This window comes from Brevibacterium sediminis, from assembly GCF_024895295.1.
In the GTDB taxonomy this organism is placed as follows: domain Bacteria; phylum Actinomycetota; class Actinomycetes; order Actinomycetales; family Brevibacteriaceae; genus Brevibacterium; species Brevibacterium sediminis.
In genome coordinates, this window is record NZ_JAHQRN010000002.1 from 515,638 (window position 1) to 630,517 (window position 114,880).

105 protein-coding genes, 1 tRNA gene and 5 pseudogenes (2 of these 111 running past the window's edge) are annotated in these 114,880 nt (G+C 60.7%); 71 read left to right on the plus strand and 40 right to left on the minus strand.

Annotation, left to right across the window (positions count from 1 at the left end):
• The 4 genes from KTJ89_RS06735 to KTJ89_RS19325 form a co-directional block, all read right to left on the minus strand.
• Positions 1-1,413 carry the 5' portion of a GMC oxidoreductase gene (locus KTJ89_RS06735; protein ID WP_259357163.1) on the minus strand. The gene continues 57 nt to the left of window position 1, outside the view, so 1,413 of the gene's 1,470 nt are visible here — the first part of the coding sequence; the start codon lies at positions 1,411-1,413; its stop codon lies off the left edge, out of view.
• Positions 1,410-2,450 carry a hypothetical protein gene (locus KTJ89_RS06740; protein ID WP_259357164.1) on the minus strand — a complete coding sequence of 347 codons (1,041 nt, stop codon included), beginning with the start codon at positions 2,448-2,450 and terminating at the stop codon, positions 1,410-1,412. The genes KTJ89_RS06735 and KTJ89_RS06740 overlap by 4 nt, the downstream gene beginning before the upstream one ends.
• A gap of 97 nt (positions 2,451-2,547) precedes the next feature.
• Positions 2,548-3,234, minus strand: a complete 687-nt coding sequence (gene gntA, locus KTJ89_RS19320; protein WP_374990254.1) for a guanitoxin biosynthesis heme-dependent pre-guanitoxin N-hydroxylase GntA — start codon at positions 3,232-3,234, stop codon at positions 2,548-2,550.
• Positions 3,180-4,025 (minus strand): SDR family NAD(P)-dependent oxidoreductase, encoded by an 846-nt coding sequence (locus KTJ89_RS19325; protein WP_374990255.1) that lies wholly within the window; start codon positions 4,023-4,025, stop codon positions 3,180-3,182. The genes gntA and KTJ89_RS19325 overlap by 55 nt, the downstream gene beginning before the upstream one ends.
• Before the next feature lie 715 nt (positions 4,026-4,740).
• On the opposite strand from KTJ89_RS19325, the gene KTJ89_RS06745 reads away from it, so the two are divergent.
• From KTJ89_RS06745 to KTJ89_RS19400, 8 genes and pseudogenes are all read left to right on the plus strand, one after another.
• A complete protein-coding gene (locus KTJ89_RS06745; RefSeq protein ID WP_259357165.1) occupies positions 4,741-4,989 on the plus strand; it encodes a phosphopantetheine-binding protein in 249 nt (82 codons plus the stop codon).
• Positions 4,990-4,997: 8 nt separating this feature from the next.
• Positions 4,998-6,143 (plus strand): acyl-CoA dehydrogenase family protein, encoded by a 1,146-nt coding sequence (locus tag KTJ89_RS06750; RefSeq protein WP_259357166.1) that lies wholly within the window; start codon positions 4,998-5,000, stop codon positions 6,141-6,143.
• 112 nt (positions 6,144-6,255) lie between these two features.
• Positions 6,256-7,479: a condensation domain-containing protein gene (locus KTJ89_RS06755; RefSeq protein ID WP_259357232.1), complete on the plus strand. Its 1,224-nt coding sequence runs from the start codon at positions 6,256-6,258 to the stop codon at positions 7,477-7,479.
• Between the two features lie 107 nt (positions 7,480-7,586).
• A complete protein-coding gene (locus KTJ89_RS06760) occupies positions 7,587-8,792 on the plus strand; it encodes an MFS transporter (protein ID WP_259357167.1) in 1,206 nt (401 codons plus the stop codon).
• 15 nt (positions 8,793-8,807) lie between these two features.
• Positions 8,808-9,071, plus strand: coding sequence for a phosphopantetheine-binding protein (locus tag KTJ89_RS06765; RefSeq protein WP_259357168.1), 264 nt, complete (start codon positions 8,808-8,810; stop codon positions 9,069-9,071).
• A 298-nt stretch (positions 9,072-9,369) separates the two neighbouring features.
• Positions 9,370-9,843 (plus strand): 4'-phosphopantetheinyl transferase family protein, encoded by a 474-nt coding sequence (locus KTJ89_RS19330; RefSeq protein WP_374990258.1) that lies wholly within the window; start codon positions 9,370-9,372, stop codon positions 9,841-9,843.
• A gap of 317 nt (positions 9,844-10,160) precedes the next feature.
• Entirely contained in the window at positions 10,161-10,742 is a 582-nt protein-coding gene (locus KTJ89_RS19335) for an FkbM family methyltransferase (RefSeq protein ID WP_374990259.1), read from the plus strand.
• Positions 10,743-11,287: 545 nt separating this feature from the next.
• Positions 11,288-12,243: pseudogene (locus KTJ89_RS19400) on the plus strand (IS1634 family transposase); the annotation flags it as partial.
• A 3-nt stretch (positions 12,244-12,246) separates the two neighbouring features.
• Here the strand turns inward: KTJ89_RS19400 and KTJ89_RS06780 are convergent.
• The 4 genes from KTJ89_RS06780 to KTJ89_RS06795 form a co-directional block, all read right to left on the minus strand.
• Entirely contained in the window at positions 12,247-13,116 is an 870-nt protein-coding gene (locus KTJ89_RS06780; RefSeq protein WP_259357171.1) for an ATP-binding protein, read from the minus strand.
• On the minus strand, positions 13,113-13,394 hold the full coding sequence (locus KTJ89_RS06785) for a hypothetical protein (RefSeq protein WP_259357172.1): 282 nt from the start codon (positions 13,392-13,394) through the stop codon (positions 13,113-13,115). Before KTJ89_RS06785 ends, KTJ89_RS06780 begins: the two co-directional genes overlap by 4 nt.
• The gene (gene istA / locus KTJ89_RS06790; RefSeq protein ID WP_259357173.1) at positions 13,391-14,311 is read right to left on the minus strand and encodes an IS21 family transposase; all 921 of its coding nucleotides are present in this window, start codon (positions 14,309-14,311) and stop codon (positions 13,391-13,393) included. Before istA ends, KTJ89_RS06785 begins: the two co-directional genes overlap by 4 nt.
• 66 nt (positions 14,312-14,377) lie before the next feature.
• Positions 14,378-14,734 (minus strand): hypothetical protein, encoded by a 357-nt coding sequence (locus tag KTJ89_RS06795; protein WP_259357174.1) that lies wholly within the window; start codon positions 14,732-14,734, stop codon positions 14,378-14,380.
• A gap of 124 nt (positions 14,735-14,858) precedes the next feature.
• Between KTJ89_RS06795 and KTJ89_RS19405 the strand changes: the two are divergent.
• A pseudogene (locus KTJ89_RS19405) lies at positions 14,859-15,375 on the plus strand (IS1634 family transposase); the annotation flags it as partial.
• A gap of 57 nt (positions 15,376-15,432) precedes the next feature.
• Here the strand turns inward: KTJ89_RS19405 and KTJ89_RS06805 are convergent.
• The 6 genes and pseudogenes from KTJ89_RS06805 to KTJ89_RS06830 form a co-directional block, all read right to left on the minus strand.
• Positions 15,433-15,822, minus strand: a complete 390-nt coding sequence (locus tag KTJ89_RS06805) for a hypothetical protein (protein ID WP_259357176.1) — start codon at positions 15,820-15,822, stop codon at positions 15,433-15,435.
• Positions 15,823-15,833: 11 nt separating this feature from the next.
• Entirely contained in the window at positions 15,834-16,358 is a 525-nt protein-coding gene (locus KTJ89_RS19410) for an IS110 family transposase (protein ID WP_259357177.1), read from the minus strand.
• A gap of 272 nt (positions 16,359-16,630) precedes the next feature.
• Positions 16,631-17,639: pseudogene (locus KTJ89_RS06815) on the minus strand (transposase).
• 95 nt (positions 17,640-17,734) lie between these two features.
• Positions 17,735-20,890 (minus strand): AMP-binding protein, encoded by a 3,156-nt coding sequence (locus KTJ89_RS06820; protein ID WP_259357178.1) that lies wholly within the window; start codon positions 20,888-20,890, stop codon positions 17,735-17,737.
• 232 nt (positions 20,891-21,122) lie between these two features.
• A pseudogene (locus tag KTJ89_RS06825) lies at positions 21,123-21,513 on the minus strand (transposase); the annotation flags it as partial.
• Positions 21,514-21,532: 19 nt separating this feature from the next.
• Positions 21,533-22,716, minus strand: a pseudogene (locus tag KTJ89_RS06830) (IS3 family transposase).
• A gap of 509 nt (positions 22,717-23,225) precedes the next feature.
• On the opposite strand from KTJ89_RS06830, the gene KTJ89_RS06835 reads away from it, so the two are divergent.
• From KTJ89_RS06835 to KTJ89_RS19350, 3 genes are read left to right on the plus strand one after another with little or no spacing between them, the layout of a single operon-like run.
• Positions 23,226-24,740 carry a DGQHR domain-containing protein gene (locus tag KTJ89_RS06835; protein ID WP_259357179.1) on the plus strand — a complete coding sequence of 505 codons (1,515 nt, stop codon included), beginning with the start codon at positions 23,226-23,228 and terminating at the stop codon, positions 24,738-24,740.
• Positions 24,740-26,071 (plus strand): hypothetical protein, encoded by a 1,332-nt coding sequence (locus tag KTJ89_RS06840; RefSeq protein ID WP_259357180.1) that lies wholly within the window; start codon positions 24,740-24,742, stop codon positions 26,069-26,071. Before KTJ89_RS06835 ends, KTJ89_RS06840 begins: the two co-directional genes overlap by 1 nt.
• Positions 26,072-26,076: 5 nt before the next feature.
• Positions 26,077-27,258 carry a DNA adenine methylase gene (locus KTJ89_RS19350; protein WP_374990261.1) on the plus strand — a complete coding sequence of 394 codons (1,182 nt, stop codon included), beginning with the start codon at positions 26,077-26,079 and terminating at the stop codon, positions 27,256-27,258.
• A 528-nt stretch (positions 27,259-27,786) separates the two neighbouring features.
• Here the strand turns inward: KTJ89_RS19350 and mobF are convergent.
• The 15 genes from mobF to KTJ89_RS06915 form a co-directional block, all read right to left on the minus strand.
• Complete coding sequence (gene mobF, locus KTJ89_RS06845) at positions 27,787-31,560, minus strand: MobF family relaxase (protein WP_259357181.1); 3,774 nt, start codon at positions 31,558-31,560, stop codon at positions 27,787-27,789.
• A gap of 76 nt (positions 31,561-31,636) precedes the next feature.
• Entirely contained in the window at positions 31,637-32,122 is a 486-nt protein-coding gene (locus KTJ89_RS06850) for a hypothetical protein (RefSeq protein ID WP_259357182.1), read from the minus strand.
• A gap of 748 nt (positions 32,123-32,870) precedes the next feature.
• Positions 32,871-34,766: a UvrD-helicase domain-containing protein gene (locus tag KTJ89_RS06855; protein WP_259357183.1), complete on the minus strand. Its 1,896-nt coding sequence runs from the start codon at positions 34,764-34,766 to the stop codon at positions 32,871-32,873.
• Between the two features lie 7 nt (positions 34,767-34,773).
• Entirely contained in the window at positions 34,774-36,729 is a 1,956-nt protein-coding gene (locus KTJ89_RS06860; RefSeq protein WP_259357184.1) for an ATP-dependent nuclease, read from the minus strand.
• A 365-nt stretch (positions 36,730-37,094) separates the two neighbouring features.
• Positions 37,095-38,105, minus strand: coding sequence for a nucleotidyl transferase AbiEii/AbiGii toxin family protein (locus tag KTJ89_RS06865; protein WP_259357185.1), 1,011 nt, complete (start codon positions 38,103-38,105; stop codon positions 37,095-37,097).
• Between the two features lie 4 nt (positions 38,106-38,109).
• On the minus strand, positions 38,110-38,790 hold the full coding sequence (locus tag KTJ89_RS06870) for a type IV toxin-antitoxin system AbiEi family antitoxin domain-containing protein (protein ID WP_259357186.1): 681 nt from the start codon (positions 38,788-38,790) through the stop codon (positions 38,110-38,112).
• Between the two features lie 55 nt (positions 38,791-38,845).
• Positions 38,846-39,766, minus strand: coding sequence for a hypothetical protein (locus tag KTJ89_RS06875; RefSeq protein ID WP_259357187.1), 921 nt, complete (start codon positions 39,764-39,766; stop codon positions 38,846-38,848).
• A gap of 77 nt (positions 39,767-39,843) precedes the next feature.
• Positions 39,844-41,565, minus strand: coding sequence for a phage tail tip lysozyme (locus tag KTJ89_RS06880; protein WP_259357188.1), 1,722 nt, complete (start codon positions 41,563-41,565; stop codon positions 39,844-39,846).
• Between the two features lie 64 nt (positions 41,566-41,629).
• On the minus strand, positions 41,630-42,574 hold the full coding sequence (locus KTJ89_RS19355; RefSeq protein ID WP_374990256.1) for a hypothetical protein: 945 nt from the start codon (positions 42,572-42,574) through the stop codon (positions 41,630-41,632).
• Positions 42,575-43,269: 695 nt separating this feature from the next.
• Entirely contained in the window at positions 43,270-45,051 is a 1,782-nt protein-coding gene (locus KTJ89_RS06890; RefSeq protein WP_259357190.1) for a hypothetical protein, read from the minus strand.
• Between the two features lie 139 nt (positions 45,052-45,190).
• Positions 45,191-46,327: a YibE/F family protein gene (locus tag KTJ89_RS06895; protein WP_259357191.1), complete on the minus strand. Its 1,137-nt coding sequence runs from the start codon at positions 46,325-46,327 to the stop codon at positions 45,191-45,193.
• Complete coding sequence (locus KTJ89_RS06900) at positions 46,324-46,623, minus strand: glutaredoxin family protein (RefSeq protein ID WP_259357192.1); 300 nt, start codon at positions 46,621-46,623, stop codon at positions 46,324-46,326. Before KTJ89_RS06900 ends, KTJ89_RS06895 begins: the two co-directional genes overlap by 4 nt.
• Positions 46,624-46,669: 46 nt before the next feature.
• Positions 46,670-47,251 carry a hypothetical protein gene (locus KTJ89_RS06905; RefSeq protein ID WP_259357193.1) on the minus strand — a complete coding sequence of 194 codons (582 nt, stop codon included), beginning with the start codon at positions 47,249-47,251 and terminating at the stop codon, positions 46,670-46,672.
• Between the two features lie 101 nt (positions 47,252-47,352).
• Positions 47,353-48,249, minus strand: a complete 897-nt coding sequence (locus KTJ89_RS06910) for a tyrosine-type recombinase/integrase (protein WP_259357194.1) — start codon at positions 48,247-48,249, stop codon at positions 47,353-47,355.
• Between the two features lie 62 nt (positions 48,250-48,311).
• On the minus strand, positions 48,312-48,533 hold the full coding sequence (locus KTJ89_RS06915) for a hypothetical protein (protein WP_259357195.1): 222 nt from the start codon (positions 48,531-48,533) through the stop codon (positions 48,312-48,314).
• Positions 48,534-49,172: 639 nt separating this feature from the next.
• Between KTJ89_RS06915 and KTJ89_RS06920 the strand changes: the two genes are divergently transcribed.
• Positions 49,173-50,363, plus strand: coding sequence for a M20 metallopeptidase family protein (locus KTJ89_RS06920; protein WP_172174271.1), 1,191 nt, complete (start codon positions 49,173-49,175; stop codon positions 50,361-50,363).
• Here the strand turns inward: KTJ89_RS06920 and KTJ89_RS06925 are convergent.
• A complete protein-coding gene (locus tag KTJ89_RS06925; RefSeq protein ID WP_259357196.1) occupies positions 50,349-50,528 on the minus strand; it encodes a hypothetical protein in 180 nt (59 codons plus the stop codon). The genes KTJ89_RS06920 and KTJ89_RS06925 overlap by 15 nt on opposite strands.
• A 279-nt stretch (positions 50,529-50,807) precedes the next feature.
• On the opposite strand from KTJ89_RS06925, the gene KTJ89_RS06930 reads away from it, so the two are divergent.
• The 5 genes from KTJ89_RS06930 (at position 50,808) to KTJ89_RS06950 (ending at position 54,271) form a co-directional block, all read left to right on the plus strand.
• Entirely contained in the window at positions 50,808-51,767 is a 960-nt protein-coding gene (locus KTJ89_RS06930) for a prenyltransferase/squalene oxidase repeat-containing protein (protein WP_259357197.1), read from the plus strand.
• A 94-nt stretch (positions 51,768-51,861) separates the two neighbouring features.
• On the plus strand, positions 51,862-52,809 hold the full coding sequence (locus KTJ89_RS06935; RefSeq protein ID WP_172173642.1) for an intradiol ring-cleavage dioxygenase: 948 nt from the start codon (positions 51,862-51,864) through the stop codon (positions 52,807-52,809).
• A 24-nt stretch (positions 52,810-52,833) separates the two neighbouring features.
• A complete protein-coding gene (locus KTJ89_RS06940) occupies positions 52,834-53,007 on the plus strand; it encodes a twin-arginine translocase TatA/TatE family subunit (protein ID WP_139468580.1) in 174 nt (57 codons plus the stop codon).
• Positions 53,004-53,828 carry a twin-arginine translocase subunit TatC gene (gene tatC, locus KTJ89_RS06945; RefSeq protein WP_253904001.1) on the plus strand — a complete coding sequence of 275 codons (825 nt, stop codon included), beginning with the start codon at positions 53,004-53,006 and terminating at the stop codon, positions 53,826-53,828. The genes KTJ89_RS06940 and tatC overlap by 4 nt, the downstream gene beginning before the upstream one ends.
• Positions 53,816-54,271 carry a twin-arginine translocase TatA/TatE family subunit gene (locus KTJ89_RS06950; RefSeq protein ID WP_139468579.1) on the plus strand — a complete coding sequence of 152 codons (456 nt, stop codon included), beginning with the start codon at positions 53,816-53,818 and terminating at the stop codon, positions 54,269-54,271. Before tatC ends, KTJ89_RS06950 begins: the two co-directional genes overlap by 13 nt.
• 24 nt (positions 54,272-54,295) lie before the next feature.
• Here KTJ89_RS06950 and KTJ89_RS06955 read toward each other — a convergent pair whose 3' ends face one another.
• The 3 genes from KTJ89_RS06955 to KTJ89_RS06965 all read right to left on the minus strand — a co-directional run bounded on the left by KTJ89_RS06955 (position 54,296) and on the right by KTJ89_RS06965 (position 58,228).
• Positions 54,296-54,892, minus strand: a complete 597-nt coding sequence (locus tag KTJ89_RS06955; RefSeq protein WP_139468578.1) for a hypothetical protein — start codon at positions 54,890-54,892, stop codon at positions 54,296-54,298.
• Positions 54,893-55,095: 203 nt separating this feature from the next.
• Entirely contained in the window at positions 55,096-56,352 is a 1,257-nt protein-coding gene (locus KTJ89_RS06960) for a serine hydrolase domain-containing protein (protein ID WP_259357198.1), read from the minus strand.
• A 151-nt stretch (positions 56,353-56,503) separates the two neighbouring features.
• Positions 56,504-58,228, minus strand: a complete 1,725-nt coding sequence (locus KTJ89_RS06965) for a biotin carboxylase (protein WP_259357199.1) — start codon at positions 58,226-58,228, stop codon at positions 56,504-56,506.
• Between the two features lie 184 nt (positions 58,229-58,412).
• On the opposite strand from KTJ89_RS06965, the gene KTJ89_RS06970 reads away from it, so the two are divergent.
• From KTJ89_RS06970 to KTJ89_RS07050, 17 genes are all read left to right on the plus strand, one after another.
• On the plus strand, positions 58,413-58,862 hold the full coding sequence (locus tag KTJ89_RS06970) for an FAS1-like dehydratase domain-containing protein (RefSeq protein ID WP_139468577.1): 450 nt from the start codon (positions 58,413-58,415) through the stop codon (positions 58,860-58,862).
• Positions 58,859-59,302 (plus strand): MaoC/PaaZ C-terminal domain-containing protein, encoded by a 444-nt coding sequence (locus KTJ89_RS06975; protein ID WP_139907283.1) that lies wholly within the window; start codon positions 58,859-58,861, stop codon positions 59,300-59,302. Before KTJ89_RS06970 ends, KTJ89_RS06975 begins: the two co-directional genes overlap by 4 nt.
• Positions 59,299-60,408 (plus strand): UDP-N-acetylmuramate dehydrogenase, encoded by a 1,110-nt coding sequence (locus KTJ89_RS06980; RefSeq protein ID WP_139468575.1) that lies wholly within the window; start codon positions 59,299-59,301, stop codon positions 60,406-60,408. Before KTJ89_RS06975 ends, KTJ89_RS06980 begins: the two co-directional genes overlap by 4 nt.
• A 10-nt stretch (positions 60,409-60,418) precedes the next feature.
• Entirely contained in the window at positions 60,419-62,068 is a 1,650-nt protein-coding gene (locus tag KTJ89_RS06985) for a metallophosphoesterase family protein (RefSeq protein WP_259357200.1), read from the plus strand.
• Positions 62,069-62,190: 122 nt separating this feature from the next.
• Positions 62,191-62,263 (plus strand) — tRNA-Trp (locus KTJ89_RS06990).
• Positions 62,264-62,358: 95 nt separating this feature from the next.
• Entirely contained in the window at positions 62,359-62,637 is a 279-nt protein-coding gene (gene secE, locus KTJ89_RS06995; protein WP_101547325.1) for a preprotein translocase subunit SecE, read from the plus strand.
• Positions 62,638-62,719: 82 nt separating this feature from the next.
• Positions 62,720-63,586, plus strand: coding sequence for a transcription termination/antitermination protein NusG (nusG, locus tag KTJ89_RS07000; RefSeq protein WP_139468574.1), 867 nt, complete (start codon positions 62,720-62,722; stop codon positions 63,584-63,586).
• A gap of 425 nt (positions 63,587-64,011) precedes the next feature.
• Positions 64,012-64,449 (plus strand): 50S ribosomal protein L11, encoded by a 438-nt coding sequence (gene rplK / locus KTJ89_RS07005; RefSeq protein WP_025776636.1) that lies wholly within the window; start codon positions 64,012-64,014, stop codon positions 64,447-64,449.
• Positions 64,450-64,513: 64 nt separating this feature from the next.
• A complete protein-coding gene (gene rplA, locus KTJ89_RS07010) occupies positions 64,514-65,209 on the plus strand; it encodes a 50S ribosomal protein L1 (protein ID WP_101555448.1) in 696 nt (231 codons plus the stop codon).
• 228 nt (positions 65,210-65,437) lie between these two features.
• The gene (locus KTJ89_RS07015) at positions 65,438-66,715 is read left to right on the plus strand and encodes a helix-turn-helix domain-containing protein (RefSeq protein ID WP_139907286.1); all 1,278 of its coding nucleotides are present in this window, start codon (positions 65,438-65,440) and stop codon (positions 66,713-66,715) included.
• Positions 66,716-66,860: 145 nt separating this feature from the next.
• Entirely contained in the window at positions 66,861-68,384 is a 1,524-nt protein-coding gene (gene exaC / locus KTJ89_RS07020) for an acetaldehyde dehydrogenase ExaC (protein ID WP_139468572.1), read from the plus strand.
• A 128-nt stretch (positions 68,385-68,512) separates the two neighbouring features.
• Positions 68,513-69,532, plus strand: coding sequence for an alcohol dehydrogenase AdhP (adhP, locus tag KTJ89_RS07025; RefSeq protein WP_139468571.1), 1,020 nt, complete (start codon positions 68,513-68,515; stop codon positions 69,530-69,532).
• 356 nt (positions 69,533-69,888) lie between these two features.
• Entirely contained in the window at positions 69,889-70,422 is a 534-nt protein-coding gene (gene rplJ, locus KTJ89_RS07030; protein WP_062244493.1) for a 50S ribosomal protein L10, read from the plus strand.
• A gap of 59 nt (positions 70,423-70,481) precedes the next feature.
• Entirely contained in the window at positions 70,482-70,868 is a 387-nt protein-coding gene (gene rplL, locus KTJ89_RS07035) for a 50S ribosomal protein L7/L12 (RefSeq protein WP_101546927.1), read from the plus strand.
• Between the two features lie 213 nt (positions 70,869-71,081).
• On the plus strand, positions 71,082-72,317 hold the full coding sequence (locus KTJ89_RS07040; RefSeq protein WP_139907290.1) for a hypothetical protein: 1,236 nt from the start codon (positions 71,082-71,084) through the stop codon (positions 72,315-72,317).
• Positions 72,317-73,126, plus strand: a complete 810-nt coding sequence (locus KTJ89_RS07045; protein ID WP_259357201.1) for a hypothetical protein — start codon at positions 72,317-72,319, stop codon at positions 73,124-73,126. Before KTJ89_RS07040 ends, KTJ89_RS07045 begins: the two co-directional genes overlap by 1 nt.
• Positions 73,123-74,340: a hypothetical protein gene (locus tag KTJ89_RS07050; protein WP_259357202.1), complete on the plus strand. Its 1,218-nt coding sequence runs from the start codon at positions 73,123-73,125 to the stop codon at positions 74,338-74,340. The genes KTJ89_RS07045 and KTJ89_RS07050 overlap by 4 nt, the downstream gene beginning before the upstream one ends.
• 64 nt (positions 74,341-74,404) lie before the next feature.
• Here the strand turns inward: KTJ89_RS07050 and KTJ89_RS07055 are convergent, their stop codons facing one another.
• Complete coding sequence (locus tag KTJ89_RS07055; RefSeq protein WP_259357203.1) at positions 74,405-75,205, minus strand: MBL fold metallo-hydrolase; 801 nt, start codon at positions 75,203-75,205, stop codon at positions 74,405-74,407.
• A 99-nt stretch (positions 75,206-75,304) separates the two neighbouring features.
• Between KTJ89_RS07055 and KTJ89_RS07060 the strand changes: the two genes are divergently transcribed.
• The 3 genes from KTJ89_RS07060 to KTJ89_RS07070 all read left to right on the plus strand — a co-directional run bounded on the left by KTJ89_RS07060 (position 75,305) and on the right by KTJ89_RS07070 (position 84,013).
• Positions 75,305-76,363 (plus strand): GNAT family N-acetyltransferase, encoded by a 1,059-nt coding sequence (locus tag KTJ89_RS07060; protein WP_259357204.1) that lies wholly within the window; start codon positions 75,305-75,307, stop codon positions 76,361-76,363.
• Between the two features lie 229 nt (positions 76,364-76,592).
• Complete coding sequence (rpoB, locus tag KTJ89_RS07065) at positions 76,593-80,072, plus strand: DNA-directed RNA polymerase subunit beta (RefSeq protein ID WP_259357205.1); 3,480 nt, start codon at positions 76,593-76,595, stop codon at positions 80,070-80,072.
• 68 nt (positions 80,073-80,140) lie between these two features.
• Complete coding sequence (locus tag KTJ89_RS07070; protein WP_139907295.1) at positions 80,141-84,013, plus strand: DNA-directed RNA polymerase subunit beta'; 3,873 nt, start codon at positions 80,141-80,143, stop codon at positions 84,011-84,013.
• A gap of 170 nt (positions 84,014-84,183) precedes the next feature.
• On the opposite strand, the gene KTJ89_RS07075 is transcribed toward KTJ89_RS07070, so the two are convergent.
• The gene (locus KTJ89_RS07075) at positions 84,184-85,209 is read right to left on the minus strand and encodes an ATP-dependent 6-phosphofructokinase (RefSeq protein ID WP_139468563.1); all 1,026 of its coding nucleotides are present in this window, start codon (positions 85,207-85,209) and stop codon (positions 84,184-84,186) included.
• Complete coding sequence (locus KTJ89_RS07080; RefSeq protein WP_139468562.1) at positions 85,206-85,892, minus strand: DUF1707 SHOCT-like domain-containing protein; 687 nt, start codon at positions 85,890-85,892, stop codon at positions 85,206-85,208. The genes KTJ89_RS07075 and KTJ89_RS07080 overlap by 4 nt, the downstream gene beginning before the upstream one ends.
• Before the next feature lie 147 nt (positions 85,893-86,039).
• Between KTJ89_RS07080 and KTJ89_RS07085 the strand changes: the two genes are divergently transcribed.
• The 5 genes from KTJ89_RS07085 (at position 86,040) to KTJ89_RS07105 (ending at position 92,658) form a co-directional block, all read left to right on the plus strand.
• On the plus strand, positions 86,040-87,305 hold the full coding sequence (locus KTJ89_RS07085; RefSeq protein WP_259357206.1) for a glycosyltransferase: 1,266 nt from the start codon (positions 86,040-86,042) through the stop codon (positions 87,303-87,305).
• On the plus strand, positions 87,298-89,490 hold the full coding sequence (locus tag KTJ89_RS07090) for an ArnT family glycosyltransferase (protein WP_259357207.1): 2,193 nt from the start codon (positions 87,298-87,300) through the stop codon (positions 89,488-89,490). Before KTJ89_RS07085 ends, KTJ89_RS07090 begins: the two co-directional genes overlap by 8 nt.
• A 15-nt stretch (positions 89,491-89,505) precedes the next feature.
• Complete coding sequence (locus KTJ89_RS07095; RefSeq protein WP_139468560.1) at positions 89,506-90,222, plus strand: response regulator transcription factor; 717 nt, start codon at positions 89,506-89,508, stop codon at positions 90,220-90,222.
• Positions 90,219-91,754: a sensor histidine kinase gene (locus tag KTJ89_RS07100; protein ID WP_259357208.1), complete on the plus strand. Its 1,536-nt coding sequence runs from the start codon at positions 90,219-90,221 to the stop codon at positions 91,752-91,754. Before KTJ89_RS07095 ends, KTJ89_RS07100 begins: the two co-directional genes overlap by 4 nt.
• 91 nt (positions 91,755-91,845) lie before the next feature.
• Positions 91,846-92,658, plus strand: coding sequence for a hypothetical protein (locus tag KTJ89_RS07105; protein WP_259357209.1), 813 nt, complete (start codon positions 91,846-91,848; stop codon positions 92,656-92,658).
• Positions 92,659-92,756: 98 nt separating this feature from the next.
• Here KTJ89_RS07105 and katG read toward each other — a convergent pair whose 3' ends face one another.
• Complete coding sequence (gene katG, locus KTJ89_RS07110; protein WP_259357210.1) at positions 92,757-94,964, minus strand: catalase/peroxidase HPI; 2,208 nt, start codon at positions 94,962-94,964, stop codon at positions 92,757-92,759.
• 120 nt (positions 94,965-95,084) lie between these two features.
• Positions 95,085-95,561, minus strand: coding sequence for a Fur family transcriptional regulator (locus tag KTJ89_RS07115; RefSeq protein ID WP_172173602.1), 477 nt, complete (start codon positions 95,559-95,561; stop codon positions 95,085-95,087).
• A gap of 556 nt (positions 95,562-96,117) precedes the next feature.
• Between KTJ89_RS07115 and rpsL the strand changes: the two genes are divergently transcribed.
• The 27 genes from rpsL (at position 96,118) to map (ending at position 113,577) form a co-directional block, all read left to right on the plus strand.
• A complete protein-coding gene (rpsL, locus tag KTJ89_RS07120; RefSeq protein WP_025777935.1) occupies positions 96,118-96,492 on the plus strand; it encodes a 30S ribosomal protein S12 in 375 nt (124 codons plus the stop codon).
• On the plus strand, positions 96,492-96,962 hold the full coding sequence (gene rpsG / locus KTJ89_RS07125) for a 30S ribosomal protein S7 (RefSeq protein ID WP_039206341.1): 471 nt from the start codon (positions 96,492-96,494) through the stop codon (positions 96,960-96,962). The genes rpsL and rpsG overlap by 1 nt, the downstream gene beginning before the upstream one ends.
• Positions 96,963-97,061: 99 nt before the next feature.
• A complete protein-coding gene (gene fusA / locus KTJ89_RS07130; RefSeq protein WP_172173599.1) occupies positions 97,062-99,167 on the plus strand; it encodes an elongation factor G in 2,106 nt (701 codons plus the stop codon).
• Positions 99,168-99,283: 116 nt separating this feature from the next.
• On the plus strand, positions 99,284-100,477 hold the full coding sequence (gene tuf, locus KTJ89_RS07135; RefSeq protein ID WP_139468554.1) for an elongation factor Tu: 1,194 nt from the start codon (positions 99,284-99,286) through the stop codon (positions 100,475-100,477).
• 511 nt (positions 100,478-100,988) lie between these two features.
• Positions 100,989-101,297 carry a 30S ribosomal protein S10 gene (gene rpsJ, locus KTJ89_RS07140; protein ID WP_009379191.1) on the plus strand — a complete coding sequence of 103 codons (309 nt, stop codon included), beginning with the start codon at positions 100,989-100,991 and terminating at the stop codon, positions 101,295-101,297.
• Positions 101,298-101,308: 11 nt separating this feature from the next.
• Positions 101,309-101,983 carry a 50S ribosomal protein L3 gene (gene rplC / locus KTJ89_RS07145; RefSeq protein ID WP_101546942.1) on the plus strand — a complete coding sequence of 225 codons (675 nt, stop codon included), beginning with the start codon at positions 101,309-101,311 and terminating at the stop codon, positions 101,981-101,983.
• 5 nt (positions 101,984-101,988) lie between these two features.
• On the plus strand, positions 101,989-102,642 hold the full coding sequence (gene rplD / locus KTJ89_RS07150) for a 50S ribosomal protein L4 (protein WP_139468553.1): 654 nt from the start codon (positions 101,989-101,991) through the stop codon (positions 102,640-102,642).
• Positions 102,639-102,938 carry a 50S ribosomal protein L23 gene (gene rplW / locus KTJ89_RS07155; RefSeq protein ID WP_025777929.1) on the plus strand — a complete coding sequence of 100 codons (300 nt, stop codon included), beginning with the start codon at positions 102,639-102,641 and terminating at the stop codon, positions 102,936-102,938. The genes rplD and rplW overlap by 4 nt, the downstream gene beginning before the upstream one ends.
• A gap of 30 nt (positions 102,939-102,968) precedes the next feature.
• On the plus strand, positions 102,969-103,805 hold the full coding sequence (gene rplB, locus KTJ89_RS07160; RefSeq protein WP_025777928.1) for a 50S ribosomal protein L2: 837 nt from the start codon (positions 102,969-102,971) through the stop codon (positions 103,803-103,805).
• 15 nt (positions 103,806-103,820) lie between these two features.
• Positions 103,821-104,102, plus strand: a complete 282-nt coding sequence (gene rpsS, locus KTJ89_RS07165; protein ID WP_025777927.1) for a 30S ribosomal protein S19 — start codon at positions 103,821-103,823, stop codon at positions 104,100-104,102.
• A gap of 42 nt (positions 104,103-104,144) precedes the next feature.
• The gene (rplV, locus tag KTJ89_RS07170) at positions 104,145-104,531 is read left to right on the plus strand and encodes a 50S ribosomal protein L22 (RefSeq protein WP_025777926.1); all 387 of its coding nucleotides are present in this window, start codon (positions 104,145-104,147) and stop codon (positions 104,529-104,531) included.
• Positions 104,531-105,346 carry a 30S ribosomal protein S3 gene (gene rpsC, locus KTJ89_RS07175; protein ID WP_139468552.1) on the plus strand — a complete coding sequence of 272 codons (816 nt, stop codon included), beginning with the start codon at positions 104,531-104,533 and terminating at the stop codon, positions 105,344-105,346. The genes rplV and rpsC overlap by 1 nt, the downstream gene beginning before the upstream one ends.
• A 3-nt stretch (positions 105,347-105,349) precedes the next feature.
• A complete protein-coding gene (rplP, locus tag KTJ89_RS07180) occupies positions 105,350-105,766 on the plus strand; it encodes a 50S ribosomal protein L16 (protein ID WP_025777924.1) in 417 nt (138 codons plus the stop codon).
• Positions 105,767-105,768: 2 nt separating this feature from the next.
• Positions 105,769-106,020, plus strand: coding sequence for a 50S ribosomal protein L29 (rpmC, locus tag KTJ89_RS07185; RefSeq protein ID WP_025777923.1), 252 nt, complete (start codon positions 105,769-105,771; stop codon positions 106,018-106,020).
• Positions 106,020-106,307 (plus strand): 30S ribosomal protein S17, encoded by a 288-nt coding sequence (gene rpsQ / locus KTJ89_RS07190; RefSeq protein ID WP_139468551.1) that lies wholly within the window; start codon positions 106,020-106,022, stop codon positions 106,305-106,307. Before rpmC ends, rpsQ begins: the two co-directional genes overlap by 1 nt.
• A 144-nt stretch (positions 106,308-106,451) precedes the next feature.
• Positions 106,452-106,820, plus strand: a complete 369-nt coding sequence (gene rplN, locus KTJ89_RS07195) for a 50S ribosomal protein L14 (RefSeq protein ID WP_025777921.1) — start codon at positions 106,452-106,454, stop codon at positions 106,818-106,820.
• A 2-nt stretch (positions 106,821-106,822) separates the two neighbouring features.
• Positions 106,823-107,191, plus strand: coding sequence for a 50S ribosomal protein L24 (rplX, locus tag KTJ89_RS07200; RefSeq protein ID WP_139468550.1), 369 nt, complete (start codon positions 106,823-106,825; stop codon positions 107,189-107,191).
• Positions 107,191-107,760 carry a 50S ribosomal protein L5 gene (rplE, locus tag KTJ89_RS07205; RefSeq protein WP_039206325.1) on the plus strand — a complete coding sequence of 190 codons (570 nt, stop codon included), beginning with the start codon at positions 107,191-107,193 and terminating at the stop codon, positions 107,758-107,760. Before rplX ends, rplE begins: the two co-directional genes overlap by 1 nt.
• 67 nt (positions 107,761-107,827) lie before the next feature.
• Positions 107,828-108,226, plus strand: coding sequence for a 30S ribosomal protein S8 (gene rpsH / locus KTJ89_RS07210; RefSeq protein WP_025777918.1), 399 nt, complete (start codon positions 107,828-107,830; stop codon positions 108,224-108,226).
• A 17-nt stretch (positions 108,227-108,243) separates the two neighbouring features.
• A complete protein-coding gene (gene rplF, locus KTJ89_RS07215) occupies positions 108,244-108,780 on the plus strand; it encodes a 50S ribosomal protein L6 (RefSeq protein ID WP_025777917.1) in 537 nt (178 codons plus the stop codon).
• A 2-nt stretch (positions 108,781-108,782) separates the two neighbouring features.
• On the plus strand, positions 108,783-109,163 hold the full coding sequence (gene rplR, locus KTJ89_RS07220) for a 50S ribosomal protein L18 (RefSeq protein ID WP_092015640.1): 381 nt from the start codon (positions 108,783-108,785) through the stop codon (positions 109,161-109,163).
• On the plus strand, positions 109,160-109,843 hold the full coding sequence (rpsE, locus tag KTJ89_RS07225) for a 30S ribosomal protein S5 (RefSeq protein WP_216657189.1): 684 nt from the start codon (positions 109,160-109,162) through the stop codon (positions 109,841-109,843). Before rplR ends, rpsE begins: the two co-directional genes overlap by 4 nt.
• Positions 109,843-110,025, plus strand: a complete 183-nt coding sequence (gene rpmD / locus KTJ89_RS07230) for a 50S ribosomal protein L30 (protein ID WP_025777914.1) — start codon at positions 109,843-109,845, stop codon at positions 110,023-110,025. Before rpsE ends, rpmD begins: the two co-directional genes overlap by 1 nt.
• A 1-nt stretch (position 110,026) precedes the next feature.
• On the plus strand, positions 110,027-110,479 hold the full coding sequence (gene rplO / locus KTJ89_RS07235; protein ID WP_101546948.1) for a 50S ribosomal protein L15: 453 nt from the start codon (positions 110,027-110,029) through the stop codon (positions 110,477-110,479).
• Positions 110,480-110,826: 347 nt separating this feature from the next.
• A complete protein-coding gene (secY, locus tag KTJ89_RS07240; protein WP_139468549.1) occupies positions 110,827-112,128 on the plus strand; it encodes a preprotein translocase subunit SecY in 1,302 nt (433 codons plus the stop codon).
• A gap of 49 nt (positions 112,129-112,177) precedes the next feature.
• Positions 112,178-112,744, plus strand: a complete 567-nt coding sequence (locus tag KTJ89_RS07245) for an adenylate kinase (RefSeq protein ID WP_139468548.1) — start codon at positions 112,178-112,180, stop codon at positions 112,742-112,744.
• Entirely contained in the window at positions 112,741-113,577 is an 837-nt protein-coding gene (gene map / locus KTJ89_RS07250) for a type I methionyl aminopeptidase (protein ID WP_259357211.1), read from the plus strand. Before KTJ89_RS07245 ends, map begins: the two co-directional genes overlap by 4 nt.
• Before the next feature lie 9 nt (positions 113,578-113,586).
• Here the strand turns inward: map and KTJ89_RS07255 are convergent, their stop codons facing one another.
• Positions 113,587-113,826, minus strand: coding sequence for a hypothetical protein (locus tag KTJ89_RS07255; protein WP_139468546.1), 240 nt, complete (start codon positions 113,824-113,826; stop codon positions 113,587-113,589).
• Between the two features lie 78 nt (positions 113,827-113,904).
• Here KTJ89_RS07255 and KTJ89_RS07260 point away from each other — a divergent pair, with 78 nt between their 5' ends.
• Positions 113,905-114,789 carry a PaaX family transcriptional regulator gene (locus KTJ89_RS07260; RefSeq protein ID WP_259357212.1) on the plus strand — a complete coding sequence of 295 codons (885 nt, stop codon included), beginning with the start codon at positions 113,905-113,907 and terminating at the stop codon, positions 114,787-114,789.
• A 58-nt stretch (positions 114,790-114,847) separates the two neighbouring features.
• Here KTJ89_RS07260 and KTJ89_RS07265 read toward each other — a convergent pair whose 3' ends face one another.
• A protein-coding gene (locus tag KTJ89_RS07265) for a MalY/PatB family protein (RefSeq protein ID WP_259357213.1) crosses the window boundary here: on the minus strand, positions 114,848-114,880 show its 3' portion. It continues 1,113 nt past the right edge of the window; only the last 33 of its 1,146 coding nucleotides appear in the window; its start codon lies beyond the right edge, outside the window; it ends in the stop codon at positions 114,848-114,850.

Genomic DNA, 114,880 nt, shown 5'->3' on the forward strand with positions numbered 1-114,880 from the left:
GGCCAACCTTCGGGCAAGTGCAATAGTAGTCAAAGTAGGATTAGCAGCCCCAGTGCGAGGAAATACACTTGGTCCGACGGCGTATAAGCCCTTCACCGACCTGAACTCTAGATCTTGATCGACTACCTCTCCTATTGCAAGGCTTCCGCTCTCATGATCTTCTGTGCCAAGAAAGTTCGACCAAGTCAATGGGGTGTTCTCTGAGATACGAGAGAGAGTTCCGTCGATAAGAGCAGAGTTACCAGTTGACTGTAGTTCGTAGGGTGCAAAGTCAAGTGGATGTGGCGCTATCCCAATGGTTTTGCAGATTTCACTCCACATGGCTGAAAGATGCCTTCTCTGATGTTGAATTAGGCTCTTGTCCGCCGAGCTGAGGCTTGCGGCGACAACAGGTGTCCCGGATCCGTCGAGAGTAATCGTATTGGTTGTCAAACGCTGTTGCTCGCCGGTTAGTTTTATATCTAAGTATAAAGGCGACTCTTCGCGCGCTCGTTTAAGTTCAACAAATATATTAGAACGGACGGGTTCCGGTAGGAAGGCGACCCATGATCCGGTGGGAATCAAAGTGCCCAAGGCGTTTGCCTTATCGCGATCCAGTTTCACCCAGAACCCTTGCACGATATGGTCCGCTATGCCGACGGCAGTGTCGTCAACTAGGATCTCAGAATCAATCGCGAGTTTCGCACTAGGTATAGTTCCTGCAGCTAGAACGACAGTAGAAGATCTGTAGTATTCATATTGGCCGTCTTTGTTAACAGTCTGGACTCCCTGGATCTGTCCATCGCGAGCATCCAGTTTTAGTACCTCTCTGTTTAGTCTAAAATTCGACTGCCCTGGCATTCCTGGAGATTCCCCGGATACAGGGTGTCTCCAATGATCGAGTGGAGAGTACGCAAACCAATGACTATCGTCAATATCAGTTATTGCTTTCGGCGTTTCTCCAAATACAAGTCCAAATGCCTCTATACAGCGCCCGCGTCGGGACGGTAGCTGTTGTACTAGCTCCGATTGAATCTCTCCGTAGAGACCGCCGTCTCTTTGGTTGCCACATAGCTCTGCGACGAGGGCAGGTGGCCAGTCTCTTAGCGCCCAACGTTCAATTGGAAGTACCACACCTGACCAGTACAGCGACCGCCCTCCCAGGAGGCTGCGTTCACCTGAACCGTAGTCATAGTGTGGGGGGTGCCCGGAATTCCACGACTGGCGGTAGGCCGGGTCAGTTTTGTAGTTTAGCCATATATTGGCTGCCTCTGTGTCGTTCATCGTCACGTTATTGTGTAAGTTCCGGCCATTGGAACTGCCTTTTTCGAGAACGATGACGTCAGACACGCCTAGCCAAGATAGAGATTTAGCTAATTCTAAACCAGCGAAACCGCCTCCTACTATTATTGGTACGGATGCAAACTTGCTCATTGGTATGTCTCCAGTCTTCCGCTTCTACGAATGTCGAGAGAGACGCAATGGAAGGATCCTCCTAGCGTGCGCGAATGTGTGAGTCTTTGAGGTATAGTTTCGACGCCTTTTGCCTCGAGTAGTGCGATCAATTCTGTCTGTCTATCATCAATAATGACCCTGCCGGGCGAAACGACCAGCAGATTCATGCCGATCCAAGTGGAACTGTATGGCTGCTTCGATACATATCCCGTGTCTTGCAGCGGAGGACACCATATATGGTCCCATTTCCGAAGGAATGTTGGCATGTTTTCCATGGTCACTCGTTCTGGATTCAGCAAGACCAACCCGGGTCGGATCGGTACTATTGTTGAATCGATATGAGTGGAGGCATACATGTTTCGACAAGGGTGTATTGTGTACTTTTCGCCTAGCATCAGGCGTAGCCATTCGAGCCCTTTTTCGTTGCCACTATCTGATACTAGATAGAGTATATCGGTACCGAGCTTGAGGACATTTGCGGCGTCAAATGCGGGTTCTTCATTGAGGAGGCGTTCACCGGGAGGGTTTGTCTCTTTGTAGAATTCGTCTAGGAGACGTGGTTTAGGGGCCGAGAACCATCTTGACCCGTTCTCCATAAGCTCGATTAGCATACTTCTATATGCATTCGGCTCCAAATATCGTGAACGCAGAACCATGGGGGTTTCTATGATAGAATTACCGATGGTAAGTAGGACGTCTCTGGGACAGTAGTCATAAAACCCGTCTGTTGCCCAGTCGGTGGTTGAGAACATCTTGGACGTGTCGCGCGGCTCGGGCCTGCGTACCTTGATTCCTAACTGTTTCAGAGTCCGCGCGAGGTCATCAAGCTCCGTTTCTGTTGTTTCAACCACTTCGGGGGAATAGGGTCCTGTTGGAACGTTGGATCTGTGTCCGTAGTTCGAGAACTCTACGGCAAACAGATCGTCGCCGACTTGCGGCACCTGAGCACCTCGCATGGTACCAATTACTACTTCTTCGAGCGGATCCCACTCATTGTGTGTACTTACAAAGCTCATTTCGATCCGTCCGTTTCTGATATTAGTTTTGTTTACGGGGCAGATTGGGGTTGATGCTTCAGCCTTAGACGCGTCAACTTAAAAGGAGTGGTAACTATTATTGATGGGGCGGCGTCCACTCTGGATCGTTTTGTCGTCCGGAGAATTGTGCTCGACGCGGGAGTTCCGAGCTTGGGTTTTCATATCCGCTCAACCGCGCGTCTCTTTTCCTTATTTGGGTCTTCATGCGTTCGAATCGTCCATTAGGAACTAGGGGAGCGACATGCGAGAGCGCGTTGAATACTAGAGTAGGCACGGCAAATTGTCGGGCAGGTCTTGATGCTAGAGGGTGCATGCCAACAACAAAAAAGTGTCGACCGTCGAATATGAATCCGATGTCGTCAGGTTCATCTATCGTCTGTGAGCTGTTCGAAGGTGAGTCTTGGTCGTATTCGCATAAAGCTGCTAGAAAGGCCCAAAGTTCTGATTCGAACTCCTCTTCATTTTGGTGATATGAAAAGGCGAAACTAGCCGCGAAAACAGCCACTGGATGACTGAGTCTCGACCTCGAATTATTGAATGACTTCAAACTCCGGGCACACGATTTGGCGGCTGATACTTCTGTCAACGAAGTATAGGTTTCGTGTAAATAGTCGCCACGTCTGACAGCTCCCGCGGCTCCCACACATGGAAACGCTGGATCAGTTATCATATCTGCCCAGATGTCGTGTATGTATTGTTGTAACTCTTTTACCATGGGAGTCCTCCCAGTACCTTCTGAACTAGCTGCTCCGAAGCCGACCATAGAAGAGCTCTTCGTGATTCGTCGTTAACTTCATCTGCGACTATCGCTGGCTCTCTGTTTGCATAATAGAGCGCACTCGGTTCAGCACCTTCTGAACTAAAGGCGAGCCACTCTAGCGTTCCAATTGCCTTGGTAGGCGACTCGTACCGGATGAACTCAAAGGGTTTGGTAAAACGAACATATCTTGCTTCGCGATTGATGTTCGTTCGGATATCCCCTGGGTGGAATGCGGTGGATGGTATCCTCAAACGTTGGTTGACTTCGGCTGAGAACATAATGTTTGCTCGTTTGGATCTACCGTATGCGTCAGCGGGAGTCCACCCTTCACGTAATAGTAGATCGTCCTCGAGGGTAGGTCCGTCGAAGTGAGAAGAGGACGCGGTAACTATCAATCTACCGTTCGCTTTGCGAACAATTGGTGCGAGGATGTTAACTAGAAGAAAGTGAGATAGATGGTTGACCGCGAACGTCGTTTCAAGTCCCTCGCAGGTCGCTCGCCTCGTCGCCGGCTGAACCCCCGCATTCGCAATTATGACATCAGGGACCACATTGTTTCGTTTTAGGGATTCGCATAAGCGCACAGTATCGTGAAGGCTGGACTGATCGGTCTGTAGAACTAGGTGATTCTCACTGCCGTGACGGCCTGCGTTACGTAACGCGCGTTCCAACGAATCCAATTTTGATTGGGACCGGCCGACACCGATTATTCTATGTCCCTTACGTGCGAATTGTAGAGCTGCTGCTCTGCCGATTCCTGAAGAGGCACCTGTAATCAATATTTGCTGGTACATCCCGCCTCCTTGCCAACTGTCGCGTCGTTGCGAAGTTGTCTAGTCGTAGAGCGCCGTCGTTGGCGTACTTGTTTAATCTATCAGTTCGTAATCGCAATCGGAACGGCAGTGAGGATTCGTCAATGTCGATGCTGGCTGTACTGACGGTAGACTACTGTAGTTCAACGATACAGCTGTGCTATACTCTAGGATCCGGGTCCGGCTTTGTCACCGATCTGTTGGTCAGTTTTCGATAACAAGGACTCTCGGTAGGTGGGAGCGGTGTTTCGCCTGCGAGTGACCGATTGGACCCGAGATCTTGTCACGCGGCCTTGGCATTCGCTGGTAAAGTGAAGACACAAGTTGGGTGACTCTGTCTACGTAGGTGCTTGATCCATAGTAGAGACAGTGCTTGTGCGGCGTACCGAAGCTGTTGTTGGTATGACGGAGTAGCTTCCGGGGTCAGAGTAAGCTGTCCGCGGAGATATTCGAATGCTTAGTGTGGGTCTATATTGCGTAGTTTTGATTGAAGTGCCAATTACGGCTGTTGGTAAGTGACTTCGCGCTGATCCCGAAGCATAGTGCTGCCGGTGGAACAGAATAGAACGCTGTGCTTCGAATCACGGACGCAGACAGCACGTTGTTTTGCTTGCTGGACATCAGATCGGATGTATGTTTGGATGTAGCAACTTAACTCAACCTTCAATGACGAACGTGTGAGGAACCGTGATTCTGAATGGTAGTTGAATCATCTCAAGAGTTTGAGCGTGTTACATCTTTGGTCAAGGATCGGTGGGAAGCTGTTCTCAACCTTGATGATATCGAGGCCACCGACGACTTCTTTCTGCTTGGGGGGCACTCATTGTTAGCAGTGCGCCTAATCGCGGGCTTGCGTGATGATCTTGGCATAGCACTTCCTGTGTCGATGATTTTCGAACATCCACTGTTCGGTGATTTCTGCCACCATATAGCCAAACAGTCTTGATGAGATCCATGGAAGTCGAGACCGAGTGCGCCCTCGACAAAGGTACGAGGGGCCGTATGGTGGTTGAGTTCAAAGAGTTTCTTCAGATGTTGGAAAAGGGAGAGTTCGGGCACCTGGCTGAACAGACTCCTGACGCGATACGCAAGTTGTCGATAGCGCGAGGGTTCTACGCTGCTGATTTTGACACTGATCTCGGAGGCCGTGGCATCTCTCAAATGGAGATGTCGGAGATGCGTGTACTTGCGGCGGAATCGGGGCTGGACCTCTCGCGCTATACGCTTGCGGGGCCTGAAGGGCCCACTCACGTGTTGAACGAATGTACTCCCACTCAGCGTGAAAATTGGGTTAAACCTCTAGTTAAGGGAGAAGTTACTCGATGCACGGCTATGACCGAGCACACTGGAGGTTCCGCATTCGGTCGATCGATTACTGAGGCAGTCTGGGATCCTTCAAGATCGAGGTGGCACCTAAAGGGAAACAAGCATCTCATCTCCAACGCTGATTCGGCAGACTTAGCTATCGTGATGGCATACGCAAGGGGGCGGGAAAAGGACGGCCCGACAAACTTCATCGTTCCAGTCGCGAGCAATATGGGCTGGGTAGTGAGGCCCTTGGCGGGCATGCATGAGGACTACCATCAGTTCGATGTCGAGATCGACGTGCATGTGAGCGACGAGAGCATTCTCGGCGGGATCGGGAAGCTAGGCCACGCGACTGCTCAGGCGTTGCAGTGGCTCCCTTACGGAAGATTAACGATTGCCGCAAGAGCATTGGGCTTAGCAAAGTTTGCGCAAGAAACGGCTATCGAATACGCGAGGAATCGTAAACTCGTTCATGGCGCTATAAGCGAAAACCATTTCATAAGGCATATGCTTGTCGAAAATTATTGTAGCATAGAGTCTTGCGTCCACATGGTAAGAAAAGCTGCAAGTAAACTAGATTCAGGCAGTGACGGATTGCTTGAAACGTCGACCGCGAAGTTGTGGGCAACAGAATGTGCATGCAAGATCATTGATAATTCAATGCAGATCCTCGGCGGGAACGGATGGCTGAGAGACTATAAGCTCGAAGGGGCATATCGAGAGGCGCGAGCATTCCGTATTATTGATGGCACGTCCGAGGTGCAAACAGAGATAATATATAATTTGCTATGAAACACAGATGACGAATAGCGACCGTGGTGAATAAGATATGAAGACTACAAGGGATAAGCGTCTAAAGCGCGGGGAGAATCGTCGTATCGCATTGTCGTTTCAGCAAAAGGAGATGGTGCGAAACATCGTGCGAGTTCCTGCATACGCTCACACTTACGACTACGTAAGCGTGTACAGCATCGAAGGTAATTTCGATATTGAACGTTTGACGTCGGCCATAGAAAGTGTGCTTTGGCAAAATGCTGCACTTCGTACCTATATAAAGTATGATCGATCCACAGGAAGCATTAGCGGGTGGGAGACAGAGAATCTCGCAGGCTACCTAATAGTGACACATTCGTCTGGATGCAAATCGGTTAAAGATCATGTAACCGAAGCGAAACGGTGCCGGCTGAATGCTGATGAAGTGTGTAACGGGGCACCGCTGGTCAACTTCGAGATAAGAGTCGGAAATCCGACTGTCTTGATCTGTAAACTACATCACTTAGTATCGGACACCTGGTCTGAGGCGTTGCTTTGGAAAAAGATTAGAGCGTCGTACTGCGGGAATAGCAATGTATCCGGTTCAAGCGACTATGCTTCATATGTATCCAGGCAATCGATTCTCCATCAGAGCAATTCCTCTGAGGCTTGCAATTACTGGAGTAAGAAACTTCAGGGCCACACCGTTTCCGCTGAGGAACGATGGGGAGATGGAGTCTATAGTAACCTTCATGACGCTTCAAAACTTGATGTACACGATAGTTCGCTTCTGGTCGGGAGGAAAGCGGCGCAGGCCGTCCACAGGCTCGCACGTATAAAAAAGGTCACGCCCTTTCTTGTTGTTCGATGTCTCCTCTCTCAAGCTGTCGCCGAGCTAACTGACTGTCGCAATGTCCTATGTGTTTCAGATGAATCCGACCGTAAATTAGAGGAATACGAATCTGTTATAGGTTTCATGGTGACCACGCGTCAGCTTTACATGAGTTTTGATAAAACTGAGACGGTTATTGAAGCCATCGAAAGCGCGCGCAGCGATTGGCTCGAATCGCTACATCTAAAAGAAGTATATGAAGGGCAGATTCGAGATACCCTCGGCGTAACCGATATTGTTAAGATAAATCTAACCACTTCGTTGCACAATCCTAATCGAAGTTTAAGCCTTCCTGACGCGAACGTCGTCCGTCATCCGGTCACATTCGACCGGATACACTGGCGGCCGCTGAATATCTACTGCCAGATTACGGCGACCGAAATAGCCATTCGATCTATCATCAGGAAGTCGGTACTTGACAAGCACAGAATCGACGAGCTAAGAAGACTCATCACTCTCAGTTTCGACCAGATTCGTTTTTGAACCCGGATTTCTCTTAAAAGGCGAAAATCGAGCTAGCTATTCAGATGCAATATTGAGCGTAATTACAGCCCGCCTGTCTAAGTACGCGGTGCAGGAAAGGATCCAGCTTGTCGGACCATGGAGAAATGGATGGCCAAAAGGTCTTTAGGGTTTGGCTTGCAGGCCTAACTGTATCCCTCTTGGGAACGCAAGTGTTGACTTATGGACTGAGTTGGACGGCCGCTGGAATTAGCGGGACGTTAAGCGGTATAGTTCTGAGTGTAGTGGCGTTGCCTCGCCTGGTCCTGGCGATTTCCGCGGGAGCTTTAGCTGATCGAATTGGGCCCTGGCGAATTATGTTGCTTTCCGATTGTGCGATGTTTTTCGTTGGCGTCGGCGGGTACGTTCTTGTATTAAATCTGGGTCCAATGCCTTGGGTGCTAGTGCTAATCGCAGCTCTAATCGGTACATCGGACGCTTTCTATCGTCCTTCTAGTGGTGCCGTACCGAGGCTGCTGGTTTCAGAATCTGGGCTTGATAGAGCCGTAGCTGCACGTCAGGCGGTCAACCAGGTCGTTGGGTTCTCCGGTCCTGCTATAGCTGGTTCAGTCGTCACTGCTTTCGCCCTACAGGGAGCCGCGCTGTCTGCTGCTGTTGGTTTTTTGGCGATGGTAGTGCTGATGTCCATCCTGCGCAAGCGTGTGGGACAGTTCAACAGAGCTGAGAATAGAAACAGCCTACTTTTTGATACTTGGCTTGGAATAAGGGCTTCCGCCTCTCTGCCTAAGGTACGTACCATACTATTACTATTGTGCTGTACCGCCGGTTTTGTTTTGCCGTTGATGACTCTGCTCGCTCCATTGCTAGGCCACACCAATAGCTGGACAGCTGCACAAACCGGCATAGTGTCGGGAGCGTTTGCTGGCGGTCTTGGTACCGCGGCTTTGGTGGTCTATCGATTCGGTGGTAAAACGCTACTTAAGATTCCAGTCGTTGTAGGCTTGGTTATATCGGGACTAGCCATAGTCGGAATCGCATTGTCAGGCACTTTTTGGATAGCAGCCATTTACTCCGCGGTGTCAGGATTTGGAGCGGGTACTTTTACTGTTCGGACGGCCACAGCGCTTCTTATCAACACTCCCGAAGAGTTAACTTCGAGGATTCAGGCTTCGGCGTTGCTCGCGCAAACGATACCGATGTTAATAATGAATAATGTATTTGGTATGCTTGCCGACTCTATCGGACCTGTTACTGTTACCGTTATCAGCGGACTGTGTGCATGCTCGGTGGGGGTTTTATGTCTGTTTATACGCTCAGCGCGAAGACTGGAATAGATGGGAAGGTGCGTAATGAGGAATGACACGAAGGTCGCTAATATTGTCTACTCCGCATGGATGGAGCACGTTACCGTGATAGGGGACCGCCCATCCGATTTTTTTGCGGACGGTGGAGATTCATTGCGCGCCGCGCGATTGTGTAACCGCATCTCTGCACAACTCAGTCTTGAATTGCCGATCTATGTAATTTTCGAGCACCCCAATTTCAAAGATTTTGTTGCTACTGTTGAACGTTTGCTGAACACATCATCGGAGGAGCCGACGTTCGGTGATTGACCAAGTGGAGACTCCCGGCGTTGTCGGTATGACACGCATTTATTATTCCCATTGTTCAAGTTCACAATTGTCGAATCCTGACATGTCCCTCGGATTTCTTTCGGACCGGGACGTCAAGAGAGCTGCATCTTTTAAGTCGATTCACCGTCTAAATCAGTTTGTTTACGGAACTATGCTACTTAGGCTTGCGGCTTCACAATTCCTGACTTGTGACGTTGAAAGTATTTCAGTGGACCGTACGTGTCACAATTGTGGGGAGGCGCATGGGAAACCTCGTATCATTCACGAATTGTCTGGGATGCCGAAGATCGGGTGTTCTCTATCCCATTCTGAAACTTTATTAATATGTGCGATATCATCGGGCACGTCTATTGGGATAGATTGTGAACCGCTGAACGCCACGCATTTATCAGATCTAGTTATCGGCGACATACGGTCTACTGATGACAAAATCGATATGGATCCGATTCTCAGTGATTTTCGTTCGTTAGTGACATGGACGGCGAAGGAAGCTTATTTGAAGATGATTGGAGAGGGGCTTGCGCGAGACATGCGGAGTCTCCGGCTTTTCGTTAATTCCGCCGACGCGTGGGTGTACGATGAAGTACTATGCTCTTTGTCTAAAGGTGTTTTGAATTGGTCGCTTTCTGGATTTTTGGTAGCGTCATTCGGCCCCTCTTTGTCTGATGCTAGTTTTCGAAGTATTAGTAGTGATTGTTTTGAACAAGCGTTTCTTCAGAAGCGATATGGTGCTGAGAATCTTAGAACGTAGAATCTTCTGTTTGTTTAGTATCGAGTAGTAATATTATTCCGATGTGAGCAATTTTGAGAGGGGTGTGCTAAATGAAATCTCGCCGTAAAGTTCTGCAACTGGTAGTTCCGAAACCCGAGGGCGAAGATGCTGACTTCGACTTTCGGTTTCGAGATAGTCGGCTTGTGAGGTGGACTTCTGCGTTTCGTAATCGTGTTTCAGTGTCGGACTTGTTGCGCGTCCGCGTAGGATTAGCGGATTCCATTCGGTTGGGTGGCGTTTATGTAGATATAAATGATTCTGGCCAAGCTTCACTTCGTCTCATCGAAGATATCTGGATGCGTGGTGAGTACGACTTTACCGGGTACGTAGTTCAACCCGGGTGGCGCGTGATTGATATTGGGGCAAATGTCGGGATATTTACGTTGCTTTGTTCTCAGCGAGGAGGCCGCATCGTCAGTTACGAACCTTCTCCGAGTTCTGTTGATAAACTTCGGGAGCATTCAGTTGGGCGTTGGATTGACGTGATTCACGCGGCCGTAGTCCCCGAGCGGGACCGGTCGAGGGCTCGGCTGTATCTCAGGGATCGCCACACTCGGAATTCTCTATTAGAGAACGTAGGTGCTCCCGTACGTGGTGGTTCGATAGATATACCTGCCGTGTCTATGGATTACGTGTTGGATAAGCCGTGTGATTTATTGAAGATTGATACTGAGGGTACTGAGCAAGAACTGATAGTTTCTGCGGGCGATAAGCTTCGGAACGCCGAACGCATAATTGCTGAGATCGATGAGTCTGTGGTTGATCCTCAGATAGTCTTGGAGTACGTGCAATCTTATGGTTTCGGTGGCCGTGTGCATAGAGCGTTCCCCGGCACTCCGTATCATTTGCTTACTGTCAAAAAACGGTGTTGCTGTTAGTATCCAGATTCTTTCATTCTGTTGGTGGTACGGTGTGGAGTTGAGATCTGGAATTGTAGAGCTCAGGTTCTAGTAGCTTCAGCTAAGGATATTTTTCGGTTCGTTATACTCGCTTCGCGATCGGTTGTAGACTATAGCTGGTAGTTCTACTGTTGGGTTTTCGGTTGAACCTACGTCTCAATGCATTGGCGACTATGCATTTATCCGGTGCTTACCCTCGCTGAATTGCGATACTTCATTTCACTGCCTATTTGGTGCCGATCGTCTGTTGGTTGATGGTTTAGTTCATGGTTTCTAATGAATATCCAGTGCGTGCAATTTGTTGGAGAAAAGGTTTTTCCTTCGAATTCTCCTTCGAGTTCAAGCAAATCAATTGGTAATGTATTATAGCTATCGGCATCGGGGCTGCTCTCGTGTTCTATCTGGCGATCGGACCTGCCGTGTACAAGTAGATGAGGTGTTCGTGAGCTCCACGCATATTCATACTGGATAGACGGTTGCTTCTTTCGGCTTTGGTTAACTGATTTGAGCCGTATCATGGTGGAATTAGCTCATTCGTGGGGAAGGTTCGACCGAGTTGGTCGCCACGGCGCCGCAGGTTGCCGATAAGACTGGCTGGCGGCACCGGATTGTCGAGCACCTCGGGGGCGCCCACACGCCCGATGACCTCGCTGCGGTCGTCGAGGCCGGCGAAGAACTCCGTGACCTCGGACATGCCACACTCGACTTCGACACTGCCGTCAAAACGCGAGTGTTATCCTCAGTCGTGAAGTTCAGCAGATCCGGGCTCCTCATCGACACGATCCGCGCCGTGTACGAAAGACTCGGGTTCGACATCATCGATAATGAAGCATTCTCCAACGCGTTGCCGCCTGATTGGCTGAGCCGACATCAAAGTCTGACAGTGTCAGAGTCATCGACGAACTCGGTGTCGAGGACGTCCTCCGCCACACGTTCCTCAACAGCCTTGTCCGGACGTAAGAACCTGACTACCGGGCACGGATCGCTGAGTAATGCTTCGTCTACAGTGTCGCCACCACTGGGATCAGTCTGCTGCTGTATGACGTCACGACCTTACATTTTGAGGCTGAGAAAGAAGGCGCGCTCTGTTAGGTCGGATACTCGAAAGAAGGCCGGGTCGACCCGTAGACCGTCATGGGACTCCTCGTCGACCGGACCGAATTCCCGCTAGAGATCGGCTGTCTCGAAGGATCGAAGGCTGAGACCCAAATGATCATTCCCATGTTCAAAGCCTTTGACGACCGCCACCACGTCACAGACATGATCGTTGCCGCCGATGCCGGCATACTCTTGGCCAAAGAGTTTGAAGGAACTCGATAATGCTGGGCTGTGGTTCATCGTTGGGTCCAGGCAGACGAATGTCCCACACGGTCTGGCCATGCAGTTTCGGTGGAGCGGCGAATGCACCGACTATGGGCAGATTATTGGCACGATCACTCCGAAAGGGGTGAAGCGACTCAATCCGGACCGGGTGAAGAAGAGTTTAGGGAAGCTGCATTCGGTAGCGTCTGTGGATCGAACCGGTAGCAGGAGCGCGGGGGTCCGGTAGCACTGCTCCGGTGCCCCGCGCTCCAAGTCTACGATCACGCCAGACTATCGACCTCGGGTAGTTGTCGAGTCTTCTTGCGCATATCCGGGCCATCGAGTTGGACGATCTCGCTGACGGATACCAACCGTCTGAGGATTGATTCAGTGATGACGGCGTCGTGGAGTGATTTGTACCAGTGACAGGGTCGAATTGAAACGTCACGATCGTGGCTCCCTTGCCCTCTCTGCTGGCCAGGATGTTCAGTATTTTGGCGGTCGTGTCCATCGTGATCGGAGTCGTGAGGAAGTCATCGAGGACGAGGACATCGCAATGCCGGAGACTATCGAGGAATCGTAATCCTCCCGGATCCGATGGTTGGTAGACAGCCAACCGATTCCCCAGATCATCAAGCCGCCAGTAAGCGACGGTGTAGTCCTTCCGGCAGGCAGCGTTGACCAGGGCCTGGGCCAGATAGGACTTCCCCACACTGGTTTTGCCGAGGATGACCAAGTTCGTTGCGTTCTCGACCCAGGCACAGGAGGCCAGCCGGTCAACAATGTGGCGAGTCAGCGTCCGGTCGGGCAGGTACCCGATGTCTTCAACCCAGGCTGCAGGGTTCGGAGCATGCGCGGCCTTGACGAGTTTATGAACCCGGCGATCTGCCCGGGCAGCGAGCTCGATATCGAGAGCATGGTGGATCTTTGCTGAGAATGTCCAGTCGTCGTAGTCGGAGTCGTTGGCGATATCGATCACGGCCTGCCCGAACGCGGTCATCCGCAGCTGGGTGAAAGTCGCCATGTCATCAATGGTCAGGTGGTCGCTCATCGGTCGGATCCCTTCTCCTCGTTCGTCAGCGCCTGAAGCCGGAATTGATCAACACCGGTCAAATGAGCCCGGCTGGTATCCCTGGACACAGCCGAGGCTGGGGCTGGTGATGGTGGTGGTGCAACTACAGATCGTTGCTTGGCTTCAGCGCGGATGGCAGTCATCTGGTGCTTGATCTCGGTGTAGCTGATCGGCCGGCGCTCATCGGCACACAGTGTCTGGCAGGCCCGTTCCTGCAGCGGCCGGTTATCGCCCTTGCCGAGAGACAGGATGTTCATGCAGGCTCTGAACCCTGGGCTTCGATCTTCTTGGCATCTGGCAGTCGAGTGAGCGCGTCAACCGTGTTCGGTCCTGCCTTCGCGGCCTGCCGGAGGAAGTAGCCACGGGTCCACAGCCCAGTCGTTTGGCCTTGAGAAGCGGGCGCATGGTCGGCATCGGTGACATACGAATGCGTCTTCGTAGCCACCCGGTGGCTGGCGACGATGTCCCCAACGGCGAGGATGTCGAGTCGAGTGCCGATGATGCGTACATCGACGGTGGAGCCGACGAACGCCGCGGGCACGGCGTATTTGATGATTTCGACCTGGATATGCCAATCCCGGAAAACTTTCGCCTTCTTCCAGCTCACGTCCTGCCAGGGCTGGTCGGGCAGGCTGATGAGGTCTCCGGCTTCGTCGTCGGTGAACCACTCACGCCAGGACCTGGACTGGCTGCGGAACGGGGTGCGGTCGTTGATCCATTCGACCCGGTCGGCAACGGCGTCATTGAGGTCATTAATGTCGACGAATGTTCGGTCGGCGAGGTAGTGAATGATCCAGTTAGTGACGATCTTGACGCCGGATTCGACGTTGGCTTTCTCCTTCGATTTATAGGCCCGGGTCGGTATGGCTGCGGTGTTGTAGTGCTCGAGGAACCCGGCGTAGGAGGCGTTGACGTCGCGGGTCTTGTCGTATTTGGTGATCTCGTTCGACGCTGTTGACGCGTTGTCGGGGATGATGACCTGGGCTACGCCACCGAAGTATTCGAAGGCACGCCTGTGGGCATCGCACCAAGCGGCCAGTTTTTCATCTGGGCATCCGTAGGCGAAGATCATTCCCGAGTACGGCAGTGTGGCGACGAAGACCGAGACTTTCGTGGTCGCGCGGGTGATCGGGTCGGTGATCCACATCGGGGTACCGGTCCAATCGCCTTGCATCGTGTGCCCCGGGGTGTGCGTGATCGGGCTGGTGAGGTCGTGCGTACGGACGTGTTCGGCGATGATCTAGCAGAACCGCTCATACCTGTAATGACGCGCCGAAGCAGTGGGTGACGGGGTGTTGAGGTAGCGGGCCCACAGCACTTTCAACGGTGGCTTCTTCCGCCCGATCCGAGCGTTGATCACGGCATCGATATCGTTCGGAACGAAGTCCCCGTCGACGCTTTTGCGGCCATCGGTGAAGAACCGATCTAGGTCGTCGACGGAGTGGGCATCGACTTGGTCCGTTGTCGTCATCGACTGGTCCTTGGCGATGGTGTGGGCCTTCGCGATCGCCCGGTGCGAGCAATGCGCCATCGCTTCGATCTGGCGGTAGGAGTGTCCCTGAACGATCAGGGACAGAATGAGCCGGTAGTCGGCCATGAGCAGGATTCCTTTCACTGATCACGACTTCACTGTTGTGGGTGAAAGCAATCCTGCTCTACTGCTACCGGGTACCTACATAGCTGCTACCACTTTGTTACACAGGTGCTACCGAAAGGCGCTTCCGTACAGATGGCGGGTGGTGTGGCAGTACCGTCGGAAGCGGGCGATGCGTGATGAGCAGACCCTGAACATTCAACGAAACCTGGCCTTGGCGATTGTCGATGGTGAGAAGCCGGCGAAGAAAGCCCCGTCTGTGAAGGTCACGGGCGAGGTGACAGCCTTCGGTGAGAAGGCTTATGAGCGAGCGATGAAGCTCTTTGGATTCAAAGGCTACGTGACGAACTTTCCCGTCGGGACCATGACTGCTGTCGAGGTAATTGGCAGGTGTCACGACTTGTGGCGTGTCGAGCAGTCTTTTCGAATGTCGAAGACAGATCTGTGAGCCAGGCCGATCTTTCACCGGAAAAGGGACGCGGTTGTGGCGCACTTGACGGTCGTGTTCACTGCATTGGCTGTATCCATATATATGCAGGATTCGACTGGGGGGGGCGTCGTTGAAGAAGCTCATCAGGTGTTTGCGGCCGTTGCGGGTGCGCACCAGGCGTATGGGTGGGCAGGACATCACGTTCACAACGTAAGTGCCCAGGGCCGTCGAGAACATGCTCAACGCGCTGGAAAAGTCGTAGATTCGGCCCTCAGCGGTGGGTAACTAAAGTTTTGTGCAACTCAGGGGAGAATTCGCGGGCTGCCAGGCGGATCTGGGAGGCGGTCTTAACGCCGCCTCCCGGCATGGACGTTAAGACCTGAAGATGAGGGAGCGAATCAGCCAGTTCCTCCGCTTCAGCCTCGATCTCGCCTTGTTCAGCCTTCAACTCCTTGATCCGGCTAGCGTGGCGTGGCACCACCGATTCCGACGTTTCCATGCCGGGCACGGTCACCGTCTGCTCAGCCAACCCGTCGAAGATCGCATCGATCAAGGCCGAGGGATCCTTGCGTGTGTGGTTCTTCGCCCACCGCTTCACCCCCGACTGCCCCGCCGCACGCAGCCCTGCTGGACCCCGATACTGAATCAGCAGATCTAACACGATGCTCCTGGTCAGCACGGTTCCTTTGAAGACGCGTTCCAGCGCGGGGTGGATCTAGAGCAGTAGGGACCGTAGCCGGTTGATCGCTCGCGTAATGTCGTGCGCCAGGTCTTCATCCGTACCAGCCAACACTTTGATGTTTGCCAGCACATCCGACTCCCGATCCACCGACCTCGAAGTATGTGGCATCGTTCCGGCGGTATCGGCGATGGTGAACGCATCCCGGGCATCAGTCTTCGCCTAACCCGGATACAAGTCAGCGCCTTGCGCATCGCCAACCCCGGAAGATAGGCGATATCGGCACCACAAACCCGGGCGACGGCGACAGGTAACGCCCCAATCATGTTCGGTTGATCGACGATGACGAGCACTCGACCTTGCTCGTCCTGCAGGGTCGTGATCACGTCCCGAAGTGCTACTTCGTCTTGCGGAAGTTCGTAGTCGAAAACACGCTCACCTGCCCGCCCCAGTCCGAAACCGTGACGACTTGTTTTGCCGACGTCGAGGCCGAGCCACACGTCGTATTCAGTGTTCATGACAGTCCTCCTCGACCATCAGTTCCATGGCCGCAGGTTTGTCATGACACCCGATGCTGGCACCCACGTTACGACGAGACCTCAGACAAAGCTGGGCCGATCCCCTGTCAGCAGTCAACGCGCTTCCTGGATTCCTGGCAGCAACACCCCCCCCCGGATCATCAATGACAGGGCGAATCAGCCATACCAGGACCAGCGACCAGACCCCGTTCAGGGCCAGCAATAGATATAGGGGCGCCCCCGCCCTATCTATGAACAGCTGGGTTGGTGGCTCATCGTAAACGAGGGCGTAGGTGGGGTTCGAAACTGCCAGCTTCGAGCAACGATCTTGCGATGTAGTGGGTGAGGTTCCGAAAGCCTAGGGCGGAGCCGCGGAGGTGTTCAAAACGGCCACTGATCGCTTCTGCCGGCCGGTTGGATGTGCCGGCCGGTCGAGGAACGCGATAATGTCGGCGACGATGCGTTGGTAGATGCCCCATGTCGCTTCGACCTCGACATGCTCCTCAAACGCGAACACCGCTTCCAGCCGTGCCCGTTGCCGACCGGTGAGCAAACTCGCCCCGGTGTGCAGGGTGCGGCTGGTCTTGTAGAGCGGGTCGCTCTTGAGCCCGCGGCGGCCGATGATGTCCTGCTACACGGGGCTGCGGTCGACAACGAGCGCATCGCCGGCAAGTCGGACGACGTGGAACGGGTTCATGACCGGGACGGCGTCGGGGAGTTCCTCGGCGGCAGCGGTCTTGAACCCGCTGAACCCGGCCATCGCGACCACCTCGACCCGCTTGCTCCACTCCTTCGAGCGGGTGGCGAGCCTCTGCTTAAACACCGCCTTCGAACGTTCCTCGACCAGGGCCAACAGCTGTGCCTGGCTTGTCTTGTGACGGGCTGGGTCGAGGTCGACGATCACGGTGACGTACTCGTTACCGAACCTGGTGTGACGCCAGACGTGCTCATCAACACCGATCGTGGTGACACTCTTGAACCGGCCCGGCTCGTCGATGAGTCGCCTTCTACCCTTGGCGAGAATCGTGGTGTTCGCAATGCGCCACCACGCCTCGAGACCTGCGGCAGCAGCGTCGTCGGCCGGTGCCCAAATGGACGCGTCGCCGATCCCCGCGACACGCCCTTGGTGGCGCACTTTCGACATCACGGGGCGTCCTCGACGACACGGCGCTCTAGCACCGCCCGGTTAGGCTCAAGCAACTGCCCAACGGCCTAGGGACCGAGCTCGTCAAGACGGTAGAACGTGGACACATCTGGGGTAGCAAAGGTAGCGTGATGCAAGTCGAGGTCTTTCGGACGGTGAGCTTAGGAACTTCCATCCTGGAAGACCTCGATCCATACCTATACCATCAACTGCGAAGAGCCGGTTTGGTAGATTATCCCATTCGGAAATTGGCAAGAGTGTTGTTGGCAAACTTCGTAACCTCGGCAGAGAATCGATCGATCAATTTGGTGATCGATTCGTTCGAGTAGATCGCCGGGTTAAATTCCCATCTAAATTCGTATTCAGTATCGCGCGTGGGACTGACAGCTTCTGCATTCCTGGAACGCTGGAATCTGCGATTAATTGCTATCACGTTTAAGTCAGCTTTGCCAGTACCATTTGTGAGGACTGAGAGTTCCGGAGCCCAGTCTCCAAGCTGTATCTCAGGTTGCGGAGAATCGTGATGGCTAAAAACAGTTTGATAGAGCGGTGTGTACTCGCCGTTGGTTCTGGCGCCAGCTGAACGTATAATTTCGGTTACTGGAAGTTGATGATCTAACGCTTCATTCATAAGCGTCATTTCATTCTTCGCTGCTTGGAGAATACTATTCGTGATCTTCGTCTGCCGTAATGGTAGTACATCGACGAGCATCCCAATAGTCTTGTTCAACTTTGGAGTTCTATTGGCCACAGCTGTGCCTATCACAATGTCGTCACTCTTTGACAAAGTTTCAATACATCGCCTGAACACCGCAAGCTGAAGTGCAAAGGGTGTGATTGAAGACAGTGCACAAACTTTATCCAATTTTGAACTTAAACTGGCGGTAAATTGGGTCCATCGTACTTTTGCCTGGCGACTGGGCCCAGGAGGCGCTATCTGACCGTCGTTTAGTTGGAGTCGTGTAGTTCTTGCGCCCCGCATGACATTGGCCCAATATAGCTGCCGATCTTTCGCATCAGTCGAATCTAGATAGGCACGTTGCTGATCGGCCCAATGGAGATACGAGTAGGTGGAGGGGCTCTTCTGCTCCAAGGGTTTTCCTGTGAAAGCTGTCATAAGATCCTCTAGAAAAACGCCAACTGACCATCCGTCATGGACCAGGTGATGTTCTCTGTGGAGGAGTGCCGAGCTGCCGTCCATCACGAATAGATCCCACCGTATTAGGGGGAAGTCGGTATACCTAATGGGTGTTGTGACCAATTTTTCGATGGACTTACTGAGTTCAGATTCGGTGCAGTAATGCACCCTAAGCGAGGGAGTTGCGTCGGAATGTACGATACATACAACCCCTTCAGGTGTTGACTCCCATTGGTGACGGTATACCTCATGAGCATCGACGACTTGTCGTAGCGCTCGGTTGATACTAGTCGGATCGACGTGTCCTGGTCCGGAAAGTAGCATTTGATACTGGTAGGGGAGCGGGTCGGATGACAACTCTTCTTCGAAGACGATGCTTTCTTGACCGACCGAAGCTCGTCCCGTCGATGCTTGCGCGCGGTTAAGGCACCGGGACGATGGTTTGTTGGATGCAGCCAGTAGCGATACAGTTTCGATCTGTTGAGAAAGAGTTTGCTCGCCGTTGAGCGCTCTCACGGGGATCTCGATTCCTAAGGATTCCTCCACCCTTGATTTTAGATTGTATATCTCTAGGGACCGGGCGCCTACCGAAACCAACGTGTCAGATTGACTGAATCTTCTAACTGGCGCTGCACGCGTCCATTCGGCTGTCAGTAGTTTCTCGATGGCATCTTTCTCGAATGAACTGGGCTTGAAGTGAATAGCTTCTGTGGGTTCTGCTCGATCCTCTCGAACAAGGCGTTCGGCAGCGTCGCGATCGAATTTACCGTTTCTAGTGATAGGGATTTTCGACGCGAGGTGTATGTAAAAGGGAATCATGTGCTCAGGCAGGTACTCGCGAGCATAGGTTAGGATCTCGTTCTCCGTGATATTGTTCCCAGAAACGATAGCTGCGATACGAGTGTTGACGTGTTTGTCGAAATTTACCCCAAACACGTATACGTCGTCGACGCCCGGGTGTTCCATCAGTCTGCGGGAAATCTCGGATGGCTCTGTTCGCTTGCCGTTTATCTGTAATTGATTATCATTTCTGCTGATGTAGAAGAGCTTGTTGCTATTAAACTCAACTATATCTCCGGTATGATACCAACCGGACGCGTCAGTAGCCGATACAAGATCCGTATGATTCTCGCTTGTAATATATCCAAGAGTGATGGCCGGGCCCCGTAGAAGCAATTCGCCGATGCGATTACCCTCGTGAGCCGCCGTTTTTTCGAGTTTCCAGTCGACATGGGGGAGCGGCGTGCCGATGGAAGGGGTGACATTAGGTTTGCTGGGGCCTATTGATGCGGCAGTTGCTACGACTGTGCACTCTGCTGGTCCGTATGCATTTACTACGGTGGCAGGGAAGCGGGGGTCTGGTCCTCGATTAAGTTTATCACCGCCGGTGAAGACTATTCTAAGTTGGCTGCTATCTGGCCATCTTGTTTTGAATAGACCAGGTAGAAGTCCTGTTGGTATGAAGGAATAGTTGATTCTGTTGCTTATCAGTTCGTCTCGCAGACTCTCCGGAGTTTGAAGCGCTGCTGGGTGGATGAAGTGTAGCCTCAGCTTGCTCGTGAGAGCCCCCCATATTTCCCAAGTTGCTGCATCGAACCCAAAATTGGCAAGTTGTGAAGCTGTTTCACGTTGGTTCGAAATGATAAATTTTGAGTACCATTTCAGCATACAATCCAGTCCGTTGGTTCCGACCACTACACCCTTAGGCTCGCCTGTCGTTCCTGACGTGTATACGACGTATGCAGCTTCCGCGGGTAGTTTTCGAGCTCGGGCGCCGCTGTTTAGTTCGGTAATCCGTACATTGCTGACAGCGGGCGCACATTTGACCAGTACATGAGGACGAGAAAGTTCTATTAAATGTTCTCTTCGTCTCTCCGGCATATCATTAGGAAGCAAAATATAGGCTGCCCCTAGAGACCAAGTGGCTATCATTGCTGAAACGGTGTCTATATTTCTGGGTGATTCGATAGCTACTAGCGAGTTGCTATCGACGTTAATGCGACTTAACAGATCAGCAAGTGCTTTAGAAGTTTCGCGCAGTTTGGATCCTGAGATGTTAACAGTTTGATCCTTAAGTAATGTTTCACAATCGTAGTGCTTCATTGTTTCAAAGACTTGGCGGAGGGCCCATGACTCTTTGGGTGTAAGCATCGTGTTCGTTCCTTCATTGGCTGCTTGAACAACTTGGATTTTCTGTGCGCTTGAGAGCTGGTTCCCTGTGTAGCTTATCAAAATAATGTAAAGCTTCACGGTGGAAACTCGTTGTCTATTTGAATCTACAGCGTTCTTGACGAGGTGTGTCACGTCCTATACGTTTTTACGAACGCATCAGATGAACTAGCGGAATCGGGGGTGCCCCTATGTTTTAAGTCAAGGGGCACCGACGAGGTTCTTCAAGACTATCTAACGACGGTCGAGAGGCAGGAATGATCGGTCCGGGATCCTTTTCCCAGACTGAACAGGCGCTTCGCGAGCGGTCGGTTCAGGCGGCAGTGGCCACCTCGGGTGCGTGGAAGTAGGCACCATCGCGCAGCATTGCGTAGAGGACGTTGCAGTGCCTGCGAGCTAACGCGATCAGGGCCTGGTTGTGCTTCTTATGCTCGGCACGTTTCTTGTCGTGATACGCCCTCGACAACGGGTCCTTCAACGCCGCGAACGCGGACAGAAAACAGAGCCCGCTTGAGGATCTTGTTGCCCCGGCGCGAGGAATGATCACCCCGGATCGAGGTCCCTGGCCGCCGCATCACTGGCGTCAGCCCGGGATGCGATGCGAGGTGTCCGGCAGGCTCGAAGTCCTTACCCACCACCTCGGTGAGGTTTCTCGCCGTGGTCCTGACATCGACTACCGGCATCGACGTCAGCGACTGCTGAAGGTTGGGTTGGCTCCGAGGCTTATGCCGCCAGAGCGACGGCCGTGTGGTGAACAAGCTCGTATTCAACCGGAGCCAGTTTACTCAAACGTCGTTGTCGACGCTTCCGGTGATAGGTCCGCTCGACCCAGTGCACGATCGTTGTCCGCAACCTCGCTCGCGTGTCCCAACGGCTCCGGTCGAGGACGTTCTTCTGCGGCACAGCGAAAAACGATTCCATCGCCGCATTATCACCAGCAGCACCGACCCTTCCCGCCGATCCCACGAGCTCGTAACGCCGTAGAACCTGCTGGTACTTACGAGAACGAAATTGCGACCCGCGAACCGAGTGAACGACACAGCCTGCCACGGCCGGCGGTCCGCCACGACGAGCCACAGCATCATCAATCGCCGCCATAGGCAGACGGGATTTCATCCCCGAATCGATGGCATAACCGACGATTCTGCTGCTGAACACATCCTTAACCGCGCACATATACAGCTTGCCCTCACTGGTGTGATGCTCGGTAATGTCGGTCAACCATAGTTCGTTGATCCCTGTCGCTGAGAAGTCGCGTTCGACGAGGCCATGAAACACTAGCGGGCCGGGCTTCTTTCCGTGCTTCCGGGCCCGTTTGATCATGTGGGAGAACAGTTCCTGCTGCGAGCACAGCAGCCACACACGACGCTCTGACCTCTCGTATCCGCACGCGTGGAGTTCATCAGCGATGATCCGGTGCCCGTACTCGGGATCGTCCATATGAACGTCATAAGCGGCATTTATCAAGTGCGCCTCCTCGAGATCCTGGTCAGAGATAGGTTTCGGCCACCACTTGTAGATGCCTTGCTTGGTAAAGCCGAGAACCCGGCAGGCCACTGTCACCGGCATCCCGGTCGCAGCAAGGTCGAGGACCAGCGGGTACATCATTTTGGGTGATTACCACTAAACTTCAAGTTCGCTTGTCAGAGTTACGTTGCAGCCTTGCGGAGGATCTTGTCCTCGTGTTCAAGCTCGCGAATCCGTTTCAGCGCTGCCGCCTGGGCGTGAGACTCGTCGGGATCGCTAGCGGGCTCGATTCCCTGGTCTCGTAGCCGCGAGTCACGCACCCGGTCTTGAAAAGCTGACTTCGAGATGCCGAGGTTGGCACACACCTGCTTCTGGGTCATCCCCTCGCTCAGGAGCTCGAGCGCTGACTGCTTGAACTCGCCGATGCAGATCTTTGGCATGAATTCTATCCTTCCTGAAATCTATCCAGGCGGGAAGTCAACCAAACCTTCAGCAGTCCCTCGCCCTCGAACTGGGGAAGTACGCCGATCAGGCAGGAGTGGCTGTAGCGGATCCATCGTCGATCGGAGGGATTCTGGAAGCGCTGCTGGGCTTTCGGACGATAAGATCAGCAGCGAATCTGACAGACAGAGATTAAGGCCGGGCCGGTGATCGTGGTGTGCCCGATCGCGGACAGGACACGGTAATCGGAACGTGGTCAAGGTAGTGCTCAGTTTGTTGCTGGCGCGACGTGTTGAACACACTCTGTCCCATGCCTGGTCCAGCCGGCACGTCGAAGGGCCCCAATCGGACTCGCTCATCTAGACTAAGAAAAGTAGGGTCCGCCATTAGGGCGGCCTCCCGGGCTATAGTCGATGTCAGTGGAATCACTTAGGCTCGCAGTGTCGGCTTTGGATCTGGCTCGCCGATACCAAGGAGCAGGAACCGTTCACGACCACAGGAGGTTTTCATGTCGACGCCCGGTGTCATCTCTTCAGTGCCCGCACTACGGGTAAAACAGTGGCTCCCGGAGTGGGAACAAGTTAACTTTGATGCCGATCAGAATCAGGCGAAACCCGAGCCTCACTTTTACGTTTTCTCTCTGTCCGCAGCACGCCTTCGGGAGCTTTCGGCGATCTACCGTCGCGACACGACTGACATGACTGCTCGCCAGGATGACCTTGGTATTCAGCGGAGACACGACCCCGAGCGTAGTGCCGAGATCCAGCGATATGTAGTTGAGGGGTATCCTCGCTCTGGACTAAGTGAGGCCCAACGCAAGAATGCTGCAAATGACGGGCTGAGGAAACCAGGTTGGCTCCCAACCGCCGTCGTTGTCAATATCCTCAGCGAGGGTGACCAGCGTAACGGGCAAACTATCGGCTCCGACCATGTGATTACCGTGTCCGACGAACCGGGCGAGGTCTTCGCGAATCTGACCTTCCCAGACAACGTCGATGACGGTTTGCCGCCCATTGAAGTAATTGACGGCCAGCACCGGCTGTTTGCCTTCGACGACGATGATCCCAATGTTGCCGACTTCGAGCTGCCAGTGGTCGCATTCCATGGTCTTGATATCTCTTGGCAGGCTTATCTCTTCTGGACCATCAACATTAAACCGAAGAAGATAAATGCTTCGCTTGCCTTCGACCTGTATCCACTACTTCGCGAGCAGGATTGGCTCGATAGCGGTGACCGGATTTTAGTATACCGCGAGAGCAGGGCCCAGGAGCTCACTGAAGTGCTCTGGTCAACACCAGAAAGCCCTTGGTATAAACGGATCAACATGCTTGGCGGTCCTCGAAAAGAAAGTGGACCGGTTACGCAAGCAGCGTTCGTGCGGAGCCTGATAGCGAGTATGGTCAAGCCGTGGAAGCGGTCCGGCAGGCAGGCAACCGGTGGCATCTTTGGGGGCACGCCAAATCAGAATGACGGCCTTGCGTGGTCCCGAGTGCAACAAGCTGCCTTCCTTGTTGCGGCATGGAGATTGCTCGCGGACGCTATCCGGGCGAATCGTTCTGATTGGGCCGAAGCCATTCGCCAGGAGCAAGCACAACTCGACCTATTAGACGAGGACCCGGCTTTCAGCGGGCGCTATAGTTTCCTCGCCACTGATCAGGGCGTTCGCGGATTCCAGCACGTGGTTAACGACCTGGCGTACATTCGCGAAAAGCCACTCGGCTTGGCCTCATGGCAGGACACTGGTGACATCGCGGACGTGTCTCCCGACAGCATTGCGGAGATTGCGAAAACAATACCCGACACAATCATCAGTTTTCTGGAGGGGATCGCAGACGGACTCGCCACCTATGACTGGCGCACCAGTGGCTTCCCCGGACTCAATGAGAATGAGCGTCTGGCCAAGGCGGCTCTTAGAGGAAGTGGCGGCTACAAAGAGATGCGAGAGCAGCTCGTCGTTCACCTCTCGTCCGCGGCGAATCACGATATCGCAGATGCAGCTACCACCTTAAAGGGCTGGATCTAGTGGCTCAGAACCCAGTTGTGCCTTTGTCGGCCCTCAGCTTCTCAGATCTTCGTTCGGAGTTGGTGAACGCAGTAAGTAGACTCCAAGTTTCTAGCGATGGCGTTTGGCTCGAACAGGCGAATCCCTATTTAGTTGGCGGTTCGAAGCAAGTAGTTAACGACTGCAAGGCGGGTACGGCGGACTTCGATAAAGTTGCTGCGTACGTCGGTGCATCATCCTTCGTTCACTGCGCGGACGCCTGGAGCTACGTCGGCCGTGCAGTCGACGCCCTGCTCAAAGGTGATGTTCATGCCTCAGTTCACCTTACTTACTACGCTGAGTTGAGGGCGGCTAAGAGCCTGCTTGCAGCCGAAGGCGTATTCGTGGGCAACCGCTACAGTTGTGCTCTTGACGCGAACACCACTTTGACGAAAGTCAGCGGAAATGTAACCCACACAGCTGCGTGGGAGCTAATTGAAACGTGGTTTCAGCAGCCAAGTTCCGTAACCACAATCGCGCAGGTAGTCGCGCCGGGCGGCCAAAACCTCCAATCCTGGATCGGCCAAATACCTGGCGGGGTGAACGCTGTAATGCAAGATATGCTGGCGGGAATCGCGTTCGATCTTCAATCGTTCTCGGAAGACCGAGAACGTCGAAATTTGGCAAGTTATGAGCCCACCACGCTGATGCCAGCAACGCTGAATGTTGACACTATTCGCCGAACTGTCATGGAGATTTGGTCAGAGATCGAACCAATGGCTGGTGGTGACTTTCCCGGGATTGACCGCGCAATTCTCGCCAACGTGCTCGTCCGTCAATATTCAGCACAGAACTTGACTCCCAATCCGAGCGACCCTTCAAGAGGCGTAGTAGACTGGTCTGGGTGGGTTTCATGGATTGACTCACTCACTCCAGCAGAGTTAAGCCCCTCAGCGTTCAAGGAGGTACTTCGAAGCGATCCAACCGGCTCCGAGTTTAAGGAGATTCTTGGTGCGGGTTTCGTCGATACTTCGGCCATGACAGATCCTGCCGAGTTCATCCGCCCCATGCTTTCCCGGGCCACGTTTCTGACAAGGATCGCAACCGGGCTGTGCCTTCGAGTGCTGACCGATGCTGGGAAGTCTTTTAGAGAACTGACTGCGTGGACCGAGGCATTCTCTGAGTCGCGAGGACATATCGAAGCAGTGCCCCTCCCTTTGCCGGCGACGGACTTGATCACTGACCTTGAGCTTCCGCGCATGACTTTGGAGGAGTCTCAAGCTTTGAGTCTCGGAGCACTTGTTAGAGAACTATCGGATGGTATCGGTTTGCTTGGTCAGACAGATCGTGCTGTCAGCTGGAGTTTTGCATGAAGTATATGGGTAGCAAGTCGACTCTGCTTAGCGGTGACCTCGGCAAGATCCTCCTCCACGAATCCGCGACAGCGAATCGCTTTGTCGATCTGTTCGCTGGGTCTGGTGCTGTCGCACACTTTATCGCACAGCGAACGGAGCTTCCCGTTCTGACCGTGGACCTTCAGGAGTACGCGCGAATCTTATCGGCCGCGATTATTGAGCGAACTGGCTCGCTGGTCGGCGACACTGTGTTGGAAGATTGGCTGGCAACTTCTAATGCCTCTGCAGCTCGCGCTGACAATCCCAATCCACTCACAGCAAGAATTGTTAATGCTGAGAGAGCCCAAGCGAGTTCCTTCTCAGAAGGTTTTGTGACTCGGCACTACGGTGGTCATTACTACTCGCTTGTACAGGCACGCACTCTCGACGCGCTATATGCCGAGCTTCCTAAGTCTGAGCCTCAGCGGACCGTTGCGCTTGCTGCGTTGATTCACACAGCCAGCGCATGCGCAGCGGCCCCGGGGCACACTGCGCAACCCTTCCAACCGACCGAAACGCTCCTACCATTCATCGAACAAGCATGGTCTCGTAGCGTTCGGGATACGGCTCGCAACGTAGTTGAACGGCTCGCAGCCGCATTCGCTACAGTCAGGGGTGAGGCTCGCGTCGGTGACGCGCAATCGACAGTGCCGACTCTAGGCGAGGGCGACTTTGTATTTTGTGATCCGCCGTATTCTTCAGTGCAGTATAGCCGTTTCTACCATGTGCTCGAAGGTATCGGACGTGGTGGATGGGACGAGGTTAGCGGTAATGGGCGGGCACCTGCGCGTGCTTCGAGGAAGACGTCGGAGTTCAGCATGAAATCGAAGGCGCCCGCGGCGATGAAGAATTTATTGGTCGGACTCCGCAGGCGTGGGTGCCGTGTGATGATTACATTTCCCGATGCAGATGCGAGTAACGGGCTCAGCGGTCAAGACATTATTGCGATGGCCTCCGAAGACTGGACCGTCCAGCCGCACTATGTTAATTCAATCCACAGCACTCTCGGCGGGTCGAACGATGGAACTCCTCGTGGCGGGCGGAAGAAGCTCAAAGAAGCAGTTATCATTCTTGCACCGCGATCAACCATTGTAAACGTTCCCCTGGCTGTGGCTGGGAAGCCGGAGCAGATTACGCCTCGGACGGTCGCTACAGCGGCGGGTTGAGCGATAATCTTTTCAGGCGCTACAGTCTCGGACGATCTTGCGCTGGCGTACACCGTGCCCACTACGATCGGCCAGGCGCGAGGCAACCTGCACAATTCGTGGTATCCGTTGACCCTGCTTGGTCTCTGAGAGCTCACGTACGCTGGAATTATGCAATTCCTGAGCGGCATTGGGATCTTGGTTCTATCCGCCTTTGTTCTTATCAAATTTCTTCGCCACGACAGACCCCGCTCAGACTATGTGGGTCACAGTCGATGAGCGAACAAGCTGTGATTGTGCTTCAGAGTGCAATGGGCTGCATCGGCGTTTGCCGTGGTGGACCGACCTGAGCTTTAGGTAGCGCTGAGCATTGCCGGATTAACAGATGTCCTGCCATACATTGCCGGAGTCACAGGTGTCCTGCTGTACATATTCATTCTGAGGAACGACGGCTCCGGCGGAGTCGTGATTCACGATGCTGACAAGAGATGATGAACCGCGGCGACCCCACCCTAGCGACTACACGACACAATGCGTTGTGGAGATCGGTCATCGATCCCAACCGGCCATTGTTCTCGACGTAGCTTGAGGGATCGGTGGCTGCGGGCGCGTGCTTGGAGCGACCATCGCCGGTAGCGAAGTGTCATTGAGTGCTTCGTAATCAAGATCGGCAGAGACCGTCTTCCAGTCGACAGCTTCGACAACTTTCACCACTGATAGCTTTTCTTCACGTTGCCGGTCCGCAGGTTCGACTGCGGTCATGATTGCTTGCAATCTGACCCAGTAAAGGCGGAGGTAGTCGTCCTTCGGCGGTTCTGCTCCCAGCGCTGTGGCGGAGTCGGTCTGGTCGGAAACTCCGCGCCACACGATCACTGCGTCGATAACGTCGTCGTAGCGGGGGTGATGTGCGTACTGCTCGCGAAGGGTCGAAAACCACTCAGGAGGTTCCTTCGTCAGCACTGCTCGCCGCGCGTCAACTTGGTCCTGGAGGTCGTACATGGACTGTGCCCATACCCGCGCCTGCTCGTCGGTGGCCGTCATGGTGTCGGCGATCATATCACCAGGCCCGGTGACCGGAGTATCGGCGGGTTTGTGACAGCGGTCGATGATCGTTTCGGCTGTGTCGGTTAGTTGAAGCTCGCCACGCATGTTATGTACCGGGTCGACGCTGATGAGGCGTTGCCAGTCACTACCGGTGCGGATCTGCTCGGCACGAGTCGGGTCAGCGTGCCGGTCGAGCCATTCTTGAGTGCGGGTAACCTTCGCCGCCCAGCTGAGGTACGTGAGTTCATGGCAGAGCCTCCCGACATCGTTGGCCCAGCCCAACTCGGCGTCCTGAACCTCATGTGCCGACTTCTCCGCCGTGGAGCGGGAGACGACAGACTTGATGTAGAAAGCAGGGTCGTCGATGACTTCCCCGTCCTTGTCGACTGGGGCGGCAGTCAGCTGTACGTTCCAGTCTTCAGGTGTGGGGTTCTCGGGGTTGTCGATGTCGACGTAGGCGTGATTGCCGCGTTTGCCGCGTGTCATCGCTACGTAGAACAGTTCACGAGAGAGTTTCGGGGTAACCACGGCGTGGCCGGTATCGACGGTGACTCCTTGTGATCGGTGCGCGGTGGTGGCATAACCAAGTTCGACAGATGACGCGAGATAGTCGGCGTCGAGCACGATCGTTGGAGGCGTGCCGTCCTCCCCGGTCTGCACGTAGGCCTCGACGCTGCCGTCAGGGCGGATCGCTGTGATGGTCAGGCGGGTGCCGTTGGCGACGAATGCGCCGTTGGAGTCGCGGATGCTGCGGTCGTTGCGCCTGGCCAGGAGGACATCGCCGATGCCTGCCTGTACGTCGGAGCGCAGCGTGACCGGGTGGGTGATGTCCACCTCGCCCGCTTCCACCAGGTCGGTGTGGGCACGCTGATTGAGCTCGGCAACGGTCTCATTGTCAGAGGCAATGAGGATCGATGACATACACTCATCAACGTCAGCTTTCCATGCGGAGTAGGCGGTGTCGGCGGCTTCCTGGTTGGGATCGCCGTGAATGCGATCGTGCTTGTCGTAAGTGTCTACGACAGCGTCGATTCCGTCTTTGTCGGTGACCGACCTGAGTTTGAGGGAAGCGGCACGTTCCCATTCGTTTTTGAATCGCCAGACGGTATCGAGGGTGGTGTGGTCGAGGTTGCGTTCGACGTGCCCGAGGAAGCCACCGGCGTCGACGGCCTCCAGTTGCGCGGGGTCGCCGACGATGAGGAGTTTGGCTCCTGCGGCCTCGGCTTGGCGGGAGAGCTCAGCGAGGTTGGATGTTGAGACCATGGAGGCTTCGTCGACGATTATGAGCTGGTTGGGGTGGAATTGGTATTGAGCTTGGGTGGCGTAGTCGGCGGCGAGCTTGGCTTGCATAGCCTCGCGTTGCTGGACGAGTCTGGCCCGATCACGATGTGGCGTGCTGTTGATGGTCGTGTTGAGCGTGGCCAGCCGTGCTTCGAGGTTGGTCACACGTTCGGCACGCCGTGCTGCACCCTCCCCGACTGATTCGAAAAGCCATTTGGCCACGTTGTCGGTGTCCACGTGGATCTCATCACCGAGGACACCAGCCGCCACCGCGGACGGAGCGAGACCGATGACGGATTGCTCACCGTAAACCGCATGCCAGGTATCGGTGATCGCGCCCATAGTGGTGGACTTGCCGGTGCCTGCGGGACCGATGATGGCGGAGATCCCCGCGTCGGAGGACAGTACATGTTTCGAAGCACGCATCTGATCCGCGCTGAGCGGGTGTCCATCAACGGTCCGCCAGTGTTCGAGGACGTCGACGTGCTCTGGGTGACCGGCCAGGGTCGGCGCCCCGGTCGCGGTCACACGCGAGATGAGGTGGTCTTCGTCGGCCATGACTTGCTCGGTCGTGTAGATCCCGGAGTGATGCTGGTGGTCAAAGACTGACCGGTCACGGAGGTTGACCGTGGTGTCCGGTCCCTCGGGCGCTCGTGACCGATCAGGGGTCAGAGAGACGGCCTTGTCGAGAGTGAGTTCGACAATGTTGTCCACGAGCGCGTGCCGGTCATCGACGGTCGGACACCGGACAAGACGAAGGACCCGTTCAGCCGAGGCACGCACGTTAGCGCGGGAGAACGTCGTGCGGCGCTGTGAAGCGTCGGTCAGTGTCCACTGGCTGATCTGTTCGACGATGTCGCCGGTGAGCATATCGGCGGTCACTGTCCGGACATGGTGACCGACCGCGTTCTTCACGAGGGTGTCCGGGTCGAAACCGGCCATGTGAGTGCGCTGCCTCCACCAGTGCATCTTCTCCGGCAGAGTGGTGCGCTCGATTGTGTTCTTCTCAGGCCGGTTCTCGAGGGTCGCCTGCTGTCGAATGAGCAGCACCTCGCGTGGGGTCGGTCGCGTGCCATAGGTGTCGGTGTATTCGGCGATGAGTTCATCGGTGCGGGTCTCGATGCTGATTGATCGGCTGGAGAATTCCTCGATGAGTTCGTCGGGGATTCCGGCTAGTTCGACCCGATGTGCGGGTTCGTATTCCGCTTCGGTGTCTGTGCCGGATTCGATGTGTTGTTGGACGTCGAGGTCGACGTCGGTGCGCGATTCGGCGACGGTGCCGACGTCGACGGCGAGCCGGTCGAAGATCAGCGAGTTGTACATTTCCGAGATGGCCACGACGTGCCGGTGAAGCGTGTATGAGTCGATGGTGACCCAGTGCCCGTCGGAGGCCCGCTGCACTCGGTTGGCGATGACCAGGTGAGTGTGCAGTTGCGGGTCACCGGCCCGTGAGTCCCAGTGGTCGAATGCGGAGGCGATGACTCCGTTGACGGCGACGTGGGCGACTCCCCCATGACCGGCGCGGGATTGAATGACGTTGGCCTCGACCCACGCGAGTGTTTCTTCCAGCGCCATCCGATGCGCGGCCTGGATGCGGCCCTGCAGATCGGGACCGGCCAGTGCCCAGAGAGCGGACACGGATTTCGGTGGGGAGAAGGTCAGGTCGAAGCCGGCCACGCCCTCGCGTTCATTCTTGGCCGGACGACCGGCAGGTGTGACCGCACCGTTGGGTGTGGACTGTGTCTTCATCAGTGGCCGACCGAGCGGACGACCGGACACGGGGTCTTCCTGGGCCTGGTAGAGCGACCGGGCATGGGATTCGGTCACTTGCTGACCGACGGACAGACCGGTCAACCCGTCGAGACCGCTGCCGAGCCATGTGCCCGGAGGGGCTTTGGCCTCGGTGTAGTAGGAGGTCATGTCGCGGGTCTGACCGTCGCCGGACGCGGCATGTTCGAGGTAGTAGTTGATGGACATCTTCGAGATGGACACGGTCATGAGCGGTCTCCCTCGGTTACGGTCGAGCGGTCGGTCACGGACCGGTGTAGCCGGTCAACGGTCACAGCCACAGCGGTCATTGTCCGGTCCGTCGGCGGCGGTCACGTCCGGTCTGCCAGGTCGCCCACATGCGGACAATCTCTCGGTCACCGGCGGACAGGGTAGTCGTCTTGGCCGACTTCGCGAGACGACCGGCCAGGGTGTCCCACGCCTCGATGACCGGACGGAAACGTTGCCGGTCACGGGCGAGGTCGTTCAGTCGGTCAACGGCTTTGTTGTAGTCGGACACGAGAGCGGAATACCGGTCACGCAGTTCAGTGTGTTGGCCGGTCAGTGCTTGGTGACGGTCTGCGAAAGTGGCCAGTCGCTTCTGTAGATCCACGATCTGCTGGGCGGCGATTTCGAGGTCTGTCCGGTCGTTTTGGTTTGAGGCGGCAGCTTCGAGGTCAGCGGTCACCGAGGCCAGTCGGTCACGTGTGGCTACGAGGGTGTGGAGGCGGTCGATGATCGCCCGTTGGGCGTGGCGTTCGCGCTTGCGGTGCTTGACCGCTTGACGGCGCATCTTCGTCCGGGTGGTCTCGATGCGTTCGCGCGCGGCCGCGAGGCGTGATTCGAGCCGGTCTTCGCGGGCGGTGGCTTCATTCAGTAGGCGTTTTAGCCGAGCGATCTCGGTCTCGTGCGCTGCCCGCCGCTCGCGCCGACGGCTGGCGCGTCGGCGACAGGTTATGCCGCAATACCGGCGACTCGGCGGGGCCTCGCCTGGCAGCGTCGTGTCGCATTCGATGCATGTGCGGGGTCGATTGCTCATGCTCATGGTTCGTTGGAGGCTGTGCTGGCCGTTTGTCACCGTCCCACGGAAACGTGGGACGTATGCACCTTGGTGCCAGAGGTGTGTAGCTTTTGAGGTTGGATTTGCTCGTCGGAGAAGCGCTCTTCTGCTTGAGGTTGCGCGGCATGGGGTTGCGTGTGAACTGTGCTGGTAAGCGCTGAAGTTCTCTTCGGCGGTGAGGATCTGTCTGCTGGTATCTACTTCGGGATGTGAAACGATTGAGTATGGGGACGTCAAGGCATGATGAATCCTTCGGGGCCCTCGTTCGGATAACGGCTCGCTGCACTCCCGAACGGCGAATACTGGCAAAATTGCCAGATCAGATCACAGGATGGCATTGCCAAAGCTAAGGACCCCAAAGGGCCCGGCGCACATAAAGCCCCCGGACGGGTCTATGAGAATGGCTACGGGTGCCACACTAAGGATGGCTCGATGAGCGCGATGTGGCTGTCGACGCCATGTGACGAGAATGCGGTTGAGTCTATGTCCAGTGCTGTGTTTTTGCTCCCGATTCCTCCAGAAGCTCGAGCAAGGGCTTGATATTACGCCGTGCGGCTTGCGGTCGAGTTGTTGTGAACACGAGTCTGTAGGCCGCACGCGACAGTCCGACGAAGAATGCCGAGTTCCCACCTATCGGATCCTTTCGGTAGGACCACCACTGATCATCGTCAAGGCCGAGAAAGACCACTGTGTGGTACTCAAGCCCTTTGCTTCGATGTACTGTCATGAGCGCGACTGAGTCCGCGGCTTCGATGGCATCGACGAGTTCCCGCCAGTTACTGGCCTCGTCTTTCACGCTGTTGATTCGCGCGGTGAGCGACTCCAGAAGAAGCCCAAGATTGTCGCCGCTGTTTTGTCCCCGTACAAATCCCGCGAGTGCGGCAGAACCGATGAGGCCGGCAGTGTAGTCGACGATATCCGTGGCATCGACGCCCAAGACATCGTTCTTGCCTAACCAAGCGCGCAGGTCGTCGGTCAATGCTGTCAGCTGGTCGGATAGTCGTCGCTCGGCCTGTTCGGTGCCGTCGCTACCCGCAACACGTCGGAGGAGGGCAAGAGTTTCGCTCCAAAGGTCGGCATGTCCTGCAGGGTACGCCGCGAGTGTGAGGAGGCCAACGAGAGAACGAGTGACGTCGTGTTTGAGTAGATCTTGTAACTTGAGCTTCCCGCATTCGGCATCATCGTTGCGGATGGAGAGCCCATGTCGTTTGAATGCCGAGGTCAGCGCGGGCTCGAGTTGTGCAACTAGCTGCCGGGCGATGAGTGCGAAGTCTGCGCTGGTGCGGCCAGATGATGCGATGTCGTTTGCGATCCACTGCGCGAGGTGCTCAGCCTCCTTTTCGGCGCTGGGGTAGGTCCAAACGACTAGGGGAACATGATCGGTCTCGCTCTTTGCCCGGGACTCAGTAGGCGCTGCCATTGGGTCGATGCTGGTTGCAACTCGATTTTGCACGGCGACGAGGTCGGCTGAGGATCTGAAGTTCCAGGTGAGAGCGAAACGCCTAGCTGAGAAGTCTGCTTCGTAACGGTCGAAGGCGTCCTCGAGTGCGCCAGCGAAGCTCATGATGCGCTGTTTGCCGTCTCCGACTGCGGTGGCGACGACACCTGGGTGGGCGAAGACTGTCCTGAGGAAGGTGATCTGTGCGGCGGTCGTATCTTGAAACTCATCGACGAACACGAACGGGTACGTCGCTCGTAGCCCTCGCAGAATCTGCGGGCTCGAGCGGACAAGTAGCTCAGCTAGACGGTTGATCATCGTGAAGTCGATCACGGGCGACGTTGCCGCTCCGAAGTTTATCCACCACCAGCGCAGGGCAACGAACTCGTAGGTAGATGCAGATGGGCCAGTTGGGTCTTCGGGTAGCGCGAAAGTTCCCACAATGTCTGGAAGGAACCGTCCAGGCTGAATCGCCAAGATTTCAGACTGAAGCCATTGAGGCTGGCTTCCACCGAGATCATCCAAAAACATCTGTATCTCTGGCTTCTTAAACAGGCCCACATCGCAGCGGCGACCGTTGAGACGCCACGCAGATGGTAGGGCGTGTTCAAATCGATCAAAGAGGCCTTTGGTGAAGGCATCGAAGGTCATCGATTCAAATCGATGTGCGGCTTCCGGGACGCGGTCGGCCACCCGTTTGGCAAGGTTGACAGCCGATGAGCGTTTGTAGGAGATTGCGAGGATTCTTTGCGGGGGTGGACAGAGGCCAGTCTGCAAAAGATACGTCGCCCGCTGAGCAAGGAACTCTGTCTTTCCCGCACCCGGCCCTGCAGTCACAGCGGTACTTCCAGGGTGCCGTAGAGCGGTCCAGGCGGCTGGTTCGAGGTCTGGAACCCCTACCGATCGCCATGTCGCCGCCAATCTTTGGTGGATATCCATGTCGCTATCAGGGGGTGATTTCGGACCGGACGAACTCAATCAGTGCCCGAAGTACCTCGGGAATATTGACCTCGATCTCTTCTGTTGCCATTCGGCTTAGCGCTGCAAGATGTGTTGCTGGTTTCGACTGGTTGCTGAAGAGGTACCGGTACCACTGCAGGTCCTCCTGCCGGTTCTTCTGCGTTTCCTTGTCGGTCGGGTTCCAGTACTTCTTCCCTCGGGTTGTGCCACCGGTTCCCAGGACCGTCTTTGTGGCATCGGTGGATTGGGGTCCGTGTTGACCAGATTCTAACGTCGTGTAGGCGCTCCCGTAGTGCTGAAGCATGAGCATGTCGAGGTCAAGCGGGGAGGAGAAGAATACGCCGTAGTCGCGTAGCCGGTTTCGTACCTCTGTGAGGTCCTGGAGCTTGGCTTCGTCGGAGATGTCATCGACTGTGGTGAAGTCGTCGACGTCGTCCAAAACGTCGATTCCGTTGGCCTTGAGGTTTCGTATCGCTGTTCTGTAGCGACCTGGACCGCCGTCGGCACGCCCATGGTCTAAATCAAGCAAGGTGGCGTGCGGAATTTTGAGGTCCGTCAGGAGGCGCCAGAAATGGTGTGTGTGGCGCCCGCCAAGAGGGACCATCGCGATGAACGATGGGTCGAGTTCTACGCCCAGGGCGCGTGCCAGCTTAGGGATGACGATGTGCTCCGAGTCGCCTTCACCAAGTATCACGAATCGTGCGAAGTAGAGCTCAGGATGGGCTCGAACTGCTTCGCGGATGTATGTTGCAGCCGCGGCATCGTCTTCGGGTAGCGTGATCGGGCGGATGGTGGATTCGCCGGTAGTGAATTCCTGCCGGAAATGACGAACCGAGCGCGGATCTATGCGGCCAAGAGCACTGGTGGAATGGCTTGAAAGCAAGGTTTGAACCTGTGAGGTTTTGCCGAGGTCGTCCAATTGCTTGATGATTCGGGAGAGGTAGTAAGGAGAAAGGCTGTTCTCTGGTTCCTCGATTGCCAGAATCGTCAGGGCCGGAATATGGGTGGCGTCAGGGTCGAACCCGGAGGCAGGATCAGTAGACACCTTTCGTTCGAGATCGAGGGTCGCGGTTGTGAGCGCCAAGTGGAGCAGCGATCGTTGTCCGTCGCTGAGGAGACGCGCTGGACGTGCAGCGCTGCTGGGGTCGGGTTCAAAAGTGAGCTCAGCGCCGCGGAGGAACTGGTCGATGTCCGGCTCGAGTGGCTGAAAGCGGGGCTGCGAGTGAGTGCCAGCACCCTGGAGTTCTCGCCAGCGATCCCCGAAAGCTTTTTCGACGGTCTTTGTCGCGGCTTCAGTGTGGAACTGACTACTCACGTCGTCCGCAACGTTACGGACGAGCTCCCTGAGGTCGTCGGACCATAGCGCAGCCTTCCACAAGCGGCCTCGGAGGAAGGTCGACACCTGCTTGGAACCATCTCGAGTAGCCGGGACATAGACGAACTGGATCCGGGAACGTTCGGCTGGCGGTAACGTATGAACTTGGTCCTCGGTATACCCGTCATCGAGAGAAGCGACGCAGAAGAGACGCGTTTCGATAGACCCATCGAGCGTGCCGTCGTTTTCCCAGGTGGCCTCGAGAACGACGCGGCACTTCATGTTTCCATCTGTGTCCGCCGCCATGCGTTTGAAAAAGTCCGGAACGGACGAGACTTCGCCGTCATGATCATTGAGCTCAGGGAAGGCCAGGATGACCTCGATGCGCAGGGTTCGAGTGTTGGGCTCGGAACCTGGTGCCTCTGTGGCAGGGACGTGGAAGTCATCAACTCGAATACTACGTTCTTCGGCAGAGATCCCGAAGATGCGCTGGAGAGCCTGGCACGCTGCGGTCTTGCCCGTCCCGTTGGTGCCTATCAACGCAGTGAGGGTAGATTCCAAGGTCACCGGTGTGGCCTGGTTACCAAAGCATCGGAAATTCCGTAGCAACATCGACTCAATGTGCACTGAGTCCTCCTCATCTCTTGCCAAATTGATAGTGATCCTATCTGAGAAGGAGCCTGCGGTCGCTCTAGGCGGAAGGAGGAAAACTCTAGGGGCCTAAAGGTCGACCAGACAGGATCAGCTTGATTCAACAGGTCTCAGCCCGCGGTGAACAGTCTTGCAACTGCTAAAGAGAACGATTCGGCGACCCAGCCTCACGCAGGAGAGTACATTCTGAGGGCACGAACGTCGGTCGCGAAGCACAGAACGCGAACACGCCGCCCGGTGCAGCAGGATTTCATCGTTAATGGCCGACCACTAGCTGACTGTCGCGTCTGGCGTTACTCCTCGACCGCACCAACCAGGGTGCCGGAGTCGGCAGTTAACCACTATTTCGGGGTTGGGCCGTCTGGTCCAGGATGTTGTGCCGAGGGCGCGATCACCGTCGGATCCGTTGGTGAAGGATTCGTCCTGGCCGCAGGGTTAGTATCCCAACCGTTTTGCGGCATCCATTTGCGAACCTGTGGGTGCGCGGGGTCGATAGCCGGAGCCAGAAGTGTGCCGATCAGTCTCTCGGCAGCATGGACGTCCGCGAAGCCCCTGCAGGCAGGCACGTCTTTTGCCATACGCGAGTACGGGGCAGTCCACCCGTCTGGGACAGTGAACAGCGTCGGAATTGGTTCACGACGAGCCGCGAAACGAGCCACTATCGCCGATTCCATTTGGCCAACATCAACTGATTGTGTGCGCGCGATTACGACGAGATCCACGAGGTCTTTGGTCCGGGTGCTCGGTCTACCGTTGAAGCGAAGCATGGTGGCACTGGCCTTATCTGCGATCTGATCTGCCAGTGGGTAAAGACTGTAGGGGGCTGTAGGCAGCCCCCTTGCTGGCACGACTCGGGAGGCTGGATCAATCACTTCGGTCCTGCCGATCAGCACGTCCTCGACGACTAAGTCAACAGGAATCGTGTGGATGAGCTTCAATGTCTGAGCATCACGCATCTCGAATGTGATTCGTCGCCCTGTGACATCGGGTTGCACGTCATGTTCGACGATGGGACGGCTGTCGCGGTGGCGGATCACTACGTGGTCGCCGATGTCGTTGGACGCAGCTTCGATCAGTGCTCGTTCGGCATCGTCGATAGACATGGCTGAGGTAGTGAGATCCACGTCTTTGGTGGCTCTAGTGTCGGGGACTCGGGCGAGCATGCCAGAACCACCTTTGAGCACCCAGCGGTTTCCCTGCGATTCATCGAACACGCGAGAGAGGAACCGGTCGAAGTAGGCGCCGCGAATGAGGGCGTGAAAGTCTCGTCCTTGCTGTTTCGAGATTGCCCTCGCCGCTGCTTTGATCGCCTTGTCGGTGGCCGTCCAGGTCGAGTAGCCGGAATCTGTCATGCTGTCATGCGGCGACTCTATCGGCGTTCGGCGCGATGTAGTCGAGCAGTCCCGCTCCGTCGCCTCGGGAGAAGCCGTGACGGTGGGCATGTCGCCCAAGAAGAGCAACCAGACGCTCAGGCCTCATAATCCTCCCCAGGCGACGGGCGTCCCTGTAGGCATCCCCAATCAGTGACAGATCTGCACCTTGACCCGGTCCCGCCAGGTCCGCCAGGGTGGCCTCGATAGTCAGAACAGGAATCGAGTCAACATAGTCGACATCAATCGGCTCGACCGTCCGTCTCCGAAGTCGCACGTCATCGATTCGGGTGAATCGACGGGCAGTAACGATGAAGTCAAAGACGCGAGGCCAGAAATCACCGATTCCGTGGAGCTCAGCGGCATTCTCTCCCGCCACAATGACCGGTGGCACACCGTTGCTTCCGTGACGGTCGCCCTGGCTGACCGCGAGCCAGCGCCAGAACGTCGGATCGGAGAGCTGCCCAGGGGCAGCTTCGAATCGGTAGATCCCATGTTCAACTCGCTCCAGGACTCCGGCGTCGGCCATCGACTTCAGCTGTGAATTCGACACCCCTACGTCGTGGGCCAGCCGGGAGGTCACGAACCCGTTGTAGTCGTAGGCCACGGGACTGAGCGCGGCAACCACTTGATAACTCATGGCATCAATAATACCAGCCAGAAGCATTAATGATGCCTCTGGCTGGTGGAAGTGTCCGTCGTTGGAGAGAGGTGTAGTGCGATCAGGTCAGGCTGGGACCTGTGCTGTGTGCCTGGGGTTGAGGCGGCTGAGTGGATAGTGCGCTGAGGTGCGCGTCGGAGGCGACGGGGTTGCCTGGACCTTCGGGGTCGGTCGGGGCATCTTCGAGTGGAGTGACGGCTCCGAAGAATCCGTGCGGAGTCTCGGGAGTGAACTGTTCGACTGAAATAGTTGAGCCGAGGACAGTTTCTTCTTCGAGACGGAGACCGGGAGTCGCACAAGGGGCAGCCTCACCAGGGTCGAGGATCTCGATCTTGTGTTCCAGGAGCGTGTAAGTACCAGCGTCGTTGATGTAGTCTTGCGTTACTTCAGCGGCGTAGCCACTCTTGACTGCGATCTGAGCAAGCTTTCGATGGGCATCCCAGTCTCCCGTTTCGAGCTGGTGGCCGGCGGCGGCGAGCGTGGCACGGTTGTACGTGCGTTCGGATTCTGCAGGCGCGGTGGTGGTCGGAGTCGAGTCGGTGGTGCGGCGGTCTTGATCCATAGCTTGGGCCTTATCAATGAGAGTGGTGTGCCACTTGCGAGTGTCTTCACGAACATACGTTGCGCTGGAACGGCTTGCGTCGCTGCCGACTTGGGCGAGATGAGCGATGAACTGTGTCTCGTCACGGTCGAACGGGCGGCAGTCGAAGCCGTCGTTTTCGTGTTCCTGGAGCTTGTTGGCGATGCGCGTGTGCAATTCGCGGTAGTCCTCGAGTGACAACTCGCTGTCGGCGATGTGATCGTTCATTCTTGGGTCGTTGCGCACCTGTTCTTCGAAGTCATGGATCCCTCCGTCGACGAGTCGGCGCAGTACCCAGGCTTCGTTGCTTGAGAACGTGGTGAGGTCGGTCATTTTTCTCTCCTGCTCGCGGTGATGTGTGCTTTGTCTTCTCCTACTCGAGTAGTTCGTGTTGCTCAGCACACATCACCGAGAGCATTGCTTCCACCAAGTTACAACGTGAGATTGCCTGGTGCCTGGTGGTGTTTATGGTGATGTCTTCAGGCTTTGGATTCCTTGTCTTTGCCGTAGTACTCCCAGTGCCACGCTTCACAGTTTTTCTGCCCTTCGCGTGCCCAGGGCGGATGCTCCCAGCCGAACTTCTTGGCATTCTTCTGCATCCACTTATGCTGCGGAGAGCCGAATTTATTGATACCGCCACCGTAGTCAACGGCTAAAGCCCAACCATGGTTTGATTTTCCAGGGACGGCGGCTCGACCGGGACCGTATTTCTTGAAGAGGATCTTCTGCTCTGCGAGGTCTCTATAGGCGTCGGTGATCGCGATGTCAGTGTGGAACTCCTTCTTGTACGCCTTGTTCATCGCGATCAGAGCGTCGGTGGCATCCTTGCGGAGAAACTCTTCCTTGCTCTTGGGCGTCCAAGGGATCTTTTTGAGCTTGCTGGTCGGGATCTCTCCATTCTTGTGACTGCCCCACGGACCGGGGTTATGTCGACCGTCGTCGGGGACGTCGCCGCCACCCCCACCGGAGCCTCCACCGCCGTCGGTTTCGCAGTTGACGTTGCTGGCATTGCCATCGTCACTGTCATCGTTGTCATCGCCGCCGCCTTTTCCGCCCTTGCCGACGGCGTCCTTGGGGTCGCCCTTGGCCTCGGCCTGAAACGAGACGTGTGGATGGTCTTTGTGGTTCTGAGTGTCGCCACCCCGATCTGGCATCTTGCGCCAGCCCTCATCAGCGCGTTCGACGTTGTAGATCCGTTGGTACCAGATCACGTATTTGACGTTGAGTGCATTGTGATTGTCGATGACGAACTTCGCAATGTCGTCGCCGAGTGCCTTGCCGTCCTTGTTCAAAGGGACCATGAAGTCCACAGCGAGACCGGCAGGGTGACCGTTAGGGTCTCGTGACGAGTTGCCAGACCGGTATCCACCGACTCCCGTGATGCCGTCGTACTCGTCGTGGATGACCTCGGCGGCATCTTGAACGTGGGGTTTCACTTTGCCGAGCGGAAGTTGCTTCTTCTGAACTGTGACAGAGCCACCGGCAATGGCCTCATCGGTGTTCGTAGAAGCACTGGCAGCTTGGGCCTTACCGTCTGACTCCCAATTCTTCATTTCGTCGAACCACCTCTCGGCCTGCTTGATCCGATTGGGCATGTTGGGTGCTCCGGCCCGTTCCCATTTGTCGTGGAAATGCTTCGTTGCCGCGGTGACTGAATCGAGTTCTTTCTTGATCATGTTCTCGAAGATCTCGACGTCGCCTGGGTTATCACCCTTGGGATCCGAAATGAAGGACAACTGAACTTCGACCGTCCACCAGTCTTTGTTCTTCTTCTTGCCATACGATTTGAGCTTGCTGTTGCGATCGCCTGTCCATTGCCCCAGACCGATTCCTCCTGAGGACGATTCGGCCTTTTCGCGCTTCTTCGGCGACATTTTGTACGGGGAGTCCATGATGCCTTGCACGCTGGTGGGGTCGACGCCTGACTCCTGAGACCAGTTACCGAGGATTCCCGCGATATTGGTGTTTGACATTCCTTTATCTGAGAGCACCTCGAACACGGCCTTCGCGTGGGCCTTCTCATTCGGGTCGATATCACCGATATCGCCGACATCGCCTCCACCATTACCGTCGTCGCTGACCGGCGTGCATGCCCCGCTTGCGGCCATGAGTCCAAAAAGGATCGGCACGATGACGACGAGCGCGAGGAAGCCTGCACCGAGGCTGGCAGCACCCGGAAGGAGCGACTTGAGTGAAAACATGTCGAGGGCCTTTCGGCAATGACCACCGACCCCAAAGAGCAGGGCCGGTGGTCATCATGGTTGATTACTGATTCTTCTTGCGACGCAGTACAGCGAAGAGGACGAATCCGCCGACCGTCACGGCGACGAGAGCACCGAGACTGAAACCGACCGTGACACCGTTGACACCCTCACTGGCGGGTTCACCGGCCTGGGGCGAGCCGCCATCGGTGATCACGACTTCGTCGGTCTTATCGGGGGAGGGAGTGGACGTATCGGTGGGTTCATCGTCGGGGGCATCGTCGTCACGATCGACGAGGGTTGTCTCATCGCGTGGGGCCGGGCGCTGATACTGGTCTTCGTCGCCCTGTCCGGTCGGCAGTTCGGGAACGTCGCGAGGAGTGGACGGGGCGTTGTCTTCGAGATTGGAATCATCAGCAATATCCGGCTGATCCTTGTCCTCGTCGTCTTTGCCCTTATCGCCCTTATCGTCGCTACCGTCTGAACCTGCTTTGGGTTCATCGCCTTTTCCACCGTCAGCGCCAGCATCGTCGGCACTTCCGTCAGCGTCGGTGTCTGAGGATCCGCCATTGCTGTCACTATCGGCAGCCGGAGGCGGACCTTGAGCGTCTGCGGTCGCGTTATCGCCTGAAGCATTGGCTTCGGCTTCGGCTTCCCGATCACCGTTAGCAGCAGTGGAGTCATTACCGCCACCGGTCGCGTCACCCCGATCGTCATGGTGGCCGTTTGCACCATCGGATGAGGCGTCGTCGTCGGCAGACGTGCCGCCTGCGTCGTCGGAGCCATCGGCTCCAGCGTCGGACGCTGCGTTGGAGTCGGCTCCATCGGCGGTGGCATTTCCGGTGTCGTCGTCGCCGTTGCTGTCTGCGGTCGCGTTCTTGTCGCCGGGTGGGGTAGTGCCTCCACCGTGGACGGTGAACCAGCCGACCACCCACTCACCGTCGCTGTTCTTGACGAAATACTTGATCGTGACTGATCCCTCGAACGGCTTATCAGGAGTGAACGTCACTGAACCGTCGGGTAGCGTCACGAATGTGCCGTAGCCGTCGACCCTAACTGCAGGAGAGCGTTTGCCAGTCTTAGGGTCGACAAGACCAATAGATGTCTGGTCGTAGTCCTCTGGAGGAATGGCTGGCTTGACCGTCACAGAGTCCGAGTTGTCAGCGGGGTACTGGTGCTCCGAATCGGGCGGGGGAGCGGGTGCATCGGGATCCGGCTCTTCGCGGTCACCTGGATTCGTCGGGTCATAGGAATCTTCCTCGGGAGGCTCCGGGGAATCAGGCTCGTCACTCGGCTCATCGGTGGGTTCCTCGGTAGTTTCGTCGACAGGGACATCGTTGTCGAGTGGACCCTTTGGATCTATATCGTCTTTGGGGGCGGTGGGCACTTTGGCAGGTATCGAAGGTGCGCCAGCGTCCGACGGCTCGTCAGGCTTCTTCGCAATAGGAGTGTCGACTTTTGGCTGTTTGGAAACTGGCTGCTCTGGCTTCGGTGCAGGCTGAGTATCGACCTTTGTTGGAGTCTCAGATTCTGGTTCGGCGGACGGTTCCGCCTCTGGCTGCTGAGCAGGGGGAGTCTCTGCGGGCTGTTCTGTGCTTGGCTCATCGGCATGGGCCAATGAAGTCGCCAGAGTCGTCCCGGACGTTGCAAGCCCGACCGCCACTGCGGCGGCAAGAACGCGCCTCTTGGCGGGAGTTGGCTGTGTCATTTAGTTGAACCTTTCTCATTAGCGGTGACGACACCGTTGGAACCGCGCACGAGTGCGATGCCTTCGCTGGTGTAGCCGATGACACGATCTGGATCGGTGTAGGTGTGCTTGTTGAGGTAGTAAGTGCGTTCGGCTCCGGTTTCGGTGATTGCTGCGGCTCCGAGTGCGGTCGTGAAGTCTCCCTCGGTGGATTGCGCGGCGACCGTTCCGTCGTCGAGATTGAATGCAGTATTGCCGATGATTGCCGTCTCGAGACCACGACCAACTTTCCAGTCCATGGCGGTCGGTGATGCCTCAGATGCTCCGGAGACGGCACCGTCATCGGCGAGGGAGTGGACAACGACGTAGTTGGTTCCATCGACTGACCATTCCGCGACGGCCAGACCGTGACCGGCATTGATATGGCGAACAAACGTTGCACCCTTTGTCGGTGTGGCCAGGGTGATCGTGGTGGCCGCGTCTTTGTTCTTCCCGAAGGGCACGCTCACGAGTCGTGGTTTTCCAGACTCGACTTGGATGAGCGCGTGATCGTCAATGGCCACAGGAAGAAATTGGGGGTTGGTGGTGACCTTGACCGGGTCTTTCTCTCCGACGATGAGTGCTTCGATATCGCCGTCTTCGGTCGTGATCATCGGCGTTGTTCCGGTGACGTTGAGTTTCTGGTCTTTGCCGATCGGCCAGGTCTGAGTCTTGCCCTTTGCTGTGATGACTGTGACCGTCTTGTCGGTTCGAGCTGCGATTGCCGGTGTGTCACCGATGGTGAACTCTGCGGTGTATTTGATCGTGCCAGCGAGTTTCGCCTTTCCAATCTCGTCTCCGCTGCGGGTGTTAGTCAGGACGAGCTCTCCGCTATCGGGCGTGACGTAGGCGACCCCGGCTTTGAACCAGCCGAGAGCTGAGGCCTTATCTGCTGGCAGTTCCCACAGTTGCTTGTCATAGCCGTCGAGCAGTTCGGCGTCGGCGGGTTGAGCCACAGGTGCTGGTGTGAACCAGGTGGGTGAGGATGCGGGTTCGGGCTGGCGAGAGGATCCCATTTGCAGAAGACTCAGAATGAGGAGGCCTACTAGGAAGACAGCGAGGGCAGTGATGATGATTGGGGCGCGTTTGGCCCACGCCGGATCGGAGAAGCTGTTCTTTGTATTGGTCTGTGCGCGGGATGTCGACTTCTTCGTGGTGGCGAGTTTGATCGTGGCCCACTTGGCCTTGGCACGGGAAAGGAGGCGACCGATCCTTGTAGGGGTGTGAGGCTTGCTTGTGGGCTTGGGCGGCAGCTCGGGGACGGTGGAGAGTTCGACGGTGTCGTCGAAACTCTCCGGCTCGAGGACCAGCGCACGGAAACCAGGGAGTGCGGAGGTCAGTTCGAAGGAGTCGACGTTGCGGTTGGCCAATGACTGGGCAGCGGCCACGACGGTCGCCAAGGAGGATTTCGCGGCGATAGAGCCCTCTCCTGGAGTGATGATCGAGAAGTTGTGGAACTCGATTTGATATGTCGTGGGGGTCGCTTCGTTCGGGTCGAGGAGTTCGAGGTCGGTTGGCGTGACTCGCCACCGACTGGCTCGGAAGCAGACTGTGTCTTTTGCATGGATGGGAGCCAGTTCGATGATCGGGTGCCGGTTGTGGTGGCGTCGCCGGATGACGGCCAGAGCTGCATCGAGGGCGGGTTTGGACACGGAGACATTCGACCGGTCTTTGAGTGTGACCTCGGCGGTGACGATCAGCCCGTTTGGAGCTGTCTCACCGACTTCGATGTCTGGGGTCGTATCTGTGGTGTCGTGCATGTTTCTCCGCCTTGAGGGAAATCCTGGTTTCAGGTGTTGTTCCCCGAAAACTCGGGCGAATGTTTGTCAAGGAGGCCGGTCGTTTGCACATGAATACGGCTCCACACTCATGTGTGGAGCCGTCAGTGGGAGTGGAGGGTCAGTGTGTATGAAGCGGTGTCGGACCTGACTGTGTGGGAATCCGGGAGAGAATAAGCGCGAATGCGGTGGTGGCGGGCATGGTGACGATGATGCCGATGATGCCTGCGAGCATTTGTGTGAGAGTCGTGGCCACGGTGTCTGTTTGGAGGAACGCGGACAGAGGCTGATTGTACGTATGGGCGAGGACAAATGCTGCGAGGCCGGCGCCGACGACTGAGAAGCTGATCGTGTAGATCGCTGAGGCGGAATGGTCTCGTCCGACGGCGAGAGCTGTGGGCAGAATTGCTCGCCAGGTCTGGGGTGTACCTGGGGTGGTGCGGGAGAAGACGGTGGCGGCTTGGGCTGCGGCAATGTCGTTGAGGATGCCGACGAGCGCGATCAGCAGAGCGGCAAGTGATAGGGCTGAGAGGTCGATGTCGAGACTGGTGTAGGTCAGTGCAGATGCGGATTCGTCGGCTGGACCTAACTCGAGCCAGGTCGCGACCAGAGTGCCTGCGAGCATGGCAGTGGCGGCACCGCACATAGTTCCTCCCCAGGCGGCGAGGGTCTTCGTCGACAGTCCGTGGGTGAAGAACAGCACGCCGGTGAGGACGAGGACGATGCTGATGGCGGTGTAGAGCAGCGGGGATCCGCCTGTTGCAATTCCGCCGATGAGGAATGCCCAGATGAACAGCCCTGAGGCCAGAAGAGAGGCGATGGCTCGGATCCCTTTGCCTCCGACGACCAGGAGCACGAGTGCGATGATGATGATCGTGAAAATGGCGAGCTTCAAAGCGCGGTCATGGGAGTGGAACGTGTAGACAGTTTCGGAGTCGTCGGATTCGGAGGCGTACAGGATTGATCGATCGCCGTTATCCACGTGAGATAGCCACGCGTCTCGGAAGAGCATGACGTTGATCTGCTGCCCGGTGCTCAGGGTCCCGGTGGCGTCTCCGCACGGGACTTCGTCGCTGACGTTCTCGCAGTCGGTGTAGGACACTTCAGTCAGGACGGCGCTCGGGTAAGAAGTTTCTGTGGTGTTGCTGGGGTTTGGCCACAGGGCAATGGTGAGAGGAATGAGGGCCACAGCAATGACCACGACAACCGCTGTAGCGAGGCGGGTGCCGTGGTCAAGGCGGGTAAGGAGTGTTCTCATGCGCTCAGGTCTTGGGCGTGACTGGGCGGTTGGACGGCCGGTGATGGTGTTGCGGTTCTTTCAACTGCAATGGCTTCGGCAATCTTGTCGGGCCGGAGACCTGACCACGAGTCGGTCGGGGTCTCGACGTAGGGTGCTTCTCGGTGACCGGCGGCTTTGATTTCCTTGAGCTTGTCGAGATTTTCAGGGGCGGAGAGGTCCTTGACGTTCGGCGAGAAGCCAGCACCTTTAAAGAAGCTGATCGTGCTTTCACACTTGCCACAATGCGGGGCCGCCCACACGGTGATGTTGGACATTGGTTCCTCCTCGGTTCGGGTGGTCATGGTGTTCACCTCGGGTAGGTCATTCTGGTTTGTTGGGATTCCAGTCGTGGGGGTTCTCAGCTACGACGCGATCGCTCTTATCGCGTTTGGCCTCCTGCTCAGAACCGTCAATGACGAGGGTGTAGAACTCTTCCTGGCCGTAATCGTTGTCCTTGCGGATTCCGTAGGACAACGTATTGGCCCACCACCCAGCCCAGGTCAGCGCCTGGGCTGCGCCGAGAACGTCGTCGCGGTTGTCCGGGTATTCCGTATCCTCACCAAGAAGAGTCGAGAGAACGGTGTATCGGTCACGTCGTGCACTGTCGACGAGTCCGGACGAGACCATGCGGTCTGTTCCTTCGAGCGAGGGAAGGTCATGCTCGGTTTCGAAGGCTTCAGTGTCGAGCATGAGCTGATTGAGGAAACTCTTTGTGTCGGCAGTCCGTTGCTCTTTGAAGCACTTGGGACAGATCATTCCGTTCTGATCTTTGCCCGCTTTGGTGGCGTAGAAGTCAGACCTAGCAGCCTGTGCGCGCCTCGATGGTGGCACCTTCGAGAGATCGGTGCTGGCGGTATGGCCGCATTTGTATTTGACGGGGTAGTGAGTGGGAATCTTGCTCATCACGGTTCCTTTGTCTCGTCGTGGACGTGTGCACGAAGTTCGGGCACACGCGATGTTGGTGTTTGTCGCGGGATATATGACGGGTCTCGCTACGCTCGTGACTAGGAGATTGCTTGTCGCCGGAGAGCCTGGATCTTGTCGCGGTGGCCAGCCGGTTCTGGCAGGTCGTCGACCAGCTTCCTTAAACGGCTGCTGGAAGCTTTGGTGTAGATCTGGGTCGTAGCGACTGAAGCGTGGCCGAGGAGGTCACGGAGACCCATGAGGTCGGGGTTGAGCTCGAGTGCGTCAACGCCGAATCTGTGTCGCAGAGAGTGGGCATTCCTCCCCGGTTGAAAACCGAGCAGATGCCGGATTCGTCGTCCGATTGATCGGGGCAGCATGTGACCTGAAGGGTTCTGGTCGGAAGGGAAAAAGTATCCGGCCGGGAATTGAGGTAACAGGTCCTGCATGAGGGGGTGGAGTGGTACAAGGCGTTGCTTGTTTCCCTTGCCGAGGACCCTTAGTTCTTTGGTCGGGAGCATGACGTCGTCGGAGTGTGCGCGGGAGATCTCACCGGCTCTCATTCCTTGAAGTTCCCCGAAGAGGATCATGAGGACATCAATGGGTCGGGTTGCTCGCTCGATTGCTCTGTGAATGTCGTCGAGGGGGCAGGGGTTTGGGATGCCGATGCTGTTGCGCATCTTGGGGAGTTTACGGGCGGGATTCTTCTTGATCTTGCCGATGGTCTCGGCCCACTCGTAGAAGACGCTGAGAGTGGACCGAGCTGAGCGTTTTGTCGAGATCGCTGGTCCTACGTCTTTGGAGAGCCATGTGTGGAAGTCGACGAGAGTGAGCTTTAGGACTGATTTGTGGTTGGTGGTGTCTTGGGTCCAGAGCATCAGTCGTTGAAGATAGTACCCGCGCAGTTCGACGGTATGTGGGGAGCGGTAGTTAGAGAGGGACGTGGTGAAGGAGTCGTGAAGTGCCTGGTGGGGCTTTGACAGATCGCGGGCGGACATGGAATCTCACTTTCGATTAGGGGAAGTGAGATTGTTTTTAGCATTAGCGATTAGCTGTCCTACTACCGGGGTCGCGCAGACAGGGCCCCGAAGATGAAGAAGCCTAGAGTGCCGCCGATCGCTGCGAGCCAGAGCGGACCGGAAGACTCGACCAGGAAGATCTGAAGGAAGGAGGCGACAGCTAGTGCAGCGCAGGCGAAGAACGCGAGCCTGACGGCTATTCCGAGGATTCCGATAAGCAAAAATCCGGCGAGTACTAGCGCCACGATGACTCCGATGTTCATGTTCGCGTCTCCTTGCCTTTTGTGCTGGTACTAAGTGACATACGTTACTACTCGTCACTGACATGGCACTATGCTCGCGCTACTACTGGAAGAGCACCGCGGCTCCAGTCGTCGTATTCCCGGGTGGGTGTTAGCCACAGTCCGCGCTCTCCGAGCACTGTTCGAGCTTCTCGCCGGGCGGTTGGGTCTCCGGTGATTCGAACGTCCATTTCCTCAACGTACTGGCCCTCGTGCATACCGCTGGTGTGCGTACCTGACCTGTCGATGAGAGCGAAAGTTAAGGCTGAGTAATCGATTCCGGCCCGAGTGAGCATCGATCGTACCGAGCCGACCGTGAGATGTTTGGCCGTCATCGTCCGACCTCTTCGGCGAGAAGATCGACAAGAGCCATACTCCAGGCGGCAGCGAGTAGTTGTCCACCGGCGAGCGGAATATGATCACCGATTAGTTGGGCAAAAGCGGCCTCTGTCGTGAATCCTCTAATCGTGAGGTCGGGGGATCGAGTCCCCCTCCCGCTACCGATCAACTCCCTCATCAGGATGACGAATCCGATGGGGGAGTTTCTGTATTCGGGAACTCCCCGAGACGGTATTGCGCGACTCCTTCCGGCCGTGCCAGTCTTGCCGAGTGAAGCACACAATGACTCCCGATTTCACCAGCGAATCCCACGCACTTGCCGATGACCTGCGCGAACTGCGCCGCGACCTGCACCGGGACCCCGAAATAGGACTCTATCTGCCGAAGACCCAACGTCGGATCCTCGACGCTTTGGAAGGTCTGCCGCTTGAGATCACGCTCGGTCAGGAGCTCAGCTCGATCGTAGCCGTCCTGCGCGGAGCGCTCCCCGGCCCGACGGTGCTCCTGCGCGGGGATATGGACGCTCTGCCCGTCGACGAGGCGACCGGACTCGACTTCGCGTCGACGAATGGGAACATGCATGCCTGCGGGCATGATCTCCACGTTTCAGGACTCGTCGGAGCCGCGAAGCTGCTGTCCGCTCATCAGTCCGAGTTGAAGGGCACGGTGGCCTTCATGTTCCAGCCCGGCGAGGAGGGGATGGGCGGGGCGAAGATCATGCTCGAAGAAGGAATGTTCGACACCATCGGCCAGAAGCCCGATGCGGCTTACGCGATCCATGTGGCACCGGGGGTGCCGGGAACCTTCGTGACCAGACCGGGTACGATCATGGCAGGGGCGAATACTCTGCACGTGACGATGCACGGCAGCGGAGGCCACAGCTCGCGACCGGAGGATGCTGTCGACCCGGTGCGTCCGATTCTCGAATTCGGACAGGCGCTGCAAACGATGGTCACCGGATCATTCAGCGTGTTCGATCCCATCGTCGCCCAGGTGACGCAGTTGGAAGCGGGGGAGGCCGTCAATGTCATCCCCGCCTCGGCGAAGCTCGGAGCCTCTGTGCGCACGCTCTCCCTCGAGTCGACGCGAAAATTCCCCGAGCGCGCCACACAGTTGGCGGAGTCGATTGCGGCCGCACACGGGTGCACGGCCGAGGTGGTGTGGACCGAGCAGTATCCCGTCACGGTCAACGACGGCGCCGAAGCCGACTTCGCTCTGAGAGTTCTGGCCGATCGTTTCGGTGCCGAGCGGGCGGTGCAGGTGCCGGACCCGCTCATGGGTTCCGAGGACTTCTCCTTCGTGCTCGAGCAGGTGCCCGGTGCTTTCATGTTCTTTTTCGTGACGCCCGAAGGCATCGATCCGGGGTCGGCGGCAACGAACCACTCGCCGGAAGTCCAGTTCGACGATGCGCACCTGCCCGACCAGGCTGCGGCGCTCGCAACCCTGGCCTGGGAGCGGTCACTGCGCGGATGATCGGGTCGGTTCCGCCTCATCGGCCGAGCCTGTGGGAAAGCCGGAATCCTCAGGTTTCGGAGTCGTCCGGAGCGCAGTGACGATCATCGCGATGAATAGGATCAGTCCGATGAGTACCGCGAGGCCGAGGAGGATGAGAAGAATGATTCCGATTGAGAGGGTCATTTCACTCCTTCGCTGTGTAACAGCTTGATGCGATCAACACCGCCGACGATACTGCGCTTGGGACTGCCCTTCCATGGGGATATCCCGAAGAATTCGTTCTGTGCCACTGCCGGTCGCAGCCCGCAAGGGTGATCGGGCGTGCTCAGCGGTGTCAGCACGGCACCAAGCGCCGCCTCGGCGATGAATCATTCACCTGTCTTCCACGGACCGGGGTATGGTCTTCGCGCGATTCGGCGCCTACTCTCGAAGTGACTGTTCGACCGACGTGGGAGATCGACGATGATCAGCACAGAACTGTCCGACTGGCTCCTCGACTCGGACCCGGCCCTGCGCTGGCAGGCCGAACGTGACCTGCTCGGAGCAGAGGAGACGACCTGGCAGGAGACCCGCGCACGCGTGGAACACGAAGGCTTCGGCGCAGAGCTGCTGGCCTATCAAGACCCGGACGGACAATGGGCAGGCGGGGCCTTCTTCCCCTCCGACTTCGCATTCGACGACGAGGGATCACAGCCGTGGACTGCGACGACGTGGGCTCTGAAGGACCTGCGCGAGTGGGGACTGACCGCCTCGGCGTTGGAGGGAACGGCAGAGAAACTCGAATCCGCACGTTGGGAATACGAGAACCTGCCCTACTGGGGCGGGGAAGTCGACGTCTGCATCAATTCCTGGACGCTGTCGAACGGCCTGTGGCTCGGCGCCGATGTCGACGGCATCGTCGACTGGTTCCTGGGCCACCAGCAGCCCGACGGCGGATGGAACTGCGAATGGGTCGAAGGCTCGAAGGTCTCGTCGTTCCACTCCACCCTCAACGCCCTCGTCGCGCTGCTCGATTATCAGCTGGCTACGGGCGACGCCGCGCGTGTGCAGGAGGCCCGAGCCAGGGGAGAGGAGTACCTGCTGTCGCGGGACCTGTTCCGCACGCGCAGCACCGGTGATCCTTTCGACGGCCGTGCCCTCGCTCTCTTCCACCCCCGACGCTGGTTCTACGGAATCCTGCCTGCACTCGACTACTTCCGCGAAGCGACGAGCGCGGACGGAAGCGCCCCTGACCCGCGAATGGAAGAGGCAATCGGGAAGGTCCGAGCCAGACGCTCCGACGACGGCACCTGGACTCAGGACCACCGCCTTGACGGCGACGTCTGGTTCCACGTCGACGCTCCGGTCGGCGAACCCTCGAAATGGGTGACCCTGCAAGCCCAGCGAGTCCTCGACTGGTGGGACGGAACACAAACCGACTGAGCATCCACAGCCGCGGCCCAGAAACGCCACAGTCCCACGCCAGAGCCGGTCACCACGATGGTGTCATCACACATCATCGAAGGAAGGACAGCTCATGGCTCGCGTACCCGAACCGGACCAGACCCCCAACGGACCCGCCTACGAAGGCAGGCTCCTCGACCGTCCCGACGAGGAGGTCGTCGACCAAGGCGCCTCCTTCGACATCCGCACCCTCTTCAGCCGACGAGGAGTACTCGGGCTCGTCGGCGCCGGTGTCGGCACCATGGCCCTGGCCGCCTGCACCTCCGGGGCCGCGGGATCGACGAAATCGAGTTCGAGCGGCAGCGGATCGGTCACCGAGATCCCCGACGAAACGGCCGGTCCGTATCCGGCGGACGGATCGAACGGACCGGACATCCTCGAAGACTCCGGAATCGTGCGTTCGGACATCCGCTCGAACATCGACGGGACCAACACCGTCGACGGTGTGCCCCTGACATTCACCCTCAAGGTCACCGATATGGCCGGTGACAATGCTCCATTCGAAGGCGCAGCCGTCTACGCCTGGCACTGCGACGCTCAGGGCCGTTACTCGATGTACTCCGACGGCGTCGAAGACGCGACCTGGCTGCGCGGCGTCCAGGTCGCCGATGCGGCAGGAGAAGTCACCTTCACCTCCGTCTTCCCCGGCTGCTACTCCGGTCGTTGGACCCACATCCACTTCGAGGTCTACCCGGACGTCGATTCGATCACCGATGCCGAGAACGCCATCGCCACCTCGCAGATGGCCCTGCCCGAAGACGCCTGCAACGCAGTCTTCGCCCTCGAGACCTACGACGGATCGGCGAAGAACCTCTCTGCCATCTCCCTCGACGACGACAACGTCTTCGGTGACGACGGAGGAGAGCACCAGCTCGCCACGATCAGCGGCGACACGGACTCCGGATACACCGCCACGCTCGATGTTCCCGTCGACACCGACACCGAACCGACCGGCGGCGCAGCCCCGGGAGGCGGCGGTGAAGGACAAGCTCCACCCGACGGCGCCCCCGAAAAGCCCTGACAACTCCGAGAAAGGCTCACCATCATGCTGCACAACCTCACGGGCTGGCACGCCCTCGTCATCCTCGCCATCATCATCCTCGTCTTCGGCGCAGCCAAGCTGCCTGCACTCGCCAAGAGCCTCGGGCAGTCCGTGCGCATCCTCAAGGACGAATCATCCGACTCACGGGCGGGTGATGAGACGGAACCCCACTCATGAGCACCGCCGCGGAGAAGATGCCGCTGTCCGCGCACCTGCGGGAGGCGCGGACACGGGCGGTGCGCGCGGCGGTGGCGCTGCTCATCGGCACGGTCATCGGATATCTCACCTCGGATTTCGTGATGGACGTCCTCCGGGCCCCGATCACCGAGCTCGCCGAGTCCCGCAGCGCTTCGCTCAACTACGACAGCGTCACCGGCGCCTTCGACCTTCAGCTGCGCATCGCCGTGTACTCCGGGATCGTCCTCTCCAGCCCGGTGTGGCTGGGAGAGATCTTCGGATTCCTCACCCCGGGACTGACGGCGAAGGAGAAGAAGGTGACGTTCGGCTTCCTCGGTGCCGCAGTGCCCCTCTTCGTCGCCGGCTGCCTCACCGGCCTCTACGTCTTCCCCCGGATGGTCGAAGTGCTCACTTCGTTCGCCGCGAGCGAGGACAGCACCATCCTGCAGGCGTCCTACTATTTCGACTTCGTGTTCAAGATCGTCATCGCCACCGGCGTCGCCTTCGTCCTCCCGGTCTTCCTCGTCGTCCTCAACTTCATCGGCCTGCTCCCTGCACGATCGATCGCGAAGGCCTGGCGAGCCGCCATCGTGGCCATCGTGATCTTCGCCGCACTGATCACCCCGGCCGCCGACGTGCTCTCCATGTTCTTAGTCGCGGCCCCGATGGCGCTGCTCTTCCTCGCTGCGCTCGTCATCGCGTGCATCCACGACCGGACCCGAGGCTACGGCCGGATGGTCGGTGATCCGCACGTGGAGGAGGAACGGTCCGGGCGAGTGCCGATCCCGCCAACGGAAAGGACTCGGACATGTTCGGCCTGAGTTTCGAGAAACTGATCATCGTCGGCATCTTCGCTGTGATCGTCATCGGCCCACAGCGGCTGCCCCACTACGCGCAGAAGCTCGGCGAGTTCGCCCGCCTGCTCCGTGCCCAGGTCGATACGGCGCGGACTCGGGCCGCCGAATCGATGGGCGCCGAGGACTGGAGAACTCTTGATCCGCGACAGTACGATCCGCGCCGGATCATCCGAGAGGCGCTGGACGAACCGGGCAGCGCCCGGAGCTCGGAGACTGCTGCCCCGGGTTCGACTGAGCATTCCGAACGTGCCCCGGGCGGGAACACTCGATCCCTCGCCGAGGCGGCCGGCAGCGTTGTCATCACCGGTTCGTCCGGACATCCGCGGAGACGATTCGTCGCCCGCACGGCCGAAGGTCGTACGGGCGACGATGAGCGTGCAGTCGCAACCTCAGGAACCGATCGATGACCAGGGGAGGGGCCGCCCCGGTGATCAGTCCTTGAAGTCGAAGTCTTCCTTGTCGATGCCGGGGAACATGAGTTCGTACTTGATCATCTGATCCTTGTGATCGACGATCTTCACGGTGCCGAAGTACTTCTTCCTGCCTTTGTACGCGTCCTTGTCCTTGACGGTGACCTGGCACGATTTGAAGCCGTACCACTCGCGGAGCTCCATATCGGAATCGCACTTGGCTTCTTTGACCTTCCAATCGAGCTTGTTCTCGAACAGGTCGATGAGGTCGGCCTCGATCGACGAGGCGGGCACGATGCCGTTGCCCTTCTTGTCGATCTTCATCCCGTCGTCGCTGGCCCAGTTCGTCGTCTTCGCAGCATCGGCGAACGGATCGGTCGATTTCGTGTCGGTCGGCTCCGCCTCGGCGGGTTCGGATCCCGGGGCCTCGGCCTCTTTCGATTCGACAGCACCTCCGCCGAATCCGCCTTCTTCGGTCTGCGGGGCCTCGGACTTCTGATCCTCGGCGGGCTTGTCCCCTCCGGAGCCTCCGCAGGCGGTCAGGGACAAGGCGAGAACGGTTCCAGCGGTGGCCGTCAGCAGGCGGGGCATCCAGGTGGACCGGCGAATCGGGGTCATCGTGTTTCTCCTTCGCACTCAGGCGATCACAAACGTTGTCGATACACCACGATTCTGCCACGGCCGGTTGCCGCGAACCCCGGTTCGGTGTGCGGATCCGGCGACACCTGTGGCGATTCGGGCACATCCGCACCGGGAGATGGCCCCGGGTCCGGTGGCGGGAGGGAGCCGGATCCGGCCTGCTCCACGGCGATCGGCTCCGGCTACTCCGCGGCAGGGGAACTGACGGCCTTCGCGAGAGCCTCGAATGCGCGGATCGTCGGGAACAGCTTCGTCGCATCCTGCGGCAGCCCCCAGCTCGAGAGCTTGACGCCGAGGACGTTGGCACCCGGGTTCATATAGATCATCTGCCCGTGGATGCCGAGGGCGAGGAACGCATGAGAATCGGGGAACGGGAACCAGAACTGGTTGTGATACGCCCCGCCCGGCATCCGATTGTCTCCGGGCCCATCGGCGAACGCCTGACGCACATCCTCGGAGGTGGTCAGCGTATCGCCGATCCACGTCGTCGGCGCCACCTGCTGTCCGGTCAGCGACTGCCCGCGGTTGGTGTAGACGTAGCCGAATCGGGCGAGATCGCGCAGAGTGGTGTTGATTCCGCCGTCGAACATCCCGACCCCGTACTGGTCGGTGGCGATGATCGCGTCCTGTTCGGCGCCGATCCGAGACCACAGCACCCGCGACATGAGCGACTGCATGCGCTCGCCGGCGATCTTCTCGCACACCCATCCGAGCACATCGGTCTCGCACGACCGGTATTCGAAGACCCCGCCGTGCTCGGACTTCGCCTCCAGGGTGGTGAGGAACTCGTACATGCCGATGCCCGGGTTCTCCCGCTTCGCCTCGGACCAGCCGATCGACTCTTCGATCTGCCGGACCTCGGACTTCGGGTCGAGGTAGTCCTCGGAGAAGCGGATGCCCGACCGCATATCGAGGACATGGCGCACGGTCGCCCCCGCATAGCCGGACTCGGCGAGTTCGGGCACATAATCGGTGACGAGGCGGTTAGGGTCGAGGTCACCCGAACCGGCGAGCACCCCGGCGACAGTGCCGACGAGCGATTTGGACACCGACATGAGCAGATGCTCGGTCGACGCGGTCATCTCCCCGAAGTACTCCTCGGTGAGCACGGTCCCGTTGTGCATGAGCATCCAGGCATCCGTGTCGGTGGATTCGATGACGCTGCGGACGCTGCGGGCCTCCGAGTACTCCGTCGCGGGAACCTCGACCTCGCCGAGGTCCTGTGGATCGGCGGGCAGCTCGGCCACAGGACCGGTGCCCCGGGAGATCGGCGTCGTGGGAAGGACCCGTGCGACGTTCTGGAACGACCATCGCACATTGTCGGGATCCTGCCAGTTGTCCCGGTCGATTCCGGCCGCCGGATCGACGGGAGCCGATGGGGCCACGGTATGGTCGGTCGGGGGAGCGGCCGCGGTCTGGTCCGGTGACGGTTCGATCACTCTTCTCCTCTGATTCTCGCATCGGTCTGTCCGCGGAACGGCTCCGCGGACGGCAGCTGGGAGCCGCCTCGGGTCGTGTTGAGATTATCACCGAGGCGGCTCCGCGCTTCGCGTATATCTGCCCTTCGCGTACAAGAGGGCGGCGCCGGGCTCAGTCGCCTTTGGCTCCGGGTCCGCCGAGGGCCGGCGACGGATCGTCGGCGACGACCGGAACTCCGGCGTACATCGCCCTGATCGAATCGATGAAGTGCTTGGCCCGGATGCTCAGCGCATCGGGTCCGCCGACGTTCGTCTGCAGCGGATTCTTCGTCACCAGGACTCCGAGGTCCGCGCCCTTCCACCGGTAGTCCCCGGCCCCGAAGATACGCAGGAAGAACACCTCGCTGCCGTTCTGCAGGGGGTGCCAGTCGAGTGCCGCACGTTTGTACGTCAGCGTCCCGTACTGGTCGAGATAGTACTGACCGGTCAGCGGGGAATGCGTGATGTACTCGGTGATCGGAGCCGTCTCCTTGATGATCATCTGGCTCCACTCGTCGGCGCCGGAGAGTTCCTCCCACCGCTCATTGATCTCGGTGACATCGAGATCGAATTCGACGTCGAGGTATTCGAGCAGGTGAAACAGGAACAGGGGCACATCGGCATAGGCGCCTGCCGTGACGTTCGTGATCGCCGAGGCCCCGGAGATGCGCGGATTGAGCTCACCGAGGTAGCAGTCGTCGTTGTCGAGATCGACGAGGACATCGACTTCGAAGAACCCGCGATAGCCGCGTTTGCGCAGGCCTTCGCCCATCTTGCGCACGAGCTCACGGGTCTGCGCCCGCTGCTCTGCGTTGAGGACATCGGGTTTCATCTCGTTGCCGCACCAGCCACCCTTGTACGGGGTGAGCTCGGCGAAGCCGGCCAGCTCTGTCAGATACGGACCGACGACGACACCGCTGGAGGTGATGACCGCCTCGACGGCGACCGGAGTGTTGTTGATCCGCTTCATCACTTTCAGCTGCTCGCCGATGATGTCGTCCTCGTGCGCCTCCCAGCCCGAGGCATCGGAGATGAAGAACGTCGTCTTCCCGGAATCGCCATACGGAGTCTGCACGACGAGATCCGTGCCCAGCCCCGCCTCGGCGGCCCGCTCATTGAGATCTTCATAGGTGTCGGCGGTGGTCAGCACGTTCGGGACGGAGAACGCACCGGCCTCATTGCCGAGTTTCGTCGTCTCGATCTTCGAATCGAGCTGATTGCGCAGGGCTGCCGACGGCAGGATGAGGTCGTAGCCGAGCTCTCGGCAGATCCGCTCGGTCTCCTCGTCGAAGAAGACCATCGCGACCTTGACCCGCTCACCGTGGGGGACGTTGCGCGTCATATGGGCGCGCACCTCGGCGTTGAGCAGCAGCCAGTTGTTGATCGCCTCACCTGATTCGAACTCGACATAGGGCTTGTAGCGCGGGGAGAAGACACGCGGATGTCCGCCGTCCCAGCCGTCGTAGTAGGTGATGTACGAAAAGTTGCGCACCCACCGGTCGAGACCGAGCAGGTTGAACGGAGTGGCTCCGACGAAGAAGATCGGGGTTTGATCCGTGCGGAAGAAGTGCCGGACCTCGGAGACGTTGCGCAGCGGTCGACGCAGCTGAACTCTGTCGGCTTCTTTGCCGGCGTAGGCGGCGTCGGTGGCCACCGCCACTTCGACCTGCGGCGGGTCGACGTCGGCGGGTGCCGGTGCCGGATCAGAACCGCCGGCTGCTGGTGCAGGCGCAGCGGGGGCGCCGGGGCCAGGTGTGTGCGGTGAGGGGACCGCGACTGCGTCTTTGACTCGTGCGCCGGGCGTCACCGTCTGTGCCTCGGGACTCTTCGGGTCAGCGCTGGGGGATTCGTTCGTCATCGCACTACTCCTTACCAAATGTGATGTGGACAACATATACCAGTTTCGAAGCCATGAGCCCGATGGTGCAGCAATTGTGTGAACCGGATACGAACGCGCGATCAATTCTTCGCCGGTGAGCCTCATCCTGAGGCCGTGCTTTAGGCTGGTGTCGATACCGACCCCAGTGGAAGAGAGAGCGCATATGCCGGTGAATACGGAGAAGCAGGGGGCCACGTTCTCCCTGCCTCAGCCCTATGAGGTCTCCAGGGAGGCGATCGCGGAATTCGCGCTCGCCACCGGAGCGAAGGCCGATTACCATTTCGACGCCGAGGCGGCCACCGCGCTGGGCTACCGCGACGTCGTCGCCCCGACCACCTTCGCCGTGATCATCGCGCAGAAATCGGAAGCCGCCTATATCTCCGACCCGGAATCGGGCATCGACTTCTCGAAGGTCGTCCACGGCTCCGAACAGTTCTCGTTCAACCGTCCCATCGTCGCAGGTGACTCCCTGTCCGCCGTCACTCACGTCGACGGAGTCCGGGCCGCCGGCAGCAACGCCATGATCACCACCCGCACCGAGATCACCGATGTCGCGGAGCAGCCCGTCGTCACCGTGACCTCGACCATCGTCGTGAGAGGAGACGGAGAATGAGCGCCATCGACTTCTCCACACTGACCATCGGAGACACCGTCGTGGAATCGGAGATCCCACTGTCGCGTGCCTCCCTCGTCGACTATGCCGCAGCCTCGGGCGATCACAATCCGATCCACTGGAACGAACGTTTTGCCCGCGAAGTCGGCCTCGACGATGTCATCGCCCACGGGATGCTCTCGATGGCGGCGGTCATCGCTCCGGTGGCCGAATGGCTCGGCGACCCGGGTGCGATCGTCGACTACCGGACCCGCTTCTCCGCCCCCGTCGTCGTCCCCGATGCCGATTCCGGATCACCGGCCACCCCGACGACCTCGCTCAAGCTCACCGCCACCGTCGGCGCCGTCGACCCTGCCGTCGGCACGGCCCGCATCGACATCTCCGTGAAGTCCGGCGAGGCAGATGTCCTCAGCCGCACGCAGGTTCGGATCTCGGCGTGACCGAAGCCCACCCGCAGGAACTCTCCGGCTTCACCACCTTCCGCCTCGGCGGACCGGCCCCGCAGGTCACGGTTGCGAACACCCGAGACGAACTGCTCGATTTCTGCGCCGCCCACCCGCTCGAACTCAACGGTCAGGAACGGTCCCGCGTCTTGTTCATCGGCGGCGGATCGAATCTGCTCATCGCCGATGCCGGATTCGACGGTGCGGTCTGCGTGGTCCGAACCACCGGAGTGGAGACGACCCAGACCACGACGACCGACACCCGGGTCACCGCCGAGGCGGGGGAGGACTGGGACGCCTTCGTCGCCCACACCCTCGACCTGGGGCTGTCCGGGCTCGAAGCACTGTCCGGGATCCCCGGGTCGGTCGGTGCGACCCCGATCCAGAACGTCGGCGCCTACGGCACGGAGGTCGGCGAGCTCATCTCCTCCGTCGAGGTCTTCGACCGGGTGTCCGGTCAGATCCGCCACCTCACCGCAGTCGAACTCGAATTCGGCTACCGCACCTCGGCGCTCAAGCGCGCCCAGATCGCGGCCGGAACCCCGCAGTACGTCGTGCTCTCGGTGACCTTCGACCTCCAGCGCAGCGACGAGTCGCTGCCCGTGCGCTACGCCCAGCTCGCATCGTCCCTCGACGTCGAGATCGGCAGCCGCGTCCCGGCCGCACGAGTGCGCGAGAACGTCATTGCGCTGCGCAGGTCGAAGGGCATGGTCCTCGACCCAGCCGATCACGACTCCTGGTCGGCGGGATCCTTCTTCACCAACCCCATCGTCGAGAACGCCGAGATCCTGCCCGCCGAAGCTCCTCGCTACCCGGTGACCGACCCGCTCAGCGGAGCGAAGATCGAAGGGAAGACGAAGACCTCAGCGGCCTGGCTGATCGAGCATGCGGGGTTCTCCAAGGGCTTCAGCCTCGGTGCGGGACTGGCTTCGCTGTCGACTAAGCACACCCTGGCGCTGACGAATCGGGGACACGCGAGCACGGCCGATGTGATCGATCTCGCGTCGACCGTCGTCGCCGGCGTCGAGGACGCCTTCGGCATCACCCTCGAACCCGAACCGACCTTCATCGGCTGCTCCATCGACGACGGGAAACGTCCTTAGACTGGTGGCCGTGTCATCACGACGGAGAATCACCGCACTCGTCATCACCCTGACTGCGGTTGCGCTTGTGACCCTGCCCTGGGCGCTGTTCACCTCGCGCGCCGATCTCACCTTCGGCCCGCATGAGGCGCAGTACCGGATCACCGCGGATTCCCGACTCACCGTCGACTTCGGCCCCCTGGGCAGACTGCTCGTCCCCACCGAGGATGTCATCCCTCTCGGACTGGGACTGCACGTCGACATCGGAGAGATCCCCGTATCGGGTGATTCCGGTGACGACGAGCGACCTGCGGCCGATCCCGCGGAGGTGGCGGACCCCGGCGGGGGAAGCGTCGACGCCCTCGGCGGCGACATCGCCTCCTACGCGTCGCTGTTCTCGGCCCCGCAGGCGCAGATCGACCAGGTCATCGACGGACTCAGCCAGGAGATCCTCACGCGATGGGCGCTGGCAGTGTGCATCATCACCGGGGGACTCGTCGGTCTGGCCCTCTTCCTCGGGCCCGCCCGGGTCGACACCATCATCCGCGCCTTCGTCGGCAAGGAACTCCTCGCCATCGGACTGGTGCTCGTGCTCGTGCTCACCGGACTGGGCGCCGTCGTTCTCAATCGTCCGAAGCCGATCGCGGCCGATCCGGCATTCGAGGGCACGCCACTGGCCGGATCCCAGGTCACGGGCCGCCTCGGCGGCATCATCGACACCGCATTCGGTGCGGTGCAGGACTTCGCCGACGACAACGACGCCTTCTACGACGAGGTACTCGCAGCCCTGCGGGCGCAATGGAACGACCGCCCGATCACCGGGAACTGGACCGATCGGGGACTCGTCCCGACTGCCGGAGTCGGCGCACCCGCTGCCGACGGCGGCGAGGGCGAAGGGCAGAAGGGTGTGTCCACGTTCGTCTACGGCTCCGATATCCACTGCAATATCGGAATGGCCCGCGTCGTCGGTGCGGTGGCGGAGATGAGTCGGGCCGATGCCTATATCGACGGCGGAGACATCTCCATGACGGGCACCTCGGCCGAGAACTACTGCCTCGACGTCGTCGACGACGAATTGCCGGAGAAGCTGCCGCGCATGATCGTCAAAGGCAACCACGATTCCATGGAAACGACGCGGCACGCGAGGGCGCGCGGGTGGAACGTGCTCGAGGACTCCAGCGCAGAGATGGCAGGGGTGACCTTCTTCGGTGCCGCCGACCCGCGCCGGACCGTGTTCGGGTCCGGTCCGCAGCTGGAGACCGACCTCACCGCCGACCAGTACGCGCAGCGGCTGCGAGACGAAGCCTGCCGGGCCGATTTCGACATCATGCTCATCCACGATCCCGCCGTCGGCGGACCGAGCCTGCGCTCGGGCTGCGCCGACTACGCTCTCAGCGGACACTGGCACCGACGGGTCGGACCGGAGAACTTCGGTTCGGGAACCCGCTACGTCAGCTCGACGACCGGGGGCGCACTGGCGAACGCCCTGACACCGGGACCGCTGAAGATGAACGCGGAACTGAGCATCATCCGCGTCGACAATGAGACGAAGCGCCCCATTGACGTGCAGATCATCACCGTCACACCCGACAGACAGGTGCAGATCGACCCCTGGGTGCGATTCCCCGAACCCAGGCCCCTCGTGGGCCAGCCGCCTGTCGATGAGCCGGTGGGTGAGTGAGCGTCGACACGTTCGAGACATTGCTTCGGCACTCGGTTCGACGAATAACGGTCGAGCACGGTATGCTCGTTTCTCGTGGTCGGACACCACAGGGATCGACACGATCGCTCAAGTCCGATCAGAGGGGTGTGGCGCAATTGGTAGCGCAACGGTCTCCAAAACCGTAGGTTGCAGGTTCGAGTCCTGTCACCCCTGCGCAGTTGACTCTGCCGAAGTCTCATCGGCCAGGCGCCGTCCTCGACCGGCACGAACAATTGTGAAGCCAAACGAAACCGACCGAGTGAGGATGTGTGAGCGACACACCGGCAAAGCAGACTGGCAGCGCACCCAACAGTGCCTCCGGTCCAAAGAAGCTCGGATTCTTCGGACGAATCCTGCAGTTCTTCCGCGAAGTGGTGGCAGAGCTCAAGAAGGTCGTCACTCCGACCCGGAAGCAGCTGCTCAACTACACGCTCGTCGTGCTGGGCTTCATTCTGTTCATGATGCTTCTCGTCACGGGCCTCGACCTGGTCTTCGGCAAGCTCGTCGGCTGGGTGTTCGGCGGAACTCCGCTGTGGCCCCTGTGGTGATACGGCCTCAGCCGTGAACCACCCCAAGCTCAAACTTCACTCCCTACCGGGAATCACAAAACGCGAAGCGAGGAATTGATCGGTGTCGGATACCAACTCACCTGAGCAGGAGACCCCTGAGACCCAGGACGTCACTCCCGAGGAGTCGGGTGCCGCTGTGGTGCCCGAAACCGAAGAGGCGGCCATCGACGCCGAGGCGACCGCCCCCGTCGAGTCCGCTGACGCTGACTCCGCAGAAGCTGCCGACTCCGCTGACGAAGCCGATTCCGCTGACGAAGCCGACGGCGAGCAGGACGATGCTGCCGAAGACGTCGCCGCCGCCGACGAGGTCGACCCGGCCGAAGAATTCAAGGCCGAGCTGCGCATGCAGGAGGGTGACTGGTACGTCATCCACTCCTATGCAGGCTACGAGAACCGCGTGAAGCAGAACCTCGAGAACCGCACCGTCAGCCTCAACCTCGAAGAGTTCATCTTCGAGTCGCAGGTGCCGATGGAAGACGTCGTCGAGATCAAGAACGGACAGCGCAAGCAGGTCCGTCGTGTGCGTATCCCCGGATACGTGCTCGTACGCATGGAACTGACCGACGAGTCGTGGGGCGCCGTCCGCCACACTCCGGGTGTCACCGGATTCGTGGGCAACGCCTACGACCCGACTCCGCTGTCGATCGACGAGGTCTTCTCGATGCTCGCCCCGATCTTCGAAGAGCGCCAGGCCGAAGCCGCCGCTGCCGAAGGCCCCGCCGCCGAGGCCGCTGCGAAGTCCGCCCCCATCACCGAGGTGGAGTTCGAGGTCGGCGAGTCCGTGCTCGTCAAGGAGGGCTCCTTCGAGGGCCACCCCGCGACGATCCAGGAAATCCGTCCGGAATCGCAGAAGCTCACCGTGCTGCTGTCGATCTTCGAACGCGATGTTCCCGTCGAACTCGGCTTCGACCAGGTCTCGAAGCTCTGATCGCCGCATAGTTTCACTGATCGCCTCGGCGCGATCGTGACCGAAGGGGCCCGGAATTCTCCGGGCCCCTTCGGCGTTCCCGCGTTCACTGGCTCGGCCGCCTCGACGAGGGGGTTGTGTCGTTGGGGAAGGGATTGTGTCGATCAAGGCTGAGCGCAGTCGTCGAACCGTCTACGGGGCGATATCCGGGCCCGCGCTTGAACGACGGCGCCGAGGCGGTCGCACCGAGGCGGTCACATCAGCCGGCGATGCTGTCCCGCCTCGGCGAGGGAATGATCGGGTGATGCCCCTCACGAGCATTTGCCCGCAGGCGGGCGCGCATGGAATACTGGTGTGGTTTGATTGCGGCCCTTATCGGAAGGCCGCTGTCGAACGATGTGCTGTATATGTCTGGCACATCGAAACCTCAAGATTAAGGACCGTACATGCCTCCCAAGAAAAAGGTAGCCGGCCTCGTCAAGCTCCAGATTCAGGCAGGTGCCGCTAACCCGGCTCCTCCGATCGGTCCGGCGCTTGCCCAGCACGGCGTCAACATCATGGAATTCTGCAAGGCCTACAACGCCGCCACAGAATCCCAGCGCGGAAACATCGTTCCCGTCGAGATCACCGTGTACGAAGATCGTTCGTTCGACTTCGTGCTCAAGACCCCGCCGGCAGCCGAGCTGATCAAGAAGGCCGCCGGAGTGAAGTCGGGTTCGGCTACTCCGCACACCGTCAAGGTCGCTCACCTGAGCGCCGACCAGGTGCGCGAGATCGCCACCACGAAGATGCCCGACCTGAACGCCAACACCCTGGATCAGGCCGACCGCATCGTCGCCGGAACCGCGCGTTCCATGGGCATCACCACCGACATCGAGGTCTGAGACCTCACCCCACACAGTGGCAGGGCCCACGCAGCCCACACCACGACTGCAAGGAGTAAAGCAGATGGCAAAGCGTTCGAAGGCCTATCAGGCCGCGGCTGAGAAGATCGCCGCAGATGTGAACTACGAACCGGCTCAGGCGATCGCCCTGGCCAAAGAGACCAACGTGGCGAAGTACGACGCCACGGTCGAGGTCGCTCTCCGCCTGGGTGTTGACCCCCGCAAGGCGGATCAGATGGTGCGCGGCACCGTCAACCTTCCGCATGGTACCGGTAAGACCGCTCGGGTCCTGGTGTTCGCTGCCGGCGACCGTGCAGAAGCTGCCCGTGAAGCAGGTGCTGACTACGTCGGCTCCGATGACCTGCTGGAGAAGGTGGCCGGAGGGTTCACCGACTTCGATGCCGCTGTTGCGACCCCCGACATGATGGGCAAGGTCGGCCGTCTCGGTAAGGTGCTGGGTCCCCGCGGCCTGATGCCGAACCCGAAGACCGGCACCGTGACCATGGATGTCGCCAAGGCCGTCAACGACATCAAGGGCGGAAAGATCGAATTCCGCGTCGACAAGCACTCGAACCTGCACTTCATCATCGGAAAGGTCTCCTTCTCCGAGGAAGCTCTGCAGGAGAACTTCGATGCTGCGATCGAAGAGATCCTGCGTCTGAAGCCGTCCTCCTCGAAGGGCCGCTACATCAGCAAGGCTACGATCACGACCTCGAATGGCCCAGCCGTTCCGGTCGACCACTCGGGTCTGCGCATCTGATCTGATCGATGCACCGGCAGAGGGCGGGAAGCGATTCGTTCGTTTCCCGCCCTCTCTCTTTCCCAATTACTACCTGACGGCGGCCCAGCAACCTCGCGCGAGGTTGCTGGGCCGCCGTCAGGTAGTTCGGGGAGTGGACGGGCTCTTGTCCGCGGGCGGGTTCGCGATTAGATTATGAGCAGTTGAGGCTCTCTTCCGACACCCGCCGATGGAGGTGGACCGTCCGCCATGGATTCGACGCTGCTGCTCGAAGACACCTATCAGCGTGCCGTTCGCCGCGCACATGAGCGTCTGGCCGGGCCATCGGATCCTCTCCTCCCTGCACCATCGTCGGAGCCTGGTGTGCGCGCCTCGGTGTTGGAATCCTGGGACCGGTCTCTTGCCCGGTTGCGCGACCCCGACAGCGTGGAGGTCCAAGTCCCGTTCGAAGCCGATCGCCTCGCCGAGGTGCGCCGGCGCCATCCTTTCCACGCGATCATGCCGCTGCTGCGATCCCACCTGATCGAACCCGCCAAGGATGCCGGTCTGCTCGCCGCCCTCGGCGACGAACAGGGGCGATTGCTCTGGGTCGAGGGGGAGCGAGGCGTCCGGAACCGCGCCGAAGCCATGGGATTCGTCTCCGGCTCGGACTGGTCCGAAGAGGTCATGGGCACTTCCGCCCCGGCGCTGGCCCTGCGCTCGGGCCGTCCGGTGCAGGTCAGCCGCGCCGAGCATTTCGCCCCCGACGTCCATTCCTGGAGCTGCAGCGCGGTCCCCGTCACCCACCCTCTGACCGGGCAGGTCATCGGCATCATCGATGTCACTGGGGGAGACGACGCCGTGTCCTCCATCGTGCTGCCGCTGCTGTCCTCGACAGCCAAAGCCGCAGGTGCCCAGCTGTCCCAGCTCTTCACCCCGCAGCAGATGCACACCGACACCGAGGCGGCCGGAACCAGACTCACCGTGCTCGGTCCCAGCCCCGCCCTGGAAGGCCCGAACGGCACCCGGATCCCGCTGACCCGCAGGCACGCCGAGATCCTGCTTCTGCTGCACCGGTATCCCGACGGCATCAGCGGAGCCGGGCTGGTGGAGCGGCTGTGGACGGTCGGCGGCAGCGAAGTCACGGTCCGGGCGGAGATCAATCGTCTTCGCAGAACGATCGACAGCCTCGGCGATCTGCGCATCGACGCGCGCCCCTATCGACTTCGCGGGGACGTCGATTCGGATCTTGAGCGAACCGTTCAGGCGCTGGCCAACGGTGACGCGGATTCGGCCCTCGAACAGTTCATCGGAACCGTCCTGCCGGACTCCGATGCTCCGGGAGTGCGGGAGATCGGAGCGGAAGTCAACGCACTCATGCGCGAGACCCTGCTGCAGGACGGAACCTGGCAGCAGTTGTGGCGGTTTGCAGATCTCCCGGACTTCCGTGACGACGTCGAAGTCCTCATGACCGTGCTGCGTCTGGCCCCGCCCGAGGCTGCCGAACGCAACGCCGCGGTCGTGCGTCTGGAGGCGCTGGGTCTCTGAACTCGGCGAACCCATCGCGGTTCGGCGTGCGGGACGGTTCGACCGCCTCGGCGATATGATGCAACCCACATGCAACGTTGCGCTCGGTAGCGTCGTGGTCACACGGAGACAATCCGGTGGAATCAGACGCATCAAAGGAGTTGCAATGACTGTCTACGCACAGCCTGGTCAGGACGGGTCGCTCGTCACGTTCAAGTCCCGCTACGAGAACTTCATCGGCGGTCAGTGGGTGCCGCCGGTCAAGGGCAACTATTTCGAGAATCCCAGTCCGGTCACCGGCAAGACCTTCACGGAGGTCCCGGCCAGCACCGCCGAGGATATCGAACTCGCTCTCGACGCCGCGCACAAGGCGGCTCCGGCCTGGGGCAAGACGGCGGTGGCCGAACGGGCCAACATCCTCAATCGGATCGCCGATCGCATCGAGGAGAACCTCGAGACGCTCGCCGTCGCCGAGACCTGGGACAACGGCAAGGCGATCCGCGAACCCCTCAACGCCGACCTGCCGCTGGCAGTCGACCACTTCCGCTACTTCGCCGGAGCGATCAGGGCGCAGGAGGGCGGACTCTCGCAGATCGACGAGGACACGGTGGCGTATCACTTCCACGAGCCGCTCGGCGTGGTCGGTCAGATCATTCCGTGGAACTTCCCGATCCTCATGGGCGTGTGGAAGATCGCTCCGGCGCTGGCCGCGGGCAATGCGATCGTGCTCAAGCCCGCCGAGCAGACTCCGGCGTCGATCCTCGTCCTCGTCGAACTCATCGCCGACCTGCTGCCCGAGGGCGTGCTCAACGTCGTCAACGGCTTCGGTCTCGAAGCCGGCAAGCCGCTGGCGTCGAACAAGCGGATCTCGAAGATCGCGTTCACCGGGGAAACGACGACCGGTCGCCTGATCATGCAGTACGCCTCGCAGAACATCATCCCGGTCACCCTCGAACTCGGCGGAAAGTCGCCGAACATCTTCTTCGAGGATGTTTTGGCCAAGGACGACTCGTACGCGGACAAGGCCCAGGAGGGCTTCACGATGTTCGCCCTCAACCAGGGTGAGGTCTGCACCTGCCCGTCGCGTGCGCTCATCCAGGAATCGATCGCCGATCCCTTCCTCGAGAAGGTCGTGGCCAGGACGAAGAAGATCGTCCAGGGCAACCCGCTCGACACGGACACGATGATGGGCGCCCAGGCCTCGAATGACCAGTTCGAGAAGATCATGTCCTACCTCGACATCGGCCGTCAGGAAGGCGCCGAGGTGCTCACCGGCGGCGCCAAGGCCGAGCTTGACGGAGATCTGGCCGGCGGATTCTACGTGCAGCCGACGATCTTCAAAGGCACGAACAAGATGCGCATCTTCCAGGAGGAGATCTTCGGGCCCGTCGTCTCGGTCGCGACGTTCTCCGACTACGCCGACGCGTTGGCCACGGCCAACGACACGCTCTACGGCCTCGGAGCCGGAGTCTGGTCCCGTGACGGCAACACCGCCTACCGGGCCGGTCGTGAGATCCAAGCCGGGCGTGTGTGGGTGAACAACTACCACGCCTACCCGGCCCATGCGGCCTTCGGTGGGTACAAGGCTTCGGGCATCGGACGCGAGAACCACAAGATGATGCTCGACCACTACCAGCAGACGAAGAACCTGCTCGTCAGCTACTCGGAGAACGCCCAAGGCTTCTTCTGACCCCAATTGCTACCGGACGGCGGCGCAGCAACCTCGCGCCAGGTAGCTGGGCCGCCGTCGGGTAGTTCTTCCACCTCAAATTCAAACCCCGCATCGCTTCGTGAACCATCATCACAAAGGAGAGAATGATGTCCGCAATGAAAGCTGCAGTAGTCGAGGGTTTCGGCCAGGAACTCGTCGTCGGGGACAATGCGATTCCCGACCCCGGCCCGGGGCAGGCGTTGGTCAAGCTCGTCGCCTCCGGCGTCTGTCACACCGATCTCCACGCCGCCCATGGTGATTGGCCGGTCAAACCGAAGGTGCCGCTCATCCCGGGACACGAAGGAGTCGGCATCGTCGAAAAGGTCGGCGAGGGCGTCACCGATGTCGAGGTCGGACAGATGGTCGGCAACGCCTGGCTGTGGACCGCATGCGGGACCTGTGAGCACTGCCGTCAGGGCTGGGAGACCCTCTGCGAATCCCAGGTCAACGGCGGCTACGGCGTCGACGGCTCCTTCGGCGAGTACATGCTCGTCGACACGAAGTTCGCCGCCATCATCCCCGACGGTGCCGATCCCTATGAGATCGCCCCGGTCCTCTGCGCCGGCGTCACCGTGTACAAAGGACTCAAACGCACCGAGGTGCAGCCGGGCCAATGGGTCGTCATCTCCGGAATCGGCGGACTCGGACACATCGCCGTCCAGTACGCCGTCGCTATGGGCATGCGCGTCGTCGCCGTCGATGTCGCCGACGACAAGCTGGCGCTTGCGAAGAAGCACGGTGCCGAAATCACCGTCAACGCCTTCGCCGAGGACCCGGCCGAGATCATCCAGGACAAGATCGGCGGCTCACACGGAGTCCTCGTCACCGCCGTCCACCCCGCGGCGTTCGGTCAGGCGATCGGAATGACTCGCCGAGGCGGCACCATCGTCTTCAACGGACTGCCGCCCGGTGACTTCCCGGCACCGATCTTCGACATCGTGCTCAAGGGCCTGACGATCCGCGGTTCGATCGTCGGCACCCGACAGGACATGGTCGAGGCGTTGGAATTCTATGCCGCCGGAAAGATCCATCCGACGTTCACGAAGCGACCGCTCGAGGACATCAACGCGATCTTCGACGAGATGGAACACGGCAAGATCGACGGCCGCGTCGTCATCGAATACTGACGAACCTGTCCACCCGCGCCCCAGAACTACCTGACGGCGGCGCAGCAACCTCGCGCCAGGTTGCTGCGCCGCCGTCAGGTAGTGTGGGAGGGGTCTCGGTGGTCGGATTGGACTTGCCGGGACGGACTTCGTTAGAGTTGAACCACCCAAGACCGTCGGTCTCTGTGGAATCATCGGAATTCGCCATCGAATCCCGGTGCCCGCAGACGAAGACTCCTAGTGAGTGACCCGCGCAGGTGAGCCGAAATCCTTCCGTCGGATTCTTCTGGAATCGACGGCCAAGCGTTTCACGCCTTCCTGCGTGGAGCGCTTTTTCTGTTGTCGGGACAGACCGGACGACTTATGAAAGGAACACCATGGCGAGGCCAGACAAGGCAGCCGCAGTCGAGGAGATCAAACAGCAGTTTGAGAACTCCGACGCTGTGTTGCTGACCGAGTACCGCGGTCTCACCGTCGCGCAGATGAAAGAACTGCGCGTCTCTCTCGGTGAGAACGTCAGCTACGCCGTGGTAAAGAACACGCTGACCAAGATTGCAGCCAAGGAAGCCGGAGTCACCGGTCTCGATGAGCACCTCAATGGGCCCACCGCGATCGCGTTCGTCAACGGCGAACCACCTGAGGCTGCCAAGGCTCTGCGTAACTTTGCCAAGGCGAACGACAAGCTCGTGGTGAAGGGCGGCTACTTCGATGGAGCCGCGCTCAGCCCCGAACAGGTCAACCAGCTCGCCGACCTCGAATCCCGCGAAGTGCTGCTTGCAAAGGCAGCCGGTGCCATGAAGGCAAGCCTCCACCAGGCGGCTTACCTCTTCACCGCTCCGCTGGTCAAGGCCGTGCGCACTGTCGATGCCCTCCGCGAGAAGCAGGACGACGCTCCTGCCTCCGACGCCTGAGCATCACCACAAACCGAACCGGTCGCTGATCGTGACCAAAACAGGAAGGACTAGCCACCATGGCTAAGCTCACCACCGACGAGCTCCTCGAGGCTTTCAAGGAGCTCACCCTCATCGAACTGTCCGAGTTCGTCAAGAAGTTCGAAGAAGAGTTCGACGTCGAGGCTGCCGCTCCGGCCGCCGTCGCCGCTGCTCCTGCCGCTGGCGGAGCCGGCGAAGCCGCTGCTGAAGAGCAGACCGAATTCGACGTCATCCTCGAATCGGCCGGCGAGAAGAAGGTTCCCGTCATCAAGGAAGTCCGTGGACTCACCTCCCTCGGACTCAAGGAAGCCAAGGACCTCGTCGACGGAGCTCCCAAGGCCGTCCTCGAAGGCGCTTCGAAGGAAGACGCCGAGAAGGCCAAGGAGACCCTCGAGGCTGCCGGCGCCACCGTCACCCTCAAGTGATCTTCTGCGCAGCAGCCTGACTGCTGCATAGGCTTTGAACCCCCACGGTCCGCCGTGGGGGTTCTCTGCATCCCCACCGGGAATGCCCACTCCACCCGGAATGCCCTAGGAATGCCCTCATTCGCCGAGGATGTTCGCCCGTCCCATGTCGATGTGACCGATTCGGAACACCGATCGACAGGGGCCGGGCAGAAGCTGAACTATTCTTGACTGGTGACTGAGACGACGAGCTACGCCCGCGCACAGCAGCAGCTGCGCGAACGCATCCGCGGAACTTGGGCGCAGCATCCCCTCTACATCGACGAGATCATCAGGCCCGGACTGACCGAGAATCAGATCAAGGCCATTCGGCAAGCCTCACAGCAGACCGAGGACACCGGCCTCACCCACTACCTCGCGATCGTCCCCGGACTCCTGACCATGGGCTACGGCGATTGGGCGAAGTTCACCTCCGACTTCGCCTTCGACATGCATCAGGAATCGGGGGAGAAGCAGACCCTCGTCCTCTTCAGTGAAGGCGAGACCTCCGCGCGCTCGTTCGCCTACCTCGTCACCGACAACGGACCCGTCGTCCCCACAGGTGCCCCGGAACTCATGAAGTCCAGCAGCGACGACTTCATCTCTGTCGAACTCGCCGTGCCCTACTATCTGCAGGTCCTCGTCGCCGCCGCCAAGGGCACCGAACCTCCCCAGGCACCGGATTTCGACACCCGCGACATCGGTGACCGCGATGAGGACTACATCGAACGCTTCGGCCTCGACAACTCCGACCCAGACACGCTCGTCTTCGGCGCCACGGCGGTCGCAGCCCTCGGTGCGACCCTGTGGCTGCTGCATCGCCGTCATCGCTATTCCTGGCGGTCTGAGCTGACCACGAAACCCGAACTGGTCACGTCGCACAAGCTGAAGAAGGCCGTCACCGAGGCGGCCGCCCCGATCCCCGAACCCGACCATCCCGATGACGACACGTGGGCCCTGCATGACCGAGGCAGACGAATCCAGGATGCGCTGGCGGCTCTGACCGCGGCCCACCCGGATTGGGCAGAATCGGTCGACTTCGCCCACCGCAACGGCGTGTTCGTCCTCGTCGCCCTCGACCGTTGGCTGCGCCGACAGCTGCGCAGGCGCTCCAGCCGAGTCGAAGACGAACCGCGCTTCTGCTTCCTCTTCCCGCATCATCGCAAGGACATTGAGGACCATGTGCTCAAACAGTCGGGCCGCAGTCTCACCGTAGGGCTGTGCGCCGACTGCCGTCAGGAGCTGGCGACCGGCCACGACCCGGAACGACTGATGGTGCCCAAACGTCCCGGCTCCACCCGTGCAGTTCCGTACTTCCAACGCGATGACGCCTACGCACTCTCTGGTTTCGGCAGCTTCCAACCTCTGGACGAGGCGGTGCTGGATGAAATGAGCCCTCAGCGCTCCGCCGCTGTCGGAAGGAGCCGATGATGGCCGCCAGAAGCGTGCGTTCGAAGACCCCACTCGACTGGCTCATCGCCGTCGTCGCGGTCGCTGCAGTGTCGATCGGCGCCACTCTGCTGAGCACACATCTGTTCGATCAGGCGAAGGCCGAGAGGATCACCGCATCCGACAGTGACGCGATCGTCGTCGACTCGATCTACGACGACCGCATCGAAGGCGCCCATGATCCGAACTACGGAAGAGACCGCTACCAGGCGATCGCGACGTCCTTCGCAGCAGATCCCGTCTACTTCGACGGCTACCCGGAGTTCGAGATCGACGAGGGCGATGTCGACTCCATCCGCGCGGAGATCGCCGAGGCCGACAGCCCGATCTATGTGGCGTTCCTCAACGTCTCGGATCTTGACGACGCCGATGGAGACCTCGATCTGTTGGCGGCTCGGATCGTCACCGAGATGGATGACCCCGAGGCTGCAGTGCTCACGGTCGATGCCACCGGGCGCATGGGACTGGCGGAGAAGGGCCTCATCCGACCTTCGCTGCTGACTCTGTCGGGGGACTTCGACGACAGCGACTCCGATGCCGCGCTCGCGGGAGTGCGTAAGATCAGTGCTGCCGAGACCGAGAACGTCGAATCGCGCTACTCGCACCGTCATGATGACGACGGGAACCCGGAGGTGACCTCCGAGGACACGACGAAGGACCCGCACACGCTGTCGTACAGCACCGGCGGCGCTGTGGCCGGAGCCGTCTTCGGCATCCTCGTCGGCGCGGGAATCGGCGTCGGAACATACTTCATCCGCCGCGCACTGAAGAAACGGACAGCGAAGCAGTGACCCAACAGGCCCAGACGATCGCCGAGGCGCTCAACACCGATCCCGTCTACGTGACGAATGCCGCGAAGGGGGAGATCAACGAAACGCTGCTGCAGAAGGCGGAGACGAAGATCGACAGCCTCGACTTCGATGTCTACGTCATCATCACCGGAGGCGAGGGTGCCGATAGGGATCTGCTCGAGCAGGTCAAGGTCTTCAACGGCGATGAGGGTGCGTTCATCATGATCGATACGAACACCGACCTCGCCGTCGACTACACCTTCGAGGACCAGCACGATCTGCAGATGCAGGTGATGGAGCAGATGTCCGTCGGGCGCGAACAATGGAGCCACAGCACTCCGTCGCAGACGAAGCTGAACATGCTCCTCGACCTCTACGCCGATCCGCAGGAGGCACCCGAGTACGAAACCGGACAGGAGGCCTCGGGCAGCGAGGTGCAGACGGTCGACGGTTCGAACTCGACAGCCACTCTGTTCCTCGGGGGAGCGGTTCTGGTGCTGGCGCTGGTCATCGCCGTCATCTGGTTCGCCAGGTCACGGCGAGAGCGGGCGAAAGCCGCCCGCACCCGCCGCCGCTTCGAATTGCCGGCACGACTGCTCGACCGAGTCGATGACCTGCAGCGGAAGACCCTGCGAGAAGGACTGAACGAGGACACGACAGAGCTGGCCGACGAGATCACGCAGCTGCAGACCCAGGACCTCAGCACCACAGATGCCGAGGGAGTGGAAAGAGCGCTCGACGCCTACCAGATGGCCAGATCCATCGTCGACGACACCGAGGCCGAACGCATCGACCTCGCCGGGGCCATGGTGCTGCTGCGTCAGGCCGGACGCGAGATCGCCGAGGTGAAGCTGCACAGATCGACCAAGCGCGGGTCGAGGACCGGAAAATCCGATTCTGCCCGTTCTGCTGGCTCGACGAAGTCAGCAAAGACGCGGGGACTCCCGCAGAGTCTGTGCACGGTCAACCCTCTCCACGGAGAGGCGCGATCGAATCAGCTGGTGAGCACCGAGCGCAAGGGACACTTGGCGGGAAAGAGCGTTCGCGTCCCCGTCTGCAGCAGCTGCCTGTCCGATCTGCACTCCGGCCGCGAACTGCAGTGGATCTTCGACGGCGACCGACCCTACGTCGAGGGCCGCAGCGTTTGGGCACAGACGCTGTTCGGAGCGATCGGCGGCGATCTCGTCACCGCCCTGCACCGGCACGGCTCCTAGGGAACCGGCCGGCTGAGTCCACTCAGTCAGTGCACGTCCGACCGTTGCTCAAGCGGGTCCGGAATCAGACCAGGCGGTGCTCCCGGGGAATCGTCCGATCATGGTCACCCGGCATGGAGCGGGCGGGCAGAGCCACCTCGGCGTCTCCCTGATCGACCCTCATCCCCTCGATATCGGCGAGCTGACGGGAAACGAAATCACGGTCGACCGGGGTCCCGTGACCGGGAACGAAGGTCCTCGCCTCAGGAAACGCCAGCAGGGTGTGCAGGCTCGATGCCCATTCGCTCAAGGAAGCATCGGCCCCGGCCTGAGGTGCATCCGCCTCTTCGACGAGGTCGCCGGTGAAGACGATGCCGAGCTCGGGCAGTCGGACGACGAGGTCGGCCGTCGAATGTCCTCCGAGCACATGGAACTCGACCGGACAGCCACCGAGGTCGAGGTGCCACACATCACCGGGTGTCGGATCGACGGGCGAGACGTCGACGATGAGCTGACCGGGATCCGTGGGTAGGCTCGACCGATATTCAGCCGGGAAGTCACCGACCGCGACTCCGTCGAGAGCGATCCAGGCCGTGGCCTCTTGATCGGCGGCGAACGATGACGATGCGTACACGGCGGTGACCCCGGCTGAGACGGCTGCGGCGGCGCCGAAGAAGTGATCCCAATGATCATGGGTGATCGCGAGCTCGATCGCGCGGGGATGGCTGCCTCCGATCTCCTCGCCGAGGCGGCCCGCCCGCTCCACCAGATGTGCGGCGGCCGCGGGGCCGGGGCCCGCGTCGACGAGCAGAGAGCGATCGGTGCCGACGATGATTCCGCAGTTGACTGCGGCCGGATCGAAGCTGAGGATACTCACTCGTGTCATGGTCGCAGTCTAGAATGTCTCCCACCGGCTGTCAGCGCGACGATGCGCGAAAGAGACATTGCAATGCGAGGCGGCCATCAGCGACGACAGAGGCCACAGATGGAGATCACTCGGATCAGGTCCGGACACGGCAACCCGGCGGCAATCGAGGCATTGATACCCGAGCTGCTGGCTTTCGACACTGTCATCAATCGAGCATCCGGGCTGGGGGAGGACTTCGACCCGATTCCCGAAGACCTGCGGCACTCGCTGACCAGCAGGAGCGAGTACCGGGCCACGCTCACCTGGATCGGTCGCAACCACGGAGACATCGTCGCCAGGGGCACTGCCGACTTGCGTCTGACGAGTAACACCGACACCGCAGAGCTCTGGTGCGCGGTCCGACCCGATCGGCGCCGACGAGGACTGGGCGCGGCCCTGCTCGAGCAGATGGAGTCCGATCTGGCGGCAGACGGACGGACCGCGCTGTCGACCTATTGTGAGATCCCGGAGTCTGTCAGAACTGCCGATCTGCGCGGGGCCCATCTTGCCGCCGATACCGGTGCCGGGACGCTGCCGGTCGCTCTGCCGGAAGTGTCGTTCCTCAGCGCTCGCGGATACGGGCTCGCTCAGATCGAACGGTGCTCCGTCGCTCCGACCGCAACTGCGGCCGAGCTCGACCTCGGTGCCAAGGCCGACGACTACGTCATCGAGACGTGGTTGGGGCCCGTCCCGGAGAACCGCCTCGACCACATCGCGCTTCTTCGGCGTCGAATGAGCACCGATGTGCCTGGGGCTGAGAAGTACGGGGGAGAGGAGAGCTGGGACGCCGAGCGGGTCCGCTCGAGCGACGCCGAAAAGATTGCGAAGGGGGAGACCATGGCCACGGCGCTCGCCCTCCTCGGCGATGAGCCGGCAGGATACACCCAGGTCGGATTTTCGGCCGAGCAGCCGGAGATCGGATGGCAGTACGGCACCCTCGTCATCATCGACCATCGCGGCCACCGCCTCGGCGCCCGACTCAAGATCGCCAATCATCGCAGTCTCGCCGAGAACACGGCGGTCGACCGGGTGTACACGTGGAACGCGGTGGAGAATTCGTGGATGCTGGCGATCAACGATCAGGCGGGATTCGCCACGTGGGCCTGGGTGGGGATGTGGACGAAGAATCTGCACTGAAACCGTCGTCTTGCCAGACTTGACCAGATGCTATAAGCTTGATATTTGCATCGTTCTGCCTGTGGTGTGCCTTCATATAGCGGTGGGCACAGCATTTCCACTCAAGTGAACCATGCCGACGCCGGGAGTCGAAATCTGACACACCCCGTATATGTCGTGGATGTCCGGACGTCGCCGGAGCGAGTGGGCAGACGAAGTATCAGATGGTGAAGCACTCGGAAGGAACCAATTGGCCGCCGCCAACGACAACACCAGGACCGCTAATCCCCCCAAGAGAATTTCCTTCGCGAAGATTCGCGAGCCCCTCGAGGTTCCCGATCTGCTCGGTCTGCAGACGGACAGCTTCGACTGGCTGATCGGATCGGAGGCGTGGCAGGACCGCGTCGCCGAGGCCATCGAGATCGGGGACGACTCAGTCGCAACCACCTCGGGACTCGAAGACATCTTCGAAGAGATCTCGCCGATCGAAGACTTCGGCGGATCCATGTCGCTGTCGTTCCGCGAGCACCGGTTTGAAGCTCCCAAGTACTCGATCGATGAGTGCAAGGAACGCGATATGACCTACTCGGCGCCGCTGTACGTCACCGCCGAGTTCATGAACAACAACACGGGCGAGATCAAGAGCCAGACCGTGTTCATGGGTGACTTCCCCCTCATGACCGACAAGGGCACGTTCATCGTCAACGGCACCGAGCGCGTCGTCGTCTCCCAGCTCGTGCGTTCGCCCGGCGCCTACTTCGAATCCAGCGTCGACAAGACCACGGACAAGGACATCTTCACCGCGAAGATCATCCCGTCCCGCGGTGCCTGGCTGGAGTTCGAGGTCGACAAGCGCGACCAGGTCGGTGTTCGCCTCGATCGCAAGCGCAAGCAGTCCGTGACTGTTCTGCTCAAGGCCCTCGGCTGGTCCGAAGCGAAGATCCTCGAAGAGTTCGGCGAGTTCGAATCGATCCGCGAGACGATGGCCAAGGACACCGTCACCACGCAGGACGAAGCGCTGCTCGACATCTACAAGAAGCTGCGCCCGGCAGAGCCTGCGACCGCTGAGGCCGCTCGCAACCTGCTCAACAACCTGTACTTCAACCCGAAGCGCTACGACCTGGCCAAGGTCGGCCGCTACAAGGTCAACCGCAAGCTCGGCGTCGAAGCCCCGCTGTCGGACTCGGTGCTCTCCACCGAGGACGTCGTCGCCACCATCCGCTACCTCGTGTCTCTGCACGCCGGAGTGGACACGGCCAAGGGCACCCGCGACGGCGAAGAGGTCGAGATCAGCGTCAAGCTCGACGACATCGATCACTTCGGCAACCGCCGCATCCGTGCCGTCGGCGAGCTCATCGAGAACCAGATCCGCACCGGTCTGTCCCGGATGGAGCGCGTCGTGCGTGAGCGCATGACCACTCAGGACGTCGAGGCGATCACCCCGCAGACCCTGATCAACATCCGCCCCGTGGTGGCTGCGATCAAGGAGTTCTTCGGCACCTCGCAGCTCTCGCAGTTCATGGATCAGAACAACCCGCTCGCGGGTCTGACCCACAAGCGCCGTCTCTCCGCACTGGGACCCGGCGGTCTCTCGCGTGACCGTGCTGCCATGGAAGTCCGTGACGTGCACCCCTCGCACTACGGCCGCATGTGCCCGATCGAGACCCCCGAAGGCCCGAACATCGGTCTGATCGGTTCGCTGGCGTCCTACGCCCGCATCAACCCCTTCGGCTTCATCGAGACGCCTTACCGCAAGGTCGTCGACGGTGTCGTGACCGATGAGACGCAGTACCTGACCGCCGATGACGAACTCGAGTTCAACATCGCCCAGGCCAACGCACCGCTGACCGACGACCAGCGTTTCGCTGAGGTCGAGGTCCTGGCACGCCCGAAGGGCGGCGGCGGTGAGGCCGAACTGGTCCAGCACGACCAGATCGACTTCATGGACGTCTCCGCACGTCAGATGGTGTCTGTGGCTTCGGCTCTGATTCCGTTCCTCGAGCACGACGACGCCAACCGCGCCCTCATGGGTGCGAACATGCAGCGTCAGGCCGTGCCGCTGGTGATGGCCGAATCCCCGGTCGTGGGCACCGGCATGGAATACCGTGCCGCCGTCGACGCCGGCGATGTCATCACCGCTGAGAAGTCCGGTGTCATCACCGAGGTCTCGGCCGACTACGTCACTGTGCTCGCCGACGACGGAACCCAGCTGACCTACAAGGCGGCGAAGTTCAAGCGGTCGAACCACGGCACCTCGTACAACCAGCGCATCCTCGTCGACGAAGGCGACCGCGTCGAGGCCGGCACCGTCCTCGCCGACGGACCGTCCACCGAGAACGGTGAGATGGCTCTGGGCAAGAACCTCCTCGTGGCGTTCATGTCCTGGGAAGGCTACAACTACGAGGATGCGATCATCCTCTCGCAGCGTCTCGTCCAGGACGATGTGCTCTCCTCGATCCACATCGAAGAGCACGAAGTCGATGCGCGCGACACCAAGCTCGGTGCCGAAGAGATCACTCGGGACATCCCGAACATCTCGCCCGATGCCCTGGCCGACCTCGACGATCGCGGAATCATCCGCATCGGCGCCGAGGTCACCGACGGTGACATCCTCGTCGGCAAGGTCACCCCGAAGGGTGAGACCGAGCTGACCCCGGAAGAGCGCCTGCTGCGCGCGATCTTCGGTGAGAAGTCCCGTGAGGTCCGCGACACCTCGCTGCGCGTTCCCCACGGAGAGATCGGCACCGTCATCGGTGTGCGCGTCTTCGACCGCGAGGACGACGACGAGCTCTCGCCCGGCGTCAACCAGATGGTCCGCGTCTACGTGGCTCAGCGCCGCAAGATCACCATCGGTGACAAGATGGCCGGCCGTCACGGAAACAAGGGCGTCATCTCGACGATCCTGCCGGTCGAGGACATGCCGTTCCTCGCCGACGGCACCCCTGTCGACGTCATCCTCAACCCGCACGGTGTTCCCCGTCGTATGAACATCGGACAGGTCTTCGAGGTTCACCTCGGATGGATCTCGAAGCAGGGCTGGAAGATCGAGGGCAACCCCGAATGGGCCGCCGAGCTGCCCGAGGCCGCTCGCGAAGCCGAGGCCGGCACCAACCTGGCCACCCCGGTCTTCGACGGTGCGCACGAGCTGGAGCTGCGCGGACTGCTGGATTCGACGACCCCGAACCGCGATGGGGACCGCCTCATCGATTCCTCGGGCAAGGCCCAGCTGTTCGACGGACGCTCCGGTGAGCCGTTCCCGTACCCGATCTCGGTCGGCTACATGTACATGCTCAAGCTCCACCACCTCGTCGACGACAAGATCCACGCGCGTTCGACCGGACCGTACTCGATGATCACCCAGCAGCCGCTCGGTGGTAAGGCGCAGTTCGGTGGTCAGCGCTTCGGTGAGATGGAAGTCTGGGCCCTCGAGGCCTACGGCGCCGCCTACACCCTGCAGGAGCTTCTGACGATCAAGTCCGATGACATCCCAGGCCGTGTGAAGGTCTACGAAGCCATCGTCAAGGGTGAGAACCTGCCCGACCCGGGAATCCCGGAGTCGTTCAAGGTCCTCATCAAGGAGATGCAGTCCCTGTGCCTCAACGTCGAAGTCCTGTCTTCCGACGGAGGCCATGTCGAGATGGGCGAGTCGGAGGACGAGGTCTACCGCGCCGCCGAAGAGCTCGGCATCGACCTCTCCCGCCGCGAAGCACAGACCGTAGAAGAAGTCTGAGTACTTCCACTTCAACCGACACAACTTTTTGATGAACGATTCGTTCATCGCCAGGAAAGAGGATTTACGTGCCTGACGTCAATTTCTTTGATGAACTGCGCATCGGTCTTGCCACCACGGAGAACATCCGCGGCTGGTCACACGGTGAGGTGAAAAAGCCTGAGACCATCAACTACCGCACCCTGAAGCCGGAGAAGGACGGACTCTTCTGCGAGAAGATCTTCGGCCCCACCCGTGACTGGGAGTGCGCCTGCGGAAAGTACAAGCGAGTCCGTTTCAAGGGCATCATCTGCGAACGCTGCGGCGTCGAGGTGACCCGTGCCAAGGTGCGTCGTGAGCGGATGGGCCACCTCGAGCTCGCCGCTCCCGTCACCCACATCTGGTACTTCAAGGGCGTGCCCTCGCGTCTGGGCTACCTGCTGGACCTGGCTCCGAAGGACCTCGAGAAGGTCATCTACTTCGCGGCCTACATGATCACCTCGGTCGACGAGGATTCCCGTCACCGTGATCTGCCCAGCCTGCAGAACAAGATCGACGTCGAGAAGCAGCAGATCGGCACCCGCCGTGACGCCGACATCGACCGTCGTGCCAAGAAGCTCGAAGAGGATCTCGCCGCGCTCGAGGCCGAAGGCGGAACCGCCCAGGCCAAGAAGAAGCTGCGGGACACCGCCGAGAAGGAAATGGACAAGCTGCGCAAGAACGCCGACCGCGAGGTCGACCGTATCGAGCAGGTGTGGGACCGGTTCAAGAACCTCAAGGTCAACGACCTCGAAGGTGACGAGAGCCTGTACCGCGAGATGTTCCACCGCTTCGGTCTGTACTTCACCGGCGCCATGGGCGCCGAAGCCATCCAGAAGCGCCTCATCGACTTCGATCTCGAAGGCGAAGCCGAGAAGCTGCGTGAGCTCATCGCCACCGGCAAGGGACAGCGCAAGACCCGTGCGCTCAAGCGCCTCAAGGTCGTCAACGCGTTCCTGACCACCGACAACAACCCCGAGGGCATGGTCCTCGACGTCGTTCCGGTGATCCCGCCGGAGCTGCGCCCGATGGTGCAGCTCGATGGTGGACGCTTCGCGACCTCGGACCTCAATGACCTCTACCGTCGCGTCATCAACCGCAACAACCGCCTCAAGCGTCTGCTCGACCTCGGTGCTCCCGAGATCATCGTCAACAACGAGAAGCGGATGCTGCAGGAGGCCGTGGACTCGCTGTTCGACAACGGACGTCGCGGACGTCCGGTGACCGGACCGGGCAACCGCCCGCTCAAGTCGCTGTCGGACATGCTCAAGGGCAAGCAGGGACGCTTCCGTCAGAACCTGCTCGGTAAGCGTGTGGACTACTCGGGCCGTTCGGTCATCGTCGTCGGTCCGCAGCTGCACCTGCACCAGTGCGGTCTGCCGAAGACCATGGCTCTCGAGCTGTTCAAGCCCTTCGTGATGAAGCGCCTGGTCGATCTCAACCACGCTCAGAACATCAAGTCGGCCAAGCGCATGGTCGAGCGCCAGCATCCGCAGGTGTGGGACGTCCTCGAAGAGGTCATCACCGAACACCCCGTGCTGCTCAACCGTGCACCGACCCTGCACCGGCTGGGCATCCAGGCGTTCGAGCCGCAGCTCATCGAGGGTAAGGCCATCCAGCTGCACCCGCTCGTCTGCTCGGCGTTCAACGCTGACTTCGACGGTGACCAGATGGCTGTGCACCTGCCGCTGAGCCCCGAGGCGCAGGCCGAGGCCCGCATCCTCATGCTCTCGGCCAACAACATCCTCAAGCCCTCGGACGGCAAGCCCGTGACCATGCCTTCGCAGGATATGATCATCGGTCTGTTCCACCTCACCTCCGAGCGCAAGGGACTGGCCGGCGAGGGCCGTGCGTTCTCCGGCATGGGCGAAGCCATCATGGCCTTCGACCGCGGAGAGCTCGACCTCGGTTCGCCGATCACCATCCGCCTGGAAGACGTCGTTCCCAACGCGGACATGGAGCTTCCCGAGGGCTGGGAGGCCGGCGACCCGCTGGACGTGGCGACCACCCTGGGCCGCGCGACGTTCAACGAGTACCTGCCTGCCGACTACGCGTTCGTGAACTCCACGATCGACAAGAAGGCTCTGAGCCGGATCGTCAACCACCTCGCCGAGGAGTACCCGAAGGTCGAGGTCGCACACACGCTGGACAACTTCAAGGCCGGCGGCTTCCACTGGGCCACCCGCTCGGGCATCACCATCGCGATGTCGGACGTCGTCTCGCCCGAGGCGAAGACCGAGATCATCAACGATGCCGAGGTCATCGACACGAAGGTTCAGCAGCAGTACGAACTCGGTGCACTCACCGACGACGAGCGCCGCAACGAGCTCGTCAAGCTGTGGACGGAGACGACCGAGAAGGTCGACCAGATCATGCGCACGAACTTCCCCGAGGAGAACTCGGTGCTGCGTCTGGTCGAGTCCGGTGCTTCCGGTAACTGGATGCAGGTGCGTCAGCTGGCCGGTATGCGCGGCTTGGTGACGAACCCGCAGGGTGAGATCATCCCGCGTCCGATCGTGTCGAACTACCGTGAGGGACTCGCCGTGCTCGAGTACTTCATCGCCTCGCACGGTGCTCGTAAGGGTCTGGCCGATACCGCTCTGCGTACCGCTGACTCCGGTTACCTGACCCGTCGTCTCGTCGACGTCTCGCAGGATGTCATCATCCGCGCGGCAGAGGCCGAGTCGAACAAGGGCATCACCCTGCCGATCGCCGAACGCGATCACGAGGGCAATCTGGTTCCGCACGAGTACGCCGAGACCAGCGTCTACGGTCGTCTCACCGTCTCCGATGTCACCGACGCCGAGGGCAATGTGCTCCTTCCGGCCAAGTCCGATGTCACCGGTGCAGTGGTGGACATGCTCGTGGCCAACGGCATCGAGGAGCTCAAGGTCCACTCCGTGCTGACTGCCGATTCCGATGCGCAGATCTCCGCCGAGCACTACGGTCGCTCGATGGCGACCGGCCAGCTCGTCGACATCGGCGAGGCCATCGGCACCGTCGCAGCACAGTCGATCGGTGAGCCCGGTACCCAGCTGACGATGCGTACGTTCCACACCGGTGGTGCCGCCGCTTCGACAGGTGATATCACGCAGGGTCTGCCGCGTGTGACCGAGCTCTTCGAAGCTCGCACACCGAAGGGCTTCGCCCCCATCGCCGAGGCGACCGGACGGGCGAAGATCGACGACAGCCGCAAGACCCGCTTCGTCATCATCACCCCTGATGACGGCAGCGAAGAGATCGAGCACGCAGTGTCCAAGCGTGCCCGTCTCATGGTCGAGGACGGTCAGCACGTCAAGGCCGGAGAGCAGCTCATCGTCGGTGCCGTCGATCCGAAGCAGGTGCTGCGCATCCGCGGTCGCCGTGAGGCCGAGCGCTTCCTCGTCGAGGAAGTTCAGAAGGTCTACCGTTCGCAGGGCGTGGGCATCCACGACAAGCACATCGAGGTCATCGTGCGGCAGATGCTGCGTCGCGTGACCGTGATCGAGTCGGGCGATACGAACCTGCTGCCCGGTGAGCTCGTCGACCGCGGCCGCTACCAGGCGGAGAACCGTCGTGTGGTCGCCGAAGGCGGCCAGCCGGCATCGGCTCGTGACGAGCTGATGGGCATTACGAAGGCTTCGCTGGCCACCGAGTCGTGGCTGTCGGCCGCATCCTTCCAGGAGACCACCCGCGTCCTCACCGAGGCGGCCATGGAAGGCAAGTCCGATACGCTCATGGGGCTGAAGGAGAACGTCATCCTCGGTAAGCTCATCCCTGCCGGCACCGGCCTGCAGACCCACCGCAACCTCGTGGTGGAGCCGACCGAAGAGGCCAAGGCCGAGATGTTCACCAACAGCTACGGCGACTTCTACGCAGGCATCGGAGCCGATTCCGGTTCCGCCATCCCGCTGGAAGACTACGACTACGGAGCATTCAGCTGATCAGCTGATCTCCCGGCCGTAAGGCAGACCGGAGGGGCATCCACCATTCGGTGGGTGCCCCTCCCGCCATTCATGTCTGCGGCATCGAGAAACGGGTGGAGTGTCGAAACACGGGCGTGTGCCCGTATCTCGACACTCCACCCGTTTCTCGATGAAGATGTCGCGAGCGTTCAGCCGAAGAGCACCTGCGCCTCTTCCCAGCGATGCAGCGGCACCGATTTGAGACTGTGCACGGCCGAGGACATCTCCACGGAGACGATGTCCGTGCCTTTGAGGCTGGCCATCTTCCCCCAGTGGCCATGCTGGGCGAGATCGACCGCCGCCATGCCCAGCCGCGTGGACAGTACGCGGTCGTACGCAGTGGGGGAGCCGCCTCGCTGCAGGTGTCCCAAGATCGTGGCTCGGGATTCGATGCCGGTGATCTCTTCGATCTTCGGAGCGAGGTAGTTCGCGATCCCGCCGAGGCGGACCCGGCCCTTGTTGTCCACGCCGTGGTCGGCGACCTGGGAATCGAACCCCTCGGGAACGAACCCTTCCGCGACGACGACGATCGGTGCGCGTCCGCGATCTTTGGCCGAGGTCACCCATTCGGCGATCTGGTCGAAGTCGACGGGGAACTCGGGCATGAGGATCGCATGGGCACCCGCAGCCATGCCCGCGTGCAGGGCGATCCAACCGACGTTGCGTCCCATGACCTCGATGACCATGCAGCGGTGGTGCGATTCGGCGGTGGTGCGCAGCCGGTCGATCGCCTCCGTGGCGATGGACTGAGCGGTGTCGAAGCCGAAGGTGTAGTCGGTGTTGCCGAGATCGTTGTCGATGGTCTTAGGCACGCCCACGATGTGCAGACCCTCCTCGTTGACCAGACGCGAGGCCCCTGCGAGTGTGCCTTCGCCGCCGATGGCGATGAGCGAATCGATGCCGTGGGCGGCCATGACCTCGCGCATGCGCTCGGGACCGCCGTCCTCATACGGGTGGGTGCGTGAGGTGCCGAGGATGGTGCCGCCGCGCCCGGAGAGGCCTCGGACATCGAGCATGGTCATATCGAACATGTCGTCGTGGAGCAGGCCACGCCAGCCGTCGCGGATGCCGACGAATGAGGCATTGTGGGTGCGGATTCCCTTGCGGACGATGCCGCGGATGACAGCGTTGAGGCCCGGGCAGTCTCCGCCCGATGTGAGTACGCCGATCTTCATTCCAGTTGACCCTGATCCTTTGCTCGGTAGCCTTTGGCCAGATGGACATCGTGTCCGGCCATGAGTGAGAAGCCCTTGAGGACGACGGTGCCGTTCGATCCGTCGCCCCGCGCGGACTGACGGACCTCATTGCCCGCCATGATGTTGATCGTCTCGTCGCGGATGCGCACACCCGGCGGGACGTAGATGTCGTTGCCGCCCCACATAGAGTAGGAGACCAGTTCGACGGTCACGCCCGGTCCCATGACGGCGCACAGATCGATATTGTCCCCGCCCATGAGCGCATATGTGGTGACCTGTCCGGTGCCGGGTGCCACGTCGATCTCACGACCGGACATGATGGCCACCGAGTTCGTGGGTGGGGCGGAACCAGGATCGACGGCCGGGCTGAGCTCGGCCGGTCCCCGTCGCTGCAGAGCCGACCCCGGGCCCGATTCCTGATCATGACCGGTCTGGCGGGCGAGCCTCTGGTGGAGTCGGTGGCCCTCCGGCAGATCGTCGATCAGCGGCATGAGGTCGTCGAGGAACTTCGCGGAGATGGCATCATCCTGCCGCTGCGCGGTCTCCTCGGGGTCGAGGCGTCCGTTCGTCACCGCCTCCGTGATCACGGAGAGGACCTCGTCCCGGTCCTTGTCGGAGGCACGGATCCGGCGCTTCGGGGCAGGGGAGTCATCTTCGGCCATGGCCACCAGTGTAGCGGGAATCACCCGCACGGACCGGGCCTTCCGCCGAGGCGGTCGGACAGGGCGCTGTGTCGTGTCGTCCCGTCCACAGCCGGGCCACAGCTGCGACCGATGGTGGGCCTAAGCAAGGACGCGAATGTGGTCTCCATGAGATACGAGAGCAGCGCCGGGAACCAGCCCGCAGCGCACCCAGCAGCCCCGTCCCTGCGAACGCCCACGACCGTCGACCTCGTCGTCCCGGTCTACAACGAGGAGGCTTCGCTGGCCGTCTCGATCGAGACTCTCCTCGCCGCCGATACCGGTCGCGGAATCGAGGTCACGATCATCATCGCCGACAATGCGAGCACCGATTCGACCCCGAGAATCGCCGCAGCGCTAGCGGCCGAACACCCGAACGTCGAATACGTGCGGCTCGAGCAGAAAGGCCGCGGGCGCGCACTGTCCCGGGTGTGGCAGTCCTCGACGGCGGATATCGTCGCCTATACGGATGTCGATCTCGCCACCGACATCCGAGTCCTCGAGCCGATGGTCGAGGTGATCCGCTCGGGACTGGCCGATGTGGCCATCGCGTCCCGTCTGCAGCCCGGTCTTGCGGTCGAGCGGGGCATCAAACGCGAGATCATCTCCCGCTGCTACAACCGACTGCTCAAGCTCAGCCTCGGTGTCAGGTTCAGCGACGCTCAATGCGGTTTCAAAGCGCTGTCGCAGCGTGCGGCGAGAGACCTGCTCCCGCAGGTTGAGGACAGCGAGTGGTTCTTCGACACGGAGCTGCTCGCTCTCGCCGAGTGGGCCGGGTACCGCATCCACGAGTTCGGCACGGACTGGACGGATGACCCCGACTCCTCCGTCGACGTGGTCAGCACGGCGTGGAAGGACATCAAGGGCATCGTCCGGCTGCGCACGGGCGGACGCATCCGGACCAGTCACGAAGTCCCGGCACCGAACACCGGGGCGCAGATCCTCCACTTCATCGACGTGGGGATCATCAGCACCGTGCTCTACGCCGTGCTGTTCCTCGTCGGCATCCAATTCGTCTCGGAACCCACGGCGAACATCATTGCGCTGCTCCTTTCGACGATCGCGAACACCGCCCTCAACCGGGACCACACCTTCGGGGTGAGATCCCCGCACCGCCGACTGACCTCCCAATTGAAGGGTCTGGCGGCCTTCGGCCTGTGCCTGGCCTTCACCTCGGCAGGTCTGGCCGTCGCAGATGGATTCACCGGACCCTGGGCAACTGTCGGCACGCTCGCCGTGCTGACGGCGGCGAACCTCGCCGCCACCGTGGTCCGGTTCGTGCTCATGCGCACATGGGTCTTCGCCCGCGGTTCCCACCAGGGCGTCCACCCCGCCGCCACGACTGCTGCAGCCGGAACGGCGCTCCCGAACGACAAGGACAGCGACCATGTCTGAGACCCCCACCCGATATGCCCGCACCCGCGGACTGCGACGGCACTGGTACCCGATCACACTCACCGTGCTCACACTCGGCACGATCGCGGCGTTCCTCGCCAACCTCACGGCCAACGGGTGGGCGAACTCCTTCTATGCGGCGGCTGTGCAGGCCGGATCGGAGAACTGGGAGGCGTTCCTCTTCGGCTCCCTCGACTCGGCGAACGCGATCACCGTCGACAAACCCCCGGCCTCCCTGTGGCTGATGGCCCTGAGCGCCCGGGTCTTCGGCTTCTCTTCGTTCTCGATGCTCCTGCCCCAGGTCCTCCTGGCCGGGGTGAGTGTGCTCCTCATCGTCCATTCGGTGCGGCTGAGCCTGCGGTCCCATGTCGGACCAGGGCTTGAGAAGGCCGCCGCTCTGGGGGCCGGCGTGATCTTCGCGTTCTCCCCGGTCGTGGCGCTGATGTTCCGGTTCAACAACCCGGACGCGCTGCTCGTGACCCTGATGATCGGTGCGGTCGTCGCGACCCAGCACGCCCTGCGCACGCTCACCGAGGCCCACCGGCGACGCCCGTCCCGCCGCATCGCCGGCTGGCTCATCCTCGCCGGAGTCTGCCTCGGCCTGGGGTTCCTGACCAAACAGTTCCAGGTCCTCCTCATCGTCCCCGGCCTCGCTGTGTCCTGGGTGCTCTTCGCCCGCACCTCCTGGCCACGCCGTCTGCTGTGGCTGCTCGTCCCGCTCGGGTCGATGATCGTCAGCGCCGGCTGGTGGATCGCCCTCGTCGAGCTCACCCCTGCAGGCTCCCGACCCTACGTCGGCGGCTCGCAGTCGAACTCCTTCCTCGAGCTCACCTTCGGCTACAACGGCTTCGGACGGCTGACCGGCAACGAGACCGGGTCCGTCGGCGGAGGAGGCGGCGGCCAGGGCGGCGGATGGGGCGAGACGGGCGTCACCCGCCTGTTCACCGGCAGCTTCGGCCAGCAGGTGTCGTGGTTCCTGCCCACCGCACTGTTCCTCCTGATCGTGACGATCGTTCTCCTCATCCTCGCCGAGGCGGCCCGCCGTCGCCGTGTCCCCACCGTCACGGACGGAACCGTTCCGACCGGAACACGTTCGACGGACACCATCCCGGACACCGTCACGGACGGTGAGAAGGACGCCGGCCTCGCGGTGCGCGCGTCCGGCGCAATCGGCGGGGGCAGCCTCGGCGCGGGACTGCTCATGTGGGGTGCATGGCTGATCGTCACGTGGCTCGTGCTGTCGAATATGAACGGGATCGTCCACGAGTACTACACGGTTGCGCTCATTCCCGCGATCGCCGCCGTCATCGGCCTCGGCGTCGCGGTGCTGCTCGCCCGTGACGGATTCCTCCCACGTCTGCTGCTGGCGGTGGCTTGGGCCCTGACCGGAGCGTGGCAGTTCATCATCAGCTCGCAGATGACCGGGGTCCCGGGCGTCCTGCGCTGGTGCGTGCTCATCGTCTCGATCCTCGGCGCTCTGGTCCTCATCGTCACCGCGCACCGGCGGATCGGCACGGCGCTCGCCTCGGTGCTCGTCGCGCTGGCCATCCTCGGCAGCGCTGCGATTCCGGCTCAGCTGGCCGTGCGCACGATCGCCGGGACGACGCAGGGATCGATCGTCACGATCGCCGGCACGAGCTCGGGCATGGGCGGTGGACCCGGCGGTGGCGGAATGCCCGGCGGCGGCGTCAGACCCGGCGGAGGCGCCGGCGGCATGGATGGCACGACCGGTGGCACGCCCGGTGGGACACGCAATTCCGAAGCCGGCACGGGCAGCACCGGGGGGATGCCCGGCGGAGGAGGCGGGATGGGCGGTCTGCTGGGCGCCTCCGAACCCTCCGACGAACTCACGCAGCTGCTCGAAGAGGATGCCGCGGACTACACGTGGGCGGCTGCGACGACGGGGGCGAATCAGGCGGCGGGATACCAACTCGCGCTCGAAGAGCCCGTGATGGCGATCGGCGGGTTCAACGGCACCGATCCATCGCCCACCCTCGCCGAGTTCAAACAGCTCGTGGCCGACGGCAAGATCCACTACTACATCGGATCGGGCTCCGGCGGCGGTCAGGGTCCAGGCGGCGGGAACGAGGAGTCCGCCTCGTCCCAGATCGCGTCCTGGGTGGAGGCGAACTATGAGGTGACGACCGTCGACTCCGTTTCGCTCTACGATCTCAGTGCGGGTTGAGGGGATAATCGAGCTATGAACCCGACAGCGAATCCGCCGGCGCGCATCCTCATCGTCGACGACGAGGCGAACCTCTCCGAGCTCCTCGTCATGGCCTGCCACGTCAGAGGTTGGGAAGCCGAGGGAGTCGGCACCGGCCGCGAGGCCGTGGCGCTGGCCAGGAGCGAACGCTTCGACGCGATCGTCCTCGACGTCATGCTGCCCGACCTTGACGGGTTCGCCGTGATCGAGAAGATCCGAGCCGAGGGCATCGACACTCCGGTGGTCTTCCTCTCTGCCAGAGACGAGGTCGATGACCGGCTGACGGGTCTGCGGCTGGGCGGGGACGACTACGTGACGAAGCCGTTCAACCTCGATGAGGTCATCGCCCGGATCGAGGTGCGCCTGCGCCGGGGGGCCTCGAACGGTCCGGTCGATGAGGATGATGTGCTGCGCGTGGGTGACCTCGAACTCGACGAACGCTCCCACGAGGTCACCCGCGCCGGTCATCCGATCGAGCTGACGGCTCGCGAATACGAGGTGCTGCTGCTGTTCATGCGCAATCCGCGGGTGGTGCTGTCGAAGGCCCAGATCCTCGACCGCGTGTGGGACTACGACTTCGGCGGCAACGGCAACATCGTCGAACTCTACGTCTCCTATCTGCGGAAGAAGATCGACGCGCCGTTCCCGGACCTGCCGAACCTGTTCCACACGAAGCGCGGGGCCGGCTACATCATGCGGGCGGAACAGTGACTCTGCGTCGCTGGCGGCTGCAGACGAGGCTCATCGTCCTCGCCGGTCTCGTCCTCCTCCTCGTCGGCGCCGGAATCGGCACCGCCTCCTGGCTGAGCGTGCGCGGATCTCTGATGACCGACCTCGACGCCCAGCTGACGTCGATGACCTCGCATGCACGCTCGGGTGACGGCCCCGGTGCGGGCCCCGGGACGAGCGGCAATCCGGGCACCTCCGGTGGGGGCGACGACTCGGTGGCGGCGGTCGATTCGGCTCTGCGCTATCTCTTCCAGCCGGGGGTCGGCGACGGAGCTCTCGTCGTCGTCGATTCCGGCGACGGGGGAGAGGGGCTCATCGCCGAGGCGGGGCTGACCCGTCCGCGCTCTTTGTCCGCCGAAGCGATCGATGCCCTGCTCGACGTCGATGCTCACGGCGGCGAATCCGCCCATGAGTCCGTGCGGGTGCCCGGGTTCGGCGCCTACCGGGTCGTGGCCTTCGATGACGGCGCAACCACCACCGTCTACGGTGTCCCGCAGGGCAGCGTGGACTCCGCGCTCGAACGCACCGCCTGGACGACCGCGTTCGTCGTCCTCATCGGCGTCATCGCCACGGCTGCGCTCATGGCGGTGATCATCCACCGCCAGCTGCGGGACCTACGCGACGTCGCCCGCACTGCCAGGGAGGTCGCCGACCTGGAGCTGAGCGCCGGCAAACCCGAGCTCGCGCTGCGGGTTCCCGCCGAGCTGGCGGTGCCGGGCACGGAGGTCGGCGATGTGGGAGCCTCGGTCAATCGGATGCTCGACCACGTCGGCTCCGCCCTCGAAGAGCGCTACCGCGGCACGGAGCAGATGCGCCGCTTCGTCGCCGACGCCTCCCATGAGCTGCGCACTCCGATCGCGACGATCCGCGGCTGGGCCGACCTCACCCGCCCGTACCGTGATGATCTGCCCGCCGAGGTGGCCACCTCCTTGGGCAAGATCGATTCGGGAGCGATGCGGATGTCCTCCCTCGTCGATGATCTCCTCCTCCTCGCCCGACTCGAAGCCGGCCGCCAGCCGACGAGGGAGGACACCGTCGACGTCTCCTCCCTGCTCGTCGAACTCGTCGAGGACGCCCATGTGGTCAATCCCGACCATTCGATCTCCCTCGATGTTCCCCCGGAGGCCCTCGAGGTGCGCGGAGCAGCCGATCAGGTCCGTCGGGTCGTGTCGATCGTGCTCACCAACGCCTGTGTGCACACGCCCCCGGGCACCAGCGTGCACGTCGAGGCACTGGCGGCCCGGAAGCCGGTCTCCGGGCAGCTGCCCAGCGATGTCGTGGCGATCCGCATCAGCGACGACGGTGGGGGCATTCCGCCCGAGATCCGGGACCGGGTCTTCGACCGCTTCGTGCGTGGAGACCCCTCGCGGGCACGGCAGGACGGAGCCAAGGGAGGTTCCTCGGGGCTGGGACTGTCGATCGCCGCCGGACTCGTCGAACTCATGCGCGGCGGCATCTCGATGTCGACCACGGACGCTGGTACGAGCTTCGAGCTGCGCCTGCCTGTCGCCTGAGGCGAGTCGCACAGGTTGGCCACAGGCACGACTGGGAGGGGCTACAGCGAGTCGGCGGAGAGTGGAATCACCGACAACCAGAGGAGATTCCATGACCGAGAACCAGAACCCCGACCAGAACCCCGATCCGGACCGCAACCACGCGGAGAACACAGCGTCGGGCCCGAACGCCGCAGACAGCACCCGTAGGGTCGAAGCTCAGGAGGGCACGGCAGGACCTCATGCCGGACCCAACTGGGCGATGCAATCGGATCCGGGGGTCCAGGGCAGGGCGAACGAATGGGGCGAGCAGACGACCCGCTCGGCACCCGATCCGCGGGCCGGGAGCCCGGAGGGACAGCGGCCGTGGGTGAACCCCTATGACCGGTCCGCTCCGATCGCCCAGTCCGGCGGTTCCGAGGGACCACGTAAGCAGAAGCGACGCGTCCCGCTCATCCCCGCAGTGCTCGCCGGATCGGCTCTCTTCGTCGTCGGCGGTCTCGCCGGAGGAGCGATCGGTGCATCGGCGGCCATGGCGACGAACGATTCGGGGACGAGTCAGGGCCCGGGAGGCCAGAACGGACCCGGTGGAATGGGCGGCCAACAGGGCGGTGCTCAGGATGGCGGCGGACAGTCGAATGGCGGCGGAATGCCCGGAGGACAATCGAACGGCGGAGGCATGCCCGGCGGACAGGCCAACGGAATGCAGGGTAGTCAGAGCGGCAGCGCCGACTCCGGGGGCTCCTCTGACGGATCCAGCTCTGACGTATCCAGCTCGGACGGCAGCGCCTCTGACTCCGACGGATCGGACGCAAGCGCTGGCACCACGTCGGCGGACACCGACGAGACGACGATCGAGAACGCAGCCGTCACGCACTTCGACCGGATCTTCACCGGATTCGCCGTCCTCAACCGGGAGGAGTGAACGCTGTCTGATATCGGCGCAGCAAAGACGATGCCCCCACCGATCGGTGGGGGCATCGTCATGCTGACGCGTCGGTCACCTCGGTGACCGTCGCCGGATCAGCGCTTGAGGTCGAAGCGGTCGGCTTCGACGAGCTTCGTCCAGGCCTTGACGAAGTCGGCGACGAACTTCTCGTTCGCGTCATCCGAGCCGTAGACCTCGGCGATCGCACGCAGTTCGGAGTTCGCTCCGAACAGGAGGTCGATCCGGCTGCCGGTCCACAGCTTCTCGCCCTCGGGGGAGAAGCACTCGTAGACATTGGCCGTCTCTGACGGTCCGACGGGCTTCCAGACGTTGCCGAGGTCGAGCAGATTGACGAAGAAGTCGTTCGTCAGCTCGCCGGGGCGATCGGTGAAGACACCGAGCTCGGAATCTTCGTAGTTCGCACCGAGGACGCGGAGCCCGCCGATGAGGACCGTGAGCTCCGGCGGGGTGAGACCCAGCAGGCTGGCCTTGTCGAGCAGGAGGTACTCGGCCTTGAGCGGAAGTCCCTCGGTGAGGTAGTTGCGGAAACCGTCGTGGGTCGGCTCGAGGTAGCCGAACGAGTCGACATCGGTCTGTTCCTGGGTGGCGTCGCCGCGTCCGGTGGAGACCGGAACCGTGATCGAGTGACCGGCCGCCGCGGCAGCGGTCTCGACGCCGACAGCACCGGCGATCGCCAGCACATCGGCAAACGATGCGCCGGTGGACTCGGCGATGCCCTCGAGCACGGGAAGCACCTCGGCGAGCTTGGCAGGCTCATTGGCCTCCCAGCTGCGCTGCGGTTCGAGACGGAGACGACCTCCGTTGACGCCGCCGCGCATGTCCGAGACGCGGTGCGACGAGGCCGCGGCCCATGTCGTCGACACGAGCTGCGAGACGGTCAACCCGGACTCGCGGACGGCGGACTTGACGGCTTCGAGGCCGGCGTCATCGAGCGGGGTGCCGGCCGGAACCGGGTCCTGCCAGATGAGCTCTTCGCTCGGAGCTTCGGGGCCGAGGTAACGGGTCGCCGGGCCCATATCGCGGTGGGTGAGCTTGAACCAGGCGCGAGCGAAAGCATCTTCGAACGCTTTCTGGTCGTCCTTGAAGCGGCGCGAGATCTTCTCGTACGCCGGGTCGAAGCGCAGCGACAGGTCGGTCGTGAGCATACGGGGCTCGCGACGTCCGTCGCCCTGGGCCATGGGGACCATATCGTCCCCGCCGCCGTCTTTGGGACGCCACTGCAGGTGTCCGCCTTCGTTCTCGAAGACTTCCCACTCGTAGGCGAAGAGAATGTGGAAGAACTCGTTGTCCCAGCGGGTCGGGTGGTAGGTCCACGTGACCTCGATGCCCGAGCCGATGGAGTCGTTGCCCTGCCCCGTGCCGAAATCGGACTTCCAGCCCAGGCCCTGCTCTTCGAGCGGAGCGGCTTCCGGCTCGGCTCCCTTGTGCGATTCGGGACCGGCACCGTGCGTCTTGCCGAAGGTGTGTCCGCCGGCGATGAGGGCGACGGTCTCCTCGTCGTTCATGGCCATGCGTCCGAAGGTCTCGCGGATGTCGATTGCGGCCTTGACCGGATCGGGTTCGCCCTCGGGGCCCTCGGGGTTGACGTAGATGAGGCCCATGGTCGTCGCAGCCAGGGGCTTCTGCAGCTCACGGTTGCCCACGTAGCGCTTGTCGGTGCCCAGCCATTCGGTCTCGGAGCCCCAGTACACATCATTGTCGGGTTCCCAGACGTCCTTGCGTCCGCCGGCGAAGCCGAAGGTCTTGAAGCCCATCGACTCGAGCGCGACGTTGCCGGCGAGGATGAAGAGGTCGGCCCAGGAGATCTTCTTGCCGTACTTCTTCTTCACCGGCCACAGCAGACGGCGAGCCTTGTCGAGCGAGACATTGTCGGGCCAGGAGTTCAGAGGTGCGAAGCGCTGCTGACCCTCGCCGCCGCCTCCGCGGCCGTCCTGCACGCGGTAGGTGCCGGCCGAGTGCCAGGCCATGCGGATCATGAACGGACCGTAGTGTCCGAAATCAGCGGACCACCAGTCCTGGTTGTCCTTCTGCAGGGCTTCGATGTCGGCCTTGAGCTGGAAGTAGTCGAGGCTGTTGAACTCCGCGTCGTAGTCGAAGTCAGGGTCCATGGGGTCGCGTGCCGGCTGACCCTTGGCGAGGATCTTGAGGTTGAGGCGGTTCGGCCACCACTGAGCGTTGGCATCACCCTGGACGGGGTTGACCAGCTGGTCGGAATCCGGCGCCGCGGCCGGCTCCGTGGAAGTGTGGGCGACCGGGCAGCCGCCGGTGGTCGTCTGGGTCATCGTGTTCCTTTCACAGTCGAGTCGCGTTCGACGACTCGGATGACGGGATGGGCAACCCTCGCAGAAAGGGCATAGTCGTGTCCTCGAAAGAGGACGGGTGGTGGTGAACGGAAGCCGGGGTCACACGGCCGAGAACTGATCGTCGCCGGTCAGTTGAGCACCGGCGGCCGTGCAGTCGGGGCACAGGCCCCAGAATGTCACTTCGGCCTGATCGATGACGAAGCCGGCATCGTGGGACGGCGTCAGGCACGGAGCCTGACCGATCGTGCAGTCGACATCGACGATGAGACTGCATGACCGGCACACCAGATGATGGTGATTGTCCCCGATCCGGCGCTCGTACCGAGCCACCGAGCCCGAAGGCTTGATGCAGCGCAGCAGCCCTACCTCGGTGAGAGTGTGGAGCGAGTCATAGACAGCCTGGTGGGAGACCGCCGGCAGCGATTCCCGCACCGAGCGGATCACGGTCTCGGTATCCGCATGCGGGTGATCCCGCACGGCATCGAGGACTGCGACCCGCTGTTTCGTCACACGCAGCGATGTCTGCCGCAGAGCTGCGGCGGCGTCTTCGTCGTGTTCATGCTTCGTCCCGTTCACAGCACCAGAATGCCTGCTTCTCTTGAACGAGTCAAGGAAAGTGATGACAGGTTTTCGCCGAGGCGGCCGTCGGGTCGCGCTGCGGGTGCCGGTGTCCGGGTGGTGCGGTTCGACGGCAGTTGAGGAACATGACGTGGTTCTGAGTCGTCCGAGGTGAGAGGCGTGATCCTCGGGGTGAACCATCTGGAGCGTGATTTCCGCGGCAGGGCGGGGTAGGATGCATGATCGCCATTTTGACCAGACGTGCTCGAGAGAGATATTCTGGTAGGCGACTGATTGTGTTATCTGCGTCGTCGATCGATCCTGCCGGGTGTTCTGTGAGGCCCGGAATCCTTGAGAGAAGTCGTCGTTGCAGGCCGCCGAGAAGTCGTCGCTGCGCTTCCGTGTCCTTGCGACACACCCGGGCGCAGGGGTCGATGACTCGCGTGGTTACTGGCATCGGGAGCCAAGCTTCACCCGGTGTCCGGTCGGATATGTCCCACGGTTCACAGAGACGACTGCGGTCGTGGCCGGAATTGGGAATTAGGTCTATCGAGAAGCAAATGGAGAACGCTTAGTGCCGACTATCCAACAGCTCGTCCGCAAGGGACGGCATGTCAATACAGCAGGATCGGACGCTCCTGCCCTCAAGGGCAGCCCGCAGCGTCGTGGAGTGTGCACCCGTGTGTACACCACTACCCCCAAGAAGCCGAACTCGGCTCTTCGCAAGGTCGCTCGTGTCAAGCTTTCGAGCCAGATCGAAGTGACCGCATACATCCCGGGCGAGGGACACAACCTGCAGGAGCACTCGATCGTGCTCGTGCGCGGTGGCCGCGTCAAGGATCTGCCCGGTGTTCGCTACCGGATCGTCCGCGGTTCGCTCGACACCCAGGGTGTCAAGGGTCGCCAGCAGGCCCGCAGCAAGTACGGTGCGAAGAGGGAGAAGAAGTAATGCCACGTAAAGGTCCTGCACCCAAGCGACCGATCGTCGTTGACCCGGTCTTCAGCTCACCGCTCGTCACGCAGCTGATCAACAAGATCCTGCTCGACGGCAAGCGCTCGACCGCAGAGCGGATCGTCTACGGTGCCCTCGAAGGCACCCGCGAGAAGAACGGCAACGACCCCGTTGTCAACCTGAAGAAGGCTCTCGACAACATCCGTCCGTCCCTCGAGGTCCGCTCCCGCCGTGTCGGCGGCGCGACCTACCAGGTGCCGATTGATGTTCGTCCGGCTCGTTCGACCACCCTGGCTCTGCGGTGGCTCGTGGGATACTCCCGCCAGCGCCGTGAGAAGACCATGACCGAACGACTCATGAATGAGATCCTGGACGCCGGCAACGGCCTCGGCGCAGCAGTCAAGCGCCGCGAGGACACTCACAAGATGGCCGAGTCCAACAAGGCCTTCGCCCACTACCGCTGGTAATCGCCTGCCCTGTGCGCCGGTCGGCGGACCTCGTCCGCGAGTTCTGTCGGCCGGCAGCGCAGGGGAGTCGAGCAAATCATCGATTGAGAGAGAGACACCGTGGCACTTGACGTGCTCAGCGACCTGAACAAGGTCCGTAATATCGGCATCATGGCCCATATCGATGCCGGTAAGACAACTACGACCGAACGCATCCTCTTCTACACCGGCGTGAACTACAAGATGGGCGAGACCCACGACGGCGCCGGCACCATGGACTGGATGGACCAGGAGAAGGAACGCGGCATCACGATCACGTCGGCCGCGACGACCTGCTACTGGCACGATAATCAGATCAACATCATCGACACCCCCGGTCACGTTGACTTCACGGTCGAGGTCGAGCGTTCGCTGCGCGTCCTCGACGGCGCTGTCGCTGTGTTCGACGGCAAGGAGGGCGTTGAGCCCCAGTCCGAGACCGTGTGGCGTCAGGCCGACAAGTACGACGTTCCGCGCGTCTGCTTCGTCAACAAGATGGACAAGCTCGGTGCTGACTTCTACTTCACCGTCGACACCATCAAGGAACGTCTCGGCGCGAAGCCGCTGGTCATTCAGCTGCCGATCGGTGCCGAAAGCGACTTCGCCGGTATCGTCGATCTGCTTGAGATGAAGGCCTATGTCTGGCCCGATGAGACCAAGATGGGTCAGGACATCACCGAGATCGAGATCCCCGAGGATCTCAAGGACAAGGCTGTTCAGTACCGTGCGCAGCTCGTCGAGGACGTCGCCGAGAGCTCGGAGGAGCTCATGGAGAAGTACCTCGAGGGCGAAGAGCTCACGACGGCTGACGTCAAGGCCGGTATCCGCGAACTCGTCATCAAGTCCGAGGCCTTCCCGGTCATGTGCGGTTCCGCGTACAAGAACAAGGGCGTGCAGCCCATGCTCGACGCGGTCATCGACTACCTCCCGTCGCCGCTCGACGTGCCTCCGATGATCGGACACAACCCGAACAACGACGAAGAGGAACTGACCCGCAAGCCTTCGACGGACGAGCCGTTCTCGGCTCTGGCCTTCAAGGTCGCCTCGCACCCGTTCTTCGGATCGCTGACCTACGTGCGCGTGTACTCCGGTCACGTCAAGTCCGGTGATCAGGTGCTCAACACCTCGTCGGGCAAGAAGGAGCGCATCGGGAAGCTCTTCCAGATGCACTCCAACAAGGAGAACCCTGTCGAAGAGGCATTCGCAGGTCACATCTACGCCTTTATCGGTCTCAAGGAGACCACGACGGGCGACACCCTGAGCGACCCGGCGAACCCGATCGCTCTCGAATCGATGACCTTCCCGGAGCCTGTGATCTCCGTGGCCATCGAGCCGAAGACCAAGGGCGACCAGGAGAAGCTGTCCTCGGCCATCCAGAAGTTCGTCAAGGAAGACCCGACATACCAGGTCGAGCTTGACGACGAGACCGGCCAGACCGTCATCCGCGGAATGGGCGAGCTGCACCTCGACATCCTCGTCGACCGCATGCGTCGCGAGTTCAAGGTCGAGGCGAACGTCGGCAAGCCGCAGGTCGCCTACCGCGAGACCATCCGTCGCACTGTCGAGAAGTACGATTACACCCACAAGAAGCAGACGGGTGGATCGGGACAGTTCGCGAAGGTCCAGGTCACCTTCGAGCCCCTCGAGGTCGAAGGCGATACGATTTACGAGTTCGAGAATGCCATCACGGGCGGACGCGTTCCGCGCGAGTACATTCCGAGCGTCGACGCCGGCATCCAGGACGCCATGCAGTTCGGTGCCCTCGCCGGTTACCCCATGGTGGGAGTCAAGGCCACTCTGGTCGACGGCGCCTACCACGATGTCGACTCTTCGGAGATGGCATTCAAGATCGCCGGCTCGATGGTCTTCAAGGAGGCTGTCCAGCGGGCGAACCCGGTTCTTCTCGAACCGGTCATGGACGTCGAGGTGCGTACCCCTGAGGAATACATGGGTGACGTCATCGGCGACCTGAATTCCCGGCGTGGACAGATTCAGTCGATGGACGATGCTTCCGGTGTGAAGGTCGTCAAGGCTGTGGTCCCGCTCTCGGAGATGTTCGGTTACATCGGTGATCTGCGGTCGAAGACCCAGGGCCGTGCGGTGTACTCGATGACGTTCTCCAGCTATGCGGAGGTCCCGAAGGCTGTTGCCGAGGAGATCATCCAGAAGGTGCGCGGCGGAGAGTAATCTCCGAATTCCGGTCGCCCCGGTGATCAAGAACATGGTCGCCGGAATGAAAGATAACCAACAAAAGGTCTAAGATATGAACCGCATATCTTTTGACAACCACGAGGAGGAACCCAGTGGCAAAGGCTAGTTTCGAACGGACTAAGCCGCACGTCAACATCGGCACCATCGGCCACGTTGACCACGGAAAGACCACCCTGACCGCTGCGATCACCAAGGTCCTGGCGGATCAGTACCCGGATCTCAACGAGGCTCGCGCCTTCGACCAGGTCGACAACGCACCTGAGGAGAAGGAGCGCGGCATCACCATCAACGTCTCGCACGTTGAGTACCAGACGGAGAAGCGTCACTACGCTCACGTCGATGCCCCGGGTCACGCCGACTACGTGAAGAACATGATCACCGGTGCCGCTCAGATGGACGGTGCGATCCTCGTCGTTGCCGCCACCGACGGCCCGATGCCCCAGACCCGTGAGCACGTGCTGCTCGCTCGTCAGGTCGGCGTTCCCTACATCGTCGTGGCTCTGAACAAGTCCGACATGGTCGATGACGAAGAGCTCCTCGAGCTCGTCGAATTCGAGGTTCGCGATCTGCTCTCCAGCCAGGAATTCGACGGAGACAACGCTCCTGTCGTCCCGGTGTCCGCTCTCAAGGCGCTGGAAGGCGACGAGAAGTGGGTCAAGAGCGTTCAGGAACTCATGGAAGCCGTCGACGAGAACGTTCCCGAGCCGGAGCGCGATGTCGACAAGCCGTTCCTCATGCCTGTTGAGGACGTCTTCACGATCACCGGTCGTGGAACCGTCGTCACCGGTCGTGTCGAGCGCGGCGTCCTCCTGCCGAACGACGAAATCGAAATCGTCGGCATCAAGGAGAAGTCGTCCAAGACGACCGTCACCGCCATCGAGATGTTCCGCAAGACCCTGCCGGATGCCCGTGCAGGTGAGAACGTCGGTCTGCTTCTGCGCGGCACCAAGCGCGAAGACGTGGAGCGCGGTCAGGTCATCGTGAAGCCGGGTTCGATCACCCCGCACACCAAGTTCGAAGCTCAGGTCTACATCCTGAGCAAGGACGAGGGCGGACGTCACAACCCGTTCTACTCGAACTACCGTCCGCAGTTCTACTTCCGGACCACGGACGTCACCGGCGTCATCACGCTGCCTGAGGGCACCGAGATGGTCATGCCCGGCGACAACACCGACATGTCGGTCGAGCTCATCCAGCCGATCGCTATGGAGGACGGCCTCCGCTTCGCTATCCGCGAGGGTGGACGCACCGTCGGCGCCGGTCGAGTCACCAAGATCAACGCCTGATCTGACTCACTGAGTACCACCGGCTAGGGCCGCAGTTCTTCGGAACTGCGGCCCTTCCGCATGTTCGGACCGTAACAGCCGAGCACCGGTAGGATGATGCAGTTTGGGGAAGTTCCGCAGCGCCGTCAGAATGGGGACCGGCATGATTCGGGTTCGCGCCGTCCTTGAGAGTTCCCTCACAGCCACCGTCCCCGGAATTGCGCGGGTGAAGTGCTCTATGACAAGATAGTGAAGTTGCGTTTTGGGCGTTGACCCCTGCACTGCGGTAGTGATACCGCGAACAGCCTGAAACACTATCGGATCGATGAATCTGCATGATGCGGGTTCGGACCGAGCAGCCAATGAGTAGAAGCGCCGTCGGCGCTTGGGGGAGAAGTGAGAATTTCTCCGCCAGGATCAGCCGACACGCCCGACCTCGGGGGTCGGTCATGGTCAGCCGGCACAGACGGCAGAGAGTCTCCGACACTCTGCGAGTTGATGGCCGGAAGCAACTAAAGAAAGAGACGACGCCATGGCGGGACAGAAGATCCGCATTCGGCTCAAGTCGTACGACCACGCTGTGATTGACAGTGCTGCACGCAAGATCGTGGACACCGTCACTCGCGCAGGTGCGACTGTTGTGGGCCCCGTGCCGTTGCCAACGGAGAAGAACGTTTACTGCGTCATCCGTTCGCCGCACAAATACAAGGACAGCCGTGAGCATTTCGAGATGCGCACGCACAAGCGTCTGATCGACATCGTCGACCCGACGCCGAAGGCAGTCGATTCGCTGATGCGTCTCGACCTCGCTGACGACGTCAACATCGAGATCAAGCTCTAAGGGAGGCAGCAATGGCGAACACTCGTTCATCCGCTCTCCCGACCACCCGCAAGGTCAAGGGCCTTCTGGGAACCAAGCTGGGCATGACCCAGGTCTGGGATGAGCAGAACAACCTCGTGCCGGTGACCGTGGTGGCCACCGGTAACAACGTCGTAACCCAGGTCCGCAACGAGGAAACCGATGGTTACCCCGCTGTGCAGATCGCGTTCGGCGAGATCGATCCTCGCAAGGTCAACAAGCCGACTGCAGGCCACTTCGAGAAGGCCGGTGTGACCCCACGCCGTCACCTCGTCGAGCTGCGCACTGCAGATGCTGCTGACTACGCGCTCGGCCAGGAACTCGGCGTCGACACGTTCGAAGCCGGACTCAAGGTTGATGTGACCGCGAAGACCAAGGGCAAGGGAACCGCCGGTGTCATGAAGCGTCACGGCTTCTCCGGTGTCGGTGCCTCCCACGGTCAGCACCGCAACCACCGCAAGCCAGGTTCGATCGGCGGAGCCGCGACACCTGGTCGCGTGTTCAAGGGTATGCGCATGGCCGGCCGTATGGGCGCTGTCAAGCACACCACCCAGAACCTCACGATCCACGCCGTGGACAACGAGAACAACTTCCTGCTCATCAAGGGCGCCGTTCCCGGCCCCAAGGGTGGAGTCGTCCTCGTTCGCTCGGCCGCGAAGGAGGCCTGAACGTCATGACTGATGTCAAGACAGTCGACGTCATCGATGCCGCTGGTGCCAAGGCCGGCTCCGTTGATCTGCCCGCCGAGGTCTTCGGTGTGCCGACCAATGTGCCCCTGATCCACCAGGTCGTCGTTGCACAGCTGGCTGCGGCCCGTCAGGGTACGCACAAGACGAAGACCCGCTCCGAAGTTCGCGGTGGCGGTCGCAAGCCCTACCGTCAGAAGGGAACCGGCAACGCCCGTCAGGGTTCGATCCGCGCTCCCCAGTACAACGGCGGTGGAATCGTGCACGGACCGGTCCCGCGCGACTACTCGCAGCGGACCCCCAAGAAGATGAAGGCCGCCGCTCTGCGCGGAGCCCTGTCGGATCGTGCACGCCTCGATCAGGTCTTCGTGATGAAGAACCTGGTCACCGGCGACGCCCCGTCGACCAAGCAGGCGAAGGCCGCACTGGCCGGTCTGTCCGAACGCAAGAACACCCTCGTGGTGCTCGATCGTGACGACGAGCTCACCTACCTGAGCGTGCGCAATCTGCCCCACGTCCACGTGCTCACCGCCGATCAGCTCAACACCTATGATGTGCTGCTCGCCGACGACATCGTGTTCACCGAGGCAGCTCTTGCCGCGTTCCTGAGCGGAAACCGCAAATCGGAGGACGCATCATGAGTCTGAACTTCAAGGACCCGCGCGACATCATCGTCGCACCGGTCGTCTCGGAGAAGACCTACAGCCTGATGGACGAAGGCAAGTACACCTTCCTCGTCGACCAGGACTCGAACAAAACCGAGATCAAGCAAGCCATTGAAACGATCTTCGATGTGCAGGTCGCCAAGGTCAACACCCTGAACCGTCAGGGCAAGCGCCGCCGCACCCGCACCGGTTGGGGAAAGCGCAAGGACACCAAGCGTGCCATTGTCGCCCTCAAGGACGGATCGATCGACATCTTCGGTGGATCGCTCTAAGCGATCCTTCGTCAAAGAAGGACAAGACTCATGGGAATCCGTAAGCACAAGCCGACGACCCCGGGCCGCCGTGGCTCGTCGGTCGCCGACTTCGTCGAAGTGACCCGGTCTACACCGGAGAAGTCGCTTCTGCGCCCGCTGCCCAAGCGCGGCGGCCGCAACAGCCAGGGACGCGTGACCACCCGCCATCAGGGCGGCGGTCACAAGCGTCAGTACCGTGTCATCGACTTCCGCCGCCATGACAAAGATGGCGTTCCGGCGAAGGTCGCACACATCGAATATGACCCGAACCGTACGGCTCGCATCGCTCTGCTGCACTATGCAGACGGAGAGAAGCGCTACATCATCGCCCCGCAGAACCTCAAGCAGGGAGCACAGGTGGAAGCCGGTCCGGGTGCAGACATCAAGCCGGGCAACAACCTTGCCCTGCGCAATATCCCAGTCGGCACCGTGGTGCACGCAGTTGAAATGCGTCCCGGTGGCGGTGCCAAGATCGCTCGCTCTGCCGGTTCGTCCGTGCAGCTCGTGGCGAAGTACGGCCGTTTCGCACAGCTGCGGATGCCTTCGGGCGAGATCCGCAACGTCGATGCGCGCTGCCGTGCGACGATCGGCGAGGTCGGCAATGCCGAGCAGTCGAACATCAGCTGGGGCAAAGCAGGCCGCATGCGTTGGAAGGGCAAGCGCCCGACCGTCCGCGGTGTCGTGATGAACCCGATCGACCACCCGCATGGTGGTGGCGAGGGCCGTACTTCGGGTGGTCGTCACCCAGTCAGCCCGTGGGGTCAGTTGGAGGGCCGCACACGCCGGCCGAACAAAGAGAGCGACAAGTACATCGTGCGCCGTCGCCGGACCGGCAAGAAGCGCTGATTGGAGTACTGACTTATGCCTCGTAGCCTCAAAAAGGGTCCTTTCGTCGACGAACACCTCTTCCAGAAGGTGGCTCGTCAGAACGAGAAGAACACCAAAAATGTCATCAAAACATGGTCTCGTCGCTCGATGATCATCCCGGACTTCCTGGGACACACCATCGCAGTACATGACGGACGCAAGCATGTCCCCGTCTTCATCACTGAGTCGATGGTCGGACACAAGCTCGGCGAGTTCGCACCGACACGGACGTTCCGTGGCCACGAAAAGGACGATCGCAAGGGTCGCCGCCGCTGAGGCGGGGCACTCTTTCGATCCTAGAGAAGAGAGAAGGAAGCGATGGAAGCCAAGGCTAAGGCGCGGTACCTGCGCGTTACGCCTCGCAAGGCTCGGCGCGTCATCGACCTCATTCGTGGTCAGCAGGCGACCGAAGCACTTGCAGTGTTGAAGTTTGCAGAACAGTCGGCATCAGATCCGATTTACAAGCTCGTGGCCTCCGGCATCGCCAATGCGCGTGTCCGGGCCGACGAGGAAGGCGTTGCGTTCGACGAGAACGAACTGGTCATCTCCGAAGCCTTCGTGGACGAGGGGCCGACCATGAAGCGGTTCCGTCCGCGTGCCCAGGGTCGCGCTTTTCGCATTGAGAAGCGCACCAGCCACGTGACAGTGGTCCTGGCCAGCGGTGACGACCTGCCTCAGCGCAAGAGCCGGAAGGGGAACCGTTAATGGGCCAGAAGATCAATCCGAATGGATTCCGACTCGGAATCACCACGGATCACAAGTCGAAGTGGTTCGCTGACTCGACCAAGCCGGGGCAGCGCTACCGCGACTACGTGCTCGAAGATGTCAAGATCCGCCAGATGATGAACACCGGCCTCGAACGGGCCGGCATCTCGAAGGTCAACATCGAGCGCACGCGTGACCGTGTCCGCGTCGACATCCACACCGCACGCCCGGGCATCGTCATCGGCCGTCGCGGAGCCGAAGCAGACCGCATCCGCGGTCAGCTCGAAAAGCTCACCGGCAAGCAGATTCAGCTCAACATCCTTGAGGTGAAGAACCCCGAGGTCGACGCTCAGCTCGTCGCCCAGGGTGTTGCCGAGCAGCTCGCCAGCCGCGTGGCCTTCCGCCGCGCGATGCGCAAGGCGATCCAGAGCGCCCAGCGCGCAGGTGCCAAGGGCATCCGCGTGCAGTGCTCGGGCCGCCTCGGCGGTGCTGAGATGAGCCGGTCCGAGTTCTACCGCGAAGGTCGTGTGCCGCTGCACACCCTGCGCGCGAACATCGACTTCGGCGTTCACGAAGCCCACACCACTTTCGGACGCATCGGCGTCAAGGTGTGGATCTACAAGGGCGACATGACCGACAAGGAGCTTGCCGCCGAGCAGGCCAAGGCTCCTGCTGCTCGTGGCCCGCGTGGCCGTGGGCGCGGTCGTGGAGGCCGCGGACGTGGTCAGGAAGGCGCACCGCGCCGTGGCGACCAGGCCCGTAATACTGAGAACAGCGCCGAAGCCCCCGCGGCTGAGGCCGGATCGGAGGGCTGAGAAATGCTGATCCCTCGTCGAGTGAAATTCCGCAAGCAGCACCACCCCAACCGGGGCGGCGCCGCCAAGGGAGGCACGACGGTGTCCTTCGGTGACTACGGCATCCAGGCTCTCGAGCCGGCTTACGTCACCAACCGTCAGATCGAGGCCGCACGTATTGCCATGACCCGCTACATCAAGCGCGGCGGCAAGGTGTGGATCAACATCTACCCTGATCACCCGCTGACGAAGAAGCCTGCCGAAACCCGCATGGGTTCCGGTAAGGGTTCGCCGGAGTGGTGGATCGCCAATGTCAAACCCGGTCGAGTCATGTTCGAACTCGGCGGTGTGTCCGAGGAAGTTGCTCGCGAGGCTCTGCGCCTGGCGATCCATAAGCTTCCGCTGAAGGCCCGTATCGTGGCCCGCGAAGGTGGTGAGTGAGAATGGCTATCGGTTCGAAGAACCTTTCCATCGACGCGCTTGACGGTTACGACAACGAGCGTCTGCAGGAAGAGCTCAAGAAGGCCAAGGCCGAGCTGTTCAACCTGCGTTTCCAGTCGGCCACCGGCCAGCTGGAGAGCCACGGTCGCCTCAAGGCCGTGCGTCGCGACATCGCTCGTATCTACACCGTGCTCAACGAACGGGAGCTGGACATCCGTCCGAACCCCGCTGATGCCAAGGAAGAGAGCAAGTGATGGCGGAGACCACGAACACCGAGTCCACTGCTGCGGAACGCAACTCCCGCAAGACCGCACGTGGCTACGTCGTATCCGACAAGATGGACAAGACCATCGTCGTCGAGGTTGAGGAGCGCATGAAGCACCGCCTCTACGGCAAGGTCATGCGCAAGTCGGTCAAGTACAAGGTTCACGACGAAGAGAACACCGCCGGCATCGGCGACCTCGTCCTCGTGGCCGAGACGCGGCCCCTTTCGGCCGCGAAGCGTTGGCGGCTCGTCGAAATCGTCGAACGCGCCAAGTAGTCAACGCCACCCCACCCACCCGGTCCCGCCCGCGGCCTCCTGCAGGCCGTGGGCGGCTACCGGGAACGGGGTGAAATGTCAATGAATCCGTTCCGCAAGGCTCGCGCTCAGGCGTGAGAACCAGCGCGACGACAGGAGAAAATAGTGATTCAGCAAGAGTCGCGACTCAAAGTCGCCGACAACACTGGCGCCAAGCAGATCCTGGCAATCAGGATCCTGGGTGGCTCCGGTCGGCGCTACGCCTCGATCGGTGACACCATCGTGGCAACCGTCAAGGATGCAATCCCTGGCGGCAATGTGAAGAAGGGTGACGTCGTCAAGGCCGTCATCGTTCGCACTGCCAAGGAACGTCGTCGTCCCGACGGCTCCTACATCAAGTTCGATGAGAATGCAGCTGTCATCCTCAAGAACGATGAGGAACCACGCGGAACCCGTATCTTCGGGCCCGTGGGACGCGAACTCCGCGACAAGAAGTTCATGAAGATCGTCTCCCTGGCACCGGAGGTGTTGTGAGCATGGCGAACAAGCTCAAGATCAAGAAGGGCGACCTCGTCCAGGTCATCGCCGGCGCTCGGCAGTCCCGTGGTGGCGATCGTGGCAAGCAGGGCAAGGTTCTTGCCGTCTACCCCGAACGCAACCGCGTCCTCGTTGAGGGCGTCAACCGCGTGATCAAGCACAAGAAGGCTACGCAGACTCAGGCCGGCGGCACCGCTGGTGGCCGTGAGACCCACGAAGCCCCCATCCACGTGTCCAACGTGGCGCTCGTTGATCCCAAGGACAACAAGCCCACCCGCGTCGGATACCGCGAAGAGAGCGTCGAGCGCGACGGTCGCACCAAGACCGTTCGAGTTCGCATCTCGCGTCGCACCGGGGAGGAGATCTGATGACGGAAACAACCACCAGCCGTCCCGCACCGCGTCTCAAGCAGATTTACCGCGAAGAGATCGTTGCGAAGCTGCAGGAAGAGTTCAACTACGCCAACCCCATGCAGGTTCCCGGACTGACCAAGGTCGTCGTGAACATGGGTGTGGGTGACGCAGCACGCGATTCCAAGATGATCGAAGGCGCGATCAACGACCTGACTCTGATCACCGGTCAGAAGCCTGTCGTGACACGTGCCCGCAAGTCCATCGCACAGTTCAAGCTGCGCGAAGGTCAGCCCATCGGCGCCCACGTCACCATGCGTGGAGCCCGGATGTGGGAGTTCATCGACCGCGTCATCACTCTGGCACTGCCGCGTATCCGCGACTTCCGCGGACTCTCGGATCGTCAGTTCGACGGAAACGGTAACTACACCTTCGGCCTCACCGAACAGTCCATGTTCCACGAGATCGATCAGGACCGGATCGACCGCGTCCGCGGTATGGATATCACCGTCGTCACCACCGCGGCAACCGACGACGAGGGACGTGCACTGCTGCGTCACCTCGGGTTCCCGTTCAAACAAAAATAATCGCTACGTTGCAGGTCCAAGCACAGTACGTGGGCGGAAACCGTAACGAGGAAGGGCAAGTGCCCAAATGACAATGACTGATCCAGTCGCAGACATGCTTACGCGTCTGCGCAACGCCAACTCGGCTTATCACGAGGACGTCAGTATGCCGTTCTCGAAGCTCAAGTCGAACATCGCCGAGATCCTCAAGACCGAGGGCTACATCACCGGCTGGAGCGTCGAAGACGCCGAAGTCGGCAAGACTCTGCTCCTGGACCTGAAGTTCGGACCCAACCGGGAACGTTCGATCGCCGGCCTGCGCCGTGTGTCGAAGCCGGGACTGCGCGTCTACGCGAAGTCCACGAACCTGCCCAAGGTTCTCGGCGGCCTCGGCATCGCCATCCTGTCGACCTCGTCAGGCCTCCTGACGGACCGTCAGGCCGCCAAGAAGGGTGTGGGTGGGGAAGTCCTCGCCTACGTCTGGTAAAGGAAGGAGAGAAGAACATGTCACGTATTGGCAAGAACCCGATCTCCGTTCCCAGCGGCGTCGAGGTCAAGGTCGACGGCCAGGATGTCGCCGTCAAGGGACCTAAGGGCGAGCTGTCCGTCACCATCGCCGAGCCGATCACCGTATCGCTCGAAGACGGTGTCATCACGGTTGCCCGTCCGGACGAAGAGCGCGAATCGCGTTCTCTGCACGGACTGTCCCGCACGCTCATCAACAACATGATCGTCGGTGTGACCGATGGCTACTCCAAGGCCCTCGAGATCGTCGGAACCGGTTACCGTGTCCTGGCCAAGGGATCGAACCTCGAGTTCGCCCTCGGCTACAGCCACCCGATCGTCGTCGAACCGCCGGAGGGAATCTCCTTCAGCGTCGACGGTCAGACCAAGGTTGCTGTCCACGGAATCGACAAGCAGCTCGTCGGTGAGACCGCTGCCAACATCCGGAAGCTGCGCAAGCCCGAGCCTTATAAGGGCAAGGGTGTGCGCTACGCCGGCGAAATCGTCCGTCGCAAGGTCGGAAAGGCTGGTAAGTAACGATGGCCTTTGGCAAGAAGGAAAGCTACGGCAAAGGCAGGGCAGCTGCTCGCAAGCGTCGTCACGCTCGACTGCGCAAGCATGTCAGCGGCACGACCGAGCGCCCTCGCCTCTCAGTGACTCGCTCCACGCGCCACGTCTTCGTCCAGGTCATCGACGACACCGTCGGCAAGACCCTGGTCTCGGCCTCCACCATGGAAGCCGACCTGCGGACATTCGAAGGCGATAAGACCGGCAAAGCCCGCAAGGTGGGCGAGCTGGTTGCTCAGCGCGCCAAGGACGCCGGAATCGATTCCGTCGTCTTCGACCGTGGAGGCAATGCCTACCACGGCCGTGTGCAGGCAATCGCCGAAGGTGCCCGTGAAGGAGGATTGGCCCTATGAGCACTGAAGAGAACAAGGAACAGCAGGCAACTGCTGAGACCCGCACCGACAACAGCGGTGACCGTTCCTCCCGTGGCCGCGGCCAGGGTGGACAGGGCGGTCAGGGTCGCGGACGCGGCGAAGGCCGTGGACGCGGTGGTCGCAACGACCGTGAAGACAAGAACCAGTTCATCGAACACGTCATCACGATCAACCGCGTGTCGAAGGTCGTCAAGGGTGGACGTCGGTTCTCCTTCACGGCTCTCGTCGTGGTCGGTGACGGCGACGGCATGGTCGGCATGGGCTACGGCAAGGCGAAGGAAGTTCCTGCCGCCATCGCCAAGGGTGTCGAGGAAGCGAAGAAGAACTTCTTCCGCGTTCCCCGCATCCAGAAGACCATTCCGCACCCTATCCAGGGCGAGGAAGCCGCAGGCGTCGTCCTGCTGCGTCCGGCCGCTCCGGGTACCGGTGTCATCGCCGGTGGACCCGTTCGTGCGGTCCTCGATGCGGCAGGCGTCCAGGACGTCCTGTCCAAGTCGCTGGGCTCGGCGAACGCGATCAACATCGTGCACGCTGCGATCGCCGCGCTGAAGGGCCTTGAGCGTCCGGAAGAGGTCGCGGCTCGCCGTGGCCTGCCCGTCGACGAAGTTGCTCCGCACGCACTGCTGCGAGCAGCTGCTGAAAGTGGGGCGAAGTCCTGATGGCAAAGCTCAAGATTACTCAGCGCAAGTCCGCAATCGGATACCGTCAGAGCCAGCGTGACACGCTGCGTTCGCTCGGTCTCAAGCGGACCAACGACGTTGTGGTGCAGGAAGATCGCCCCGAGATCCGGGGAATGATCAACGCTGTCCGCCACATCGTGACTGTGGAAGAGGTCGATTGATATGTCGAACAACGACTCGCTGAAGCTGCACGATCTGCGCCCTGCTCCCGGAGCCAAGACCGCCAAGACCCGTGTCGGTCGTGGTGAGGCTTCGAAGGGTAAGACCGCCGGACGCGGAACCAAGGGCACGAAGGCCCGCTACCAGGTTCCGCACGGCTTCGAGGGCGGCCAGACCCCGATGCACATGCGTCTGCCCAAGCTGCGTGGATTCAAGAACCCCGCCAAGGTGGAGTTCCAGGTTGTCAACCTCGACAAGCTGTCCAGCCTGTTCCCCGAGGGCGGAGACGTCACCGTCGCCGATCTCGTGGAGAAGGGCGCTGTGCGTGCAAAGCAGCCCGTCAAGGTTCTCGGCACCGGTGAGATCACCGTTGCCCTGAACATCACTGCAGACAAGTTCTCCGGCTCCGCAGCCGAGAAGATCAAGGCTGCAGGCGGAAGCACCAACGAGGCCTGATCCGTTCCACTCGGAACGGTTTCCCGGCTTCAACGCTGGTCAAGGGGGCGGTCACTTCGGTGGCCGCCCCCTTCTGCATCCCTGAACGCCGGCTGCGGTCGTCCGCATATCAGGCCGAGACCGCCAAGACGCCCTCTCGAACACCGCGTGAAACCGCTCCGATGCCATCTCAACCCCTGTCTGAGACCGCTCTGTGACCGCCTCGAACACAGGTTGCGCCGAGTCGCCGCGGGGCCTCGCCGGTTTCGGCCTGGAGGGCATACCCTGGTAGTCTTTTGCAGGTATTTGTCTCAATCGCCAGGTCGCGACCACGACTCTGACTTTTCATCCCCCAACGAGGAGGACGCTTGATCGGCGCAATCCGGAGGGCCTTCAGAACGCCCGACTTGAGGAAGAAACTCCTCTTCACCCTGGGCATTCTTGTCATCTTCCGACTCGGCTCGTTCATTCCTTCGCCTGGAATCGACTACACCAAGGTGCAGGAGTGCGTGGCTTCGCCTCAGCTCAATGAGGGCGGATTCGCCATGATCAACCTCTTCAGCGGCGGCGCGCTGCTGCAGCTGTCGATCTTCGCCCTGGGCATCATGCCGTATATCACCGCGAGCATCATCGTCCAGCTGCTGCGAGTGGTCATTCCTCGCTTCGAAGCCCTCCATAAGGAAGGTGCCTCTGGCCAGGCGAAGCTGACTCAGTACACTCGCTACCTCACCATCGGCCTCGCGATCCTCAACTCGACGACCCTCGTGGCGACCGTGCGCTCCGGTGCACTGTTCGGCGACGTCCAGAACTGCCAGGATCTCATCGCCAACGACACTTGGTGGGGCATTGCCGTCCTCGTCCTCACACTGACCGCGGGAACCGGCCTGATCATGTGGCTGGGCGAGCAGATCACCGAACACGGTGTGGGCAACGGAATGTCGCTGCTCATCTTCACGTCCGTCGCTTCTGCCTTCCCGTCCTCGCTCGGCGCGATCTTCCGCGAGCAGGGTGTCGACATCTTCATCATCGTCATGGCCGTCGGACTCGTCCTCATCGCCCTCGTCGTCTTCGTCGAGCAGTCGCAGCGCAGGATCCCCGTCCAGTACGCCAAGCGCATGGTGGGACGTCGGATGTTCGGCGGAACGTCAACCTACATCCCGATCAAGGTGAATATGGCCGGTGTCATCCCCGTCATCTTCGCCTCCTCGGTGCTCTACCTGCCGAGTCTGATCTCGCAGTTCTTCGATCCCGAATCCAAGGCAGTCGAATGGATCAACACCTACTTCACCCGCGGTGACCATCCTCTCTACATCACCGTGTATGCGCTGCTGACGATCTTCTTCGCCTACTTCTACGTAGCGATCACCTTCAACCCTGAAGAGGTTGCGGACAATATGAAGAAGTACGGCGGCTTCATCCCGGGTATCCGTGCCGGTCGCCCGACCGCCGAGTACCTCAGCTACGTACTCAGCCGCATCAACTTCCCCGGCTCGCTCTACCTGGCTTTCGTCGCCCTCATTCCGCTGATCGCTCTGGTTCTCATCAACGCCAACCAGAACTTCCCGTTCGGCGGCACCTCACTGCTGATCGTCGTCGGCGTCGGCCTCGAAACGGTCAAGCAGATCGACGCGCAGATGCAGCAGCGCCACTACGAGGGTCTGCTGCGCTGATTCGACCCGACGCTGACGTTCAGCGGACATTCCATTGGAAGGACACCTTATGAGTTCACGCATCATCCTGATCGGCCCTCCCGGAGCCGGCAAGGGCACCCAGGCCGCACGCCTGTCCGAGGCGCTCGGCGTCCCGGCCATCTCGACCGGAGACATCTTCCGGGCGAATGTGAAGGGTGAGACCGAACTGGGCAAGCTGGCCAAGCGCTACATGGATGCCGGCGAGTACGTGCCCGACGAGGTCACGAACTCGATGGTCGCAGATCGACTGGCACAGGATGACGCAGCCGAAGGCTTCCTCCTCGATGGATATCCTCGCACCAGCGCCCAGGTCGACGAACTCGACAGGATCCTCGCTGCAGAGGATAAGGCGATCGAGCACGTGGTCGAGCTCACCGCCGACACCGACGAGGTCGTCGCTCGTCTCCTCGCGCGTGCTCAGACCGAGGGCCGCAGCGACGACAGCGAAGACGTCATCCGCCATCGCCTCGACGTCTACGAAGAGCAGACCCAACCGCTGACCGATATCTACCGCAGCCGCGGTCTGCTTCGCCAGGTCGACGGACTCGGCGAAGTCAACGACATCACCGAGCGCATCCTCTCGACCATTCGATGATCTTCGGACCACGTATCGAGCTGAAGACTCCCGCAGAGCTTGAGCTCATGCATCGGGCCGGGCAGCTGACAGCAGAAGTGCTCTCAGCGGCCCGGTCCGCGGCCGTTCCCGGAGCCACCACCGCCGAGGTGGACGCCGCTGCGGAAGCCGTCATCGACGCCGCCAGCGCCCGCTCGAACTTCAAGGGCTATCAGGGATTCCCTGCAGTCGTGTGCATTTCCGTGAACGAGGAGATCGTCCACGGCATCCCGGGATCCCGTGTCCTCAACGCCGGGGACATCGTGTCGATCGACGGCGGCGCCGTCGTCGACGGCTTCCACGGGGACTCGGCGCTGACGATGATCGTCGGCGGCGACGAAGCAGGCACTGCATCCGACCGTGAGCTGTCCTCTGCCACCGAGGCGGCTATGTGGGCAGGCATCGCGGCATTCGCGACCGGTACGAAGGTCAGCGACATCGGCGACGCCATCGATGACTTCGTCTCCGAATCATTCCCCCACCTGGGCCTCGTCGAGGAATTCACCGGACACGGAATCGGCACCTCCATGCATATGGCGCCTGAGGTCCTCAACTACCGTGCACGCTCGAACGGCCCGAAGATCAAGCCCGGAATGTGCTTGGCGATCGAGCCGATGCTCACCACGGGAGGTGCGGACACGCGCACTCTCGCCGACGACTGGACTGTCGTGACGGCGGATGGGTCACGGGCGAGCCACTGGGAACACAGCGTGGCCCGCCATGACGGGGGAGTCTGGGTACTCACAGCCGCCGACGGGGGAGCGGCCGGGCTGGCGCCGTTCGGAATCACTCCCGTGGCTCCGAAAGACGCCTGAGGGGAGAACTCAGGCGGCCGGCATCTGCTTTCTCAGGGCAGACCTGCCGACGAAGTAGACTGCGGCGAAGGTTCCGGACGCCGCCATCAGTGCGAGTGCGAACATCCACGTGGCCGTCTCGGCGATGGTGAATCCGAAGATCTGGAATGCGCAGAAGGCGATGAAAGCCGTGATCGCTCCCGCCAGCAGTCCGGAGGTGCGGGCCGTCTGGTAGGCGCGCTGATCCAGTGTGTGCTTCTCGTCATCCATGTCGTGGCTCCTCGTCGCTTGGCTGCGATCTCGGTCCTGTCGGCACCGATCCTTGTGTCTTCACGGTAGAATCCGGCCATGACGAGTGTCCACAATGTCCCGAAACGTCGGACAGATGTGGGCGATCGGTATCGGATGACGCGGATCGCCTTCGACGTGGTCTCCGTTTTCGGGTGCCTGCAAGCCAGTGGACTGCCGGGACCCGTCATCGTCAGCGTGCTGCGTGAACACGGGTATTCCTCCTCGAGCGTTCACAATCAGCTTGTACGAATGGTCCAACGAGGCATCATCAGCAGCGAACGAATCGGGCGGGTCTCCATCTACCGTCTGAGCGAACACATCCTCTCAGATTTCGGTGACATCGCAGGCGATCACGTCTTCCCCGACTATGCGGGGCGCTTCCACACCATCGTGTATTCGGTTCCGGAAGCTGAACGCGGACTGCGCGACCGACTGCAGTACATTGCGCGGAGCTTGGGATACAGACAGCTGAGACCGGGAATCCTCATCGGCTTCGCAGACCAGTCCAGACTGCTCTCGAAGAGACTGCCCCACATCCCTGTTCCCGGCTGGTCAGAGGCCGGAGTGCTGACCCCCGACTCCCTCGCGGCGGCACGCAGGATGACGACTCGGGCATTCGAACTCGACGCCGCTCTCGCCCAGCTGCCGCCTCTGGAAGAGCGCATGAACGCATTGAGTTCGGGGGGTTCGGCACCCGGCACGGGTTGCGCAGGGCTGAGCCTGGGAAGCTTCTTCGATGTGTACTACGACGTCGCCCGTGCGGTGATGACCCACCCGCTGCTGCCGGAAACTCTCGTCGACGGGACTCAGCCGGCCGTGCGGTTCCGTGCGCTGATGCGACAGTGCAATCTCGAATACTATCTGCGCTTCGATCAGCTGATCCGCGAGTGCGCGGGAGCAAGCTCATCCTTCGAACTCATCGAATGGCTGCCCGAAGACTGATCAGTGTCGGGTGTGGAGGCCATCGGACATGTCGGTCAGAGGGCCCAGGGCATGGTGGTCAGAGTATCCGGGCGATCCTCTTGGCCGCCTC

Excerpts from the sequence above, each read along its gene's own strand:
- KTJ89_RS06740 (WP_259357164.1), bottom strand. The coding sequence starts at position 2,450 with ATGAGCTTTGTAAGTACACACAATGAGTGGGATCCGCTCGAAGAAGTA.
- gntA (WP_374990254.1), bottom strand. The coding sequence starts at position 3,234 with ATGGTCGGCTTCGGAGCAGCTAGTTCAGAAGGTACTGGGAGGACTCCC.
- KTJ89_RS19325 (WP_374990255.1), bottom strand. The coding sequence starts at position 4,025 with ATGTACCAGCAAATATTGATTACAGGTGCCTCTTCAGGAATCGGCAGA.
- KTJ89_RS06745 (WP_259357165.1), top strand. The coding sequence starts at position 4,741 with ATGGTAGTTGAATCATCTCAAGAGTTTGAGCGTGTTACATCTTTGGTC.
- KTJ89_RS06750 (WP_259357166.1), top strand. The coding sequence starts at position 4,998 with ATGGAAGTCGAGACCGAGTGCGCCCTCGACAAAGGTACGAGGGGCCGT.
- KTJ89_RS06755 (WP_259357232.1), top strand. The coding sequence starts at position 6,256 with ATGGTGCGAAACATCGTGCGAGTTCCTGCATACGCTCACACTTACGAC.
- KTJ89_RS06765 (WP_259357168.1), top strand. The coding sequence starts at position 8,808 with ATGAGGAATGACACGAAGGTCGCTAATATTGTCTACTCCGCATGGATG.
- KTJ89_RS19330 (WP_374990258.1), top strand. The coding sequence starts at position 9,370 with ATGCCGAAGATCGGGTGTTCTCTATCCCATTCTGAAACTTTATTAATA.
- KTJ89_RS19335 (WP_374990259.1), top strand. The coding sequence starts at position 10,161 with ATGCGTGGTGAGTACGACTTTACCGGGTACGTAGTTCAACCCGGGTGG.
- KTJ89_RS06780 (WP_259357171.1), bottom strand. The coding sequence starts at position 13,116 with ATGAGCGACCACCTGACCATTGATGACATGGCGACTTTCACCCAGCTG.
- KTJ89_RS06785 (WP_259357172.1), bottom strand. The coding sequence starts at position 13,394 with ATGAACATCCTGTCTCTCGGCAAGGGCGATAACCGGCCGCTGCAGGAA.
- istA (WP_259357173.1), bottom strand. The coding sequence starts at position 14,311 with ATGCAAGGCGATTGGACCGGTACCCCGATGTGGATCACCGACCCGATC.
- KTJ89_RS06795 (WP_259357174.1), bottom strand. The coding sequence starts at position 14,734 with ATGGCCGACTACCGGCTCATTCTGTCCCTGATCGTTCAGGGACACTCC.
- KTJ89_RS19410 (WP_259357177.1), bottom strand. The coding sequence starts at position 16,358 with ATGAACACTGAATACGACGTGTGGCTCGGCCTCGACGTCGGCAAAACA.
- KTJ89_RS06835 (WP_259357179.1), top strand. The coding sequence starts at position 23,226 with ATGTCGACGCCCGGTGTCATCTCTTCAGTGCCCGCACTACGGGTAAAA.
- KTJ89_RS19350 (WP_374990261.1), top strand. The coding sequence starts at position 26,077 with ATGGGTAGCAAGTCGACTCTGCTTAGCGGTGACCTCGGCAAGATCCTC.
- mobF (WP_259357181.1), bottom strand. The coding sequence starts at position 31,560 with ATGACCGTGTCCATCTCGAAGATGTCCATCAACTACTACCTCGAACAT.
- KTJ89_RS06850 (WP_259357182.1), bottom strand. The coding sequence starts at position 32,122 with ATGCGCCGTCAAGCGGTCAAGCACCGCAAGCGCGAACGCCACGCCCAA.
- KTJ89_RS06855 (WP_259357183.1), bottom strand. The coding sequence starts at position 34,766 with ATGGATATCCACCAAAGATTGGCGGCGACATGGCGATCGGTAGGGGTT.
- KTJ89_RS06865 (WP_259357185.1), bottom strand. The coding sequence starts at position 38,105 with ATGACAGATTCCGGCTACTCGACCTGGACGGCCACCGACAAGGCGATC.
- KTJ89_RS06870 (WP_259357186.1), bottom strand. The coding sequence starts at position 38,790 with ATGCTTCTGGCTGGTATTATTGATGCCATGAGTTATCAAGTGGTTGCC.
- KTJ89_RS06880 (WP_259357188.1), bottom strand. The coding sequence starts at position 41,565 with ATGTTTTCACTCAAGTCGCTCCTTCCGGGTGCTGCCAGCCTCGGTGCA.
- KTJ89_RS06890 (WP_259357190.1), bottom strand. The coding sequence starts at position 45,051 with ATGCACGACACCACAGATACGACCCCAGACATCGAAGTCGGTGAGACA.
- KTJ89_RS06895 (WP_259357191.1), bottom strand. The coding sequence starts at position 46,327 with ATGAGAACACTCCTTACCCGCCTTGACCACGGCACCCGCCTCGCTACA.
- KTJ89_RS06900 (WP_259357192.1), bottom strand. The coding sequence starts at position 46,623 with ATGTCCAACATCACCGTGTGGGCGGCCCCGCATTGTGGCAAGTGTGAA.
- KTJ89_RS06905 (WP_259357193.1), bottom strand. The coding sequence starts at position 47,251 with ATGAGCAAGATTCCCACTCACTACCCCGTCAAATACAAATGCGGCCAT.
- KTJ89_RS06910 (WP_259357194.1), bottom strand. The coding sequence starts at position 48,249 with ATGTCCGCCCGCGATCTGTCAAAGCCCCACCAGGCACTTCACGACTCC.
- KTJ89_RS06915 (WP_259357195.1), bottom strand. The coding sequence starts at position 48,533 with ATGAACATCGGAGTCATCGTGGCGCTAGTACTCGCCGGATTTTTGCTT.
- KTJ89_RS06920 (WP_172174271.1), top strand. The coding sequence starts at position 49,173 with ATGACTCCCGATTTCACCAGCGAATCCCACGCACTTGCCGATGACCTG.
- KTJ89_RS06925 (WP_259357196.1), bottom strand. The coding sequence starts at position 50,528 with ATGACCCTCTCAATCGGAATCATTCTTCTCATCCTCCTCGGCCTCGCG.
- KTJ89_RS06930 (WP_259357197.1), top strand. The coding sequence starts at position 50,808 with ATGATCAGCACAGAACTGTCCGACTGGCTCCTCGACTCGGACCCGGCC.
- KTJ89_RS06935 (WP_172173642.1), top strand. The coding sequence starts at position 51,862 with ATGGCTCGCGTACCCGAACCGGACCAGACCCCCAACGGACCCGCCTAC.
- KTJ89_RS06940 (WP_139468580.1), top strand. The coding sequence starts at position 52,834 with ATGCTGCACAACCTCACGGGCTGGCACGCCCTCGTCATCCTCGCCATC.
- tatC (WP_253904001.1), top strand. The coding sequence starts at position 53,004 with ATGAGCACCGCCGCGGAGAAGATGCCGCTGTCCGCGCACCTGCGGGAG.
- KTJ89_RS06950 (WP_139468579.1), top strand. The coding sequence starts at position 53,816 with ATGTTCGGCCTGAGTTTCGAGAAACTGATCATCGTCGGCATCTTCGCT.
- KTJ89_RS06955 (WP_139468578.1), bottom strand. The coding sequence starts at position 54,892 with ATGACCCCGATTCGCCGGTCCACCTGGATGCCCCGCCTGCTGACGGCC.
- KTJ89_RS06965 (WP_259357199.1), bottom strand. The coding sequence starts at position 58,228 with ATGACGAACGAATCCCCCAGCGCTGACCCGAAGAGTCCCGAGGCACAG.
- KTJ89_RS06970 (WP_139468577.1), top strand. The coding sequence starts at position 58,413 with ATGCCGGTGAATACGGAGAAGCAGGGGGCCACGTTCTCCCTGCCTCAG.
- KTJ89_RS06975 (WP_139907283.1), top strand. The coding sequence starts at position 58,859 with ATGAGCGCCATCGACTTCTCCACACTGACCATCGGAGACACCGTCGTG.
- rplK (WP_025776636.1), top strand. The coding sequence starts at position 64,012 with ATGCCTCCCAAGAAAAAGGTAGCCGGCCTCGTCAAGCTCCAGATTCAG.
- rplA (WP_101555448.1), top strand. The coding sequence starts at position 64,514 with ATGGCAAAGCGTTCGAAGGCCTATCAGGCCGCGGCTGAGAAGATCGCC.
- KTJ89_RS07015 (WP_139907286.1), top strand. The coding sequence starts at position 65,438 with ATGGATTCGACGCTGCTGCTCGAAGACACCTATCAGCGTGCCGTTCGC.
- exaC (WP_139468572.1), top strand. The coding sequence starts at position 66,861 with ATGACTGTCTACGCACAGCCTGGTCAGGACGGGTCGCTCGTCACGTTC.
- adhP (WP_139468571.1), top strand. The coding sequence starts at position 68,513 with ATGTCCGCAATGAAAGCTGCAGTAGTCGAGGGTTTCGGCCAGGAACTC.
- rplJ (WP_062244493.1), top strand. The coding sequence starts at position 69,889 with ATGGCGAGGCCAGACAAGGCAGCCGCAGTCGAGGAGATCAAACAGCAG.
- rplL (WP_101546927.1), top strand. The coding sequence starts at position 70,482 with ATGGCTAAGCTCACCACCGACGAGCTCCTCGAGGCTTTCAAGGAGCTC.
- KTJ89_RS07045 (WP_259357201.1), top strand. The coding sequence starts at position 72,317 with ATGGCCGCCAGAAGCGTGCGTTCGAAGACCCCACTCGACTGGCTCATC.
- KTJ89_RS07055 (WP_259357203.1), bottom strand. The coding sequence starts at position 75,205 with ATGACACGAGTGAGTATCCTCAGCTTCGATCCGGCCGCAGTCAACTGC.
- KTJ89_RS07060 (WP_259357204.1), top strand. The coding sequence starts at position 75,305 with ATGGAGATCACTCGGATCAGGTCCGGACACGGCAACCCGGCGGCAATC.
- KTJ89_RS07075 (WP_139468563.1), bottom strand. The coding sequence starts at position 85,209 with ATGAAGATCGGCGTACTCACATCGGGCGGAGACTGCCCGGGCCTCAAC.
- KTJ89_RS07080 (WP_139468562.1), bottom strand. The coding sequence starts at position 85,892 with ATGGCCGAAGATGACTCCCCTGCCCCGAAGCGCCGGATCCGTGCCTCC.
- KTJ89_RS07085 (WP_259357206.1), top strand. The coding sequence starts at position 86,040 with ATGAGATACGAGAGCAGCGCCGGGAACCAGCCCGCAGCGCACCCAGCA.
- KTJ89_RS07090 (WP_259357207.1), top strand. The coding sequence starts at position 87,298 with ATGTCTGAGACCCCCACCCGATATGCCCGCACCCGCGGACTGCGACGG.
- KTJ89_RS07095 (WP_139468560.1), top strand. The coding sequence starts at position 89,506 with ATGAACCCGACAGCGAATCCGCCGGCGCGCATCCTCATCGTCGACGAC.
- KTJ89_RS07105 (WP_259357209.1), top strand. The coding sequence starts at position 91,846 with ATGACCGAGAACCAGAACCCCGACCAGAACCCCGATCCGGACCGCAAC.
- katG (WP_259357210.1), bottom strand. The coding sequence starts at position 94,964 with ATGACCCAGACGACCACCGGCGGCTGCCCGGTCGCCCACACTTCCACG.
- rpsG (WP_039206341.1), top strand. The coding sequence starts at position 96,492 with ATGCCACGTAAAGGTCCTGCACCCAAGCGACCGATCGTCGTTGACCCG.
- rpsJ (WP_009379191.1), top strand. The coding sequence starts at position 100,989 with ATGGCGGGACAGAAGATCCGCATTCGGCTCAAGTCGTACGACCACGCT.
- rplC (WP_101546942.1), top strand. The coding sequence starts at position 101,309 with ATGGCGAACACTCGTTCATCCGCTCTCCCGACCACCCGCAAGGTCAAG.
- rplD (WP_139468553.1), top strand. The coding sequence starts at position 101,989 with ATGACTGATGTCAAGACAGTCGACGTCATCGATGCCGCTGGTGCCAAG.
- rplW (WP_025777929.1), top strand. The coding sequence starts at position 102,639 with ATGAGTCTGAACTTCAAGGACCCGCGCGACATCATCGTCGCACCGGTC.
- rplB (WP_025777928.1), top strand. The coding sequence starts at position 102,969 with ATGGGAATCCGTAAGCACAAGCCGACGACCCCGGGCCGCCGTGGCTCG.
- rpsS (WP_025777927.1), top strand. The coding sequence starts at position 103,821 with ATGCCTCGTAGCCTCAAAAAGGGTCCTTTCGTCGACGAACACCTCTTC.
- rplV (WP_025777926.1), top strand. The coding sequence starts at position 104,145 with ATGGAAGCCAAGGCTAAGGCGCGGTACCTGCGCGTTACGCCTCGCAAG.
- rpsC (WP_139468552.1), top strand. The coding sequence starts at position 104,531 with ATGGGCCAGAAGATCAATCCGAATGGATTCCGACTCGGAATCACCACG.
- rplP (WP_025777924.1), top strand. The coding sequence starts at position 105,350 with ATGCTGATCCCTCGTCGAGTGAAATTCCGCAAGCAGCACCACCCCAAC.
- rpmC (WP_025777923.1), top strand. The coding sequence starts at position 105,769 with ATGGCTATCGGTTCGAAGAACCTTTCCATCGACGCGCTTGACGGTTAC.
- rpsQ (WP_139468551.1), top strand. The coding sequence starts at position 106,020 with ATGGCGGAGACCACGAACACCGAGTCCACTGCTGCGGAACGCAACTCC.
- rplX (WP_139468550.1), top strand. The coding sequence starts at position 106,823 with ATGGCGAACAAGCTCAAGATCAAGAAGGGCGACCTCGTCCAGGTCATC.
- rplE (WP_039206325.1), top strand. The coding sequence starts at position 107,191 with ATGACGGAAACAACCACCAGCCGTCCCGCACCGCGTCTCAAGCAGATT.
- rpsH (WP_025777918.1), top strand. The coding sequence starts at position 107,828 with ATGACAATGACTGATCCAGTCGCAGACATGCTTACGCGTCTGCGCAAC.
- rplF (WP_025777917.1), top strand. The coding sequence starts at position 108,244 with ATGTCACGTATTGGCAAGAACCCGATCTCCGTTCCCAGCGGCGTCGAG.
- rplR (WP_092015640.1), top strand. The coding sequence starts at position 108,783 with ATGGCCTTTGGCAAGAAGGAAAGCTACGGCAAAGGCAGGGCAGCTGCT.
- rpsE (WP_216657189.1), top strand. The coding sequence starts at position 109,160 with ATGAGCACTGAAGAGAACAAGGAACAGCAGGCAACTGCTGAGACCCGC.
- rpmD (WP_025777914.1), top strand. The coding sequence starts at position 109,843 with ATGGCAAAGCTCAAGATTACTCAGCGCAAGTCCGCAATCGGATACCGT.
- rplO (WP_101546948.1), top strand. The coding sequence starts at position 110,027 with ATGTCGAACAACGACTCGCTGAAGCTGCACGATCTGCGCCCTGCTCCC.
- KTJ89_RS07245 (WP_139468548.1), top strand. The coding sequence starts at position 112,178 with ATGAGTTCACGCATCATCCTGATCGGCCCTCCCGGAGCCGGCAAGGGC.
- map (WP_259357211.1), top strand. The coding sequence starts at position 112,741 with ATGATCTTCGGACCACGTATCGAGCTGAAGACTCCCGCAGAGCTTGAG.
- KTJ89_RS07255 (WP_139468546.1), bottom strand. The coding sequence starts at position 113,826 with ATGGATGACGAGAAGCACACACTGGATCAGCGCGCCTACCAGACGGCC.
- KTJ89_RS07260 (WP_259357212.1), top strand. The coding sequence starts at position 113,905 with ATGACGAGTGTCCACAATGTCCCGAAACGTCGGACAGATGTGGGCGAT.